Raw genomic sequence first — 115,343 nt, forward strand, 5'->3', positions numbered from 1 at the left:
CAAAAGCCCGCTTGCAGGCGCTGTGTGAACTGCCGGACAGAGCGCCCAAACGCCGTTCGGTCATGGCCTGGGGGCTGGCCGCCAGCCTGTTGCTGGCGCTGGGGGCCGGTTTAAGCCTGCAATGGCAGGAGCCGGGTGCTTATCACGGTGAATTTTCCACACTGGCGGGCGAATACCGTGAAGTGCAGTTGCCCGACGGCTCATCGATCGAGCTCAACAGTCGCAGCCGGGTCAAGATCAGCTTCGAGGGGCAGCAGCGCAGGGTCGAGCTCGAGCAGGGCGAGGTGATGTTCAGCGTTGCCCATGATACGTCCCGACCCTTTGTGGTGCGCGCCGGTGCCGGGCAGGTGACGGTTACCGGCACCCGCTTTGATGTCCGTCGCGACGGTGATCAGGCCCGGGTTGCGGTGGAGTCGGGGCATGTCCGGGTGCAGGGCAGCGATGCCTCGGGCGCGGTCAGCCTGACCGCGGGCCTTGGCACCCGGGTCGATGCACAGGGGCAGGTAGACGCACCGCTGGCGGTGGATACCCGGGCGCTGACGGCGTGGCGCACGGGGCAACTGCAGTTCAATGATGCAAGCCTAGCGCAAGTGGCCGCCGAGGTCTCGCGCTATCGTCAGCAGCCGTTGCACGTGACCGATCCGGCCGTGGCCCGGCTCCGGCTGACCAGCGTGTTCAAAACCGCTGACACCGATGCCTTGCTCAAGGCCTTGCCGCGAATCTTGCCGGTGGCCATTAACACCCGTGCGGACGGCAGTCAGGAAATAGTGGCCCGATAATAATTGGCTGCTGGATTCAGGTTTTTTCCGAGTTCTTCGTCTTCTAGATCAACTGCAACTGGTTTGCATTAACAGTCGCACTCAAGTGCGATCTACAGGGCAAGACTCGACGTGAAAAATAACAATCTCCGTGGGCGACTTTCTGCGCTTGAAACACCTTTGAGCTGCTCTTTTTCGATTAAACCAGGCCGCTGGTTGCCGCTGGCCCTGGCCCTGGCCGTCAGTGCGGGGTTGCCGGCTGCGTTTGCCGGTGAGCCTGCCTCCAGTGCCATCCATATTCAGGCCCAGCCTTTGGGCGCAGCGCTGAGCCAGCTGGCCCGCCAGACTTCATTGCAGGTGTTCTTCAGCCCGCAGCTGGTGGCCGGCAAACAGGCCCCGGCGGTCGATGGCAACTTGTCGCCGGAGCAGGCATTGCACGCATTGCTCCAGGGCAGCGGCCTGAGCTACGAATTGAACGGCGATGCGGTGATCCTGCAGGCAGCACCTGCGGTCAGTGCTTCAGCGGCTTCCGGCCCGCTGGAACTGGGCCCGGTGGATGTGAAAGTGGTGGGCGACTGGCTGGGTGATGCCAATGCGGCGGTGGTGCAGAACCATCCCGGCGCCCGTACCGTGGTGCGCCGCGAAGCGATGGTCGAGCAGGGCGCGATGAATGTCAGCGACGTGCTGAAGAAGATCCCCGGGGTCCAGGTACAGGCGCCCAATGGTACCGGTGGCAGTGATATTTCCCTGAACGTGGGGGTGCGTGGCCTGACCTCGCGCCTGTCGCCGCGCTCCACGGTGTTGATTGACGGAGTGCCCGCGGCCTTCGCCCCTTATGGCCAGCCACAGTTGGCAATGGCGCCGATTTCCTCGGGCAACCTGGACAGCATCGACGTGGTGCGCGGTGCCGGCTCGGTGCGTTACGGACCACAGAACGTGGGCGGGGTGATCAACTTTGTGACCCGGGCGATTCCCGAAACCTTTGCCGGTGAAGTCGGCACCACCCTGGAGACCTCCGAGCGTGGTGGCTGGAAGCACATGGAGTCGGCCTTTTTGGGCGGTACCGCCGACAATGGTATCGGTGCGGCGCTGCTGTACTCCGGGGTCAAGGGTGATGGCTATCGGGCACGCAACAATGACAACGACATCACTGACGTGTTGCTCAAGACCCACTGGGCGCCCACCGATCAGGATGATTTCAGCCTCAACTTCCATTATTACGACGCCACGGCGGACATGCCCGGGGGCCTGACCCAGGCGCAGTTCGACGCCGATCCGTACCAGTCGGTGCGCGACTACGACAACTTCAGCGGACGGCGCAAGGACGTGTCCTTCAAGTACCTGCGCCAGATCGACGACCAGACCCAGTTTGAAGTCCTGACCTATTACACCGACAGTTTCCGTGGCAGCAATATTGCCGCGCGCAACCTGCAAACCCTGTCGGCCTACCCGCGTAACTATCACACCTTCGGCATCGAGCCACGGGTGTCCCATGTCTTCACGCTGGGGCCGGTGACCCAGGAGGTCGGGGTCGGTTATCGCTACCTCAAGGAAGCGATGCACGAGCAGGCGAGCATGCTGGAACTGGTGGATAACGTGCCGGTGCCGGGGCCCAAAGGCGACGGTCATGTGTATCAGGACCGAACCGGGGGCACGGAGGCCAACGCCTTCTATATCGATGACAAGATCGATGTCGGTAACTGGACGGTCACCCCGGGGATCCGTTTCGAGCGCATCAGCACCAACTGGCACGACCGCCCGGTGCTGGATGGCAAGGGTGTGCCGGTGCCGGAGAAAAACCGCAGCATCGACAGTAGCGAAGCGCTGCCGGCCCTGAGCGTGATGTACCACCTCTCGGACGCGTGGAAGCTGTTTGCCAACTACGAGACTTCGTTTGGCAGCCTGCAGTACTTCCAGTTGGGGCAGGGTGGCACGGGGGACCAGACGGCGGCAGGTTTGCGTCCGGAAAAAGCCAAGACCTATGAACTGGGGACGCGCTATGACAATGGGGTGTGGGGCGGTGAAGTGACACTGTTTTACATCGACTTTGCCGATGAGCTGCAATACATCAGCAACGATGTGGGCTGGACCAACCTCGGAGCCACCAGGCACCAGGGTATCGAGACCTCGATCCACTACGACATGGCGGCGCTGGATGCCCGTCTTGACGGGCTGTCGGTCAATGCGGGGTTCACCTACACCAAGGCGGTGGCCGAGGGTGACATCATGAACTTCAAGGGCCGCGACCTGCCGCTGTATTCGCGTCAGGTGGCCAACCTGGGGGCGCGTTATGCGGTCAACCGCTGGACCTACAACCTCGACATGTTTGCCCAGTCCAAACAGCATGCGCCGGGTACCGGCGGCACCTACATCACCGACCCGACCGCGGACGGTCAATACGGAGACATTCCGGGGTATGCGACCTGGAGCACCCGTGTGGGCTACGACTTCGGGCCTGAGGCGTCGAACCTGAAAGTGGGTGCGGGGATCAAGAACCTGTTCAACCAGCAGTACTTCACCCGTTCCAGCGACAACAACTCCGGGATCTACCTCGGAGAACCCCGCACCTTCTTCGTCCAGGCAAGCGTGGGCTTCTGAAACCCGCCCGTCTCTGTAGGAGCGAGCTTGTCTCGCGATCTTTTGATCTTGAAAAGCTCGCGAGCAAGCTCGCTCCTACAGAATGCGGGGCTATTTTTGGACCTCGGGCAGGACACGGGATTTACCCCTGTAGGAGCGAGCTTGTCTCGCGAGCTTTTGATCTTGAAAAGCTCGCGAGGCAAGCTCGCTCCTACAGAGTGCGGGGCTATTTTTGGACCTCGGGCAGGACACGGGATTTACCCCTGTAGGAGCGAGCTTGTCTCGCGAGCTTTTGATCTTGAAAAGCTCGCGAGGCAAGCTCGCTCCTACGGAATGCGGGGCTATTTATGCCCCATGCTTACTATTGCTTCAGGGCGTTGATCAGTGCCCTCAACGCTGCGGGGACGTGACGTCGATTGCTGTAATAAACGTAAAGATCACCAATTGAGCATGTCCACCCTTTCAAGCATCGGACAAGCTGGCCGCTCTCAATTTCAGCTTTTACAAGGTCTGAAAAAACCAGGGCCAATCCTGATCCCGCCAAGGCAGACTCGATCATCATTCGCTGGTCGTCCAGCGTCAGCCTGCCGTTGGTTTCGACGCTTAGCTGTTCTTTCCCCTTGGCAAACTCCCACGGAAAAACCACACCACTGGCGAGGCGGTAGCGAATGCAACTGTGAGCCAAGAGGTCTTCCGGCGTTTTCGGTACGTCATGTCCTTGAAAATATTCCGGCGAGCCAACAACCACAAATTCGAGGTTTTGCTTCAAGGGTATGGCGATCATGTCAGGCCTCAAGCTCCTGCCAAATCGGATGCCCGCGTCAAAACCTCCTGCCACGATGTCAACCAGACTGTCGTCGCACGATACATCAACACAAAGGCCGGGGTTCTCACGCAAGAGCTTGGCCAGGACCCCACCAAGAATCAGGTGCGCTACGGCCCGGGGCACCGTTAGCTTGACCGTGCCAGAGGGCGTACCCCGAAATTTATTAAGATCGTCCAGTGCACTGGCAACCTCATCGAAAGCAGGCTTGAGGCGTTGCAGTAATTCCTCACCCGGTTCGGTCAAGGTCACAGCTTTGGTGTTGCGGTTGAGCAGTCTGACGCCTAGATGTTGCTCCAGGGTTTTGACTGCATGGCTTATCGCCGAACGTGTGACTCCGCGCTCAATTGCTGCCTTTTGAAAGCTGAGGTGTGTGGCGACAGCAACGAAAGCAGACAGCTCGCTCATCTTCGCTTTCATGTTGAATTTTCCTCACCATTTGATCAAATGTGTTGAGCCATAAATTCTACCCCGGGGCGGGTAGACTCTCCTTCGATTAATGATTGATTGTTAGGAGATTCAAAAATGCGAGCTTATGAAATTGGCGATCAAAGCGGTCTTGATACCTGGAAGCTGGTAGAGCGTCCTGATCCCGAGCCTGGTCGTGGACAGGTTGCGATTCGAGTACACGCGGTGTCACTCAATTTTCGCGATGTGCTGCTGGCAAGCAAGGGCTACGGATTCCCTGTCCATAGCCCTCAGGCTATAGCGGCTTCTGACGGTGCGGGCGAAATCATCGCAATCGGAGAAGGTGTAACGCGCTGGGAAGTCGGCGACCGTGTGGCTGGAATCTTTGTACAGAACTGGTTTGGCGGACGACAACCAGACGATGCCTTTGACAACATGCTCAGCGGCTCGCTCGATGGAATGCTGGCGGAGATCGTCGTTCTCGATCAACAAGGTGTAGTGGCGATCCCTGAGCACATGTCATATCGCGAGGCATCAACCTTGCCGGTAGCAGGTGTGACGGCGTGGAACGCGCTGTATGGCCTCAAAGCGCTACAACCCGGCCAGACGGTACTGACCCTGGGTACTGGTGGAGTCTCAATCTTTGCGGCCCAGATAGCCCTTGCCGCAGGTGCCCGGGTTATCACTACATCGTCGAAAGAAGCAAAACTCGTTCAAGTTCGCAAGTTAGGTGCGATAGAGACTATCAATACGAGTACGACGCCGCAGTGGAGCAAGGAAGTTCTGCGACTTACAGGCGGCATGGGCGCTGACTATGTTGTTGAGACGGGGGCGCCGGGAAGCCTCGTTCAATCAATTGCAAGTGCCCGCGCAGGGGGTATTGTCAGTCTGCTTGGAGTGCCTCCCGGTGAAACGATCAATGCCCTGAGCCTTTTACAAACGAGCGCGATTTTGCGCGGGATGATGGTGGGCTCCAGAGAGATGTTCGAAGCACTCAATGCCTTTGCAGGCATAGCCAGGCTTCATCCGATAATTGACAGCGTCTTTGGCTTTGAGCAGGCCACAGAGGCGCTGAAGGCCCTTGCTCAAGGCAACCATTTGGGGAAAATCGTGGTGGATGTTTCAGGTCGACAAGCCTGATTTTCATCACCACGACAGCAGTGACACTGGCCGCCCAGCCGGCAACCTGGGCGGGGCCATTTTTGGACCTTCAGCCAATGCACGGGGATTTCCCCTGTAGGAGCGAGCTTGCCTCGCGAGCTTTTCAAGATCAAAAGCTCGCGAGGCAAGCTCGCTCCTGCAGAGGGCGGGGTTATTTTTAGACCTTCAGGATCCGTCCGCTGATGGCTACGGCCACCAGCATGGCGGCGATCAACAGGAAGGCAATGCTCAGGCTGCTGGCATGGGCGACAAAGCCGATGGCCGCCGGGCCCGCCAGTATCCCCGCATAGCCCAGGGTGGTGATGGCCGGTACGGCAATGTTTTCGGGCATTACGGTTTGTTTGCCGACCGCGGTGTACAGCACCGGCACGATATTGGAACAACCGATACCCACCAGGGCATAGCCGGCCAGGGCCAGTTCCCAGCCCGGCGCCAGGGTTGCCAGCGCCAGCCCGGCTGCGGCGAACAGACCGCCCAGGACTATCACCCGGCGCGCCCCCAGATGTCTGACGATGCTGTCGCCGGTCAAGCGGCCAGCGGTCATGGTCACGGCAAAGGCGGCATAGCCAAGCCCGGCATAGGCTTCGCCGATCTGTTTCTCGGTGGTCAAGAACACCGCGCTCCAGTCGAGCATCGCGCCTTCGGCCAGGAACACGGTAAAACACAGCAGCCCGATAAACAGCACCACGCCGTGGGGCACTGCAAACGCCGGGCCGGTGCTCTCACTGCCGTAAGACAGCAGGTGCGGCGCGGCCTTGAGCAAGGCGGCGAGGGTCAGCACAATCACCACCATAATTGCCCACAGCGGCGTCATCCCCAGCGCCAGAAGGGCGCTGACACCGGCCGCACCGGCAATCCCGCCGACACTGAACAGACCGTGGAAGCCCGACATCATGTTGCGGCCGCTGGCGCGCTCGACGATCACCGCTTGCAGGTTGATGGTGGAATCAACGACCCCCAGGCCTGCGCCGAATACAAACAATGTGGCGATCAGCAGCGGTATGGAGCTGGCGGTGGCCAGGAGCGGCAGCGCCAGGCAAATCAGCAGGGTGCCGCCAATCGTCACCCGGCGACAGCCAAAGCGCGTGGCCAGCAGGCCGGCGATGGGCATTGCCAGAATCGAGCCCGCACCGAGGCACAGCAGCAACAGGCCAAGGGTGGCTTCATCGAGCCCGGCCCGGGCCTTGGCGTAGGGCACCAGTGGCGCCCATGCGGCCAGTCCGAAACCGGCGATAAAAAAGGCGATGCGGGTCGACATTTGTTCGAGGCGCCCTGGAACAAAAGGCGTCTGAGTGTTGATGGCGGTCATGTTCATCCTTGGGTGTCGGGTCTGTGTCGCGCAGCTGCGCATCATCCTGACATATTTGCGACCTGTGCCGCGAGGGCACTGGTACAGGCACGGGCGGCAGTGGTTGAATGGCGCGCTTGCAAATTCAACTGCCCAAGGTGCGACTTTTATGGACAAGAATCTTCACCCCGCCGTGCAACTGCTGAACCCTGCCGGTCTGTATGACCCTTCGGGCAATGGCTATTCCCATGTGGCCCGCCTGGCGCCGAATGTGCGGTTGGTCTACACCGCGGGTCAGGGGGGAGAGAACGCCGACAGTGAGCTTGCGGCGGATTTTGCCGGGCAGGTACGTCAGGCGTTCGCCAACCTGCAGATTGCTCTGGCCGCTGCCGATGCGCAGATCAAGGATGTGGCCAAGCTGACGGTACTGATCGTTGATCACAGTCAGGAGCGCTTGCATATTCTGGGGGCGGAAATTGCGCGGGTCTGGGGAGCGCTACCGGCGCCGGCCTGCACCTTGATTCCGGTGCCGCGCCTGGCGCTGGAGGCGATGCTGTTTGAGGTAGAAGCGGTGGCGGCGGTGGCTGACTGAGGCACCGCAAACACCACAACCTGTAGGAGCGAGCTTGTCTCGCGAGCTCTTTCAAGATCAAAAGCTCGCGAGGCAAGCTCGCTCCTACAGGTCAGGGTCAGGGTTGGGCGGGGCTCAAACCTGCAGCAACCGCTCCCTGAGCTTGCCGATTTCGTCGCGCATTTGTGCCGCGGCCTCGAACTCCAGGTCGCGGGCCAGGGCGTACATTTTTTCTTCCAGCTGGCGGATGCGTTTGCTGATTTCGCTCGGCGAACGCAGTTCGTTTTCGTACTTGGCGTTTTCCTCGGCCGCCTTGGCCATGCCTTTGCGCTTCTTGCTGCGCGAGCCTGGCACCACTGCGCCTTCCATGATGTCGGCGACATCCTTGAACACGCCTTTGGGCGTAATTCCGTTGGCCAGGTTAAAGGCGATCTGTTTGTCGCGACGGCGCTCGGTTTCGCCAATCGCCCGTTCCATCGAACCGGTGATGCGGTCGGCGTACAGGATCGCCCGGCCATTGAGGTTACGGGCGGCACGGCCAATGGTCTGGATCAATGAACGCTCGGAACGCAGGAAGCCTTCCTTGTCGGCATCGAGAATCGCCACCAGCGACACTTCGGGCATGTCCAGGCCTTCACGCAGCAGGTTGATCCCCACCAGCACATCGAATACCCCGAGGCGCAAGTCGCGGATGATCTCGACCCGCTCCACGGTGTCGATGTCCGAGTGCAGGTAGCGAACGCGCACGCCGTGGTCGGCCAGGTAGTCGGTGAGGTCTTCGGACATGCGCTTGGTCAGGGTGGTGACCAGCACCCGCTCTTCCAGCGCCACGCGCTTGGCTATTTCGGACAGCAGGTCGTCGACCTGGGTCAGTGCCGGGCGGATTTCGATTTGCGGGTCCACCAGGCCGGTCGGACGCACCACCTGTTCCACGACCCGGCCCGAATGCTCGGCCTCATAGTTGCCGGGGGTGGCCGAGACGAAAATGGTCTGCGGGCTGATGCGTTCCCATTCGTCAAAACGCATCGGCCGGTTATCCAGGGCCGACGGCAAACGAAAGCCGTACTCCACCAGGGTTTCTTTACGTGAGCGGTCGCCTTTGTACATGGCGCCCACCTGCGGCACGCTGACGTGGGACTCGTCGATCACCAGCAAGGCGTCGGCCGGCAGGTAGTCGAACAGGGTCGGCGGTGGCGCTCCGGACTCGCGACCGGAGAGGTAGCGCGAGTAGTTTTCGATACCGTTGCAGTAGCCCAGCTCCATGATCATTTCCAGATCGAAGCGGGTGCGTTGTTCAAGACGCTGGGCTTCCACCAGTTTATTGTTGGCGCGCAGGTACTCCAGGCGTTCCTTGAGTTCTTCCTTGATCCCTTCGACTGCGTCCAGCAGGGTTTCCCGGGGCGTCACGTAGTGGCTTTTCGGATAGAAGGTAAAGCGCGGCATCTTGCGGATGACTTCGCCGGTCAGCGGGTCAAAGGCGCTGATGCTTTCGACTTCGTCATCGAACAGTTCGATGCGCACGGCTTCGAGGTCGGATTCGGCCGGGTAGATGTCGATCACATCGCCGCGTACCCGAAACGTCGAGCGGGCGAAGTCCATGTCGTTGCGGGTGTACTGCAGGTCAGCCAGGCGGCGCAGCAGTTCACGCTGGTCGAGTTTGTCGCCACGATCGACGTGCAAGACCATCTTCAAATAGGTTTCCGGGCTGCCCAGGCCGTAGATGCACGACACCGTGGTGACGATGATTGCGTCCTTGCGCTCCAGCAACGCCTTGGTTGCAGACAGGCGCATTTGCTCGATGTGGTCGTTGATCGAGGCGTCCTTCTCGATAAAGGTATCGGAGGAGGGCACGTAGGCTTCGGGCTGGTAGTAGTCGTAGTACGAGACGAAGTATTCCACCGCGTTGTTCGGGAAGAACGACTTGAACTCGCCATACAGCTGCGCCGCGAGGGTTTTATTGGGAGCCAGCACCAGGGTCGGGCGATTCACATGGGCGATCACGTTGGCGATGCTGAAGGTCTTGCCCGAACCCGTTACCCCGAGCAGGGTCTGGTGCGACAGCCCGGCCTCGATGCCTTCGATCATCTGGCGAATGGCTTCGGGTTGATCGCCTGCGGGCTCGAAGCGGGTAACTAGCTGGAAATCGGGCATAACGGACCTCTGGGTCGCATCTATCAAAGGCTTGGACCTTGGTAGATCGAGAAAGACTGCATGCGACGCAAGCCGCAGGAGAAAACAGGATACGGCTAAATATGGAGGTCGTGACTGACTGTTTCAAGGCGCCGTTCTGACATGGACATCGGAGCAAAGCATGCAATTGGACCAGTGGCTCGAAAATAAAGGCAAATACTTGGCCAAAACCGGGAATCCCCTGTTGCCCGAATCGCTATCGCCTTTATACTTGCTCCCCGTTTGTGCACCGCTCTAGTGCAATCGGCTGGAGCGTTGTCACCCCCTCCATTCCCCATTCAGAGCCGCCGTAATAATGAGCCTGTTCTCCGCTGTCGAAATGGCACCACGCGATCCTATCCTGGGCCTCAACGAAGCATTTAACGCCGATACTCGTACCAGCAAAGTGAATCTGGGGGTCGGTGTTTACTGCAACGAGGAGGGACGAATTCCACTCTTGCGTGCCGTTGTCGAAGCCGAAACGATCCGGGTTGCTCAGCATGCATCCCGTGGCTACCTGCCGATCGATGGCATCGCCGCCTACGACCAAGCCGTGCAAAAGCTGCTGTTCGGTGCCGAATCGCCGCTGCTGGCCGCTGGCCGTGTGATCACCACCCAGGCCGTGGGTGGCACCGGTGCACTGAAAATCGGTGCCGACTTCATCAAGCAGCTGCAGCCGGGTGCTGTGGTCGCCATCAGCGATCCAAGCTGGGAAAACCATCGCGCATTGTTCGAAGCTGCCGGTTTTCCGGTGCAGAACTATCGCTACTACGACGCTGCCAGCCATGACGTAAACCGTGCCGGCATGCTCGAAGACCTCAACGCCTTGCCGACTGGCTCCGTGGTTGTGCTGCACGCGTGCTGCCACAACCCGACCGGCGTCGATCTGACGGCGGCCGACTGGCAGAACGTGCTGGACGTGGTCAAGGCCAAAGGCCTGATCCCGTTCCTGGACATGGCCTACCAGGGCTTTGGCGACGGCATTGACGAAGACGCCGCAGCAGTGCGCCTGTTCGCCGAGTCGGGCCTGAGCTTCTTCGTTTCCAGCTCGTTCTCCAAGTCGTTCTCGCTGTACGGCGAGCGCGTGGGTGCATTGTCGGTCATCACCCAGTCGAAGGATGAGAGCGCCCGGGTTCTGTCCCAGGTCAAGCGTGTGATCCGTACCAACTACTCCAACCCGCCGACCCACGGTGCAACCATCGCCGCAGCGGTGCTCAACAGCCCTGAGCTGCGTGCAATGTGGGAAGAAGAGCTGGCTGAAATGCGCCTGCGCATTCGCGGCATGCGTCTGCAAATGGTAGAGCTGCTGTCGAAGAAGGCTCCGGGGCGCGATTTCAGCTTTGTTGCGCGTCAGCGTGGCATGTTCTCGTACTCCGGCCTGACCGTTGAGCAAGTGGCGCGTCTGCGTACCGAGTTTGGTATCTATGCCCTCGACACCGGCCGTATCTGCGTCGCTTCTTTGAATCAGCGCAACATTGAAGCGGTTACCGATGCGATTGTTCAGGTCATCTGAATAATCCCTGAGAAGTCATCGAAAGTGTTGACTTCTCTTTTTATATCAGTAAGATAGACGCCATTCCGCGATAGCTCAGTTGGTAGAGCAAATGACTGTTAATCATTGGGTCCCTGGTTCGAGTCCAGGTCGTGGAGCCAGATAGTAAAAAAGCCGCTAGCGATAGCGGCTTTTTTTTGCCCGTGATTTTTTGCCCGGGCCCGGGTCGAAGCGGGCCTGCCTGGCGATGATCTGAAAAACGCCGCGTCCAACAGCAGTCACGGGTTTTATCGTCGATCATCGCCGGCCGGCGCTTACCGGGGGGGTTGATCGCCCTCACGCAAATGCCCAAGCAGCGCCTGCAGGGGATGCAGCAATTCTTTGCCGTCCTGGCGCTTGACCTGGCTTCTGCAGGAATACCCGTCCGCCAGTAGCGTACCGTCGCCGTGATGCTGTTCTACCAGTGGCTGCCACGATTGCGAGTAGATGATCTGCGAAGTTTTGACGTTGCGTGTTTCATGGCCGTAAGTGCCGGACATGCCACAGCAACCGCTGGGCAAAACCTTGAGGCTCAGCCCCCATCCTGCGAATACCTTTTGCCACAGATCAATGCTCGCGGGCTCATTGGTGCGCTCTGTGCAATGGGGCAAGAAGTGAAAGACCTTTTGCGCGGCGGCCGGTGGCTGGATCGGCATGGCGCTCACCAGCCACTCCTGCGCCAGGGCAACCTGGGGCACCGTGCCGTGATCCAGGGTCTTGGCATATTCCTGGCGGTAGACCAGGGTCATCGCCGGGTCCAGTCCCACCAGCGGCACGCCGCAGTTTTGCAGGGCCAGCAGGCCCCGGGCATTGTGGGTTGCGGCTTTCTTGAAGGCGCCCAGCAAGCCTTGCACCTGAAGGGGTTTGCCATTGGCCGAGAACGGCGCGAGGTAGACCTGATAGCCAAGCCGCGCGATCAGCTCTATCCACTGTGCGGCCAGCGGCGTCTCGAAGTAGCGGGTGAATGCATCCTGCACCAGGATGACGCTGCGCTTGCGCTGCTGCGGGGTCAGTCGGGACAGGGTTTTGACCGTCGCCGTCTGCACCTTCCATGTGGCGCACAGCTGCTCGAAGTTCATCAGGCTCAGCAGCGGGCTATCGACCATGCCGACCCCATGTTCAAACATCCACTTGACCGGCCTGGCGCCCAGCAGGGCGTTGTACAGTCTCGGGAAGCGAGCAATAACGGGAATGCTGAACTCCAGTGAGCCGACCACGTAATCCTTGAGCGGGCGCAGGTAACGACTGTGATAAAGCTCAAGAAAGCGCGCCCTGAAGTCCGGGACATTGACCTTGACCGGGCACTGTCCGGCGCAGGATTTACAGGCCAGGCAACCGCTCATGGCCTCGTAGACTTCGTGGGAGAAATCCTTTTGCCCCAACTGTCGGGCGAGGGTGTTGCGGGCTTTGCCAAGCCAGTGCCCGAGGGCCGAAGCTGGCGCTTGATTGCCCAGTACGTCCACGCCCTGGGCCCCTTGCAGGCGCAACCATTCGCGTATCAGGGAGGCGCGGCCCTTGGGTGAGTGGATGCGGTTGCGGGTGGCTTTCCAGGATGGGCACATGGCGTCATCGGGATCGAAGTTGTAGCAGGCGCCATTGCCATTGCACTGAACGGCGGTCTGATAGCTTTGCCACACCCGTTGATCTATCTGGCGATCGAGGTCGCCGCGCAACGGGACTTCGTCGACCCGGGTCAATGCGGCTGCAGCCAGCGTCGCCGGGGTGGCAATTTTCCCCGGGTTCAACTGGTTGAACGGGTCAAATACTGCCTTGATGGCCTGGAGCGAGGGGTAAAGCCCGGCAAAAAACTCAGGCACATATTCAGAGCGCAGGCCTTTGCCGTGTTCGCCCCACAGCAGGCCGCCGTACTTTTTCGTCAGTGCCGCGACGGCGTCCGAAAGCGGGCGGATCAGTGCCGCCTGCTGCGGGTCTTTCATATCAAGGATCGGCCTGACGTGCAGGACGCCGGCATCCACATGACCGAACATCCCGTATTCGAGGCCGTGGCTATCGAGCAGGTCGCGAAACTCGGCGATGTAGTCCGCCAGATTCTCCGGTGGCACGGCGGTGTCTTCGACAAATGGCTGGGGCCTGGCTTCGCCCTGGACATTGCCCAGTAGCCCCACTGAGCGTTTGCGCATGCTGTAGACACGCTTCACCGCCTCGCTGCCGACGGCCAGGGTATGGCCCAGACGGCTGACGCTGGTGTCGGACTTCAGGTGCCGGGTGAAGTCATGCACGCGCTGCTCCAGGCGCTGCAGGTCATCGTCGCTGAATTCGATCAGGTTGATGCCCAGGGTGGGGCGGGCGGGGTCCTGGGGGAAATATTCAGCCACGCCGTGCCAGACGATGTCCTGCATCGCGAGCATCAGTACTTTTGAATCCACGGTCTCGATCGACAGCGGCTTGAGCGCCATCAGTGCCTTGGCATCGCGCAACGCGTCCATGAAACCGGCGTAGCCCACGTTGACCAGAATGCTATGGCGGGGGATCGGCAGCACATTGAGCCGGGCCTCGACAATGAACCCCAGGCTGCCCTCGGAACCGCACAGCACGCTGTTGAGATTGAAGCGGCCATCGGGTTCGCGCAGGTGGGCCAGGTCGTAGCCGGTGAGGCAGCGATTGAGCTTGGGAAAGATGTCCTGGATCAGCTGTTGCTGGTTGTCGGCAATCTCCTGGGTGCAGCGATAGACCTCGCCGATCATGTCCTGGCGGCTGGCTTGCTGCCGGGCATGGCCGGCCTCCACGGCCTGGCTGTCGAGCCTGTTGCCGCCCAGCAGGATGGTGGAAAGCGCCAATACGTGGTCGCGGGTTTTGCCATAGGTGCAGCTGCCCTGGCCGCTGGCATCGGTATTGATCATTCCGCCAATGGTGGCCCGGTTCGAGGTGGACAGCTCGGGGGCAAAGAACAGGCCGTGGGGCTTGAGCGCAGCGTTCAGCTGATCTTTGACCACGCCGCTTTGTACCCGCACCCAGCGCTCCTCAACGTTGATCTCGAGAATCCGGTTCATGTGCCTTGAGAGGTCGACAATCACGCCGTCGGTGAGGGACTGGCCGTTGGTGCCGGTGCCGCCTCCGCGGGCCGTCAGTACCACCGAGCGGAACCGGGGCTGGGCTGCGAGTCTGGCCACTCGCCCGACGTCAGCGTCATGCTTTGGAAACACGGCGGCCCGGGGCAGACGTTGATAGATTGAATTGTCGGTGGCCAGCACCGTGCGTGAACCATGATCGCTGGCGATCTCGCCTTCGAACCCTTCGTTTTTCAGTTGCTGCACAAAAGCCTGGTAGATGTCTTGCGGGCTGTTCGTGGGGGCGAGGCGGGCGATCATTGACGGCGTTTCCTGCTGAGTGAATTCGTTTCTGTATTCGCTTAACGTATGCTCGTTTGTCAGTCGGGCTTAGAGCGAAATTGGGTATAACCCCATTGTCAGGGCTACGACCTGGGCAGACAAACGTAAAACACGCAGCATTTGCATGAGGTTTATGAATGAATCCGAGGCGCCTCACCCCCTCGATGTCGGTACTGGTGGCTTTCGAAGCAGCGGCCAGGCATTGCAGTTTCACCAAGGCAGCGGATGAACTGTCACTGACCCAAAGTGCTGTCAGCCGCCAGGTGCAGGCACTGGAGGCTTTGCTCGGGGTCGAGCTGTTCCATCGCGAAGGGCGGCGTATCGAGCTGACGGCTGCCGGAGCCCTGTATCAACATGAGCTGGCAGCGGCGCTGGGGCGAATCCGTAGCGCGACGCTGCAGACCATTGCCTTCAGCTCCCGGGGCGGGACACTGCACCTGGCGGTTCTGCCCACGTTCGGTTCGAAGTGGTTGCTGCCGCGCATGAATGACTTCTACACCCGGCACCCCGAGATCGTGGTGCATATCCATTCGCGCATCATGCACGCCGACCTGGCCAGCGCTGCGGGCGAGATGAACGCGATCATCGTGGCGGGCGCAGGGCCGTGGCCGGGCTTTATCTCGCACAAGCTGCTGACTGAAACACTGGTGGTGGTGGCCAGTCCTGCCGCGCTGCCTGAATACGCCGGGATGAGTCCGGCAGACCTTGCTGCCAGTCATTCGCTGCTCAGTGTGGTGTCACGGCCCAACGCCTGGTCGGACTGGTTTGAGCGCCACGGCCTGGATCATCGGGCGATGCGTCCGGGGCCGGGTTTCGAGCTGACGGGGCATCTGATTCAGGCGGTAGTGGCAGGCATCGGTATTGGCCTGGTGCCAAGGGTGCTGGTGCAGGACGAAATCAGGGCGGGCACCCTGGTGACACTGTTCGAGCCCCTGGAAAGCGGCAGGAGCTACTACCTGGCCTATGCCAACCGGTACCAGAACCTGCCGTCACTGATTGCCTTCAGTGAATGGCTGCAAAGCCTGCCGTTTCCGGACAATTGAGAGCGCCCCCTAGTTGAAGTTCTGTTCAAACAGCGCCACCTGATCCGGGGTGATCAGCTTGAAGGGCACCCAGATTTCAGGCTCGACGGGCTCGCCCTTGATCAGCTTCAGGGCGACATCCACGGCCTTGCTTGACTGGGCTTTGGGGTCCTGGAATACGGAGGCTGCGAGCTGGCCGCGCTTGATCGCCGCGAGGCCGTCGGGCAGCCCGTCGATGCCGACCACCGGGATCTCGCCCTTGGTCTTGCCGGCCTGCTGCAACGCCATGGCGGCGCCAATGGCCATTTCGTCATTGTTGGCGATGATGGCATCGAACGGGATGCCCGCCAGCAACCAGTTACTGGTCAGATCCATCCCTTTGTTGCGGGTCCATTCGCCACTTTGTTCCTCGACGATCCTGATCCCGGGATAATCCTTGAGCACCTGCTTTACCCCTTCGGTACGATCATGGGTGGCGTTCTGCGCCAGATCGCCCTTGATGATGACCACATTGCCTTTGCCGCCGAGCTTCTCGGCCAGAAAACGCATCTGTAGCTGGCCGGCCTCGATGTCATTGGAGGCCACTGTGACCACGCCTGCGGGCAGCTCCCTGGTGTCGGGGTGGCGGTTGACATACACCAGTGGAATCTTCGCTTCGACGGCCGCCCGGGTCATGCGTGCGGTACCGCCGGTGTCGGCCGGCAGCACTATCACCGCATCCACCTGCTGACTGAGAAAGTCCTGCACCTGATTGAGCTGGCGTACCACATCGCCCTGGGCGTCGACGAACTGGATCTGGATGTTTTCCCGCCTGGCGGCGTCTTGCAGGCCGCTGCGGATATAGGTCATGAAGTTATCGTCGACCTTGGCGATGCTCACGCCGATACGGTAATCGGCAAGCGCCAGTGAGCTGGCGAGCAATAGCAGCGGGGCAAGAAAAAGAGAGCGGCAGCGCATGGGGGTTTTCCTTTTGTTGTTATGAACAGGCCTTTACGTTGAAACCTGTAATCGTTGACGAGTCGTGAGGCTGCGATCGGGGGCGCCGCAGCCGTAATTGAATCCATCGATTGCAACGGCTCGCAGCCTCGTTCCTCGTCAGCGACTACGGGCGGGGCAGGGTGAACGCTTGCCGGAAGCGCTCAAGGGCCAGCTCACTGTCGCCCGAGGCCCAGCCTTCCAGTCCCACCACGCCGCTGTAGCCGATGCCGTGCAAGGCTCTGGCGATGGCCGGGTAATGGATCTCGCCGGTTCCGGGTTCCTTGCGCCCCGGAACATCCGCCACCTGGATTTCGCCAATGGCCGGCCCCGCGCGCTGGATCAGCTCGATGAGGTTTCCTTCGCCGATCTGTGCATGGTAAAGGTCCAGATTCAGTTTCAGGTGCGGGCTGGCAACGGCTTCGATCAACGCCAGGGTGTCCTCGGCGCGGGCGAACGGGGTGCCGGGGTGGTCCACCTGTGTGTTGAGGTTTTCCAGCAAGAACACCTTGCCGGCCGCTTCCCCCAGCCTGGCAATTTGCTCCAGGGTCTTGCAGGCACTCAGCCACATGCGGCCAGTGGTATGGCTGACCGGCTTGACCGGCAAGCCCTGGTCGCCCAGGCCGGTGCCGTGCAGGTTGAGGCTCGGGCAGTTCAGCTGCGCGGCCACGGCCAGTGATTCCCGGGCGCTGTCGAGCAACTGGCGAATGCCTTCGGGTTCAGTCAGGGTGCCCGAGATGTAGCCGGTCATGGAGGTGAAGTCGGCGCCGGTGGCAATCAGGGCGGCGATGTCCTTGTTGGTCCAGTCCCAGATTTCAACGCTGAAGCCCTGGGCATGAATACGTTTGACGCGTTCGGTGAACGGCAGGTCGAGAAACACCATTTCGGCACTCACCGCCAGTTTGAACGGAATAAAACCCATGCTGTTGCTCCTTAAAGGCGGACAGGTCCGGCCTGTTGCACTGACTCGATACAGGCGCGGGCAATGGCCAGCGCGGCGCGGGCGTCTTCGCCGCTGGCCAGTGGTTTGCTGCCCGTGCGAAGGCAGTCGACGAAATGATTGAGCTCGGCAATATAGGCATCGCGCAACAGCTCAGTGTCGAGGCGCCGGGTCTCTATCTGGATCCCGTCGCCCAGGTAGCCGACCTTGTCCGATCGGGCGATGCTGCCCATGGTCAGCATGCCGCCACTGCCGAAGACCTCGCCGCGCACGTCATAACCATACACGGCCTGGAAGTTGGCCTCGGCGGTGGCGATCGCACCGTTGTCGAAGCGGATCGTCACCACTGCGGTGTCCAGCAGGCCCTTGTTTTTGTAGGCGGGCGCGACCAGCGCGTCGGCCATCACGAAGACTTCGACCGCTTCGGCACCGGGGTTCAAGTAGCGCAGGGTGTCGAAGTCATGAATCAGGGTTTCCAGGAATATCGTCCACTGGGGCACCCCGGCCGGGTTGCTCAGGCCGGGGTCCCGGGTCAGCGAACGCAGCAATTGCACAGTGCCGATGCGGCCGGCGAGTACATCCAGGTGGGCATCACGAAAGCCCCGGACAAAACGGCGGTTGAAACCCACCTGCAAGGTCACGTTGGCCCTGGCGGCAGCAGCGATGGCACGGTCGGCTTCCTCCAGGGTGATGGCCATGGGTTTTTCGCAAAAAATGCTTTTGCCGGCCTCGGCGGCGCTGATCACCAGTTCGGCGTGGCTGCGGGCGGGGGCGGCAATCAGGATGGCGTCGACTTGCGGATCATCCAGCAGTTGCTGCGGATCGCTGTAGACCCGTTGTACCCCCAGTGTCTCGGCCAGTCGCGCAGCCTGGCCCGGGGTCGGGTCGGCGATGGCAACCAGACGTGCGCCCGGAATATGCAGGGCAGCCGTCTGACCATGAAAACTGCCCATGCGCCCGGCACCGATGAGGCCCAGGCGGATAGTTTTAAGCGTGCTCATGTAATGACTCCTTTTATTGTTGTTCGCGGTTGGCTGAGCAGCTGGAAGCGCAGGTGCTCACCAGACCCAGGAGCAAAGCCTGTGCCAATGTTCAAGTCATTGAAAAATAACGATTTAAAATTAAATGCTTAAGCAGTCATGTACATATTTCAGACATGTCTATGCTGACATGTCTAAAACATGGACATGGAAGCGACCACACATGACGGTTGATCAACTGATGGCGTTTAGTTCCGAAGACCTCAATTACATTACCGCCCTGGGGCCTGCCTCACTGGGGGAGGGGCCCATCGTTGAGGTGCAGCAGGCCTGGCAGGATTGCCTCAGTGGCAGTGCAGCGCGGCCGGCCGGGGTAAGGCAGGTGATTTGGGACTCGTGGCAGCGCAGCCTGACTTGCGGGATAGATCCGCAGGATTGCGCCTACCGTTTTGTCGACCCGCAGGTGCTGGCCGCCAGGCTGGAAATCAATCGCCATCTGATTGCCGGCGCAGCACAGGTCATGACCGGGTTGCTGGCCTACAACCCCCGCGGGCACATCAATCTCACCGATGCCGAGGGCGTGACCTTGCACTTTTGTGGCCTGGACCTGACGCCGGTCGGCAGTCGCCTGCTGGAGACGGTGCAGGGCACCAACTGCACCGGGCTGGCCATCGCCGAGGACCGTCCGGTGTATGTACTGGCTGAAGAAAATTTTGCCACGGCTTTGCGCCAGCGCCGCATGCACTGCGCTGCGGCACCGATCCGCGATGCCCAGGGCAAGACCCAGGGCATGCTGACCCTGACGGCCGAGCCGGGGTGGTTCCACTTTCACACCCTGGGCACGGTGCAGGCGGCGGCCGAGGCGGTATCGCGGCAGTTGGCGCTGCAGGAACTGCTGGAGCAGCAACAGGCGGTGCTCGAGGTACTCAACGAGGGGCTGGTGGTGCTGGACGGTCAAGGTCGGATCAAGGCCATCAACCGCTATGGCCGGCAATTGTTCCGCGTCGGGCTGGATGTGCTGGGTTGCCCGTTCCGCAAGCTGGGGCAAAGCGAGCTGACGGATGAGATTTTGCTCCACTCAGGGGAAAGCCTGCGCGATCTGGATTGCACCTTTGTACTGCCTGATCGCAGCCACCTGGCCTGTCTGGTCTCGGTGTGTTCCCTGGAGCAGGGCGGACGCATTGTGTCGCTGCGCGAGCACCGACGAATTCGTGAAATCACCCGGCGCATCATCGGCACCCAGGCGACCTATACCTTTGACACCATTGAGGGGCAGTCCCGGGCTATTGAAGATGCTTTGCATCTGGGGCGGATTGCCAGCCGCAGCGATTCAACCACGCTGATTCTGGGCGAAAGCGGCACCGGCAAAGAACTCTTCGCCCAGGCTATCCACAATGCCAGCGAGCGGGCCAGTGGCGCCTTCGTGGCGGTCAATTGCGGCGCCATCCCCCGTGATCTGGTGCAAAGCGAACTCTTCGGTCATGTCGAAGGGGCCTTTACCGGCTCGGCGCGTGGAGGCTCGGCGGGGAAGTTCGAACTGGCCGATGGCGGCACCATTTTTCTGGATGAAATCGGCGATATGTCCTTCGATGCCCAGGTCAGCCTGTTGCGGGTGCTGCAGGAGGGTGAAGTGACGCGGGTGGGGGCCAAGAAGTCGCAACGGGTGGATGTGCGGATTATTGCCGCCACCCACCGCAACCTGAGTCAGGCCGTGGCTGATGGAGCTTTTCGCGAGGATCTGTATTACCGCCTGAATGTGCTCAACCTGACGGTTCCGCCATTGCGCATGCGCCGTGAAGACATTGCGCTGCTGGCCCGGCATTTCCTCGGCCGTTGCGCCCGTTCACTGCGCAAGGCGGTGCTGGGCATATCCCCGCAGGCTCTGGCCATGTTGACGGCCCATAGCTGGCCGGGAAATGTCCGGGAGCTGGAAAACGTGATCGAACGCGCCACCAATCTGGCCGCAACCGCGCACATCGAGGTGGGCGACCTGCCACTGGACATCGTTCAGGGGCAACCGCGGGCCGCGCTGGAAGATGTGCCCGAGCCTGGCGCCGGGCCGGGTTTGGGGGCCGTGGAAGCGAATGCGATCTGCGCGGCGCTGCGAGATACAAAAGGCAATATCCGCCTGGCCGCGCAGCAGTTACAGGTGTCCCGCGCAGGCCTGTACAACAAGATCAAGCGCTTCGGGCTCAGCGTCGACGCCTATCGCCCGGGGGCCGATTAGCCCCTTCAACGGGCCGGCAGTTGTTCCAGGGCTGCGCGCAGCGCATCGGCATCGGCAAACTCCTGCTGTGCGACCAGGGTGCCGTTGTCCAGTTGCATCCAGAGCACCTTGTCTTCGGCGCCAGGGTAGTTGGCGGCAATACTGCCATCGCGATCCAGTATCACGCGGTAGTTGTAGTCACGCATGGCCGGGATGGCGATGAATTTGCCGATCAACGATGGCATGCGTTGTACATCTGCAAGGAAGGCAACATCGCGGGCTTGCAGGTAGCCCTTTGGCTGGTTTTCCAGCGCGGCTTTCACCAGCTTGGAACCGTCCATGTTGCGCGCCACCAGGAGCACGCGGGTCTGGGCATCCAGGGTATAGGGTTGATCATGCTGGTCTTGCAGAGTCCAGGGTGTCAGGTGATCACCGATGTTGGCGGCAAAAGCCGGCATGGACAGCGCGCTCAACAGCAGTACAAGTGCAATTTTCACCGTTTACTCCCTCCTGATTCAGGTTGTGTGTTCGCGCCTCATCAGACCTGCGCGGCGGGGATGGTAGCTGTGCGGCCGGTGCGGTGACAGCGGTAAAGTCATGGCGCCCGTTCGCCCGGAGCCGGACAGGCAGGGACGCGGCGCATTCATTAGGTGTGCAGGGTGGAACCAAGTATTTTCAAAATATGTCTACTGGCCTGATGGCCTGCCCCATAATTGGCGGTGCCTTTCCGGCAACCAGTGGTAAACAGGATTAGAGCGCAATGGCTGACTGGCTCCAGCACGACGGTGTAATGGCCCAAAAGATCAGAAATCATGACTGGGCCAGTACCTCTCTTGGCCCCCTCGATGGGTGGCCGGATGTATTGAAAACCACCGTGGCGCTGGTGCTGGCCTCGCACTTTCCGCAGTCGATTGTCTGGGGAGAGGATTTAATCACCCTCTACAACGATGGGTTTGTGCCCATTCTCGGGACCAAGCCTGAAGCCTTGGGGCGGCCCTTCAGTGATGTCTGGAAAGAGGCCTGGAGCGAAATCAGTGGCATCGCCGATGACGCATTTGCCGGGCAGGCCACCTATATCGAAAACTTTCCCCTGGTGATTCAGCGCAGCGTCCGGCCCGAGCTGGCGTACTTCACCTTCTGCTACAGCCCGATCCGCGATCAGTTCGGCCAGGTGGTGGGGATGCTCAACACGGTGACTGAAACCACAGCCACGGTTCTTATGACCCAGCGCCTGGCGGTGCTGGATGCCATCGGCAGTGCCGTGACCGAGACCAGCGACCCCCGGGAAATCATGCAGGCCACCATGGGAACACTGGCCGGATATCTGAAGGTCACCCATTGCGCCTATGCGGACATGGAGGACGATGAAGACGGCTTTTTCATTCGTGACAACTGGCTCGTCGAAGACGCTACCAGCCTGTTCGGTCAATACCGCCTGGGTGATTTCGGGGAGGGGCCGCTGGCCAGCCTTCGCGCCGGCCAGCCGCTGGTGATCAATGATATTGCAAGTGATCTGGCCCCCGGGGTTGCAGCCACTTTCCGTGCGTTCGGGATTGTCTCCGCCCTGTGCCTGCCGCTGATCAAGGGCGGCAAGCTGACGGCCCTGATGGCCATTCACGACAAGGCGCCACGTACCTGGTCACCTTACGAGCTGGCTTTGCTGGGTGAGGTGGCCGAGCGTTCCTGGGCCCATATTGAGCGTGCCCGGGCCGATGCTGCTGTGCGTGAGGGGCTGGCCGCACTGGAGCACTTGAACCTGACCCTGGAGGAGCGGGTACAGGAGCGCAGCGCGCGTCTGCTGGTTGCCGAAGCGGCCCTGCGTCAGTCGCAAAAGCTCGAAGCCATCGGCCAGCTCACCGGCGGTGTGGCCCATGACTTCAACAACTTGCTGACCATTATTCGTTCCTCGGTGGACTTTCTGCGCATGCCCAACCTCTCGGACGAACGCCGGGAGCGTTACATGAGTGCGGTCTCCGACACCGTCGAGCGTGCCAGCAAGCTCACCAGCCAGCTGCTGGCTTTCGCCCGGCGCCAGCCGCTGAACCCGCAGGTGTTCAATGTCGGGCAGCGGATCCAGGATATTGGCGACATGCTGAATACGCTCACGGGGGCGCGTATTCAAGTGAATGTCCAGTTGCCCGAGCAGGCGTATTACATCCGTGCCGACTCCAGCCAGTTTGAAACCGCGCTGATCAACATTGCCTTGAACGCCCGCGATGCGATGGAAGGCCAGGGCAGCCTGACACTTCGTCTGGACCACAATGTTGCGTTGCCGCCAATCCGTGGCCATGCCGGATCCCGGGGCAGCTTCACCGCCATTTCCTTGCAGGACACCGGTGGCGGGATTGACGCCCGGGTGCTGGAGCATATTTTCGAGCCGTTTTTTACCACCAAGGAGGTGGGCAAGGGTACCGGGCTGGGGCTGTCCCAGGTTTTCGGTTTTGCCAAGCAGTCAGGCGGCAACGTTGATGTGTCCAGTATTGCCGGCCAGGGCGCGCGGTTCACCCTGTATCTGCCCCAGGTCGACGGGAGCGGGGTCGATGAGCTGCCTGCCGATGGCCAGCAGTGGGGCGAGCCATCCGCAGAGGAGGGTAAATACCGGGTGCTGATCGTAGAAGACAATCTTGAAGTGGGGCGTTTTGCCAATCAGATCCTCCAGGATCTGGGCTACGAAACCGCATGGGCGGCCAATGGGCAAGAGGCATTGTTGATGGTGGGACCGGACGCAATGGCGTTCGATGCCATTTTTTCGGACGTGGTCATGCCCGGCATGAGCGGGGTGGCGCTGGCCCGGGAGCTGCGTCTGCGGCGCGCCGAACTGCCTGTGATTCTGGCCTCGGGCTACAGTGATGAGTTGGCCCGCAGTGCTTGCGAGGGCGTTGAGTTTTTAGCCAAGCCGTATTCGGCGGATCAGGTTTCCCGTATTTTGCTCAAGGCCATCAGAAAAAAATAACTGCCGGCGCAGGGTTGATGCGCTTGCTCATGCACGTTCAACCAGGTTCAAAAGGAAGCGCACAGATGCCCCGTCTCACTGCTAAAGACTTTGCTCCTGAATTGCTTGAACTCTATGACTATTACGCCCACGGTAAAATCAACCGGCGCCAGTTTCTGGATCGGGCGGCGGTCATTTGCGCAGGCGTGTCAGCACTCTCGATACTGAACGCACTCAGCCCCGATTATGCCCTTGCCGAGCAGGTGGCTTTCACCGATCCGGACATCCTGGCCGAGTACATCACGTATCCCTCGCCCAAGGGGCACGGGCAGGTGCGCGGTTATCTGGTACGTCCAGCCAAGGCGCAGGGCAAGTTGCCCGCGGTGGTAGTGGTTCACGAAAATCGCGGGCTCAACCCCTATATCGAGGATGTTGCGCGGCGGCTGGCCAAGCAGGGTTTTATCGCCCTGGCTCCAGACGGCCTGTCGTCGGTGGGGGGCTATCCCGGCAACGACGAAAAAGGTCTGGCGCTGCAGCAGACGGTGGACCCGGAAAAGCTGATGAATGACTTTTTCGCCGCCATTGAATGGTTGATGCAGCACGATGCCGGTACCGGAAAAGTCGGGATCACAGGATTCTGTTATGGGGGCGGGGTGGCCAATGCGGCGGCGGTGGCGTATCCGGAGCTGGGGGCAGCGGTGTCCTTTTACGGGCGTCAGCCTGGCGCCAATGAAGTGAGCCGGATCAAGGCTCCCGTCATGCTGCATTACGCCGGGCTGGATACGCGCATCAACGAGGGCTGGCCGGCCTATGAACAGGCTTTAAAGGCCAACGGGAAAGTCTACGAGGCGTTTATCTACCCGAATGTAAACCACGGTTTTCATAATGACTCCACGCCTCGCTACGATGAAGCAGCCGCTACGCTGGCGTGGAGCAGAACCCTGGACTGGTTTGGCAAGTACCTGTCGTAACCGGCCTCAGCCTTTGTTCGACAGGCGTTTTGGCCAATTGCCGCCACAGGCCCGCTGGCATTCTTCTTCGGAATCGTAATACACGTGGGTGGCGGCGTTGCGCACCCGCACATCGGCGTCAGCCAGGGCCTTGTCGGTCAACTCGACCATGAAGTGCGCCTCGCCATCGGCCAGGGCAAAGTCTTTGCTGTCCTTGGTATCGAACACCCAGACTATCTTCAGGCTGGCAGGGAAGGCCTCATAGTTGACGGTGTGGGTTAGCCAGACAAACCCCGGGATTTCATTTTTCGCCTTTTCACAGGCAATGGTCAGGGCTTTAACCAGGCGGCGTTCAATTTTGGCCTGGTTGGCTTTGCTTAAAGACATGGGTGAATCCTGTTGGCGGGCGGGGCAAAGGGCCAATCATACGTGAGTTTGGAGTTTTGGGTCTGGTTGAGGCAGTTGTTGTGGGAGCCGGCTTGCCGGCGATTCGGGCATTGGCGCAGCGTTGAAATCATCGCGGGCAAGCCCGCTCCCACAGGTTTGATGCATTTGTTGTGGGAGCCGGCTTGCCGGCGATTGGGTACTGGCGCAGCGCTGAAATCATCGCGGGCAAGCCCGCTCCCACAGGTTTGATGCATTTGTTGTGGGAGCCGGCTTGCCGGCGATTGGGTACTGGCGCAGCGCTGAAATCATCGCGGGCAAGCCCGCTCCCACAGGTTTGATGCATTTGTTGTGGGAGCCGGCTTGCCGGCGATTGGGTACTGGCGCAGCGCTGAAATCATCGCGGGCAAGCCCGCTCCCACAGGTTTGATGCAGTTGTTGTGGGAGCCGGCTTGCCGGCGATGGGGGCGCTGGCGCAGCGCTGAAATCATCGCGGGCAAGCCCGCTCCCACAGGTTTGATGCATTTGTTGTGGGAGCCGGCTTGCCGGCGATACGGGCACTGGCGCAGCGCTGAAATCATCGCGGGCAAGCCCGCTGCCACAGGATTGAGGCAGTTGTTGTGGGAGCCGGCTTGCCGGCGATGGGGGCGCTGGTGCAGCGTTGAAATCATCGCGGGCAAGCCCGCTCCCACAGGTTTGCGGCAGTTGTTGTGGGAGCCGGCTTGCCGGCGATGGGGGCGCTGGTGCAGCGTTGAAATCATCGCGGGCAAGCCCGCTCCCACAGGTTTGATGCATTTGTTGTGGGAGCCGGCTTGCCGGCGATTGGGTACTGGCGCAGCGCTGAAATCATCGCGGGCAAGCCCGCTGCCACAGGTTTGAGGCAGCTGTTGTGGGAGCCGGCTTGCCGGCGATTCGGGTACTGGCGCAGCGTTGAAATCATCGCGGGCAAGCCCGCTCCCACAGGTTTGAGGCATTTGTTGTGGGAGCCGGCTTGCCGGCGATTCGGGCATTGGCGCAGCGCTGAAATCATCGCGGGCAAGCCCGCTGCCACAGGATTGAGGCAGTTGTTGTGGGAGCCGGCTTGCCGGCGATGGGGGCGCTGGTGCAGCGTTGAAATCATCGCGGGCAAGCCCGCTCCCACAGGTTTGCGGCAGTTGTTGTGGGAGCCGGCTTGCCGGCGATGGGGGCGCTGGTGCAGCGTTGAAATCATCGCGGGCAAGCCCGCTCCCACAGGTTTGATGCATTTGTTGTGGGAGCCGGCTTGCCGGCGATTGGGTACTGGCGCAGCGCTGAAATCATCGCGGGCAAGCCCGCTGCCACAGGTTTGAGGCAGCTGTTGTGGGAGCCGGCTTGCCGGCGATTCGGGTACTGGCGCAGCGTTGAAATCATCGCGGGCAAGCCCGCTCCCACAGGTTTGAGGCATTTGTTGTGGGAGCCGGCTTGCCGGCGATTCGGGTACTGGCGCAGCGCTGAAATATCGGTTTTCGTCCAAAGTGCCACCTGAGGTAGAATGTCGCGGCTTCAGACTGGCCGCCCCGGGCTACAAGGTCCACGCAGGCTCCCCGGAAGGAGCTGCGGGCAGGTCGCAGAGCAAAGGGATCGCATAAGTTGCAAGCATGAATGTCACCCAAGTAGCTGAAGCCAAAATCAATAAGAGATCAGCGCCCAAGGTACATAAAAGTGAGGTCTATAGTGTACATAGGCCTTATAACTCTACCCGTTCAAGGCTTGAAGACCGGTTCGATTGCAGGCCACATGCCTGCACCGGGTCGAGCTCTGTCATGAACCGCGTGCCGGGTAGATGGCGTTTTATCTTAGGTACCAAAAATGTTTAAAAAAATGAATAAGGGGCTACTGGGCCTGGCGCTGACCATGGGACTTACGTCCGTGCAGGCTGCCGAGACCAAACAGGTGGATGTTCTGCTGATCGGCGGCGGCATCATGAGCGCAACTCTGGGTGTCTGGCTCAATGAGCTGGAACCCGGCATGTCCATGGAGATGGTTGAACGTCTCGATGGCGTTGCCCTTGAAAGCTCCAATGGCTGGAACAACGCGGGTACCGGTCACTCGGCTTTGGCCGAGCTGAACTACACCCCGGAAGACAAGAACGGTAACGTCGAAATCCCGAAGGCCATTGAAATCAATGAAGCCTTCCAGGTATCGCGTCAGTTCTGGTCCTGGCAGGTCAAGAACGGCGTACTGAAAGATCCGCGTTCGTTCATCAACTCCACTCCGCACATGAGCTTTGTGTGGGGCGATGACAACATCAAGTTCTTGAAGAAGCGCTACGAAGCACTGCAGGCGAGCCCTCTGTTCGCCGGCATGCAGTACTCCGAAGACCCGGTTCAGATCAAGAAGTGGGTTCCGCTGATGATGGAAGGGCGTGACCCGAACCAGAAAATCGCGGCCACCTGGTCTCCACTGGGTACCGACGTCAACTTCGGCGAAATCACGCGTCAGTTCGCGGCTTACCTGCAAACCAAGCCCAACTTCTCGCTGAAGCTGTCGAGTGAAGTCAAGGACATCACCCGCAACGCTGATGGCACCTGGCATGTGGTTTACAAAAATCTGAAAGACGGTTCTGAAACTGCCACCGACGCCAAGTTTGTATTTATCGGCGCAGGCGGCGGTGCACTGCACCTGCTGCAGAAGTCCGGCATTCCTGAAGCCCAGGAATACGCAGGCTTCCCGGTTGGCGGCTCGTTCCTGGTGACCGATAACCCGACTGTTGCCCAGCAGCATTTGGCCAAGGCTTACGGTAAGGCTTCGGTAGGCGCGCCACCGATGTCGGTTCCGCACCTGGACACCCGCGTGCTGGATGGCAAGCGCGTCATTCTGTTTGGCCCGTTCGCTACCTTCTCCACCAAGTTCCTCAAAGAAGGTTCGTACCTGGACCTGCTGACCAGCACCACCACCCACAACATCTGGCCAATGACCAAAGTCGGTATCGAACAATACCCGCTGGTTGAATACCTGGCCGGTCAGCTGATGCTGTCGGACGAAGACCGCTTCAATGCGTTGAAAGAGTACTTCCCGGATGCCAAGTCTGAAGACTGGCGCCTGTGGCAGGCCGGCCAGCGCGTTCAGATCATCAAGCGTGATGAAGAGAAGGGCGGCGTGCTGAAACTGGGTACCGAAATTGTCAGCGCCAAAGATGGCAGCATCGCCGGTCTGCTGGGCGCTTCGCCTGGTGCATCGACCGCCGCGCCAATCATGCTGACCGTGCTTGAAACCGTGTTCAAGGACAAGGTTGCGAGCCCTGAGTGGCAAGCCAAGCTGCACCAGATCGTGCCGAGCTATGGCACCAAGCTCAATGGCGATCCGGATCGCGTTGCCAAGGAATGGGCCTACACCGCCGAAGTCCTGCAACTGACTCCGCCGCCGGCAATCCCGGCTGCAACGCACACTGCAACTCCTGCTGACGCACAGGCCAAGCCTGCGCCGAGCAATCCAGCGGCCGACATGGCGCTGTAAAAAATCAGCCCCGCCCGACGCAGGTCGGGCGGGGCTGTTTTCTTCGTATCACCCCTCGCAACATCCCCCTCGCTCAGCTCACTGCGTACCGAACAACGCGGTCCAGTAAATCCCTGCGTCACTTTTCGGGTCTACCGCGTAAGCGGCACCCAATTCGCGGAACTGCGGATTCATCACATTGGCACAATGCCCGGGACTGGCCAGCCAGCCATCGACCACCTTGCGCGGTGTGTCCAGGCCAGCGGCAATATTCTCGCCGATTTGCTGACCTATATAGCCCGCCATCTCGGCGCGATCCCCCGGCGTGCCGCCGGTGCGGTCCTTGTGATCGAAGTAGTTGTTATTGGCCATGTCCCGGGTATGGGTTTGGGCAGCTGTGGCCAGTGTCGCGTTCCAGGTGACGGGTGTCGTGGGACTGAAGGCCTGGGTGCCGCACTGGCGGGGCTGGGTACGGGCGCTGTTGATCAGCTCAAGCACCTTCTGGCCTTCGGCTTGCGCGTCGCCCAGGCGCCCGGTCAACAAGGGGCGCGCCAGCACGATGCGCCAGTCGCGCTCGTTATGGCTGACGCCGATATCGACAAATTGCGGGTCCAGCACCACTTTGCAGAAGCTTTCCTGGACGGCCTGCATGGCGGCCTGGGCATCACGTGGCCCGGAGAGATTGATCGCCTGCACGTTAACCATGGGGTAGGCCGCCCGCCCGAGGGCTTCCTGCAGATCACCAAAGCGGGTGGGTGGCAGTATCAGGCGGGTATCCGCGGCCAATGGCGGCAGCTCTTGCGAGGCCTGGCCTGCACAGGGCTGGATCTGGCTACGGTAGGCGTTGATCGCGTCCACCAGTTGCGACTCTTCGCTGGCTGCAGCCGTGCCGCTCAATACCAGCCCCAGGGCCAGGGCGGCAAAACGGGTCAGGGTGAAATGAACACGCATAAAGGTTTCCTCTGTCCGGAGTGCGCCCATGATGCGTTATTTCACCCCGGCAGGGGCAATCGCTTTATCAGCCTTTTACCTGTGCCACAAAAGCCCTGGCCCTGGCGCTCAGTTGATCGATCTGGCGGTCGCGCTTTTTCTCGGCGTCGAGCATGGCTTTTTTGCCGTTGCGTTGCAGCAGATAGGTATGGATCTGCCGCACTTCGGTCGAGTTATAGACGGCGGCCACGTCGAGCACACCCATCAGGCCATCAGTGCTGTGGTCGCGGGTGTTCATCAGTACTTGCGGGCCGCGGGTGCCCAGCACCTGAAACCCTGACTGTTCAAAAGCCGCGACCTTGCTCACGCTGCAGGTCAATTCGCAATGGGGGTAGCGGCGCACCACTTCCCGGACCATTGCCTGAGTCACTCCCAGGTGTCGATGACTGGCCAGCTCTGCCATGTAAGCGATGCCGCAGGCTTGCGGGTCATCCTTGACCGGCAGGTACAGCACGAAACCGGTGACTTTTTCCGGGTCCTGGTCATCGGTGGCGACTATCAGCTCAACGGCTATCCCTTTGCCACCGCCGAGTGCTTCCAGGTACAGATGGACTTCAAAGCCGATTGCATATTGATAGATGCTGTACAGCAGATTGCTCGGGGCAATCTCCATGGCACTGATGTCGGTCAGGTGGTCGACCACCAGTTGCAGGATCTGGCCGTTGACGGACTCGGGGCAGGGGGTGTCGAAGTGGGTGAGGGTGGTCATGAATCATTGTCTCCGGGTGCCGCAATATATCTGCAGGAGCGAGCTTGCTCGCGAGCTCTTCAACAACTCGCGAGCAAGCTTGCTGCTACTGCGCAGGCGGGTTTAGCGCTGGCTCAACCAGAAGTCATGCAGGCCACGTGCTGCCGGCTCGATTTCAGCAACCTGTTGCTGATGGGCGGCCACGTCCAGATCCTGCGGCAGCTCGAAGTTGTCCTGTTCGGCACATTCGGAAATGCCCTGCAGCAGCTGCGCCTGAACCACAGGCAAGGGTGTCCAGTTGGCCACGGCGACACCGCGCAAGTAGCCAAAGCACCATTCTTCGGCAAGGGTAACGGGCTGGCCGTTATGCTCGGTTTGTTCGAAGCGGGGGGCGAATACTTCGCTGCCATCGGCCAGTTGGCGGGCCAGCGTGTTCATGTGGCGCACACTCAGCTCGATGAACTGCTTGGCTTCACCGGTGTTTTCCCAGTTCGGGTTCTGGCCGCCCCAGATAGCCGGGAACCAGTCAGCGATGTCGACCTGTGCCGGGCCGGAGACCAGCGCGGTGAAGAAACCATCCAGCTCGCAGGTGTTGAGCACGGAGTGGTCGTCGCCATGTTTGAGCAGGATGTCGTCGAGGATTTCGAAGTCGGCGTCGTTCAGCGGTTGAGTTTGCATGGGCAGGTTCCTTGACCGGTTGCGCATCTTGGGGACGCAGGGCTGAGCGTTAAAAAGTCGCGGAGAATGCCTTCTGCCGCGACTTTAATCCAGAGCCAATTGCCTTTGGGTCTACTAGTCAATCAACCTGAACAATAGACTCGACCACAAAGTATTTAAACCCGGCTTTGGCCAGGGCTTTTTTGGCGGCCTGTTCCGCATCGAACCGGCTCAGGGTCTTGGCATCATGCACGAACCGGGTTTCTTCTCCGTCGTACTCTTTGCTCACCTGCAGGGTGACGCGCAGCATCGGGCCGCGGCGCTTGACCGGCTCCTTGGTCGGTGTCTTGGGCGACAGCAGCGCAGGCTTGACCGGGACAGGCTCGGGTTTCACAACGACAGGGGGCGCAACGGGGGTGGCAGGAGTGTCAAGGCCGAGCGCTCTGCGCATTTCGTCCTCGGTGAATCCGGAGCTCATGTTAAGACTCTAATTGGTTTGAAAGACGCGCTTATAGGGTGCTACGCCGATGATGGCAAGCTAATTCAGTGTGCTGTTACCAAATAAGGCCTTTTTGCCATCAAACAGCCCATGGGCGGTGCGACTCAGGTGTCGCGCAGCAGGTCGTGGCTGTCCAGCAGCTTGTAGGCAATTTCGGGGTGTTTTTGCAGTGCGCGGCGGATGGCTGCAGGGATCTCCTGGCGGGTTTTGCGGCACAGGCCGGGTTGCTCCAGCACCCGGATGTCGATCCCGCGCATGGTCCGCACCTCATTGAAGCCGGGCTCGATGGCCACCCGGATGCCCAGCTGCTCGTGCATCCGGCGCTGCATATGTTCGAGGTCGCTGAGGCTTTGAATGTTCTCCAGTCGTTGCAGCAGGACTTTCTCAGCCTGGCGGGTCAGGCTGAGGATGCGCAGGTCGGTCTCAGGCGTCGCCAACAGCTGTTCCCGCTCGCAATTGCAGGCGCCGGGAGGGCAGGGAGAGCGCACGGCCGGGGAAGGAGTCATTGGCCCAGCATAGTCGCGCTGCGGTTCAGGCGTCCAGACGCAGCGCTATCAGGGGCTTATGCGTCAAAACCTTCGTCCAGAATCCCGGCATACAGCTGGCGGTCAATATTGGCTCCGCTCAGAATCACCGCCACCCGCCGGCCTTGCTGCTGCGCCTGTTCCTGGATCAAGCCGGCCAGCGCGGCGGCACCTGCGCCTTCGGCGGTGTTGTGGGTGGTTTCATGGCACAGGCGCATGGCGTTGGCTATTTCCCGGTCCGACACCCGAATAACCCGTGCCGCGCCTTTGGCGATGATTGCCAGCGACTCGGGCAATGGCTGGCGGCAAGCGAGACCATCGGCAAAGGTGTGCGCGGTATCGGTGCAGATGACCCGGCCCTGTTCAAAACTTTGCGCAAAGGCATCGGCATGGCTCGACACCACGCCGACGATCCTGGTCTTGAGCCCCAGCAGATCACGGGTGCGGATCAGCCCGCAAATTCCCGAGCCCATGCCGATGGGTACATACACCGTATCCAGTTCACTTACGGCTTCGAATAATTCCAGAGCGTAGGTCGCCACTCCTCGAATCAGGTCGGGATGGAAGGCCGGGACCAGATGCAAATCATGGTTTTGGGCCAGGGCGGCGGCTTTGCTGCGGGCTTCATCGAAGTCCTTGCCGCACTCGATCACGGTGGCGCCCATGGCGCGCATGGCGGCGTTTTTTTCCAGGGAATTGCCCTCGGGCACCACGATGCTGATTGTCAGCCCCATGCGGCTGGCGGCCAGCGCCAGGCTTTGCCCGTGATTGCCACGGGTTGCGGTAACCAGCCCCTTGATAGCGGGCTCGCGCGCAAGCAGGCCCTGCACATACAACAGGCCGCCGCGCACTTTGAAGGCGCCGGTGGGGGTGTGGTTTTCGTGCTTGACCCACACCGTGCAACCCAGGCGATCGGCCAGCAGCGGCCAGGCCAGTTGCGGGGTAGGCGCCATGCTGCGGTACACATCAGTAGCGGCGAGGCGAAGGGAGTTCAAATCAAACATGGCGCACCGTCATCCAGGGGTTTGACTCGATTCTAGGCGCGCGGCATTGTATGGGCCGACCCTTATATTGCATGGCCAACAATAAATGTGGATACCTGACCTCGGCGAATCCCCGCAACCGCGCTATCTGGCGCTGGTGGAGGCCATTGCCCGGGCCATTGCCTGTGGCGATCTCAAGCCGGGGGCGCGCCTGCCACCGCAACGGCGGCTGGCCTGGGCCCTGGGCTGGAACCCCAGCACCACCATGCAGGCTTACCGCGAGGCTGCGCGCCGGCATCTGGTATCGGGTGAAGTCGGGCGCGGGACCTATGTGCTGGCGGGCAGTCAGGAGGCGACCCTGTTTCGTTTGCAGCAGGTCGACGAGCAGGCTGCCCGGATCGATCTGCGAACCAATGTCCCGGCCATTGATCACATCGGCCAAAGCGATGCGCAGGCATTGTCGGGCTTGCTGGCTAGCGGCCAGGCAATCCGCTTGCAAGGTTATCTGAGTGCCGCGGACCTGCTGCGGGCGCGGGTGCAGGGAGCGCTATGGTTCAAGGGCCGGGGCCTGGAACTGGCAGTAGATAACATCATGCTCTGCACCGGTGCCCAGCAAGGCCTGTTCACGGTGTTGCTGTCGTTATGCCAGGCCGGTGAACCGGTCCTGGTCGAAGCCTTTACCGCACCGGGAATCAAGGCCGCCTGCGCGCAGTTACGCCTGCCGATGCATGGCGTGGTGATGGATTGCCAAGGTATCGTGCCGGAGGATTTTGACCGCATGATCCGCGCCACGGGCGCCAGGATTGCAGTGCTCACGCCAACCCTGCAAAACCCGACTTCAGCGCTGATGAGTGTCGAGCGCAAACAGGAGATTGCCCGGATCGCCCGGCGCCACGGGGTCTGGGTGGTCGAAGACGATGTCTACGGGGCGCTGACCGACAGTCCGCCGCTGTACCGCTATTTACCGGATTTCGGGGTGCTGGTGAGCAGCTTGTCCAAGACTGTCGCCGCGGGGGTACGCATGGGCTGGATCGTGGCGAGTGCGCCATTGCTGGAGCGCATTGACCCCCATGCCCAGTCCGCTCACTGGGGGGTTGCGCCGCTGTGCGTGGCCATTGCCTGCCAGTGGATAAACGATGGAACGGCCCATGAGCGCGCGCAGTGGCAAACCCTTGAAGTGACCCGGCGCTGGCGTCTGGCGAAAAAACTGCTGGGGGCGGCCATGTACCAGTCCGACACTCCGTCGCCGCATATCTGGCTCAGCGTTGCCCAGGGCGATGTGTCGCTCGCCGAGGCCTGTCGCGGCGCCGGTGTGGATGTAGTGCCCGGGGACGTGTTTGCGGTGAAATCCACCACCATCAATGGCGTGCGCATCAGCCTGACGGCTGCCGAAAGTGCCCTGACCCTGAAAGTGGCACTGGAGCGCATCGCCGGTATCATCGGCCTGGATAAAAACCTCCAGGAGCGGGCGTGCTCGCGATAGCATCGCCGCGATCAGCCGCAAACACCGACCAGGGACACCCATGCGCAGAGAAATAGGCTACTGGCACCGCGAAGGCCGCGAGTTGTTTTACTACCTGGAATTCAGGCCCGAAACGGCCGAGTTCTACCTGACCTGCGAACACACCCCTGGCGAAGGCGAAGGCAGTGTGCGTTCAGTATTGCTCAGCGAGGCCCGGGGCGAGCGTTACTACGAAGACGCGTTGCTGATTATCAAGGAGGAGCTGTTCAAGCAATACACTGTGTGAAGGATTCACTTCCGGATATCGGTGACGGCAATGGCATTGCTGTCCACCGCCTGCTCCATGTCTGCAGTGCTCGCCTGGTGTCTTTCAGCGTTGCCATCGAGCAAGAAAATCAGGCATTGAATGTCGTATACAACGCCAGTGATATCCAAGGGGATTGATTACCAGCAAAATCAGTATTCTGGTATTAGAGGTACCGTTTACGCCGTTTTTAAACCTTTCGGGTTTGGCAACAGTGCAACATAAAGTGAGTATTCAATTTTATAGCCTGCCCGCAAAATACCGGGTCAGGTCTTTCAATAATATGCTGTTATTGATCTCGAACTATGCAGGTTGTTTTTCGGATGTATCCTACGGTCTGAATGAGTTGCGTGTCATAGAATGCTCCGCTGATTAAAAGACGTGGTGCATATGGATAATGACTGTTACATGACGATCGACGGTAAAGGTCACGCACTCTTGGCTAATGACGTCAATCTGCAGGAATACTTTGCTGTTCGATACCATAAGGTTGTCAGGCAGGGAGCGCCGGGTACCGTTGTTGGGAGTGAAAGATGGGTCAACTAAAGGATACCTCTAAATCCAGTCGCTGCGATTATTCGGCCGTCTGTAAGCATGGCGCTTGTTTAGGTATGTACGCGCCGATTTTGTGCGTGGATATGAACACTCAAGTAAGGCGGCACTCACATTTGAAGTTATTTCCAACACCACAACAATAAACACCCTGTCTGTGGAGGCCAGCAGTCGTGACCAGTAATCAATTCTTTGCAGTGGTCGTGTATTTTCTTTTATCCCTGGGCGTCTTTCTGATCTTTTACTCAATCTCACGAAGCCTCTCGGGTGCTAATCTTACACCTCGAAGGTTTTGGTTTTTCTTTATATTTCTCGTACTTTGGGGAGGCATCCAGCTTGGTGTGGCACGCGATGGCTATATTTTATTGTATTTGCCTTTCAAGGGTTGCTTTGAGGGTGACTCTATAGTCAGGTGGATTGCGTTTGTTGGCGCTGTTCTGCAAGTCGCGTGTGTTCCCGGAAAGACACCGTCGAAGCGTTGGTTTGCACGCAGGTAAGTTTAAGATGGCAGGGGTCGATGTTTTGTGAGCGCGAGTGATAAGCGCTTTCTATTCAACGGCTCCTCGACCTGCTTTTTGCTGTATCCACCCCCTCGTCCCAGACGCGGAAGTCTTTTGAATAGCTATGTTCACAATTAACTACGGTTCCTATAGACGTAGTAGGCGGCTGCTCAGTTATTCGGACGTTTCGGATGAAAAAGCAAATCCGACCGTGGGTGCAGGCTTCAGTGGCATACGGGGCAGTATTTGAATGCGATCACCTAAACCCTGGCTCCGTTGATCCGGGTTGCGACGGCCTGAAGAGTTCACAGGTTCCCTTCAAGGCAACGAGTACCGATAATGCCGCCGGCCTGGCAGACGCCGGGTAAGGAAATAGCGACTCAAAGGAGCTGTAGATGCGCGCGTTATATGTATTTGCCTTGTTGGGCACCCTGTTGTTGACCGGCTGCGCCGGCAACCCGATGACCCCGGTGGCCGACCAGACGCTGCCAGCCGCTGCCCCGGACATGGCACAAGTGGTCTTTATGCGCGACGCCTTTACCGGTAAGGCGATTACCTCGTCGCTGTATGAAGTGACGGATGGCAAGACCCGATTTATTGGGGTGATGGCCAACGGTACGAAAATCGCGCACCCGGTCACAGCGGGCAAGCACACCTTTATGGTGGTGTCCGAGGCGGCTGACTTTATGGAAGCTGACCTGGTGGCCGGCAAAACCTACTACGCCCTGGTAACACCGCGTATGGGGTTGTGGAAAGCCCGTTTCTCTCTGTGGCCGGTCAGCAACGACCCGGATGCGTCCCACAGTCTGAAGTCGAAAAACTTCAAGGACTGGGTTGAAGACACTGACCTGGTGACCAACTCGCCCAAGTCCCTGGCCTGGTACGAGCGGGTCAAGGCCAGCGTTGAGAAAAAACGTGCCGAGTACTGGCCGGTATGGCAGGAAAAGAGCGCCGAAGCTGTTGCCGAGCGCACCCTCAAGCCTGGCGATGGCTTGTAAGTGAATACGCCGGGGGGATGTCACCCCCGGCGGTTTAAAACACCACCTCGCTGACCTGCAATACCCAGGCGATTGCCTGCTTCTTGTCATCCCACACATAACGAAAATGCGGCCCCTGCACCGGCAACGTCAGTGCCGGCGGGCGAAACGCGGCCACGCATTCGTGGCCTTCGAGGCGCACGCTGTTGTACAGCAAGCCCCATGCCCCTTCTTCCCGTAGTGGCCGGGCAAAGGCCTGGGGGATGCCGTAAGTGGCGGGAGAGGGCTGATGCAGGGAGGGTTCTGCGCGTACGTCGAGCATTGGCCGGCACACCTTGTTGATATAGGTGCGCAGGGTGATTTCAATACTGGCTTCCCGGGTGGCTCGCCAGAATTGCTCCTGATGAAAGCAGGTCTCGGCGATCGCCGCTTCAAGGCTGCTGGCGCAGTAATACACCCCGTAGCTGCCATCGGTAAAACGGCTGGCCCGGCCGATATGGGTAAAGGCCGCCATCACCGGGGTTGAGCCCTGGCCAGACAGCCGGTCTTCAGGCCTGACCCGGGCGAGCAGGCCGGCTTCATCGCGCAGGCGGTCATTGGTCAGCCCTTCCAGGGCATAGGCGAGTTCGAGGTCTGCCGGGTCGAGGGTGTCTTCAAACACCGAGATCGGCGGGAACGCACTGTTGATCAGGCGCCAGGCTTTGTCCCAGTCGGGCAAAACCCCGGGCATCAGCCGCGCACCCCGTCGAGGTAGCGGCGTACGTCAGCCAGGTCGACAACCTGACCGCCGAGCATGTAGCTCAGGGCCGTGAGGCCATTGAACGGCGCCGCGGCATTGGGTTTGTGCACCCATTCGTAGGCGCGCTCAGGCTGGTTGCTGAACAGGATGCGCAACGCTTTGTGCACCCCCATGAGATACGAAATACGCTCCAGGGTGTCGTGGGGCAAGCGCACGTTGGGCAGCTTTTTGTATTTGAAATAGGTGGTGTTGCCAATCGCCCCCAGCAACGTGCATTGCTGCTCTTTGCTGCAACCCCAATGCTCCATGAGATTGAAGAAAAAGGTCAGGGCGACGCGGCCGGCATCACCGGTGGTGATGTCGGGTTCGGTGTTTCTGGCGGCGAGACCCATGGCGCTCTCCTAGGATAAGGTCATACTTACCTTACTCCGCATATGAACTTTTTCAATCATTATGTTCGCAAGCGAATAAGTCTGGGGGCTTGCTGCTGCAGGCTGCGACAAGGCTCCCGTGGCCCTTCAGGATTTCAAGGCGCTTGCCCGGTTCATGCAGCGCTGGCGCCGCTCGTCCACCCGTTTGGCAAACCAGGCAGTCGTCAGGGTGCGGGTAATTTTCGGACTTTGCAGGGTAATGCCCGGCAGTACGGCGCGGGGCAGGGGTTTGCCCTGTTGGCGGTCGGCCATGGCGAACACCTTGCGGTACAGATCGGTCTGGTCAAATTCAAGGCGGTCGCCTTTTAACAGCTGGTTTCTGATGGCGTTGTCACTGAGGTCGAGCTGCTTGCCCAGTGCGCGCGCCGCCCGCTCGGTAGAACCCAGGGCATAGGACCCGGGAACGGTCAGGTCACCGTCCAGGGCCAGAGGTATGCCGGAGAGCTGGCTCACGGCGTTTTGAAAGGCTGCATTGCGGCTGGCGTACCAGCCGGCATTAAAGTCGGCAAAGCGGTACAGCGATTGCGTGTAGTCCACCGGATAGCCCAGCAAGTGGGCAATACCGAAATACATACCGCCGCGGCGGGTGAAGACTTCCTGGCGGATTGAGCCTGCAACCGGGTACGGATAATCCCGCGCCTGTTTTTGTGCGAAGGCGATACTGACCTGCATCGGGCCGCCGGTATGCACCGGGTTCAGATTGCCGAACAGGCTTTTACCCAGCGGCACCATGCCGATGAAGTCGTCAAAAATGGCGCTCAGTTGACCCTCGGTCCGGGCTGCGTCGAGGCGCTGGTTGTAGGTTTTGCCATTTGCCGAGCTGATGTTCAGCGCGCTGCGCACCACAAATTCGGGGATATGCAATTTGCTGGCGCGGCGATTGATTTCAGTGCGGGCGATTTTCGCCAGCCCCGGCACCGGCGGGTCGGCCTGGAAGTTGGATTCCTGCTCGGCCACGGCCAGTACCGAACACAGGTTTTCATCACTGGGGGCCAGGCCCTGCGCAGCAAAGGCGGCCTGGATATCAGTGGCCCAGCCCTGGCGATCAGCAATGCTGGCCGGCAGCAACTGCACGACCCTGGCCCGCACCTGCTCCGGGGACCGGTCGGGTAATGATTGAGTGCCCTGGCTGCTGCAACCGGCAAGCACGGCTAATGGAGCAAGCAGCAAATACTGCAGGAAGACTCGGTTCAACAGGGTTTGACTCCTCAAAAAATGGCCCGGCGCAAGGTACTTAATCGTCCCGGGTCAGAACTTCCAGCAACTGGATCTCGAACCTGAGGTTCGAGTTCGGCGTGATGTGTGCGCCCATGCTTCTTTCACCATAGGCCAGGTGTGCCGGAACCTGCAGGGTACGCGTACCGCCGACCTGCATGCCCATCAGACCGATGTCCCAGCCTTTGATTACCCGTCCAGTGCCAATCACGCACTGGAACGGTTTGCCGCGTTCGAACGATGAGTCGAACACTGTGCCATTTTCGAGCCAGCCAGTGTACTGGGTGGTGATCAAGGCGCCCTTGACCACGGCTTTGCCATCGCCCAGTACCAGGTCATTGATCTTTAGTTCGTCAGCCATGATGCGGGACTCAAAAAGTGAAGAGGGGCAACAGTTTACCCTGCCCAAGCGAGCTTGCCCGTGATGTTCTTGGCGCTGCAATGAGCACTGTTGGCCCTGTAGAGGGTACGGATCCGGCAATCGATTTAATATTTTTTGTCCGCCAAAGGCTCTAAAACAAAGGCCCAAGGGAACTTTTTAACGAGTATCACTATCAAATGCGCTTTACTCTTAAATGAGATTGTTTATCATTGCGACCCTGGCAGTGCCGGGGAGCGCTAATCGAGCACGGGTCCATCCGGACCGTTCACACGCGATCCCAGCCTTTGGCCTGCTGAGCACACTCCATTGTTAAGGGATCAACTGGACATGTCGTCTCGATTCAAACGCAGTCAATTTTCTCTGGCTATAGTCGCCGCACTTGCTTCGCCAACCTTGCTCGCCGACGCGCTGGAGCGTGATCGCGATGAGGTCCCGGTGCAAGCCAGCGACCTGCCGGTCGATGGCACCCGGCAAGCAGTGCAACTGGAGGAAACCCGGGTACTGGGTACCGCTGCACAAGAGCTGAAGCAGGCGCCAGGCGTCTCGATCATTACCGCAGAGGACATCAAAAAGCGTCCTCCGGCCAATGACCTCTCCGACATCATCCGCCGAGAGCCCGGGGTCAACCTCACCGGTAACAGCTCCAGCGGCAGTCGCGGCAACAACCGCCAGATCGACCTGCGCGGCATGGGCCCGGAGAACACCCTGATCCTGATTGACGGCAAGCCGTCTTCTTCGCGCAACGCCCAGCGCTACGGCTGGAGCGGCGACCGTGACACCCGGGGCGAAACCAACTGGGTACCGGCCGAAGAAGTCGAACGCATTGAAATCCTGCGTGGCCCGGCAGCTGCCCGCTACGGTTCCGGGGCCATGGGCGGGGTGGTCAACATCATTACCAAGCGCCCGTCCGATAAGCTCAGCGGCTCACTCACGGCCTACTACCTGTCACCTGAAGACGACTCCGAAGGCATCAGCAAGCGTACCAACTTCAACCTCAGCGGCCCGATCACCGATGATCTGGTGTTCCGCGTATACGGCGGCGTGAACAAGACCGACGCCGATGATCCGGGCATCAATACGGCCGCCCAGGCCTCGCCTGACAGCGTGGTAGCGGGGCGCGAAGGTGTGCGCAACAAGGACGTCAACGGCTTGCTCAGCTGGCAGTTCACTCCGGAACAAAGCCTGGACCTGGAAGCCAGCTACAGCCGTCAGGGCAATATTTTTGCCGGTGACACCATGCTCAACAGCGGTGGCGACTTCGTTAACAGCCTCACCGGCAAAGAAACCAGCGTGCTGCAGCGCAGTACCTTTTCGGCGACCCACAATGGCTCGTTTGACTGGGGCTCAACCACCGCCTCGCTGAGCCACGACCTGACCCGTAACGCGCGCCTTAACGAAGGCCTGGCCGGTTATGGTGAAGGCGCTCCTTCAGAGAGCGCCGGCCGGTTCGAATCGCGCCTGCGCAATACCCGCGCCACCGGCGAAGTGAACTTGCCGCTGACCATGGGCACCGCCCAGGTCCTGACGGTGGGTGGCGAATACCTGTACGAGTCACTGAATGATCCGGGCTCGTTGCGTCCGCAAAGCTGGGACCCGGGTGCCAACGGCGATGCTGCGATTCCCGGCCAGGACCGTAGCCAGACCAAAACCACCGCCAACAGCTACGCGTTCTACGTCGAGGACAACATTGAAGTCGGCGCCAAAACCATCGTTACCCCGGGCGTACGTTTCGATCACCACAATGAGTTTGGCGGCAACTGGAGCCCGAGCCTGAACGCCTCGCACCAGATCACTGACGAGCTGAGCATCAAGGGCGGTATCGCCCGGGCTTACAAAACCCCGAACCTGTACCAGTCCAACCCCAACTACCTGCTGTACAGCCGGGGTAACGGTTGCAGCGTGGTCGAGGCCAACATCGGTGGCTGCTACCTGGTGGGCAACCCGGACCTGAAGCCGGAAATCAGTATCAACAAAGAAATCGGCCTGGCGTTCGACAAAGGTACCTGGCGTACCAGCGCGACCTATTTCCGTAACGACTACCAGAACAAGATCAACGCCAGCAACGAGTCGGCGTTCCGCCTGCCCAACGGGCGTCGCGTGCTGCAATGGGAAAACAGTGGCAAGGCGATCGTTCAGGGGGTCGAAGGCAATCTGTTCGTCAACTTGCGCGAGGATCTGGACTGGAACACCAACCTGACCTACATGATCGAAAGCAAGGACAAGGAAACCGGCGACCCGCTGAGCATCATCCCCAAGTACACGCTCAACACCACGCTGGACTGGTACGCCACCGAAGCACTGTCGTTCCAGGTCAGCGGTACTTACTACGGCAAACAGGAAGCGCCCAAGCGCAACAACCGGGCCAACGAACAACTGGACAAGTCGGTCCAGCAACCGGTTGATCCCTATGGTCTGGTGGGGTTGAGCAGCGGCTATGAATTCAACAAAAACTTCAGCGTGCGGGTGGGCATCAACAACCTGTTCGACAAGCAGTTGTACCGCAAGGGCAACGCTGACGAAGCCGGCGCACAAACCTACAACGAGGCAGGCCGTGCCTACTTCGCCTCGGTGACCAGTTCGTTCTGATAACAACCCGGGCCTGTTCGGCACGAGCAGGCATTAACAGGCGCGACACCCACGCGGGTGCCGCGCCGTTGTCGCATCTGGTGCCGGTGAAAACCCGGGGTTCGATCAAGGATTAAAACATGAACATCACAACGTCGGCCTGGGTGCCGATCCTGTCTCGTACGCTGGCGGCACTGGTCGGCGGCTACGTCTTTACCTATGCCTTTACTGCGGCACTGGCGCGCCTGTTGCCGCTGGATAACGTGGACTCGATGGTCATCGCCAGCCTGCTGTCGTTTGTGATTTACACCTTTGCCATCCTCTGGGCGTTTGCTGCCCGCCAGCAATGGTCGGCCTGGATGGGCGCCGTACTGGCGGTCCCTCTGGGCGCTATCGGTTTCTGGCCACAACTGCTGGAGCGCCTGGGATGAAGCAGACTCTGACCCAATCCATGGCCTGGCTGCACACCTGGGGCGGCCTGGTGGTCGGCTGGTTATTGTTCGTAATCTTCCTGACCGGCAGCCTCGCGGTGTTCGATCAGGAAATCGACAACTGGATGCACCCCGAATTACCCGCCCACCAACTGAGCAATGAGCAGGCGGTGGACACCGCACTGAATTACTTGCGCGCCCACAAGCCCGACGCCAAACAGTGGGGCATCAGCTTGCCCTACGAACGTTCTGCACAGTTGCAGGCCTCCACGGGCGGGCGCCGGGACGGAGTTTCGGTGACCCTTGATCCGGTGACCGGCGAGGTCTTGCCGGTGCGCGAAACGGTGGGTGGTCGTTTTTTCTTCCTGTTCCACTTCACGTTGCATATGCCGCGCATGCTCGGCATCTACCTGGTGGGCGCTCTGGCGATGGGCATGCTGGCGGCGCTGGTCAGCGGGATCGTGATTCATAAAAAATTCTTCAAGGAGTTCTTCACCTTCCGCCCGGCCAAGGGCCAGCGTTCGTGGCTCGACGCCCACAACGCCAGCGCCGTACTGCTGTTGCCGTTCCACTTGATGATCACCTACAGCGGACTGGCGATTTTCCTGGTGATTTACATGCCTGCGGCCATGGACGCGCTGTTCGATGGCAACCGTGAAGCTTTTTTCAAGGCTCAGGACTCTGCGCCAGCGGCCCTTGAGATCCAGCGCCCACAAGTGGCCGGGCCAGCGCCGCTGGTGGCAATCGGGCCATTGCTGGCCAAGGCCCGTGAGGTAATGGGCCCATTGAGCGGGGTAAACATCAGCAACCCCGGGCAGAGCAATGCCCAGATCCAGATCCGGCCGATTCTGGGTAACCGGATTGCCCTGACCAAGGGCCAGGGCATGCGCTTTGATGGCGTCACCGGTGAGCAACTGTCCGGGCCGACCGAAATGCGTGCGACGGTGCTTACCCATCGGGTGATTTCCGGCCTGCATTTCGCCCAGTTTGGCGGCTACCCGATGCGCTGGCTGTACTTCATTTGCGGGCTCATCAGCAGCGCCATGATCGCCAGCGGCCTGGTGTTGTTCACCGTCAAACGGCGACGTAAATACGCCAGTGAAAGCCGGGCCGGGCAGGTGTTCTATCGCCTGGTGGAGGCCATCAACGTCACGGTCATGGCCGGTTTGAGCCTGGCCTGCGTCAGCTTGCTGTGGGGTAATCACCTGTTGCCGGTGGGGCTCAAGGAGCGGGCAGATGCAGAGCTGAACGTGTTCTTCGGGGTATGGGCCTTGAGTCTGGTGCATGCCTTGCTCAGACCGCGCATGCAGGCCTGGCGCGAGCAGTTGGGGCTGGCCGGGTTGATGTGCCTGGGCTTGCCGTTATTGAGTGTCTTGACGGTAGACCGGCCATGGGCGTTGCCCAGCCGCATGGGGGTCGAACTGACGGCCATGGCGCTGGGGGCGATGCTGTTGTGGGCGTGCTGGAAAGTTTCGCAACCGGTGGTGGAGCGGGTGCCGCGTAAAAAGACTGCAGTCATGGCCGAGGTGAATTGAAATGCTGGCTGATTTTTTTGCTGGATGGGCATTCGCCTACCTGGGCATGCTCGCGCTCTGTCAGGGCCTTGAACGCCACTACAAGCAGCTGTGGCACAAACTGCCCCCGGCCGGATTGCGCCATGGCTTGCGTGGGGCCGGCTGGTTGAGCCTGGGGCTGAGCCTGTACTTTTGCGCGCAAGCCTGGGGCTGGGCCATGGGGCCTGTCGGCTGGTTCGGCATGCTCTCGTTGAGTGGTTTCGGGTTGCTGATGCTGTTGCCATACCGGCCGCGGCTGGCGGTGTGGTTACCCCTGGGATTTGCCCCGGTGTGGGCAGTGATCAGCACCCTGACCTGACCCTGGTAGGAGCGAGCTTGCCTCGCGAGCCTTTGAGCGGCCAACGAAGAGCTCGCGAGGCAAGCTCGCTCCTACAGGGTTAGCGGGTCTTGGCTCCGGGCTTGACCCAGCGGTTGGCAATCAGGTCCAGACTGCTGCAAAACACGAAGTACAGCAGCCCCACAAACAGGAAGATTTCTGTGGGATGCACCATCACCCGATTGCTCACCTGGGTGGCGACGAACGACAACTCGCCCACGCCGATTACATACGCCAGCGACGTGTCCTTGATCAGGGTGATCCACTGGTTGAGGAAAGAGGGCAGCATCATCGGCAAGGCCTGGGGCAGGATGATCAGGCGCAGGACTTGCCAGGTGCTCAGCCCCAGCGCTTTGCCCGCCGCCCATTGCCCGGGGGGCAGGCTGCTGATGCCGGCATGTACCGAATGCGCCAGATACGCGCCGCCGATCAACGACAGGGCACACACCACGGTGGCCAGGGCCGGCACGTCAACCTTTAACAGGATGGGCAGCAGGAAGTAGCTCCAGAAAATCAGCATGACCACCGGGATCGCCCGCAAAAACCCGAGCACACCGAGCAGTAGCCAGCGCACCTTGCCGTCAAGCAACACCAGGGCGATACCCAACACCAGCCCCAGCACCGCCGAGATCAGCCCCGACAGCAGGCTCAATAGCAGTGTGAGTGCCGCGCCGCCCAGTGGGCCGTCGGGGTAGGCGCCGAGCAGAAAGTACGACAGATTGTCGCCAATTACCGAAAAGTCCATGGCCTACAACACTCCCTGTTTGTACCACTTGCTGCGGGCAAGCCCTTGGCCGATCACCTCGATCAGCGCAATGCTGGCCACATACAGCAGGGTCGCGAAACCAAAGGCCTGGAACGTCTTGAAGGTCTCAGTCTCGACCTGGCGTGAGGCGTAGGACAGTTCGGCCAGGCCGATGGCCATGGTCAGCGAAGAGTTTTTCAGCGCATTCATGTATTGCCCCAGCAGTGGTCCCAAGGCCGTGCGTACTGCCTGGGGAAACACGATATAGCGCCACACCTGGGCCGGGGTGAAGCCCAGGGCCAGACCGGCCGCCCGCTGTTCGAGCCGCACCGAGCTGACGCCAGCGCGGAACTCTTCTGCAATAAAGGCGGCGGTGTAGAGCATCAGGCCCCAGAACCCGGCAATGAATTCAAAGGACGGCCATTCAATGTCAAACAGGCCCAATGCCAGGCTGCGCGGCTGATTGAGCCACATCACCAGCCCCTCGGGGAGCATCGCAGTGACCCCGAAGTACCAGAAAAACAGCTGCACCAGCAGCGGTGTATTGCGAAACAGGGCCAGGTAGGCCCGTGCCGGCCACGACCACAGACGGGACGGCGAGATGCGTGCCAGGCACAGCAGAAAACCCAGCCCGGTGGCGACCAGGCAGGTCAGGAGCGAGAGGATCAGGGTCAGTACAAAACCATCGAACAACCAGTGCAGGTATTTCGGGCCAAGCAGTTCACCAAACATAAACAGGGTCCATCCAGAAACGAACAAAACCCGTCCGGTTGACCGTGACGGGCTTGAAGGTGCTGCGAAGTCTGATCAGCTCTTGTCGCCAATCTTGTACAGACGGGTCAGCGGAGTCTTGGTGGTCGGACCGAACCAGGTGTCATAGATGCCCTGGGCCTTGCCCTGGGCTTCGAGGTCGGTGAGGGTCTGGTTGACCACTTCGGTCAGGCGCTCTTCACCTTTTGGAATACCGACACCGATCAAGTCATTGGATATGGTGAACGGCGGCACTTCGTACTTGTCTTTGTCCGGCACATTGGCCAGCAGCCCGATCAGCTTCGGACCGTCCTGGGTAATGGCCTGCACGTTGCCGTTGCGCAGGGCAGTGAAGGCAAACGGCGTATCGTCATAGGCCACCACCTTGGCGCCGGGGAATTTCTCGCGCAGTACACCTTCGTTGACCGTGCCCTTGTCCACGCCCACGCGCCACTGGTTCAGCTCCTGCGGGGATGTGAGCGTGCCTTTCTTGACGATGAACTGCTGGCCTGAGGCGAAGTAGGGAATGCTGAAGTTCACCTGTTCGGCGCGCTCCGGGGTAATGGTGAAGTTGGCCAGTACCAGGTCGACCTTGTTGGCGACCAGCAGCGGTACGCGGTTGGCCGGGTTGGTTGGCTGCAACTGCAGTTTTACCCCGAGTTTGTCGGCGATGGCCTTGGCGTAGTCCACGTCCAGGCCTTCGATCTGCTTGCTTTTGGCATCGACAAAACCAAATGGCGGGTTGCTGTCAAAGGAAGCTACGCGCAGCACGCCAGACTTTTTGATGTCATCCAGACGATCGGCGTGGGCCAGCCCCGACAAAACAGCCAGGGTCAGAGCGGTGAGGGCAGTGAGTTTTTTCATTTCGTTCTCATCATGAGTTGGAATGCTTATGACGAGAGTCTTGCAGGAAATTTAGAGTTTAAAAAAGAATATAAAACTATTTGGTTATTCTCTTTGGGTATATGCGCCCTTGTAGGAGCGAGCTTGCCTCGCGAGCTTTTTGCGTTGTATTGCGGATCGCTAAAAGCTCGCGAGGCAAGCTCGCTCCTACAGGGGGTGGTGGGTGGCGGCTCAGCCCACTTTGATCAGGCTTTGCCGGCAGTGCAGCGTCAGTTTCGCACCGCCGCCCTCGCGGTCGCCGACATCGAGGCTGAAACCGTGCAGGTTGACGATGGCCGCGACGATGGACAGACCCAGGCCAAACCCGCCATGTTTGTCATCGCTGCGGTAAAAACGCTGGAACACCGCCACCCGTTCCGCTTGTGGTATGCCGGGCCCGGTATCGAGCACTTCGATGCGCGGACTGCCTTCATCGTTCACCGCCCGCAGGATCACTTCACCGCCGGGCGGGGTGAATTTGATCGAGTTACTCAACAGATTGGCCAGCGCCTCAAACAGCAACGCCCGGTCGCCCGTCAGCCCGGGCAGGGTTTCGGGCATATCCAGGGTCAGGGTGACCTGGCCTTCCTCCGCCAGGGGCAGGTAAAAGTCGTACACCTCCTGGAGTAAAGGCCGCGGGTCGAGTTGCACAAAGCCCGAACGACGCTGGTGGTCTTCCAGTTCGGAGATGCGCAACAACCCGCGAAAACGCGCCATCAGGGTGTCGGTTTCGCCAATCACTTCATCCATTTGTAAGGCCTGGGCAGAGCCTTCGACGGCTTGCTGCCGGATCCGGTACAGCTGCGCCCGCAAACGGGTGAGCGGGGTGCGCAGGTCGTGGGCGATGTTGTCGCATACCCCTTTGACCTCGTGCATCAGCCGCTCGAGGCGGTCGAGCATGGCGTTGACAATGGCGGCCAGCATGTCCAGCTCATCGCGGCGGTTGGACAGCGGCAAGCGGCAGGTCAGATCGCCGGCGACAATCGCTTCGGCGCTGGCCTGAATCGCCCTGATGCGTTGCAGCGGACGTCGGCGCAGCAAGTGCCAGCCGGCAATGCCCGGAATGATGGTCAGCGACAACCCCCAGAGCAGGGCATGCAAAATGATCCGGGTCACGGCAAACAGCGAACCGTTATCGCGCACCAGTATCAGCCAGCGGCCGTCGCGGGTCTGCGTGGCTACGGCATCACAGCTGTCTTGCGGCAGGTTCGGATCATCGGAGTCGATGCAGGTACTCAGTTCATGGATCCGACCATCCAGTGGCAGACCTTCGGGGATGCTTTGTATCGGACCGCTGAGGGGCTGGTGCTGCGCATTGAACAGTCCATAAGCATCAACTGCACGCATATCGAACGTCATGCTGGTGGCGAGCGCTTCGTCCAGTTGCTCGCCCTGAAAACGGGCAAACAGGTGCTGGCGCTGCATCAACGAGTGTTTGGCCAGGTTGCCCAGGTAATCCGAAACCTCGTAGTACAGCACCCCCATGAGGATGCAGCTCCAGGCCACGAACAGAAAACTGTACAGCGCCAGCAGACGGCTACTGGAAGAACGCCAGCCCTTAGAGGGGTTCGGCAATGACATAACCCGAGCCTCGAACGGTGCGGATAAGAGGCACCTGGCCCTGGGGGTCGATTTTTTTGCGCAGGCGCCCGATATGGACGTCGATCAGGTTGGTGCCCGGGTCGAAGTGATAACCCCAGACTTCCTCGAAGATCATCATGCGCGAGAGGATTTGCCCGGTGTTGCGCATCAGGAATTCCAGCAGCTTGTATTCGGTGGGCAGCAGGCTCAGTTGTTGCTCGGCGCGGCTGGCTTCGCGGGTGATCAGGTTGAGTTCGAGGTCGGCGACCCGCAGCGAAGTTTCGTGTTTGTCGGCCGGGCTTTTGCGGCGCAGCAAGACTTCAACCCTGGCGGCCATTTCGTCACTGGCAAAGGGTTTGGTGAGGTAGTCATCGCCACCTGCGCGCAGGCCGCGAACCCGCTCGTCGACGTCGGAGAGGGCGCTGATCATCAGGATCGGGGTGCTGACGCCAATGGTGCGCAGGGTGGTGACAATCGCCAGCCCGTCGAGCTCGGGCAGCATGCGGTCGAGGGTGATCAGGTCGTAGTCGCCGCTCACGGCGCGCACCAGACCTTCGCGGCCATTGGCTACCCAGTCTACTTCCAGGCCGTGGCTGCTCAACTCAGCCACGATCTCTTTTGCCGTTACGGCATCGTCTTCGATGGTCAAAATCCGGGTCATACCGTCACCTGATGGGCCTTTTGTGCAGTGAGCACATTTTGCCCACAAAAAGCTGAAACGTTTCTGAATATTTCTTCATGTTCGAAAGGTTAGCGCCGCAGAAGCGAGCATGCCCGCGATCTTTTGATCTTGAAAAAGCTCGCGCCTGCAGACCGGGTCATTCCTGCAGGGCCGGCCGCGCGGTTGCCATCTGCGGTATCGGTTTGCGCATCAGCGTCCCCACCAGCAGTGCGCCCAGCAAGGCCAGGATCCCGGCCACCCACAGCACCACCCCGAAGCCGGAAACAAAAGCCCGGGTTGCCAGCGGTTCAATGCGTGTGCGGGCTGCCTCTGGCAGTTGGCTCAGGGCCCCCGGCATGTCTCCCGCCACCACCCTTGTGGCAATAAAGTGGCTCTGTTCAAGCCACGGCCGCGCTTGCTGCCTGAGGCTGGCCTGCAGGTTTTGCTCGGTGTGACTGCCAAGCAAGGCACCGAATACACCGATGGCCAGCACGATGGCGCTGAAGCGCATGGTGGTACTCATGCCGGACGCCATGCCCACCCGGTCCCGGGGTACGCAGGCCATGATGTTTTTCTGTGTGTCGCCATTGAGCAAGCCGGCTCCGGCACCGGTCACTGCAGTGGTCAGGGCAAAGCTCAAGTAGCCACCATGGTCCACCGCCCAGGCACTGAGCAGGTTGCCACAGCCAACCAGGGTCAGGCCTGCCGCCATCAGGCTGGCCGGGCTGACGTGCGAGGCCAGGCGGGCACCAATACGCGGGCAGATCAGCATGGCCAGGGCAAACGGCAACATGCCCAGGCCCGACGCGACGGCGCTGAAGCCCAAGCCGTTTTGCAGGTAAAACGGCAGCAGCGTCATCATCACTTGTGCGCAACCGGCGTAGGCAAACATCCCGAGCAGGGCACCGATAAAGCGCGGGTGACGGAACAGTTTCAAGTCAATCATGGGCCGCCGTTGCACCGCCTCGACCCATACGAACAAGCCCAGCAATAACGCTCCGGCACTCAGGCGGGCATAGGTCATCGGGCTGTCCCAGCCAATGCGGTTGGCTTCGATCAGGCCCCAGATCAGGCACAGCAGACTGGCGCTGAAGGCCAGGCTGCCCCAGGGGTCGAGACGGGCTGCCTGGGGATCCCGGGACTCGGCAATGGCATGCCTGACCAGCAGCATCAGCAGCAAGCCCACGGGCAGGTTGAGGTAGAAAATCCAGCGCCAGCCCAGGGATTCGGTGATCAGGCCGCCAAGGGTCGGTGCAGCCGTCATCGCCACGCCCATGCACGCCCCCCAGAACGCCCAGGCCTTGGCGCGTTCGACCTCGTCATGAAAGGCGTGGCCAATGGAGGCCAATGCTGAAGTCAGCAACAGGGCCGCGCCAACCCCTTTGACGGCCCTGGCGATCTCCAGCAACAGGCTGTTGGGGGCAGCGCCGCAACCGATGGAGGCAAGGATGAAAATGCTTAAACCCCAGAACAGGGTTTTCTTGCGGCCAAAGCGGTCGGCAATGCTCCCGGCAGGCAGCAGCAGGGCCGCAAATGCCAACATATAGGCGCTGACCACCCATTCGATATCGACAAAGTTGGCCCCAAGGTCGCGGGCGATGCTGGGCAGGGTGACCGCGACGATATTGGTATCGAGCACGATTAACGAACACACCCCGCTGGCAGTCAGCAGGGTCAGGCGTGGGCTGACAGTTTTCATGGCGCAGTTCCTGGATGATGGGTCTCAACATTGCTTTGCAGGTAATTGGTTTGACGGGCAGGTTCCCTTCTCTCTAGTGTGGGGTGGCCACAGACTATCGCGCTACATGGCAGAGTCTGTTAGCTGCCAACCCTGACTTCATTACCTTTGAGCTAATGCTGGTATGGACATACGTCATTTCCGCTATTTTCTGGCTGTCGCCCGACAGCGCAACTTCACCCGCGCCGCGCAAGTGCTGGGGATTGCGCCGCCTACCCTAAGCCGGCAAATCCAGGACCTCGAGCATGCACTGGGGGTGCGTCTGTTTATTCGCCAGCAACGTCAGGTCAGCCTGACCGAAGCAGGCCAGGCCTTGCTGCCCGAGGCTGACGCCACAGTGCGCCAGTTCGAACTGGCGCAGCGCAATGCCCGGCGGGCCGGGCGCGGTGAAGTGGGGCATATCGAATTGGGCTACGTTGCGTCGGCGGTTTACTCCGGCGTGTTGCAACGCCAGGTGCAGGCTTTTTCCCGGGACTGCAGCGAAGTCAGTCTCAATGTGCAAGAAGCGCCGATGGCCGACCTGCCGCTGAGTGTGGTGGAAGGCCGCTTCGACCTGGGTTACGTGCGTTCACCCATGGCCTTGCCTCCGGAGCTGGAGGCGATTGGCCTGAATGCCGAGGGTTTTGTACTGGCCCTGACGGATGATTCATGGCTCACGCGTCTTAAAGGCATCAGCGCGCAACACCTGCAAAACGAGACCTTTATCCTGCCCGAACAAATCAGCGGCACTTTGCAGGTTGCGGCCCAGGGTGGCTACGCCCCCAGGCTCGGCGCCCAGCCCGGTGGCCTGGTGGCGGTGATTGCTCTGGTGTCGCTGGGGCAAGGGGTGGCGGTGGTGCCGGAGTCGGTGGTCGGGCATATCAGTTTGCCCAATGTGATTTACCGGCCGATCGAGGGCTGCGCGGCAACGTCATGGTTGTCCCTGATTCACCGCCGGTTTGAAAAGTCCCCGGTGGTGGCCCGTTATATTGCCAAAGTGAAACATGATTTTCGTACCTTCACGCCGGCTGCCAACTAACAACCCGGTCTTTCTGAATATCTGCTTGGTATAGGTGCGTTTACCTGTAGACCCAGTACAATCGCGCACTTTTTACCAGGCATGGATGCTGTTCGGCACCTGCTTACGAGAAAGCCCATGGTTTCTGCTAGTTACTCCCCTTCGCTGGTTTTTATTTCCCTGTGCGTCGCAATACTCGCGTCGTATACCGCCCTGGATCTGGCCGGACGAATCGCCACGGCCCGTGGCCGAACCGTGTATCTGTGGATGAGCGGCGGGGCGCTGGCAATGGGCTTTGGCGTGTGGTCGATGCATTTTATCGGGATGCTCGCCCTGCAGTTGCCGCTGGAGCTGGGTTATGACCTGGGGCTGACGGTGTGGTCGTTGCTGGTGGCCATTCTGTCGTCAGGTTTCGCCTTGTGGCTGGTCAGCCAGCCGCGCTTGCCGGCCCTGCAATTATTGTTCGGCGCATTGGTCATGGGGGCAGGCATCAGCGCCATGCACTACAGCGGTATGGCGGCGTTGCGCATGCAGCCGGGAATCGATTACGACCCGGCGCTGGTGGGACTGTCCCTGGTGATTGCGGTAGGGGCCTCGGCCGCTGCCTTGTCCATAGCGTTCCGCCTGCGCAAGCACACCCCCTATGTGCATCTGGTGCGGGCCGGGGCTTCGATCATCATGGGCGTGGCAATTGTCGGCATGCACTACACCGGCATGGCTGCGGCGAATTTCCCGGTCGGCAGTTTTTGCGGCGCGGCCGTGGACGGTTTGAGTGGCAAGGGCCTGGATAATCTGGTGCTGGTGACCAGCCTGGCGGTGTTGGTCATTGCCTTGTTGACTTCAGTTTTTGACGCCCGGCTGGATGCAAGTACTGCGGCCCTGGCGAACTCCCTGACCCTGGCCAATGAAGAACTGACCCAACTGGCCCTGCATGACACCCTGACCGGCCTGCCCAATCGCACCCTGCTGGCCGACCGCATCAGCCAGGCCATGGCCAAAGTGGCGGAGCAGGGCGGATGCTTCTCGTTGATGTTTATCGATCTGGACGGCTTCAAACCGGTTAACGATGCTTTTGGTCACCATTTGGGTGACCGTTTGCTGCGCGAAGTGGCGTTGCGCTTGCGTGAACAGTTGCGCAGCCAGGACACCCTGGCGCGCATCGGTGGCGATGAATTTGTGTTGCTGGTGCGCTTGAGCGAACCGGACGATGCGCCCCAGGTCGCCGCGCGGCAGGTCAGCCTGCTGTCAAAGGGGTTCCGGGTTGATGAGCATGATTTGCAGATCTCCGCGAGTGTCGGCATTGCCCTGTATCCAGGCAACGGGCAGACCGCCGAAGAGCTGCTGATGAACGCCGACGCGGCGATGTACCACGCCAAGGGCGCCGGCAAAAACGGTTACAGCTTCTTCGATGTCTCGATGAACACCAATGCCCGCAAACAACTGCAACTGCTCCAGGACTTGCGCCAGGCGGTGGAGCAAAACCAGTTCCGCTTGCACTACCAGCCCAAGTTTGACGCCACCAGCGGCCAGCCGGTGGGGGCCGAAGCCTTGTTGCGCTGGGAGCATCCGCAGCAGGGGCTGTTGCTGCCCGAGCACTTTATCGAACTGGCGGAAAAAACCGGGTTGATCATTCCCATCGGCGAGTGGGTGCTCAATGAAGCCTGCCGCCAGATGCGTATGTGGTTCGATCAGGGGTATAGCCACTGGCGCATTGCAGTCAATCTGTCGGCGTTGCAGTTTTGCTATTCGGGGCTGGTCGACAGTGTGGTTGCGTCGCTGGAGCAGCACGGGTTGCCGGCCAACAGCCTGACCCTGGAAATCACCGAAACCACGGCCATGAGCGATGCGGACGCGAGCATGACCGTGCTGCAAAAGCTGTCGCAGATGGGGGTGGATTTGTCCATCGATGACTTCGGCACCGGCTATTCGAGCCTGATGTATCTCAAGCGCCTGCCGGCCAATGAACTGAAAATCGACCGCGGGTTTGTCCGCGACCTGGAGCATGACAGCGACGATGCCGCGATTGTCTCGGCGATTGTGGCTCTGGGCCAGGCACTGGGGTTGCGGATTGTGGCTGAAGGGGTTGAAACCGACACCCAGCAAAGCTTCCTGACCACTCTGGGCTGTGATGCCCTGCAAGGTTTTCTGCTGGGGCAACCGCTACCGGCCGAGCAATTCATGCTGGATATCCATCGCGCCGAACTGTCGCGTTAAGGCCAATCGCCAGCGTCCTGACAAACCAAAGCTTTCGCGGTTATTCTGCCGGTCACATTTGCACCGTCGAACTGGAGAGCGTTTTTATGGACAAAGTCATCTTGATCACCGGCGGCAGTCGCGGCATTGGCGCTGCAACTGCGATCCTGGCAGCACAGCAGGGCTACCGGATTTGCATCAACTACCTGACGGATGCCGCCGCCGCCCATGAAGTGCTGGCCCGGGTGCATGCGCTGGGGGCAAAGGCGATTGCGGTGCAAGCCGATGTCAGCAATGAAGAAGAGATCATCAGCCTGTTTACCCGGGTTGACGAAGAGCTCGGGCCGATCACCGCGCTGGTCAACAATGCCGGCACCGTGGGCCTCAAGTCCCGGGTCGACGAAATGTCCGAATCGCGTATTTTGCACACCCTGAGAACCAATGTGCTGGGGCCGATCCTGTGTTCCAGGTATGCGGTACTGCGCATGTCTCCGCGTTACGGCGGCCAGGGCGGCAATATCGTCAACGTGTCGTCGGGGGCTGCACGCCTGGGCTCGCCCAATGAGTACGTGGACTATGCGGCTTCAAAAGGCGCACTGGACACCTTTACGCTGGGCTTGTCCAAAGAACTGGCGGGCGAGGGGATCCGGGTCAACGCGGTGCGCCCGGGCCTGATCTTTACCGAGTTCCACGCCTTGAGCGGCGACCCGGGGCGGGTCAGCAAGCTGGAGTCGAGCATCCCGATGGGCCGTGGCGGACGCCCCGAGGAAGTCGCCGAAGCCATTATCTGGCTGCTCAGCGACAAGGCTTCCTACGCCACCGGTACCTTTATCGATTTGTGCGGCGGGCGTTGATCCAGGCCCGTTAGATACCCAACAACAGGCCCGGCCTCTGTGGGCGCCGGGCTTGCCCGCGATGGCATCGCTGGCAAGGCTGGCGGTATTACCTGGATATGCATGTTGCTTTTCCCTGGGATCTATCGATAATGCGACTTATTGCTATTTGAGTCTGGTTATCTATCGTGTCTAGTCCTGTGGATCCCAAAGCCCTGCTGGCGAGTCTTTATCACGACAATCATGCGTGGCTGCGCGGCTGGCTGTCGCGACAGGTGCGCTGCCCGCAGGATGCTGCCGATCTGACTCAGGACACCTTCGTGCGGGCTTTCGATGCGCAGCAACTCGAGCGCATTGAACAGCCCAGAGCCTATCTGAGTACCGTTGCCCGGCGGCTGCTGTGCTCGCTATGGCGTCGACGCAAGCTGGAGCAATCCTATCTGGAGCAGCTTGCAGACCTGCCCCAGAATTATGCCCCTTCAGCCGAAGACATTGCGCTGGTACGCGAGGCGATCGAAGCGATTGATCAGGCGCTGGAAGGCTTGCCGTCGCGGGTGCGGCGGGCGTTTTTGCTCAATCGTCTCGAAGCCATGCCGCAGCAGGCCATCGCCACTCTGCTGGGGGTTTCACTGGCCACCGTTGAGCGCGATTTGCGTAGGGCCTTTTTCCATTGCCTGGCGCAAACCCGGGAGTGCCCATGAGCCAGGTCAGAGTTGATCCTGCCACCCGTGCCGCCGTGGACTGGATGCTGCGGCTTGAGTCCGGGCAGGCCTGCCCTTCGGAACGTCAGGTGTTCAAAGCCTGGCTGGCGGAAAAACCCGAGCACATGGCTGCCTGGCAGCGGGTGGCCGGGGTCTTGAAAAACCCGCTGGCGGATTTGCAGTCTGTTGAACGGCGTAACCCCGGACAGTTGCATGCCGCGAGCAAGGCGCTGCTGGCCAGTTCAACGGTCCCAGGCAAAAAAGCTCTGCAAGGCGGCCTGTTGCTGTTACTGCTGGGGTTGTGCGCCGCGAGTGTGGTCGACCGGGTCACCCCGCTGAGGGGCTTGATGGCCGATCAACATACCGCCACCGGCGAGCGTAAAACCATACAGCTGGCGGATGGCAGCCGCCTGACACTCAACGCCCGCAGCGCCGTGGATATTCAGTTCAGCGCCGGGCAGCGGCGGGTGCAATTACGCGCAGGCGAGTTGCAGGTCGATGTTGCCGCCGACCCGCTGCGGCCCTTTGTGGTTGCGACCGCCCAAGGCCAGGTCCAGGCCCTGGGCACACGGTTCATGGTGCGCCAGGGGCCGGACGAAAGCCTGGCCAGTGTGCAGCAGCACAGTGTGCAGCTGGATACGCTCAATGGTCTGCAGCGACGCATCAATGCCGGTCAGGCGGTGTCGTTCAGCGCCAGCCAGATTGACCCGCAAACCTCGACCGCACGCAGTCAGGCCGATTGGCTCGAAGGCCGGGTCGAGTTGCATGACGAGCCGTTGTCGACTCTGGTAGAGGCGCTGCGGCCTTATCAGGCCGGGGTTCTGCGTATCAGTCCCGAAGCCGCCAGGGTCCGGGTGTTCGGGGTTTTCTCGTTGGACGACACACCGCAGACCTTGAGCACTCTGGCGCAAACCTTGCCGATCAAGGTCACGCGCTATGGGCCCTGGTTGACCCTGATTGATGTGCGCGGGTAAAAATTCCACCGAATGGGAATTATTTACAAATAAGCTGAGGGGAAAACTCTGCTCGTTGGTCAAGGTTACAACTGCCTACCTTGCAACGAGAAAGGATGCCCCATGTCGTACGCCCCGTTGAGACCCTGCCTGCTGGCGCTGACCATTACCCTGAGCATTGCCTGCCCTTTGGCTGCGGTGGCCGGGCCGCTGGCCAATGAACAGAGCGCCCTGCGTGCCTTTGACCTGCCGGCGGCGCCGCTGGGTGTGACACTGAGCCGGATTGCCCGTGACAGCCAGCTGACCCTGTCGGTAGCTCCTGCCTTGTTGCAGGGGAAAACCTCGGCCCCGGTACGGGGCATGTTCACCCCGCAGCAGGCCGCCGAGCGTGCCCTGGCAGGCAGCGGTCTGGGTTTGAACGTGACCCAGAGCGGTGCCCTGAGCGTTTACCCGCTGGCGGCAACGGGCACCTTGAATCTGGGAGCAACCACAGTATCGGGGCGTACCGCCGAGGACGCTCGCGGAGCGGTTGACGGTTTTGTTGCCACCCGATCGGCCACGGCCACTAAAACCGATACACCGATTCTGGAGATCCCGCAGACCATCAACGTGGTGACGGCGGATCAGGTGCAGGTCCAGGGCGCCCGCGATCTGACCCAGGCCCTGCGTTACACCCCGGGCCTGAGCACCAATGGCTACACCGACCGCAACACCATCGCCGATGAAATCACCAGCCGCGGCTTTGCCCCGACCCTGCTTTATCTCGATGGCGCTTATTTGCCCTCGGCCGGGAGTCTGGGCGGCGCGCCACAGATCGACCCCTATACCCTGGAGCGCATCGAAGTTCTTAAAGGGCCGTCCTCGGTGCTCTACGGGCAGAATCAGCCCGGAGGCATGATCAATATGGTGTCCAAGCGGCCGAGTACCGAAGCCGCGCACCAGATCAAGGTCGGCACCGGCAGTTTCGATCGCTACAACCTGGCGTTTGACTTCACGGGGCCACTGGACGAGGCCAAAACCCTCAGTTACCGGTTGATCGGGGTCGGCAATACCGGCAGCGAACAGGTGGACCACACCGAGGATTCACGCCAGCTGCTGGCGCCCAGCTTCAGCTGGATGCCTGACGACGACACCGAGCTGACGCTGTATGCGCAAATCCAGCGCGATGACGCCCTGGCCGACTATCAGGCCTTGCCGGCGGTGGGCAGCCTGTATCGCAACTCCCAGGGCAACAGGATTGATCGTGATACGTTTCTGGGCGACTCGAAATGGAACGACTACAAGCGTGATCAATACGTGCTTGGCTATCAGTTTTCCCACGCTTTCAATGAGGCCATGACCTATCGCCAGAGCCTGAGCTATATCGACGTCAACGACCGCTACAAAGGCTTTTACCTCAACCGTTTTGTCACCACCCCCGAGGGCATCAGTGACACCCACGCCAGTCGCACCAAGCTCGACTGGCGCCAGCAAAACAGTTCCTACAGTTTCGACAACCACCTGCAAAGCGACTTCACCACCGGCCCCCTGCAGCACACCCTGCTGGTGGGCCTGGACTACCGGGATTTTACCCGCAAGTATCAGGGCTACAACCTGTCGGGCAGTGAAATCATCGACCTCTACAACCCCACCAACTACCGCACCACGGGGGTGCCGACCCTGACCACCAAGTGGGATAACAGGGTCAAGCAAACCGGCTTCTATGTGCAGGATCAGATCAAGTTCGACAACTTCATCCTGACCATTGGCGGGCGCCATGACTGGGCCAAAGTCGATAACAATGACCTGCTGGCCGATTCCCGGGAGATGCAAAACGACAACAAGTTTACCGGGCGCGTGGGGCTGACCTACGTCACCTCGTTCGGGCTGGCACCCTATATCAGCTACACCGAATCGTTCCTGCCGTCAGTGGGGACCGCAGCTCCGGAGCGTGGGGGCAAGGCGTTCATCCCGCAATTGGGCAAGCAGTATGAAGTGGGGGTCAAGTATCAGCCTGACGACAGCACCTTGCTCACGGCGTCGGTGTTTCAGATCAAGCAGCAGAACGTGCTGACCGGTGACTTGCAGTACCAGGAGTATCAGATTCAGGAAGGTGAAGTCAGCTCGCGGGGGATCGAACTGGAAGGCAAAAGCAGCTTCAACAATATTGACCTGATTGCCTCGTTGTCCTACCTGGATGTGTTCTACAGCAAGTCCAACTATGGCAACCAGGGCAACCGCAGCGAAGCCCAGGCGCCATGGGCGGCGAGTGTGTGGACCGATTACCACTTCACCGGCAACCTGCTGCAGGGGGTGACCCTGGGCGGCGGTGCGCGTTACACCGGGAAGAATTACGGTGACTCGGACAACACCTTCAAAACCCCGTCATTCGTGATCTACGACGCCACCCTCAGCTATGACCTGGCGGCGCTGGACCCGGGGTTCAAAGGGGTGAGTACCAGCCTCAATGTGCAAAACCTGTTCGACCGCGAGTACGTCTCGTCGTGTAATTACAGCTTTGGCTGTTACTACGGCCAGCAACGGACTGCGGCGCTGGAAGTCAAATACGACTGGTGATACCGGGGCTTTACGGGCTTGTTTGGTGGGCAGGATTGATCTGCCCCCCGGTTTTGCGCACCGCTAATCGCAGCCTTTATGGGCTTTCAACGGCGCAGTTTGAGTGCGCTGGCCAGGCTGATGGCCAGCGGCAGGCGCGGTAACAAGGTGGCCTGGTAGGCGTGGTACAGATCGCCCTTGCCGGGCCATATTTTTTCCGAAGGCTGATTGTCAGGCCCCAGTTCGTGGTGCCAGCTACCGTGCTGGCGATCGATCAGGTGCAGGTCGATGTAGTCCCAGAAGCACTGATACCAGACTTCATATTCCTGCTCGCCGGTGCGTTGCAACAAGGCCGCCGCTGCTGCCGAGGCTTCGGCCAGGGTCCAGTGCAGGCGTTCGCGCACCACGGGCCGGTTGTCCCAGTCCAGGGTGTAAACAATGCCGGTGTCACCATCGACATTCCAGCCATGCAGGCTGGCACTGTGGAACAGCTGGCGGGCGTCTTCGAGCAACCAGGCGGGCGCGGGCAGGCCGCGCTGCTTGCGCGCAGCTTCCAGGTGCAGCAGCAGGCGCGCCCATTCAAAGGCGTGACCCGGGGTTTTACCGAAGGGGCGGAATGGGTCGCACGGATGGTCCCGGTTGTACTCCGGCAACGGCTGCCACCGGGCATCGAAGTGTTCGACGGGCAGGTAGGCGGACTGCGCGGCGTGCTGGTGGATCACCCGCTCGCTGATGCGCAGGGCGCGCTCCAGCCACAGGTCCTGGTCGAGCACGTCGGCCAGGGCGAGAAAGGTTTCGGTGCCGTGCATATTGCTGTTGGCCCCGCGATACGCTTCGCAGTCGCTCCAGTCACTAGCGAAGGACTCCAGCAGGGCACCTTCGTCTTCGCACCAGAACCGTGTTTCCAGCACCGCTACCGCTTCATCCAGTAATGCACTGGCGCCCGGGCGCCCGGCCACCACTGCGGAGCTGGCGGCCAGGGCGACAAATGCATGCAGGTACGCGGCTTTGCGGGTGTTGCCATCCTGCGCGTCGGGGGCGGCGAACCAGCCGCCGTGCACGCCATCGCGCAAGGCCCCGACCAGTGCCTTCAGGCCGTGGTCGATCAACGGTGCGCAACCCGGCAGGCCCTGGATATGGGCCAGGGCGAAACTGTGAACCATACGGGCGGTGGTTACTGTGTCTGCCGGGGCATCGTCTGCGCGCTGGCCAAAGCGGTCAAGGCCGGCGAAACCGGAGGGAACACGGGCGGCCTTGGCGAAATCCAGCAGGGTCTGGCCCTGGGCGTGCAGCCACTGTTGATGGGGGGCGGAGGTCAGCCAGCTGTCGCTGGTCCGGGTGAGATCGGTCATGGGCCACCTGTGCGGTTCTTGTGATTATCTGGCGCTCGCAGCCTAAGGGATTGGCTGCAAAGTAGAAAGCTGAAACCTTTCATTACGGCAAGGACAAGCCCGCTGCCACAGGCCGTGGCAACGGCCGGTCAAATCTCCGGGATCCAGCGCTGGGACCAGTCGCTGTCGCGCTTGACCACCTCCCGCAGCAGTTCGATAGCCTGTTGCAAGGCGCTACCGTCGCGTTCGCGGGAATACACCAGATAGGTCGGGTAACTGAACTCGGGGGCCTTGGGAACGCGCTCCAGCGCGCCGCTGTCCAGATAACTCTGAACCACCCGGGTGCGAAAGTAGCCGCTGCCGCCGTTTTCCAGAATGTAGTGCAATGCCACCGGCCCCAGGTTGAAGCTGATGGCGGCCCGCGCCCGGTCCGGCAGTGCTGCGTCATGCTGGCGGCGGAAGTCCTCGCCCCAGTCCACATACACATAGGGTTCGGGCATGGCGGGGCGGCGGATCTGAATCAGTTTTTCCTCCAGCAATTGCTCCACCTGCACCCCGGGCCAATACACCGGCTGATAGACCAGTGCCGCGTCCAGCAGGCCCATTTCAACCTGCTCCAACAATTGCTCGCCGTCGCGAATCTGCACCCGCAAGGCGTGGGTGTCCAGGTGTTCGCGCAGGGCTTTGGCCCAGCTCAGAATCAGCGGGTTGCACAGGCTGACTTCACCGCCGATGTGCAGCATCTGGTGCAAGCCTTCGGGGCGCGGCAGATCCCGTCGTGCGGCTTCCCAGGTCTGCAGCAGCTGATTGGCGTAGACCACGAAGGCTTCCCCGTCGCAGGTCAGTCTGGCGCCTGCGCGGTTGCGAATGAACAGCGTCACGCCGAGCAGGCTTTCGAGTTTTTGCACCCGGGCCGTGACGGCTGTCTGGGTGACATGAAGTTTCTCGGCGGCACTCGCGAGGCTGCCGCAGCGAACAATTTCGAGAAAGGTCCGGGCCAGGTCGAGGTCCATGATCGCGCCAGTCTGCAAGGGGCCGTCAGTGTAAGGCTAACGGGTCAAAAAACATAAATACCGACCTTATAGTGGCCTGCATCAATGTCTGATTTTTATATTCAGCTAACGTCACCTGCCCTGGCACAGGGTGCCAGTGGTTTGCCGAACTGCAACACACACAAAAAAGGGATACCAGACATGGATGACTTGAACCGCCAGTACGACATTCAACCTTTGATAAAGGCTGACATGTCGATCCTGATCAATGGGCAGGCGGTAAATGCAGCTAAAGGAGAGACCGTGCTCAGCGTGTTGAATGCAGTGGGGGTGCGCCAATTGTCACCGAACGATCACGGTGAAATGAATGGTGCTTATTGCGGCATGGGGGTGTGCTATTGCTGCCTGGTCAAGATCGATGGCCGGCACAAACGCCGGGCCTGCCAGACCCTGGTGCAGCCGGGGATGAGCGTGGAAACCGGGACCAACCGGGTCACTGCACAAGAGGCTGTGTTATGAGCCCGGATCCGGTGATTGTCGGCGGTGGTCCGGCGGCTATTTCGGCAGCTATCGAGCTGGCGCAGCATGGAGTGCGCAGCACCTTGCTGGAAGAAGCCTCCAGACTGGGTGGCGTGGTTTATCGCGGGCCATTGCGTGAAGGTGTCGAGCTCGACTATCTGGGGGAGCGCTACAAGGATGCACTGCACAAACTGCACGCAGAGTTTGCCGACATTGCCCACTCGGTAGATGTGCGCCTCAACCACCGCGTAGTCGGCGGGCAGGGCGAACACAGCCTGCAAGTGCTGGACCCGGATGAACGTCTGCAGGAAGTCGGCTTCGGCCAGCTGCTGCTGGGCGCCGGGTGCCATGAGCGCAGCGTGCCGTTTCCTGGCTGGACCATTCCCGGGGTGATCATGCTTGGCGGTCTGCAACTGCAGATCAAAAGTGGCGTGGTCAAACCCCGTGGGCCGACGCTGATCGTCGGCACCGGGCCGCTGTTGATGCTGGTGGCGTGCCAGTTGCACGCGGCGGGTGTTGAAGTGGCCGGTGTGTATGAGGCCTGTGAATTTACCCGGATTGCCAAGGAAAGCCTGGCGCTGCTGAACCAGCCCCAGCTGTTTCTCGACGGCTTGAGCATGCTGATGTACCTCAAGCGCCACGGCGTGACCGTGCGTTACGGTTGGGGCGTAGTGCAGGCGCGGGGTGACGGCGAGCTGAGCGAAGTCATAGTGGCGCCGTACTCCGACACCTGGCAACCGGACCTGAGCAAGGCGCAACCGGTCATGGCCCGTACGCTGGCGGTGGGCTACGGCTTTATCCCCCGTACGCAACTGACTCAGCAAATGGGTCTTGATCACGCCTACAACGTCGACGGCTACCTGGCTGTCAAAGCCGATACCTGGCAGCGCAGCAATCAGCCGCACATCCACCTGGCCGGTGATGTCACCGGCATGCGCGGCGGTGAAGCGGCGATGCTCACCGGACGGATCGCGGCGTTATCGATTTTGCTCCAGCGCGGGGTTCTGAGCGAGAAACAGGCCCGGGCCCAGCGGCGGGTTTATCTTTCACGGCTCAACACCATCGTGCGCTTTCGTGGCGCCATCGATCGCTATACCCAACGCGGTACGCGCCAGATCGAATTGCCCCAGGCGGACACAGTGGTTTGCCGCTGCGAGAACGTCACCCGAGCCGACATCGACCTGGCCCTTAGCCAGGGGGTGCAGGACATGGCCAGCCTGAAAATGCGCACGCGGGTCAGCATGGGCGACTGTCAGGGCCGGATGTGCGTCGGCTACTGCAGTGATCGCCTGCGCGAGTCCACCGGCCGCCAGGATGTGGGCTGGTTGCGCCCGCGTTTTCCGCTGGAACCGGTGCCGTTTTCGGCTTTTACCAATGCCTGCAAGGATGCCTGACATGATCAAGACATATGACGTTGTAATCGCCGGTGGTGGCGTTATCGGTGCTTCCTGTGCCTACCACCTGTCCCGTCGCAAAGACCTGAAAGTGGCGATGATCGACTGCAAGCGCCCGGGCAATGCCAGCCGCGCGTCGGCGGGTGGTCTTTGGGCCATCGGCGAGTCTGTCGGGCTTGGCTGCGGAGTGATCTTTTTTCGCATGATGTCTGCCGAGCGCAAGCGTGAAGCCCAGGGTACGGCAGTGATCGTCGACTCCAGCACCCCGCATATCCTGCCGGAGTGTTTCTTTGACTTCGCCCTGCAGTCCAATGCGCTGTACCCGGGCCTGCATCAGGAAATGATCGAAAAGCACGGCATGGACTTCAAGTTCGAGCGTACCGGGCTCAAGTACGTGATTTACGACGATGAAGACCGTCTCTACGCCGAGCATATCGTTGCCAACATCCCGCACCTGAGCGACGAGGTGCGCTGGCTTGACCAGGCTGCCTTGCGCGAGTCCGAGCCGAGCGTCAGCCATGACGCCCTGGGGGCGCTGGAGTTTCTCTGTGACCACCAGGTGAGCCCGTTCCGGCTGACCGATGCCTACACCGAAGGTGCGCGGCAAAATGGCGTCGACCTGTACTTCAACAGCAACGTCACCGAGGTGCTGCGTCAGGGCAGCAAGGTGGTGGGGGTACGAACTGACAACCAGGGTGCATTTCACTGCAAGACCCTGATCAATGCTGCCGGCGCCTGGGCCGCAGAACTCAGCGTGATGGCCACGGACCTGAGCATCCCCGTGGCGCCGGTCAAGGGCCAGATCGTCTTGACCGAGCGCATGCCCAAGCTGCTTAACGGCTGCCTGACCACCAGCGACTGTTACCTGGCGCAAAAGGACAATGGAGAAATCCTGATTGGTAGTACCACCGAAGACAAGGGGTTCGACGTGAGCACCACCTTCCCGGAGATTGCCGGTTTGGTGCAGGGGGCGATGCGTTGCATTCCAGAGCTCAAAGACGTCAACCTCAAGCGCACCTGGGCCGGGTTGCGCCCGGGGTCGCCGGATGAACTGCCGATTTTGGGGCCGATGGCAGGGGTTGAAGGGTACTTGAACGCCTGCGGGCATTTCCGTACCGGCATCCTGACCTCGGCGATCACCGGGGTCATGCTGGATGCGCTGGTGCGTGATCAACCGTTGCCGCTGGATGTCACGCCGTTTCTGGCGGACAGGTTTAACCTGCAACCGGTGGGGTTAAAAAAAGTGATAGGCGCCTGAAGGGCGTCAGGGCTTGTAGTCGCTGACGAAAAACGAGGCTGCGATCCCCGATCTGCCAAGGCTGCGCCGTGGATCGCAGCCTTCGGCAGCGACTGCGGTGATTGCGGGTTGTGCAGGTAACGCCAATATTGCGCTTTGAACTCCTGTAGCCCTGCATGGGTCAGCCGTTATGCCCATTCATAAAGCAGGCGCAGACAACCATGCAGATTTCTCTCGCGCATCAGGTCGCCCTGGTCACCGGGGCCAGTTCCGGGCTGGGGGCTGCCAGCGCCCGGGCCCTGGCGGCTGCCGGTGCCTCGGTGGTCCTCAACTACAACTCCCAGGCAGCTCCCGCCCAGGCACTGGCAGACGAAATCAACGCCGCAGGCGGCAAAGCCATTGCCCTGGGCGCCGATGTATCGAAAGAGGCTGAAGTTGAACGCCTGTTTGCACAAACCCTGGATGCTTTCGGCTATCTCGACATTCTGGTCGCTAATTCAGGGCTGCAGAGAGACGCCGCAATCACCGACATGACCCTGGAACAATGGAACACCGTCATCGGTGTCAATCTCACCGGCCAGTTCCTGTGCGCGCGCTCAGCCCTGAAGATCTTCAACCGTCAGGGCGTTCGTGAAGGCGTGTCCTGTGCAGCAGGCAAAATTATTCATATGAGCTCTGTGCACCAACTGATTCCCTGGGCCGGGCATGTGAACTATGCAGCCTCCAAGGGCGGCGTTGAAATGCTGATGCGCAGCCTCGCGCAGGAAGTCAGCGAGCAAAAGATCCGGGTCAACGGCATTGCCCCCGGGGCCATTCGCACGGCAATCAATCGCGACGTGACCCAAGGCGCGGCCGAGAAGAAACTGCTGAAACTGATCCCCTATGGTCGCGTCGGTGAGCCCGGGGATGTGGCCAGCGCGGTGGTGTGGCTGGCCAGCGATGCCTCGGATTATGTAGTAGGGACTACCTTGTTTATCGATGGCGGCATGAGCCTTTATCCGGAGTTCCGTGACAATGGTTAACATCCAGGACGAATTGCAAAGCTCGATCGAGGCACACGGCATTATTGGCGACATGCGCACCGCGGCATTGGTCAATGACCAGGGCAGTGTGGATTTTTTCTGTTGGCCCGAGTTCGACAGTCCTGCCATCTTCTGCTCACTGCTGGACACCCCCCAGGCAGGGATTTTTCAACTGGCCCCGCAGATAGCCGATGCCCGCCGCGAGCAAATTTACCTCCCCGACACCAACGTTTTGCAGACCCGCTGGCTGGCGCCGCAAGCGGTGGTGGAAATTACCGATTTGCTGCCGGTCAGTGACCACGATGATCAACTGCCGCTACTGATGCGCCGCGTGCGTGTGGTCAGCGGCAGCGCCACCTTTTTGCTGCGTTGCGCGGTTCGCCATGACTACGCCCGCGCGGCCACCAAAGCCCGTGCCGATGGTGAGGATGTGTGCTTCGACGCCGAGGGGCAGCCCGGTCTTCGACTGGCCTCCAGTGTTCCCTTGACGGTTGCGGATCAAGCGGCCTGTAGCACGTTCACCCTGGCGGAGGGTGAAACGGCCGAGTTTGTACTGGGCGCAGTTGACGATGAGCGGGTGAAAGTGGACGCCAGCGACCTGGCATTACAGCGCACCTTGCAATTCTGGCGGCAGTGGATCGCACAGTCGATCTATCGCGGACGCTGGCGGGAAATGATCAACCGCTCGGCCCTGACCCTCAAGCTGCTGACCTCGCGCAAGGAGGGCGCGATCATTGCGGCCGCCACCTTTGGCTTGCCGGAAACCCCGGGGGGCGAGCGTAACTGGGATTACCGCTATACCTGGATTCGCGATGCGTCCTTCACGGTTTATGCCTTTATGCGCCTGGGCTTTGTCGATGAGGCCAATGGCTTTATGCGCTGGCTGCGTGGCCGGGTAGGGGAGTGCTGCGACCAGCCCCTGAAGCTGAACATCATGTACAGCATTGACGGCCGCAATGATTTGCCCGAGGTAGAGCTGAGCCACTTGTCCGGATACGGCGGCGCCAGGCCGGTGCGGATTGGCAACGGCGCATTTGATCAGGTGCAGCTGGATATTTTTGGTGAGCTGCTGGACGCGGTGTACCTGACCAACAAATACGGCGAGGCCATCAGCCATGAGGGTTGGCAGCATGTGACCCGGATTGTCGATCACGTGTGCGTGACCTGGCAGGAGGAGGATGTGGGGATTTGGGAGATGCGCGGCGAGAAGCATCACTTTTTGCACTCCCGGCTGATGTGCTGGGTGGCGCTGGACCGTGCCATTCGCCTGGCCTCCAAGCGCTCGTTGCCTGCGCCGTTCTCCCGCTGGAACGAGACCCGGCAAGAGATTCACACTGACATCTGGCAGAACTTCTGGAATGCCGAGCGCGGCCATTTTGTCCAGTACAAGGGCGGCACGGCGCTGGATGGTTCGATGTTGTTGATGCCGCTGGTGCGTTTTGTCGCAGCGAAAGATCCGGCCTGGCTGGCGACCCTTGCGGCCATTGAAAAGAGTCTGGTGCGTGATGGCATGGTTTATCGCTATCGCAATGACGACAGTGGCCTGGATGGCCTGCAAGGCACAGAAGGTGCGTTTGCCGCCTGTTCCTTCTGGTACGTGGAATGCCTGGCCAGGGCCGGACAGGTGGAAAAGGCGCATCTGGAATTTGAACAGTTATTGCGTTACGCCAACCCGCTGGGGCTGTATGCCGAAGAGTTCGACCTTTATGCCAGGCATTTGGGCAATACCCCGCAAGCCTTGACCCATTTGGCGTTGATCAGCGCGGCGAGCTTTCTGGACCGAAAGCTCGACCACCAAAAGCCCCAGTGGCAGCCCTGATCCACCCCTGACCCTGTAGGAGCGAGCTTGCCTCGCGAGCTCTGCGTCTTGAAAAGCTCGCGAGGCAAGCTCGCTCCTACAGGGTTACGGCCCGCGCTGCACCCAATACCTGTGGGAGCTGGCTTGCCAGCGATGCGGGGCCGGCTTTTAGAAGATGTATTTGCTGGTCAGCATCAGGCTGCGCGGCTCGCCGTAGTAGGTGGTGCTGAAGTTGCCCAGGCCCGACAGGTATTTCTTGTCGAACAGGTTGTTGGCGTTGAGGTTGAAGCTCAGGTGATCGCTGTACTCGTAGCGGGTCATCAGGTTGACCAGCGCGTAACTGTGCTGCTCGATGATGTCGTAGTCACCCTTGGCATCGTTGTAGATCTTGCCGTAGAACGGGCTCTGCCAGTTGACACCACCGCCCACGATAACTTTGTTCAACACCCCCGGCAGGCGGTAGGTGGTAAATACCCGCGCCACGTTTTCAGGCTTGGTGGTTTCCAGCGGGTAGCCATACAGACGACCGCCATCTGCGGTTTTGGTCTGGGCGTAGGTGTAACCGGCCATCAGGTTCCAGTCCGGCATCAGTTCACCGGCCAGCTCGAATTCGATGCCTTTGGTGGTCGCTCCGTCGACGGACTCATAGTAGGTCTGGTTGGCAGCGTCGATGCCTGCATAGACGGCCAGGTTTTTCTGCTCGGTGCGGAACACCGCGGCACTGGCATTCAGGCGGCCGTCGAAGTATTCACCCTTCAAACCGATTTCATAACTGTTGCCTTCGGTGGGCGCCAGGGTTGTGCCGGACTTGCTGCGCTCGGTGACCGGTTTGTAAATCGAGGTGTAGCTGGCGTACGCCGAGTAGGTGTCGTTCAGGTCATACACCACGCCAGCGTAGGGCGTGACTTTGCCGTGCTGTTTGGAGGTGGTCTTGTTGTCGCTGAAGGTGGGGGTTTGCACGTAGTACGTGCGCGTGTCGTTGTACTGGAAGTCGCTCACGCGGCTGCCGAGAATCAGCGACAGGTCGTCGGTCGGCCTGAAGCGCGCAGCGAGGTAAGCACTGTTCTGGTTTTCGTTGGTCTGGTATTTGCCGTTTTTCGGGAAGTAGGGTTTCGGGTAATCACCCTTCCAGTCAAAGATGCTGCCGGGGACCTTGCCGATTTCACTGGCATCAAAGGTTGCCCCGGTTTGGCGGGAGGTCTGCGAAGTAACACCGACCACCAGTTCATGTTCGCGGTCAAACAGGCTGAAGGGGCCGCTGGCATTGAGGTCGAAGGTATTTTGCACCCGGTGACCTTCCCACTTGCCCCAGTAGAAGAACATGCCGTCGCCGGTGACCGGGTCCGGCATGCCGCCACCGGCCGATCCCAGTTGGGTGTCGTGGTCGTTGGTTTGCTGGGTCAGGCTGCCTTTGACTTTCCATTCATTGGCAAAGCGGTGTTCCAGGGAGGCGAAGGTGGTCTGCGCGACTACATCGCGACGGCTCCAGTCGGTGGCCGGGTTGAACGAGCGACTGAAGTCGGTCTTGCTGTAGTTGGAGAAGTAGTAGGGGTTGCCGGTCCAGGACGAGCCGCGGGGCTTGATGTTCTGATAGTCCATGCCGAAGGTCAGCAGGGTATCGGGAGTGATATCGGCTTCGAGGATGCCGTAGAACACATCATTCTTTTTCGAGTAGTGATCCAGATACGAATCGGCATCCTGATACACCCCGACCAGGCGCCCGCGCACGCTGGCGTCTTCATTCAACGGGCCGGAGATATCGCCTTCGGTTCGGTAGTTGTCCCAGGAGCCTGCGCTGGCAGTCACCGACGCCTTGAATTCGCGGGTCGGTTTTTTGCGGATCAGGTTGACCGTAGCCGAGGGTTCGCCGGAGCCGGACAGCAGGCCGGTGGCGCCTTTGACGATATCAACCCGGTCATACAGGGCCATGTCGACCTTGGTCGCGCCCTCATCGAACACCCCGTCATAGCGGGCGTTCACGCCGTCGTACTGGAAGTTGGTGATGGCGTAGCCGCGGGCCGAATATTCCATGCGGTCGCTGTCGTAGGCCTGGGTCGAAATGCCCGGCGCGTTACGCAGCACATCGCCGATGCTCTGGACCGCCTGATCGTCCATGAGCTGGCGGGTAATTACGGTCACGGTCTGCGGGGTTTCGCGGATCGACAACGGCAGTTTGGTCGAGCTGTTGCTGGCGGCAGTGGTGTAGGACCCAGTGTCCTCTGTGGTCAGCAACGCCCCTTGGCCCTGGCCGGAAATGGTGGTGGCACCCAACTCCAGGCCCTGGCCTTGGGCGACATTGAGAATCAGCGTGTCGCCATTGAGCTGGTATGAAATCCCGCTACCCTGCAGCAGGGCTTCCAGAGCCTTGATCGGCTCCAGTGAGCCCGAGACGGAGTGCGAACTGATCCCCTGTACCTGATCCGGGCTGTAGAGCACTTGCAGACTGGTCTGCTTGCCGAACTCGTTCAGGGCGCTGGCCAGCGGTTGTGCCGGGATATTCAGCACGACCGGCGCGGCCAGAGCCATGGGTGTGCCCAGCAGTGCCGAGGCCAGCAGTGCGCTGCTTAACAGGGTACGGTTCAAATTGGATCGTTGCATTGCGTGCCGAGGCTCCGGGAGGGGAATGATTGATGCGAATAGTTATAAGACGCAGCACGCGGGTTAAACCGGAAACAAGCGACTGAATTGGCTGGATTTGATTTTGCAGAGCAATCCCCAAACCCTGTAGGAGCGAGCTAGCCTCGCGAGCTTTTCAAGATTCCCGCATTCGCTCGGCAATCAATCCGGGCTCGATATAAAGCTCGCGAGGCAAGCTCGCTCCTACAGGGTTATGTTGGGGCAGCTTCTGTGGGAGCTGGCTTGCCAGCGATGCGGGCCCCGGGTTTGTGTCGGAGCCATCGCGAGGCAAGCTCGCTCCTACAGGGGTATGTGGGGACAGCTTCTGTGGGAGCTGGCTTGCCAGCGATGCGGGCCCGGATTTGTATCGGAGCCATCGCGAGGCAAGCTCGCTCCTGCAGGGCTATGTGGGGACAGCTTCTGTGGGAGCTGGCTTGCCAGCGATGCGGGCCCCGGGTTTGTGTCGGAGCCATCGCGAGGCTAGCTCGCTCCTACAGGGGTATGTGGGGACAGCTACTGTGGTAGCTGGCTTGCCAGCGATGCGGGCCCGGGTTTGTGTCGGAGCCATCGCGAGGCAAGCTCGCTCCTGCAGGGGTATGTGGGGACAGCTTCTGTGGGAGCTGGCTTGCCAGCGATGCGGGCCCGGGTTTGTGTCGGAGCCATCGCGAGGCAAGCTCGCTCCTGCAGGGGTATGTGGGGACAGCTTCTGTGGGAGCTGGCTTGCCAGCGATGCGGGCCCGGATTTGTATCGGAGCCATCGCGAGGCAAGCTCGCTCCTGCAGGGCTATGTGGGGACAGCTTCTGTGGGAGCTGGCTTGCCAGCGATGCGGGCCTCGGGTTTGTGTCGGAGCCATCGCGAGGCAAGCTCGCTCCTGCAGGGGTATGTGGGGACAGCTTCTGTGGGAGCTGGCTTGCCAGCGATGCGGGCTCCGGGTTTGTATCGGAGCCATCGCGAGGCACGCTCGCTCCTGCAGGGCTATGTGGGGACAGCTTCTGTGGGAGCTGGCTTGCCAGCGATGCGGGCCCCGGGTTTGTGTCGGAGCCATCGCGAGGCAAGCTCGCTCCTGCAGGGGTATGTGGGGACAGCTTCTGTGGGAGCTGGCTTGCCAGCGCTGCGGGCCCCGGGTTTGTGTCGGAGCCATCGCGAGGCACGCTCGCTCCTGCAGGGTTACGTGGGGGCAGCTTCTGTGGGAGCTGGCTTGCCAGCGCTGCGGGCCCCGGGTTTGTGTCGGAGCCATCGCGAGGCAAGCTCGCTTATACAGGGGTATGTGGGGGCAGCTTCTGTGGGAGCTGGCTTGCCAGCGATGCGGGCCCGGATTTGTGTCGGAGCCATACAGGGATATGGGTGGCAGGGTCGTTCTATGTATGGAACGCTGAGTGCTATTTATGCTGTCTAGTCTTATGGGTGATACGAATCTATCCTTGTTGCCATGATTTACAGGAGGTGCAACATGAAAAACATTCTGGGTGTCTATACGGCTCCACGTGCGCATTGGGTCGGTGATGGCTTTCCGGTTCGTACGTTATTTTCCTACGACAGCATGGGTGAACACGTCAGCCCGTTCTTGTTACTTGATTACGCCGGGCCTGCGGAATTCACGCCCACTACCGAGCGTCGTGGTGTAGGCCAGCATCCCCATCGTGGGTTTGAGACGGTAACCATCGTCTACAAAGGTGAAGTCGAGCATCGGGACTCCACCGGCAACGGCGGGGTTATCGGCCCCGGTGATGTGCAATGGATGACCGCTGCGTCGGGGATCCTGCATGAAGAGTTCCATTCCGAGGCGTTTGCCCGCAGTGGCGGCACCCTGGAAATGGTGCAGCTGTGGGTCAACCTGCCGGCCAAAGACAAGATGGCCGAGGCTGGCTATCAGGGTATCGTCGACCGGGACATTCCTGAACTGGCGCTCAAGGACGGTGCCGGCCGGCTGCGCTTGATCGCCGGCGAGTTCGACGGCCAGCGCGGCCCGGCCCGTACCTTCACCCCGATCGACGTGTGGGATATCCGCTTGAACGCGGGCAAGTCGACCACCCTCGATCTGCATCAGGGCCGCAACACCATGTTGGTGGTGCTGCACGGTGCGGTTGAGGTCAATGGCCAGGAAGTGGTGCGCGAAGGACAAATGGCGCTGTTTGCCCGCGACGGGTCTCAGGTTCGTCTTGAGGCCAATAACGATGCGGTGCTGTTGATCTTGAGCGGTGAGCCCATCGACGAACCGATTGTGGGGCACGGTCCGTTTGTGATGAACACCGAAGCTGAAATCCATCAGGCCTTCATCGACTTCCAGTCGGGGAAATTTGGCCGGATGCCGGTGTAACAAGCCAGCCGTAGTCGCTGGCGCAGGCTGCGACAAGGGCCGCAGGACCTTCGCTGTTACCAGCAGGTCTTACGCAGTCCATCGCAGCCTTCGGCAGCGACTACGGTCATTTACGGGTTCAGACTCGCTCGAAAATAACCGCTATGCCCTGACCGCCACCGATACACATGGTGGCCAGCGCATAGCGGCCTTTTATCCGGTGCAGTTCGTGGATGGCCTTGGTGGCGATAATCGCGCCGGTGGCACCCACTGGATGGCCCAAAGCGATACCGGAGCCATTGGGGTTGACCCGGGCCGGGTCCATTTCCAGTTCTTGCATCACCGCACAGGCCTGGGCCGCAAAGGCGATATTGGCTTCAATCACGTCCATGTCGCCGATCTTCAAGCCTGCGCGCTTGAGCGCCAGACGAGTCGCCGGAATGGGGCCCAGCCCCATCAGTTCAGGTTCTACCCCGGCGTGGGCATAGGCCACCAGGCGTGCAACAGGCGCGTGATTGTCAGCCTTGACCGCGGCACCACTGGCCAACACCAGCGCAGCGGCGCCGTCGTTGAGCCCCGAGGCGTTACCGGCCGTCACGCTGCCGTCTTTTTTGAACGCCGGCTTCATTTGCCCAAGCTGTTCCAGGGTGGTAGCCCGCGGGTGTTCGTCAACGTCGAACAAGACGCTGCCTTTGCGGCTTTTAACCTCGACGGCAGCGATCTGGCTGTCGAAATAACCCTGGGCGATGGCGTGGGCGGCACGCTGCTGGTCTGTCAGCGCCAGGGCGTCCTGTACCTCGCGACTGATATGGTTGCGCTGCGCAATATTCTCGGCAGTGATCCCCATGTGAATACCGTGGAACGGGTCGTGGAGAATGCCCAGCATGTAATCCTGCACCTGGGCATCGCCCATACGCGCGCCCCAGCGGGCGGATGGCAGCAAGTACGGGCCGCGGCTCATGGACTCGGCCCCGGCGCCGATGGCGAAATCAGCATCGCCGAGCATCAGGGTATGGGCGGCAGAAATGATCGCCTGCAGGCCCGAGCCGCAGAGGCGATTAACGTTGTACGCGGGGGTTTGCTTGGGGATGCCGGCGTTGATTGCAGCCACTCGTGCCAGATAGGCGTCCTGGGGGGCGGTTGGAATCACGTTGCCCATCACCACGTGGCCGATGCGTTGCGGATCGACCTGGCTAGCGATAAGGGCGGCCTTGACTGCCGTGGTGGCCAGATCGCACAGGGCAACGTCCTTGAGTGCACCGCCAAAGGTGCCGATGGCGGTGCGCCGGGCGCCCAGGATGAAAATCTCGGAGGTTTGCATGGTAGGTCCTTATTATTTTTCTGACTCGTAACAGGCTGGATTATTTCATGGGGCCAGGGGGCACAGAGTAGTCCGTTTGCAGGGTAAATCCGCTCTTCATGGGATGTGGGCCATGAGATGCAGGAGCGAACGTGCCCGATAGCCCTTCGTGCCGGGTTGGAACAGCTCGTGAGCAAGCTCGCTCCTACAGGGGTTTCGGGGTTTTCAGGTGGGGTCAGTGTTGCAGCAGTTTGCGGAACTGGGCCAGAGGCACCGGCCGGCTGTGCAGGTAGCCCTGGTACAGATGGCAACCAATACTCTGCAGAAACTGGAGCTGGGCCGCTTGTTCGACGCCTTCGGCCACCACCTTGATTTTCAGGCTGCGGGCCATGGCAACAATGGCGCGGATGATTTCCGCATCGTTGGGGGCGTTAATGGCGTCGCGCACAAACGACTGGTCGATTTTCAGGGTGTCCACAGGCAGGCGTTTGAGATGGGTCAGCGAGGAGTAGCCCGTGCCGAAGTCGTCCATCGCAAAGCTCACTCCCAACGCGATGAGCGCCTGCATTTTGGCGATGGTGTCTTCCAGATTCTGAATCACGATGCCTTCGGTGACTTCCAGCTTGAGCATCGAGCAGGGCAGGTCATGGTGCAACAGGCTGCGCTTGACCTGTTCCACGAAGTCGCTTTGGCGAAACTGCCGGGGGCTGATGTTGACGCACAGGCTGAATGCCTGGGGGTCGATCAGGCCTTCGCGCAACAATTTGCCGAACGAACGGCAGGCTTCATCGAGAATCCAGGCGCCCACTTCCAGAATCAGGCCGCTGTCTTCGAGGATCTTGATGAAATGGGCCGGGGATTGTGCCCCCAGTTGCGGGTGCTGCCAGCGCAGCAGTGCTTCAGCGCCGACGATGCGGTTTTCCCGGGCGTCGACCTGGGGCTGAAAGTGCAGGCTGAACTCGTTGCGTGCCAACGCTGTGCGCAGGGCGCTTTCCATGTTCATGCGTTCGCTGGCCGCAGCCTGCATGGAAAAATCGAATAGCTGGCTGGTATTACGCCCGCAATCCTTGGCCCGATACAGGGCAATGTCGGCCCGTTTCAGCAGGTCTGTCGCGGTGATCCCATGGTCGGGCAGCAAGGCAATGCCGATGCTGGGGGTTACTTGCAGGCGCTGGCCATCGAGAAACATGGGTTCGGCCAGCAGCTCGCGCAAGGTGTCGGCAGTACGCAGAACATTAAGCGTGACTGCTTGCAGCGAACCCTTGAGACCGGTCAGCAGTACTACAAACTCGTCACCGCCCAGGCGTGCCACGGTGTCTTCGCTGCGGACACTGGCTTCGAGCCGGGCGGTGATGATTTTCAGCACCGAGTCGCCCACCGGATGCCCGAGCGAGTCGTTGATGTGTTTGAAGTGATCCAGATCCAGAAACAACAGCGCCCCGCGCAGATCATGGTGTTCAAGCAGCTCGGTCTGATGGTTCAGGCGCTCCAGCAGCAACGAGCGGTTCGCCAGGTTGGTCAGCGGGTCGTGGTAGGCCAGGTGGCTGGCCTGGGCCTGGGCCGCTTTGAGCTGGCTGATGTCGCGGGCAGTAAGCAACAGGCAGGGGGTGTCATTAAGGGTGATCGGTTCGATGGATATCTCAAGGTTGAGCAGGGCGCCGCGTCTGGAGCGCCCGAGTATTTCCCGGTTGCGGATACGGCCCTTTTCCTTGATCTCGTCGAGTAATGCCTGACGCTGTGAGCTATGCCCCCAGATCCCCAGTTCGTAAGGGCTGCGGCCAATCACCTCGGCGCTGCTGTATCCGGTCAGCCGGCTGAAGCCGTCATTCACTTCCAGATAGTTGCCAGTGGCAAGTTCGCTGATGGTGATGGCATCGGGGCTGGAGTGGAATGCCTTGGCAAATTTGTCTTCGGAGGCGCTCAGGCGTTGTTCGCGCTCCACTTGCTCGGTGATGTCGAGCAAGGTCCCGGCCATGCGCAGGGGCAGACCTTCAGCGTCGCGATAGAGCCGGGCACGACTTTCTATATAGCGTGAAGTGTCGTTCTCGCCGGGCACCCGATAGGTCAGTTGATAACTCCCGGCGGGACCTTCGCGCAGTGTGCGATAGGTGTCGCGCATATTGTCACGCTCGGCTTCGGGCACACCGTCGAAGAACGCTTCGAATGACTCGTTGAACGGTTCTGCCGGCAGGCCGTGCAGTTGGGCGGCACGGGCCGAGCCGTAGAGTCTGTCGCTGGGGATATGCCAGTCCCAGGTACCCAGTTGTGCCGAGTCCAGCGCCAGGTCCAGGCGCTCCTGACTGTCGATCAAGGCTTGCTCGACTTCTTTGCTTTTGCGGGTGTCCATGAAGGTACTGACCAGATAGGCCTCGCCCTCCAGTTCGACTTTTTGTGCGCTGAGGATGCCGTCGTGCAGTTGTCCATCACGGCCCTGCAGGCAGACTTCCATACTCACCGAGGCATTTTTGCTGCGTATGTTCTTGATGAATTGTTTGCGCTGCCGGGGATCTGGCCAGATCCCCAGTTCGATGGTCGTACGCCCGATTGCCTGGTTTAACGGCCAGCCCAGCAGGCTCTCGAACCAATGGTTGGCCTCACTGATCAACCCGTCTTCGATGCGCACCAGCAGCACCATGTGGGGCGATAAATGAAAGAGTGTGGCGAAGCGCTGTTCTGAGTTGTTGAGCGCTTGCTGGCGTGTGCGCCGATGGCTTGCATTGTTGATGAGCCCCGTTTCAATGTCCCAGTACCAGGGCTGCGCTGACCCGTTGTTTTGCCTGCCGTGTTCCAGCGATATCGGGTCAACCTCAGTCAAACCGTCTAGGGGGAGGCTGGTATATCTCTGGTATGGCATTGACTGCGATCCTTGGATCTCGATCCATTGAGACGGTTTTGCTTCTGAACCGCTGGAGCGATCTCAGGGTTGCTCACTGTGACCCCTGTCGACCTGGGCATCCAGTAGTTTCATGAAGGCATGTGCGGCATTGGACAGGGTTCTTTCTGTGTGCACGATGTAGCCTAGCTGGCGCGTCAGTTGAATGCCGGGTAACTCGATCGATGCCACTTGCTCATCGAGCATGGTGCGCGGCAGGACGCTCCACGCCAGGCCGATGGAGACCATCATCTTGATGGTTTCCAGGTAGTTGGTGCTCATGGCGATATTGGGCGTCAGGCCCTGGGCTTCAAACAGGCGCTGGACAATATGGTGGGTGAAGGTATTACCGCCCGGAAACACTGCCGGATGGTGGGCAATGTCGGCCAGACTGACCTTCGAACGGCGGGTGAGGGTATGTTCGGGGGCGACTACGAAGTCCAGCGGATCATCCCACACCGGCACGGCGCGAATCAGCGAATGGGGCTCCGGGGCCAGGGTGATGACCGCCAGTTCGGCGCGGCCGTGGAGAATTTCTTCGTAGGCCACTTCTGAGTCCAGGAACTGAATATCCAGCGCGACCTTCGGGTAGGTGCGGGTGAACTCGCGCAGCAGGGGCGGCAGGCGGTGCAGGCCAATATGATGGCTGGTGGCCAGAGTCAGGCGGCCACTGACCTCACCGTTGAGGTTGTTCAGCGCCCGGCGGGTGTCGTCCAGGACGTTGAGGATCTGGTAGGCCCGCGGCAGCAAGGCCCGCCCGGCCTCGGTCAGGCTGACTTCGCGGCCCAGCCGGTCGAACAGCCTGAGCTTGAGTTGCTGCTCGATACTGGCGATGCGTTTGCTGATCGCCGGCTGGGTCAGGAACAGGCGTTCGGCAGCCCCGGAGAAGCTCCCGGTTTCAGCAATAGCGATAAAAGCATTGAGATTCGCGAGATCCATCTATTCGAATTCCTGTTGGTTATCCAAAGCATGAAAATTATGAATTTGAGTTATTAACTGTAACGCCATAGGATCGACCTCACAAGCCAAGTGGTTATTGGCACAGAAAAGTAGCTGATGAGGAAACCGTCTGATGGCCGGCAAAACGCTCTACGACAAGCTCTGGGATTCGCATTTGGTCAAGCAGCGCGACGATGGCTCGGCGCTGATCTACATCGATCGTCACATCATTCATGAAGTGACGTCGCCGCAGGCCTTTGAAGGTCTGCGTCTGGCCGGGCGCAAGCCTTGGCGCATCGATGCCAACATCGCGACCCCGGACCATAACGTACCGACCACGCCGGAGCGCAAGGGCGGGATTGAGGCCATTACCGACCAGGTTTCCCGTTTGCAGGTGCAAACCCTCGACGACAATTGCGACGAGTACGGCATCACCGAATTCAAAATGAACGACATCCGCCAGGGCATCGTTCACGTGATCGGCCCCGAGCAGGGCGCGACCTTGCCGGGCATGACCGTGGTTTGCGGTGATTCGCACACCTCGACCCATGGTGCATTTGGCGCATTGGCCCACGGTATCGGCACTTCCGAGGTGGAGCACGTGCTCGCCACCCAGTGTCTGGTGGCCAAGAAAATGAAAAACATGCTGGTCTCGGTTGAAGGTCAATTGCCGTTCGGCGTGACCGCCAAGGACATCGTGCTGGCAGTGATCGGGAAAATCGGTACCGCAGGCGGCAATGGTCATGCCATTGAGTTTGCCGGCAGTGCGATTCGCGATTTGTCGGTTGAAGGGCGCATGACCATTTGCAACATGTCCATCGAAGCCGGTGCCCGCGTGGGTCTGGTTGCAGCGGACGAAAAGACCGTGGCCTATGTCAAGGGTCGCCCGTTTGCACCGAAGGGCGCCGAGTGGGATCTGGCCGTGGAAGCCTGGAAGGATCTGGTTTCCGATGCCGACGCGCATTTCGACAGCGTGATCAAGTTCGATGCGGCGCAGATCAAGCCGCAAGTCAGCTGGGGTACCTCCCCTGAAATGGTTCTGGCGGTGGATCAGAACGTTCCCGATCCGGCGCAGGAAGCTGACCTGGTCAAGCGTGGTTCGATCGAACGTGCCTTGAAGTACATGGGCCTGAACGCCAATCAGGCGATCACCGATATCCAGCTGGATCGCGTGTTCATTGGTTCGTGCACCAACTCGCGGATCGAAGACTTGCGCGCTGCGGCAGTGGTCGCCAAGGGCCGCAAAGTGGCCTCCACCATCAAGCAGGCGATCGTGGTGCCGGGCTCGGGTCTGGTTAAAGCCCAGGCCGAGTCCGAAGGTCTGGACAAGATTTTCCTGGAGGCCGGTTTTGAATGGCGTGAACCGGGCTGTTCGATGTGCCTGGCCATGAACCCGGACCGCCTGGAGTCGGGCGAGCACTGCGCTTCGACCTCCAACCGTAACTTTGAAGGCCGTCAGGGCGCCGGTGGTCGTACTCACCTGGTGAGCCCGGCGATGGCCGCCGCCGCTGCTGTAAACGGTCGTTTCATCGACGTCCGCGAATTGGTTTAAGGAGCTGCGCATGAAAGCTTTTACTCAGCACACCGGGCTTGTCGCTCCCTTGGATCGGGCCAACGTGGATACCGACCAGATCATTCCCAAGCAGTTTCTGAAATCCATCAAGCGCACCGGCTTTGGTCCGAACCTGTTTGACGAGTGGCGCTACCTGGATGTCGGGCAACCGTACCAGGACAACTCCCGGCGCCCGTTGAACAAGGACTTTGTGCTCAACGCCGAGCGTTATCAGGGTGCCAGTGTGTTGCTGGCCCGTGAGAACTTCGGCTGCGGCTCCAGCCGTGAGCACGCGCCCTGGGCGCTGGAAGAATACGGCTTTCGCAGCATCATCGCGCCGAGCTATGCCGATATCTTCTTCAATAACAGCTTCAAAAATGGCCTGTTGCCGATCATTTTGAGCGACGCCGAGGTCGATGAACTGTTTGCCCAGGTCGAGGCCGAGCCGGGTTATCAGCTCAGTATCGACCTTGAGGCGCAAACCGTGACGCGTCCGGATGGCAAGGTGCTGAAATTCGAGATCGATGCCTTCCGCAAGCATTGCCTGCTTAACGGCCTGGACGATATCGGCCTGACCTTGCAGGACGATGTGGCCATCGCCGCCTTTGAAAGCAAGCACCGTGCGAGCCAGCCCTGGTTGTTTCGCGACGCTTGAATCAGCTCGCTCCTACAGCAATCGCGTAATGCCGGCCCTGATCGCTGCTGCAGCGATCAGGGCAGCCCATCAAACAAGGGACTTCAACATGAGCAGCAGCGCCCGTCACAGTCAGGTTGTACAAAAGCAGTTCGGTGAACAGGCCTCGGCCTATCTGAGCAGTGCCGTGCATGCGCAAGGCACCGAGTTCGGCCTGCTACAGGCCGAGCTGTCCGGCAAGCAGGATGCCCGGGTACTGGATCTGGGCTGCGGTGCCGGTCATGTCAGTTTTCATGTGGCGGCGCTGGTTAACGAGGTGGTGGCCTACGACCTGTCGCAGCCAATGCTCGATGTCGTCAGCGCCGCCGCCCAGGATCGCGGTCTGGGCAATATCAGCACCCAGCGCGGTGCGGCGGAGCGTCTGCCGTTTGCCGATGGCGAGTTTGATTACGTGCTCAGCCGTTATTCCGCTCACCACTGGAGCGACCTGGGCCAGGCTTTGCGCGAAGTGCGGCGGGTGCTCAAACCCGGTGGCGTGGCGGCTTTTATCGACGTGATGTCGCCCGGTAGCCCGCTGTTCGATACTTATCTGCAAAGTGTCGAGGTGCTGCGCGATACCAGTCATGTGCGTGATTATTCTGCAGGCGAGTGGCTGCGCCAGGTCAGTGAGGCCGGTTTGCATACCCGCAGCACACAGCGTCAGCGTTTGCGTTTAGAGTTCGGCTCCTGGATTGAGCGCATGCGTACACCGGTGAGCATGAGCGTGGCCATTCGCGAGTTGCAGCAATCCATGGGCACTGAAGTGCGTGATTATTTTGAAATCGAACCTGATGGTTCGTTTAGTACCGACGTATTGGTTCTTTGGTGTGAAAAATAAAAGCACCAGACAATAAAAATTATGGATACCCCTCAGGGGGGATCAACTGACAGGTAGCGAGAGACCCATGAGCAAGCAGATTCTGATTCTTCCAGGTGACGGTATTGGTCCGGAAATCATGGCCCAGGCAGTAAAAGTACTGGAGCTGGCCAATGACAAGTTCCAGCTCGACTTCGAACTGACCCATGACGTGCTCGGCGGCGCAGCCATCGACAAGCACGGCGTACCCCTGGCAGATGAGACCCTGGAGCGCGCCCGTGCCGCCGACGCGGTGTTGCTGGGTGCCGTGGGTGGCCCTAAATGGGACAAGATCGAGCGTGATATCCGTCCTGAGCGCGGCCTGCTGAAAATCCGTGCGCAACTGGGTCTGTTCGGCAACCTGCGTCCGGCCATTCTTTACCCGCAACTGGCAGATGCCTCGAGCCTCAAGCCGGAAATCGTTGCCGGGCTGGATATTCTGATCGTTCGTGAATTGACCGGCGGCATTTACTTCGGCGCCCCCCGTGGCACCCGTGAGCTGGAAAACGGCGAGCGTCAGGCTTATGACACGCTGCCCTACAGCGAAAGCGAAATTCGCCGTATCGCCCGGGTCGGCTTCGACATGGCCCGTGTGCGCGGTAAAAAGCTGTGCTCGGTGGACAAGGCCAACGTGCTGGCTTCCAGCCAGTTGTGGCGCGAAGTGGTCGAGGAAGTGGCCAAGGACTACCCGGACGTCGAGCTGAGCCACATGTACGTCGACAACGCCGCGATGCAGCTGGTGCGTGCGCCCAAGCAGTTCGATGTGATCGTAACCGACAACCTGTTCGGCGATATCCTGTCGGACGAAGCGTCGATGCTGACCGGTTCCATCGGCATGCTGCCGTCGGCCTCCCTGGATGCCAACAACAAGGGCATGTACGAGCCATGCCACGGTTCGGCGCCGGACATCGCAGGGCAGGGCATTGCCAACCCGCTGGCAACCATTTTGTCGGTCTCGATGATGCTGCGTTACAGCTTCAATCAGACCGCCGCTGCCGATGCCATTGAACAGGCCGTGAGCCTGGTTCTGGACCAGGGCTTGCGTACCGGCGACATCTGGTCGGCGGGTTGCACCAGGGTCGGAACGCAGGAAATGGGCGATGCAGTAGTCGCGGCGCTACAGAATCTGTAATCTCTCTGGCCCGTTACTTCCTGTTGGTGGAAGTAACGACCCCACTTTTTGTTAAAGGTGTCGTTGTGATGAAGCGTGTAGGTCTGGTCGGTTGGCGCGGTATGGTTGGTTCTGTGCTCATGCAGCGGATGCTGGAAGAGCAGGATTTCGATCTTATTGAGCCGGTGTTTTTTACTACTTCCAATGTCGGTGGACAGGGTCCGTCTGTGGGCAAGGATATCGCCCCGCTCAAGGATGCTTACAACATTGAAGAGTTGAAAACCCTCGATGTAATCCTGACCTGCCAGGGCGGCGACTACACCACTGAGGTGTTCCCCAAGCTGCGTGAGGCAGGCTGGCAAGGTTACTGGATCGATGCAGCGTCGAGCCTGCGGATGCAGGATGACGCAGTGATCGTTCTGGACCCGGTCAACCGCCGGGTGATTGACCAGCAGCTGGATGCGGGCACCAAGAACTACATCGGCGGCAACTGCACTGTCAGCCTGATGCTGATGGGTCTGGGCGGCCTGTTCGAGGCCGGTCTGGTGGAGTGGATGAGCGCCATGACCTATCAGGCGGCATCCGGTGCCGGCGCGCAGAACATGCGCGAGCTGATCAAGCAAATGGGTTCGACCCACGCTGCTGTGGCCGATCAACTGGCCGATCCGGCCAGCGCCATCCTCGATATCGACCGTCGTGTCGCTGAAGCGATGCGCAGCGACGCGTACCCGACCGAGAACTTCGGCGTGCCATTGGCCGGTAGCTTGATCCCGTGGATCGACAAAGAGCTGCCAAACGGTCAAAGCCGCGAAGAGTGGAAGGCCCAGGCCGAAACCAACAAGATCCTGGGTCGCTTCAAGAACCCGGTTCCGGTGGATGGTATCTGCGTGCGTATCGGTGCAATGCGCTGTCACAGCCAGGCTTTGACCATCAAGCTGAACAAGGATGTGCCAATTGCCGACATCGAAGGTCTGATCAGCCAGCACAACCCTTGGGTCAAGCTGGTGCCCAATCATCGTGAAGACAGCATCCAGGAACTGAGCCCTACCCGGGTAACCGGTACCCTGAATGTGCCGGTTGGCCGTCTGCGCAAGCTGAACATGGGTTCGCAGTTCCTCGGTGCGTTCACCGTGGGCGACCAGTTGTTGTGGGGTGCGGCCGAGCCGTTGCGCCGCATGCTGCGGATTCTGCTGGAGCGTTAATCCGCCCTGGTTGCAGCCAGGCCCGCCTCTCGCAAGAGAGGCGGGCTTTTTAATGAGTGGCGCTTTTTACTGCCGCGCTGGCGGGCACTGTCCGTTGCCTGCAAAGGTTGCGCCCGGTACAGTGCCGCTCCCCACGTTTCGCCTGAGGTAGATGCATGAACCAGTCCTTTGATATCGCCGTCGTCGGCGCCACCGGCACTGTCGGCGAAACCATTGTGCAAATTCTCGAAGAGCGCAATTTTCCGGTCGCTGATTTGCATTTGCTGGCCAGCAGCGAGTCAGCCGGGCATTCGGTGCCTTTTCGGGGCAAAAACGTCCGAGTGCGTGAAGTCGATGAGTTTGACTTCAGCAAAGTGCAGCTGGTGTTTTTCGCTGCCGGCCCCGCCGTGACCCTGAGCTTTGCTGCCAAGGCCCGCGCTGGCGGGTGCGCGATTATTGATTTGTCGGGCGCATTGCCCGCGGCCCAGGCCCCGCAAGTGGTGCCCGAGGCCAATGCCCAAGTATTGGCCGGGTTGCCAAAGCCGCTGCAAATCAGCAGCCCGAGCCCGTCGGCAACCGCTCTTGCCGTAGTGTTGGCGCCCCTGCGCGGCTTGCTGGATATTCAGCGGGTCAACGTGACGGCATGTCTGGCAGTTTCTGCCCAAGGTCGTGAAGCGGTTTCCGAGCTGGCGCGTCAGACCACCGCACTACTGAATCTGCATCCGCTGGAGACCAGTTTTTTTGATCGCCAGATGGCGTTTAACCTCTTGGCGCAAGTGGGCAAGCCTGATGCACAAGGTCATGTACCACTGGAAAAACGCCTGGTAACGGAATTGCGTGAAGTGTTGGCTATGCCCGCGCTGAAAGTTTCGGTGACCTGCATTCAAGCTCCGGTATTTTTTGGCGATAGCTTCAGTGTTGCCGTGCAACTTGCCGGGCCGGTGGATCTGGATGCGGTGAATGCGGCGCTTGAAGCCGCTGAAAGTATCGAGCTGGTAGAGGCGGGCGACTATCCTACGGCGGTGGGCGATGCGGTAGGACAAGACGTGGTTTATGTCGGCCGGGTGCGCCATGCTGTAGACGACACTTCTGAACTTAATTTCTGGATGACGTCAGATAACGTAAGAAAAGGCGCCGCTTTGAATGCCGTGCAACTGGCTGAGTTGTTGATTAAAGATATTCTGTAAAAGATACTTGGCGTCAATTTCCAGCAGGGTTCCAGAAGCTATACAGGCCTCGGGGGACGAGGCCTGTACCAATAAGGAAGAGGCTATGCTTCAGGTTCGCAAATTAGTGTTAGCAATCGCCGCCGCTTCGGCGCTGTCATCCGGTATGGCGCAGGCGCTCGGGCTCGGAGAGCTGACCCTGAAGTCGACTCAGAACCAGCCTCTGCTGGCTGAAATCGAGTTGTTGGACGTCAAGGATCTGACCGCTGCTGAAGTGGTGCCGAGCCTGGCACCGCCTGACGAATTCACCAAGGCCGGGGTGCCGCGTCCGGCATTCCTGGATGATCTGCGTTTTACGCCGGTAATCAATGCCAACGGCAAAAGCGTGCTGCGCGTCACTTCCAGCCAGCCTTTGTCCGAGCCCTTCGTAAAGTTTCTGGTGCAGGTGATGTGGCCAAGCGGCCGCTTGCTGCGGGACTACAGCGTATTGCTGGACCCGGCCAAGTTCTCTCCTCAAACCGCTGCGGCTGCCTCTGGCGCGCCTGCAAATGCAGGTCAATACACCACCACGTCCCGTGACACCCTGTGGGAAATCGCGGCCAAGGCGCGCAATGGCGGCTCGGTCCAGCAGACCATGCTGGCGATTCAGGCGCTCAACCCTGATGCTTTTATCAACGGCAACATCAATCGGCTCAAGACCGGTCAGGTATTGCGCATGCCGGATGCCGCGCAAAGTGTCCAGCTGTCCCAAGGCAAGGCCATCAATGAAGTCGCTTCCCAGAATGCCGACTGGCGTAATGGGCGTCGTACCACGCCATTGGCCCAGCAGCTGGATGCGACCGGTCGGCAGCCGGTTGCGGCTACCAGTCCTGCCAAGGCTGGCGGTAGTGACAGCCTGAGCCTGGTTGCGGCGAGCGCTGCCGATGGCAAGGGTGCAGTTGGCGATGCCAAAAATATCAGCGACAAGCTGGCGACGACCCAGGAAGGTCTGGATTCGGCCCGGCGTGAAAATGCCGAGCTGCAAAGCCGGATGCAGGATTTGCAAAGCCAGCTGGACAAGCTGCAACGCTTGATCGAGTTGAAAAACAATCAATTGGCCAAGCTGCAGGCTGACAGTTCGGCGCCAGTCGATCCGGCAGCGGCGATAGCGGTCCCGCTGCCGGGGCAGGCTGTGGACGCTCCGGAAGCTGACATCGCGCCGGCAGATGAAGGTGCGCCGGCGACGGCGGTGCCGCCAGCTCCGGCGCAGGACGATAGTGCCACTCCGCGTGCAGAGCGCAGCATCCAGGACTTGTTGCACAGCCCTTGGCTGCTGGGTCTGGTCGGTGGCGCGGCGGTCTTGTTGTTGCTGCTTGCGCTGCTGCTGGTGCGTCGCCGTAAAGCCCTGCAGGCGGCGCAAAGGCATGCGCGGATGGCCCGTGAGCTTGAGGAAGAGGCCGAGTTCCCATCTGATCTGGACATGCCGCAAAGCAGCTTCGAAGGGCTTGAAGTTCCACCGCCGAGCGTCAAGCTCGAGGCGGCACCAGCTGCGGCAGCACTGGTGGTACCTCCGGTTGCGCCAGTGGTGGTTGCCCAGACGCTGGTCAGCCCGCAGGCCGATGCATTGGTCCAGGCTGAACAGTTGATTGAGCAGCGTCAGCTCAAAGAGGCCGAGCAACTGCTGGCAGGTGCAATCGAGCAAGAGCCGCAACGCAGTGATCTGCGACTCAAGTTGATGCAGGTCTATGGTGAACTGGGCGAGCGTGATGCCTTTGTTGCCCAGGAGCGGCAGCTGATTGCCAACGGCAAGAATCATTCTGAGGTTGAACAGCTCAAGCATCGCTATCCGGCCATGGCACTGGCAGCCGGTATCGCCACGGCTGCGGTTGCTGCGCAATTACAGGCGCAGTTTGTCACAGAGATGATGCGCGATGATCGCGAAGTGGAGCCTGAGCCACAGGCCAGGCCGGCCGTTGACGAGTTCGATCAGGACTTTGATCTGAGTCTGGATGACCTTGAAGCGGCGTCGCCTGCCGAGTTGCCGCCCGAGAAGAAATCCGGTGACGAGCAGAGCTTTGAAGATGTGCTCAAGCAGCAGGCTGAGACGTCGGGTAGCGACATGTCCGACTTCGATCTGGACCTGCCGCCTGATTTCGATTTGTCCCTGGCTGACGAACCGGTTGCGCCGGCCGCTGAGCCGGACAGCTTTGCGCTTGAGCTGGACAAGGTCAATGCGGAGTTGCAGCGCTTGTCCGAAAGCCTTGAGCAGCCATCGATAGTCCCGTCCTTTGCCGACGAACCCGAGTTTGACTTCTTGTCGGGCGCCGATGAAACGGCGACCAAGCTTGATCTGGCCCAGGCGTATATCGATATGGGTGATGACGAGGGTGCGCGGGATATCCTGACCGAAGTTGTCGAGGAGGGTAACCCGGAGCAGCAGGCTGAAGCCCTGGAGCTGTTGTCGCGCTTGCCTTGATCTGCTGTCACCTGTGGGGGCCGGCTTGCCGGCCCTTGATCTGTTAACCCGATGCTGATTTATCTCCGCCATGATTTGTTTCGTGGCGTCTTTGCGGGTGCGCCTTATAATGGCCGACTTTGCGTTTACGAGCAGGCTGTAGCACCTTGGCAAATATAGATAACCCGGCAGCCGAAATGGCCGCCGAAGGCTTTTCCCGAATCGCGCTGGGCGTTGAATACAAAGGCTCGCGCTATAGCGGCTGGCAACGTCAGGCCAGTGGTGTGCTGACGGTCCAGGAAACCCTGGAAAATGCCTTGTCGAAAGTCGCCGCATCTCCGGTTTCATTGCTTTGTGCGGGCCGCACTGATGCGGGTGTACACGCCTGCGGGCAAGTGGTGCACTTTGACACCATGGCCGAGCGCTCCCTGAAAGCCTGGGTCATGGGCGCCAACATCAACTTGCCCCATGACATCAGTGTCAGCTGGGCCAAGGTCATGCCGGCGCATTTTCATGCACGCTTCAAAGCCATCGCCCGGCGTTACCGCTACGTGATCTACAACGATCAGATTCGCCCTGCGCACCTGAATCAGGAAATTACCTGGAACCATCGCCCGCTGGATGTCGAGCGGATGGCCGAGGCCGCGCGCTACCTGTTGGGCGTGCACGACTTCAGCGCTTTTCGTGCGGGTCAGTGCCAGGCCAAATCGCCGGTCAAGGAAATGCATCACCTGCGCGTGACACGTCATGGACAGATGATTGTGCTGGATATTCGCGCCAGTGCTTTTTTGCATCACATGGTGCGCAACATCGCCGGGGTGCTAATGACTATCGGCACTGGCGAGCGGCCGGTGGAATGGATGAAGGAAGTGCTGGAGAGCCGGGTCCGTCGTTCCGGTGGCGTAACAGCGCATCCCTATGGCCTGTATCTGGTGCAAGTTGAATATCACGATGAGTTCCAATTGCCGCAACGTTACATCGGTCCACATTTCTTGACCGGTTTTACCGAACTGGACGGCTGACGCCCGGATGAGCATTTGTTACCATCCGGGGCTTTCGCGTTTCTTGAGGTGTATTCGACATGTCAGCCGTTCGCAGCAAGATCTGCGGTATTACCTGCATAGATGATGCACTGGCAGCTGTTAGTGCCGGGGCTGACGCCATCGGCTTTGTGTTCTACGCAAAAAGTCCGCGGTCAGTAACGGCGCAGCAGGCGCGCGCGATCATTGCCGCCTTGCCGCCTTTTGTGACCACGGTCGGGTTGTTCGTCAATGCCACGGCCTGTGAGCTGAACGAAACACTTGATGCCGTACCGCTGGACTTGCTGCAGTTTCACGGCGATGAAACCCCTGAGCAGTGCGAGGGCTACCACCGTCCCTATATCAAGGCGTTGCGGGTAAAGGCGGGTGATGACATCGCTGGCGCCTGCAAGGCGTATGCCGGTGCCAGCGGTATTTTGCTGGATGCCTACGTTGAAGGGGTGCCCGGGGGAACCGGCCAGGCCTTTGACTGGTCATTGATACCGCAGGATTTGAGCAAACCGATTATCCTCGCAGGCGGCTTGTCTGCCGAGAACGTGGCCCGGGCCATTACTCAGGTGCGGCCGTATGCCGTTGATGTGAGTGGCGGGGTGGAAAAGAGCAAGGGCATCAAGGATCACGACAGGATTCGGGCCTTCATGCAGGCAGTACGGGCAACAAACTGATGCCCGATGTGACGGTTGGCAGTCTGCCACCGTCCATCATTACCGCTGTATAAAGCAGGCGGGCCCGGTGGTTCGACGGGCAGAAATTAAACTGGCGGCCGCTCTGGGGCGTGTTGTCGGGAAGGCTGAGGGTCCGGGGGTTACGCTGGTTTGCCATGTGCTGACCGCTTCTCCCCGGTAATCATCGCCGCATACCTAATGAATTTAGCTCAAGGGCATACACGGGGCCTGAACCCAAGCGTTCTGGCCACCGGTACTGGAGAAAGAAAGCATGAGCAACTGGTTGGTAGACAAGCTGATTCCTTCGATCATGCGTTCCGAGGTCAAAAAGAGCTCGGTACCTGAAGGCCTGTGGCACAAATGCCCGTCTTGCGACGCTGTGCTTTATCGTCCGGAGCTGGAAAAGACCCTGGACGTTTGCCCCAAATGTAATCACCACATGCGCATCGGCGCACGTGCCCGCATCAATATCTTCCTGGATGTCGATGGTCGTAACGAACTGGGCGCCGATCTGGAGCCTGTAGACCGTCTGAAATTCCGTGACAGCAAGAAGTACAAGGACCGTCTGGTCGGTGCGCAAAAGCAGACCGGCGAAAAAGATGCCCTGATCTCCGTGAGTGGCACCTTGCTGGGCATGCCGGTGGTAGTGTCTGCGTTTGAGTTCTCCTTCATGGGCGGCTCGATGGGCGCCATCGTTGGCGAGCGTTTTGTACGTGCCGCCAACTATGCGCTGGAAAACCGCTGCCCGATGGTCTGCTTCGCAGCCTCCGGTGGTGCGCGGATGCAGGAAGCCCTGATCTCCCTGATGCAAATGGCCAAGACCTCTGCGGTACTGGCGCGTCTGCGCGAAGAAGGCATTCCGTTTATCTCGGTCTTGACCGATCCGGTCTATGGCGGCGTTTCGGCCAGCCTGGCGATGCTCGGCGATGTAATCGTGGCTGAGCCTAAAGCCCTTATCGGCTTTGCCGGCCCGCGTGTAATCGAGCAGACCGTTCGTGAAAAACTGCCAGAAGGCTTCCAGCGCAGCGAGTTCCTGCTGGAGCACGGTGCAATCGACTTGATCATTGCCCGCCAGGAACTGCGCCCGCGCCTGGGTAACCTGCTGGCACAAATGATGGGCCTGCCTACGCCTGTGTTCGTGGCGCCGCCTGTTGAAGCTATCGTTGTTCCGCCGGTACCTGCAAACATATGACTGAGCGCACCCTTGGCGAGTGGCTCGCCTATCTTGAACAGCTGCATCCATCTGCCATCGACATGGGCCTGGATCGCGCGCGCGAGGTAACGAACCGCATGGGCCTGCAAAAGCCCGCGCCTCGGGTGGTGACGGTTACTGGCACCAACGGCAAGGGTTCGACCTGTGCGTTTGTAGCGTCCTTGCTGCGGGCGCAAGGTCTGAAAGTGGGGGTTTATAACTCTCCTCATCTGCTGCGCTACAACGAGCGTGTGCAGATCGACGGCGCCGAGGTCTCGGACGAGCAGCTTTGCGAAGCCTTCAGCGCTTTGGAAGCTGGCCGGGGCCAGACTTCACTGACCTATTTCGAGATGGGCACGCTGGCGGCTTTCTGGCTGTTCGAGCGTGCGCAACTTGACGCCGTGGTGCTGGAAGTCGGTCTGGGCGGGCGACTGGATGCGGTCAATCTGGTAGATGCCGACTTGGCACTGGTCACCAGTATCGGTGTGGATCACGTGGAATACCTTGGTAATACCCGTGAATCCGTGGCTTACGAAAAAGCCGGCATTTTTCGCCCGGGCAAGCCTGCTCTTTGTGGCGACTTGAACCCGCCTCAACCCTTGCTCGAGAAGGCTGCAGAGTTGGGTTGCCCGCTGTTTGTACGTGGTCGTGACTTTGACCTGGCCACTGCTGACAGCGTCTGGCACTGGCAGGGCCGGGATGCGGCAGGGCAGGTGGTGGAGTTGCGCGACTTGCCGCTGCTGGATTTGCCGATGGAGAACGCGGCACTGGCGTTGCAGGCTTATGCATTGACAGGTCTGCCGTGGCAGCCTGAACGAATTATTGAAGCGTTACAGGGTACGCAAGTGACAGGTCGGCTGGATCGTCGGCAGTTCAACTGGCACGGAAAAACCTTGAATATGCTGCTTGATGTGGGCCATAACCCCCATGCAGCGGAGTATCTGGTCAAGCGTCTGCAACAGCGTCCGATAGCGGGCAGGCGTCTGGCGGTATTCGGCCTGCTGGCCGACAAGGACCTGGATGGCGTAGTGTCACAGCTCGCGCCAGTGGTCGCGCATTGGGCGGTAGCACCGCTGAATACCGGGCGGACCCGGCCGGCGGCTGAGCTTCAGGGCTCGCTGCAGGATCTGGGGGCTCGGGTCTCGGTTTTCGCCAGTGTCGAGGCGGCACTTGAGGCACAGTGCGAGCAGGCCACCGGGCAAGACGAAATCCTGTTGTTCGGATCATTTTATTGCGTCGCTGAAGCGCTCGAGTGGTTGCAGCGGCGTGCCACGGAGGAGGCTGCAAATGGCTTTGCTGGATAAGGTATACAAGCAGCGGATGGTGGGCGCCCTGGTACTGGTGGCGCTGGCCGTGATCTTCTTGCCGATGCTGTTCTCGCGCGAAGATGAGCAGCGCCAGATTCAGGTCGATGCACCGACTGCACCCCAGATGCCGGTCATGCCCGAGGTCAAGGTAGAGCCGGTTGCGGTGCCCGAGCCGCAGGTAATCGCTGAAGAGCCTGCACCGCCTGAGCAGGAAGTCGTCACGCAGCAGGCACCGGCAGCTGCGGTGGCAAAACCTGTGGTTGCGGCGCCAAAACCACCGGCTGTCACGCCGGCTCAAACGGTTGCGCAGGCACCTGCCAAGCTCGATACCACGCAAAAACGTCTCGATCCTAACGGCTTGCCCATTAGCTGGTCGGTGCAACTGGTCAGTCTGTCTAATCGTGCAAGCGCTGATAACCTGCAGAAAACCCTTAGAAATCAAGGTTATAACGCTTATGTCCGATCTTCGGGCGGGATGAATCGGGTTTTTGTCGGTCCATTGCTTGAGCGTGCAGAGGCCGATCGCCTGCGCGATCTGCTCGGCAAGCAGCAAAATCTCAAGGGTTTTGTGGTGCGCTTTCAGCCCGAGCGTGGCTGAGTCGGTAAAAAGGTGTCACCTGATTGCCAAAGCACTGATAAATCGCCTTACCTGAGCGGCGGCGCTCTGCTAAAATGCGCCGCCTTATCTGTCCGTAGGCTGAACTGTGCCATTTACCTGGGTTGACTGGGCGATCGTTGCAATTATCGCCATCTCCGCTTTGATCAGCTTGAAGCGCGGCTTCGTTAAAGAGGCCCTGTCGCTGTGCACCTGGATCATTGCCGGGGTCGTCGCCTGGATGTTCGGCGGTTCACTGTCTCAATACCTCACCGGTTATATCGAAACACCTTCCGCCCGCGTTATCGTTGGGTGCACCATCATGTTTGTCGCCACCTTGCTGGTAGGCGCAATGATCAATTTTCTTATCGGCGAACTGATTCGCGTCACCGGACTGTCCGGGACCGATCGTTTTCTTGGCATGGCCTTCGGCGCTGCGCGTGGCGCGTTGCTGGTGGTTGTGGCGGTCGGGCTGTTAAGCCTGGGGCCGGTACAGCAAGACTCATGGTGGCAGGGGTCAAGGCTCGTGCCACAATTTCTATTGGTTGCCGATTGGTCGAAAAATCTCATTTTGGGGTGGAGTAGCCAGTGGTTGGCCAGCGGTATCAGCGTTCCTGCTGATATTCCGTTCAAGGAGCATCTCTTGCCGGCCAATCTGGCCAGGTAAGCGGTGTTCAGTTCAGATCCATTAAGTAGGGGTTGCGTCGCATGTGTGGCATCGTCGGTATCGTCGGTAAGTCGAACGTCAATCAGGCGCTGTATGACGCGCTAACCGTCCTCCAGCACCGCGGCCAGGATGCTGCCGGTATTGTGACCAGTCATGAAGGCCGGTTATTCCTGCGCAAGGACAACGGGCTGGTTCGCGATGTATTTCATCAGCGACACATGCAGCGTCTGGTCGGGCACATGGGCATTGGCCATGTGCGCTATCCAACTGCAGGCAGCTCGACTTCAGCTGAAGCCCAGCCGTTTTATGTCAACTCGCCATACGGCATTACCCTGGCGCATAACGGCAACCTGACCAACGTTGAACAACTGGCCAAGGAGATTTACGAATCTGACCTGCGCCACGTCAACACCAATTCCGATTCGGAAGTGCTGCTTAACGTATTTGCCCATGAGCTGGCTCAGCGTGGCAAATTGCAGCCAACCGAAGAAGACGTGTTTGCAGCGGTCACAGACGTACACAACCGCTGCCGCGGTGGTTACGCCGTGGTTGCGATGATTACCGGCTACGGTATCGTCGGTTTCCGTGATCCGAATGCCATTCGTCCTATCGTCTTCGGTCAGCGTCATACCGACGAAGGCGTCGAGTACATGATCGCTTCCGAAAGCGTGTCCCTGGACGTGCTGGGCTTCACCCTGATCCGTGACCTGGCGCCGGGCGAAGCGGTTTACATCACCAATGACGGCCAGCTGCACACCCGTCAGTGTGCTGTTAACCCGCAACTGACTCCGTGCATCTTCGAGCACGTGTACCTGGCGCGTCCCGATTCGATCATCGATGGCATTTCGGTATACAAGGCCCGTCTGCGCATGGGCGAGAAGCTCGCCGAGAAGATCCTGCGCGAGCGCCCGGATCACGATATCGATGTGGTCATCCCGATTCCGGACACCAGCCGCTGCGCTGCGCTGGAACTGGCTAACCACCTGGGCGTCAAGTTCCGCGAAGGTTTCGTCAAGAACCGTTACATCGGCCGTACCTTCATCATGCCGGGCCAGGCTGCGCGTAAAAAGTCCGTGCGCCAGAAGCTCAACGCCATCGAACTTGAGTTCCGCGGCAAGAACGTGATGCTGGTGGATGACTCGATCGTGCGCGGTACCACCTGCAAGCAGATCATTCAGATGGCCCGCGAAGCCGGCGCGAAAAATGTTTACTTCTGCTCGGCAGCTCCGGCTGTGCGCTACCCGAACGTTTATGGCATCGACATGCCAAGCGCTCACGAACTGATCGCGCACAATCGCAGCACCCAGGAAGTGGCCGAGCTGATCGGCGCCGACTGGCTGATCTATCAGGACCTGCCTGACCTGATCGAAGCGGTGGGTGGTGGCAAAATCAAGATCGACAAGTTTGATTGCGCAGTGTTCGACGGCAAGTACGTCACTGGCGATATCGATGACAACTATCTGGAAAGAATCGAGCGTGCGCGCAACGATGCTTCCAAGGTGGTTGCTCAAGGTGTCGGTGCAACGATAGGCTTGTACAACAACTAAGTGTTCACCAAACCGGCCCTGATGGGCCGGTTTGCGTTTCTCCAATACAAAGCAAATACACAGCAAGGAGTGGGCAGCATGAGTCAGGATTGGGATGCGGGACGGCTGGATAGCGACCTCGAGGGCGTAGCGTTCGATACCTTGGCTGTGCGTGCTGGCCAGCACCGTACGCCGGAAGGCGAGCACGGTGATGCGATGTTCCTGACTTCCAGCTACGTGTTCCGCACCGCCGCAGATGCAGCAGCCAGGTTCTCGGGCGAGGTGGCGGGCAACGTCTATTCGCGTTACACCAACCCCACGGTGCGAGCATTCGAAGAGCGCATGGCGGCCCTCGAAGGGGCGGAGCAGGCCGTGGCGACAGCGACCGGCATGGCGGCAATTCTGTCAGTGGTCATGAGTCTGTGCAGTGCCGGCGATCATATTCTGGTCTCGCGCAGCGTGTTCGGCTCAACCATCAGCCTGTTCGAGAAATACTTCAAACGCTTCGGCGTGCAGGTCGACTATGTACCGCTGGCTGAACTGGCTGGCTGGGACGCGGCGATCAAGCCCAATACCCGATTGCTGTTTGTTGAGTCGCCTTCCAATCCGCTGGCCGAGCTGGTGGATATTGCGGCTCTGGCAGAGATTGCCCACGCCAAGGGCGCGATGCTGGTGGTCGACAATTGCTTCTGCACGCCTGCCTTGCAGCAACCGCTCAAGCTGGGTGCCGACATTGTTGTGCATTCGGCCACCAAATTCATCGACGGCCAGGGTCGTTGCATGGGCGGGGTGGTTGCCGGTCGCAGTGAGCAGATGAAAGAAGTCGTAGGCTTCCTGCGTACTGCAGGGCCGACCCTGAGCCCGTTCAACGCCTGGATTTTCCTCAAGGGGCTGGAAACCTTGAATCTGCGCATGCGTGCCCACTGCGCCAGTGCCCAGGCCCTGGCTGAGTGGCTGGAGCAGCAGGACGGGATTGAGAAGGTCCACTATGCCGGTCTCAAAAGCCACCCGCAGCATGCCTTGGCCCAGCGTCAGCAGCGCGGTTTTGGCGCGGTGGTGAGTTTTGAAGTCCGGGGCGGCAAAGAGGGCGCATGGCGCTTTATCGATGCCACGCGCCTGATTTCAATCACCGCCAACCTGGGGGACAGCAAGACCACCATCACCCATCCGTCCACCACCTCCCATGGCCGGTTGGCGCCGCAGGAACGTGCAGCTGCCGGCATTCAGGACAGTCTGATCCGCATCGCCGTGGGCCTGGAAGATGTCACCGACCTGCAAGCAGATCTGGCGCGAGGCCTGGCCGCACTGTGAACGATATGATCCTTGAGGTACCTGTTGCCGGTAATGGGCGTGTGGCGCTGGTAACCGGCGCTGCGCGGGGCATTGGCCTGGGGATCGCCGCGTGGCTGGTCAGTGAAGGCTGGCAGGTAGTGCTGACCGACATCGACCGTGCACGGGGCTCTAAAGTGGCCCGGGTGCTGGGTGAAAATGCCTGGTTCGTGACCATGGATGTGTCGGTCGAGGCCGATGTCATCGGTTGCGTGGCCCAGGTATTGGGGCAGTTTGGACGTCTGGACGCGCTGGTGAGCAACGCGGCAATTGCCGACCCGCACAACATGACCCTGGAAAGCCTCGATCTGGAGCACTGGAACCGGGTAATGGCGGTCAACCTAACCGGTCCCATGCTCCTGGCCAAACACTGCGCGCCTTACTTGCGTGCGCATTGTGGCTCGATCGTTAATCTGGCTTCCACCCGTGCCCGTCAATCCGAGCCCGATACCGAGGCTTACGTGGCGAGCAAGGGCGGTTTGCTGGCATTGACCCATGCGCTGGCCATCAGCCTCGGGCCGGAGATCAGGGTCAACGCGGTCAGCCCGGGCTGGATTGACGCCCGGGACCCCTCTGTGAGGCGTGCGCAGCCGCTCACCGACACGGATCACGCCCAGCACCCGGCAGGGCGTGCAGGCACCGTGGAAGACGTTGCGTCCATGGTTGCGTGGCTGCTGTCGCGCAATGCCGGATTTGTGACGGGGCAGGAGTTTGTGGTCGACGGCGGCATGAGCAAGAAAATGGTTTACGGGGAATAAAGCCGTCCGCAGGAGCGAGGTTCGGGTTTTTTGCTTATTTTGAAAAAAACTCAACCTTGTCCTTGACTTAGGTTCAATACCTGCGTAAATTTCGCGGCCTCAACGAAGCAAAGGGTGATTAGCTCAGCTGGGAGAGCATCTGCCTTACAAGCAGAGGGTCGGCGGTTCGATCCCGTCATCACCCACCACTTCTTGAGTTTCTCGAAAGAGAAAGGTGGTTCTGAAAAGAACAACCAACCGACGCGCAGCGGTAGTTCAGTCGGTTAGAATACCGGCCTGTCACGCCGGGGGTCGCGGGTTCGAGTCCCGTCCGCTGCGCCATATTTGTACAGGTCAGGTTTTCCTGGCTTGGGCTTGAAAAGCACCGAAGCTTTTCAGTCACAGGTTTTAAAAGTTTCAAACGGACGCAAGTCCGAGCGATACGCAGCGGTAGTTCAGTCGGTTAGAATACCGGCCTGTCACGCCGGGGGTCGCGGGTTCGAGTCCCGTCCGCTGCGCCATATTTGCTCCAGAGCCCTTGAACTCTCTGGAGCTACAAAGAAAGCGACCTTAGGGTCGCTTTTTTTGTGCCCGGATTTCTTCATGACCCTGCGTGCTCCGTAGTCGCTGCCGTAGGCTGCGAAGGGCGGTGAAGCGACCCCTTTGCATGTCTGAATGACAAGGGAAGGCCCTGCGGCCCTGGGCGCAGCCTTTGGCAGCGACTACAGGTTTGGGCGGTTTCAGCCTTGCTGCGCAAATGTGATCGAATCAAACTGCGCGCAAAAAATGCCAACTGATGCACAATACGCCCCGTCACCGTTCTCTTCAGGATCTTTAATGCTTAAGTCATTCCCCTTGCGCGCTTTGGTTGCCGTCCTTTTGCTGGCCGGACTCGCAGGTTGCTCGTCGAAGAAAACAGCCATCTACGAGCATGAGAACTTCGATGATTCGGGAACGTTTTCGCGTAATTATCCGGTGACCGATAAAGCCTCGTGCGAAGCTGCACGCCGCGCCTTGCTCAGCCAGGGCTACATCATCACCAGTAACGATGCAAAAATGATCAGTGGCCACAAGAGCTTCCAGCAAACCGGCGAGAGCCATCTGGAGATCAGCTTCAACGTGGTCTGCGCAGACGACGGCGGCTCGGAGCATCACGCCACCATGTTTGCCAACGCCCTGCAGGATCGTTACGCACTGAAGAAGGTCAACAACTCGGCCAGCCTCGGGGTGGGGGTGCTGGGTTCGGTGTCGATGCCGATTGGCTCCTCCGATGACTCGATGGTGAAAGTGGCCAGCGAAACCGTGTCTTCGCCCCAGTTCTATGATCGCTTTTTCGCGCTGGTGGAAGTGTTCCTGCCCAAGGAAGTGAAAAAGGCTGCGCATATTCCGGAAAAGCCCAAGACCGATCTGGGTGTACCTGAAGTTGTCCCGGCCAAGGTCGAGGCGGCCCCCAAGCCGGCTGCGCCAGTCGAGGTGCCTGCGGCTGCCGAGCCTGCCAGCTTGCAACCGCCAGTGGAGAGCGCCCCGGTGCTGCCGGTAGAAGTCGTGCCTGCTCCGGCGCCGGTCGAACCGCCAGCCACACCGCCGGCCACACCTTCGGCGCCTGAAAAAGCCGCCGCACCCGCAGTGCCTGCGCCGGAACCGGCGATCACCCCTCTACCCGTTGCGCCAGAGGCGCTGCCGGCACAATAAGCGTGCAGTAATTTCCATGAACTCTGCTACGTTTAAAAAGTCAGTGAAGTCGAGTGCTCGCAAGGTGTCATTTTTCCTTCATGGGAGCGCTTTAAACTCACTTTCAGCGCCCCTCAGGCATGACTTGAACCAATAGAACGAAAAGGGATGTGGCAATGGACGACTATCAGGAAGAGTTGCTTGAGTATCAGGCTTTTGAGCTGGACCCGCTGGAACCTGCGGACGACGCAACCGAGCTTTAGGCTCTGAACCGCCTCATGCAGTGTTGCGCTGGCGACGACGGAACTCTCCCGGAGTCTGCGCGTTCCAGCGCTTGAATGCCCTCTGAAAGGCCTCTGCCGAGGCAAACCCCAACAAGTAGGCAATCTCGCCAAAGGCCAGTTCCGTATCGCGGATATAGGTCATGGCGAGGTCACGCCGCGTATCGTTGAGAATCGCCCGGAATTGCGTGCCTTCTTCTGCCAGCTTGCGGCGTAAGGTCCAGGTTGGCAGCTTGAGGCGTACCGCCACTTCCTCCAGATCGGGTTCGCGCCCGCCATTGAGCAAAGGCCCCAGCATTTGTGTAATCCGCTCGCGCAGGCTGCGGGTTCGGGTCAATTGCTCCAGTTCGCGCTCGCACAGTTGCAGCAAGAATGCCCAGGTTGTGGGGCAGTGCTGCGGGTTACGCAGATCCAGACTGGCGTGGTTCAGCCGCAGCTGGTTGGTCTCGGCCCGAAAGCTCACCGAGGTGTGGCTCAGGATGGCGTAGCGCTCGGCATACTCCGGCTCGCTGAACTCGATATCGATGTGCTCACCCAGCAAAGGCCGGGCCGCAACAGATGACAGCTGCTGCAGCCAGCCAGCAATGATCGAGTCCACCACAAACCGGTTGTAGGCGTTATACGGGCTGATGGAATAAAAGCGCAGCCAGGCGCCCTGAGCGTCTTCGTGCAGGCTCGACTGGCCGCGATAGTTGGAGGCATACAGGGCTTCAAAGCGAATCAGCGTGCGTGCCGCTTCCCGTACCGTGGGTGCCTGGGCTGCGGTTACACCGGCCAGGCCGGTCTGGGGCAGCCTGCTCATCTGACCCATGCGCAAACCCAGGGCCGGGTCGCCGGTCAAGGCAATCGCGGTGTGCCCCAGGCGCATGTAGCGCGGGATCGACAGTCGCGCCAGCGGTTGCCCGAGGCGTGCCGGATCGAGTCCGTATTGAGCGAGCAAAGGCAGAGGGTCGTGACCATAACTGCGCACCGCGTCGGCCAGGCATTCAACAAACCCGACTGAAAGATCCCCCAGACGCATCGGCAGCGGTTTCACAGGTTTACAGCCATAGGTTCAGCAAGCGGGCACCGCTGCCGGGCTGGTCCGGGCTGGTTTGCCCGTTACGGCTGACAAACCCCCAGCCGACGCTGTGCTTGTCCCAGAATTTGCCACGGGAGAACACCGTGATGCCGGCTTCGGCTGTACTGCTGGGGACGCTGCTGATCAGCGTCAGCCGGTGCCAGGCTTCGCCTTCGCTGACTTCTCCGGGCTTGAGGCTGATTTCACTGGGGCTCGTGACACTTTTAAAGCCGCCCCAGGGTTGATCCCAGGTGTTTTTACCAATCATGAACGCGGGGACAGCGATCAGTTGCGCCCCTTGCTCGTTCAATGTGCGGTAGTTCTCGGGATACCAGCTGTCGCTGCCGACCAGAATGCCCAGGCGACCGGCCGGTGTGTCGATCACGTTCAATTGGTGTTCAGGGCTTGGCTGGATATAGCTTTGTTCTTCGTAAGTGGGGAGTAACTGGCGTTGCGGCGTACCCAGAGGCATACCGTCCCGGCCAAACACAATGCTGCTGTTGTATAGCGGGCCTGAGCCGGGCAGCAGTTTGCCGTTCTCGATGCGTGGCTCGGGCAAGGCGATGCTGCCGGCCACCAGGGTCACCCCGTATTCTTTGGCCAGCCCGCCAAACAGGGTCTGGTAATCGCGGGCCATGCTCCTGGCTTTCATTCGCAGATGAGCATCGTTGGCCCGGCTGTCGCCCTCGGCGCGAAGCCAGGCACTGGCGAAGGCCAGCGGGTTGCTCCGTACCAGCCAGTCCATGGCCTGCGCAAGATTGGCCGCCTGATACAGCTCATTCTTTTCGCCGCGAAACACCAGCCAGGTGCCGATGTGTTCCGGCAGCACGACGATGGTCTTGTCGTTGAGCAGTCCGGCATCCCGGGCTTTGTCCAGATACGCCGCAAGCTTGAGGCGCACCAGATCCAGGCTTTGGTAGTCCCGGGGTGACAGGTCCGGCTCGATACCCAGCAGATTGCCACGGTCGTGGTTGACGCCGTCGTTGAGGGTCAGCTCGATGCGCAGGTCCGAGAGGTAGTGGCCCACCTCGCGTTGCTGGGCCCAGAACCAGTAGCCGGCGGTAGCGGCGATGAGGGTGACGATTAAGGTGCAGGCAAATAATTTACGCATTGGAAATAGAGCAACAGCCTTGGGCGGGATTCGGCAACTAGGGTAGGGTGCTGGTCCCGGCTTGCCAAGGGGGGCTGCGCATTTAGGTTAGCAATTTGTCACTTTGAGTCATTGAGTGACCCCGCAGGTATCTTTACTGTGGCTGGCATAAACGACGGGAGCCACAGAGCATCCCGCGTTCCGTGATTTATCCTGTTGTGGAGCTCGCCGATGACTGCCTCTCACTACCCGCATTTGATGGCCCCGCTGGATCTGGGTTTTACCACCTTGCGCAACCGCAGCCTGATGGGCTCCATGCACACCGGCCTTGAAGAAAAACCCGGTGGCTTTGAGCGCATGGCGGCCTATTTTGCCGAGCGTGCCAAAGGCGGGGTCGGCTTGATGGTCACGGGCGGCATTGCCCCCAACGACGAAGGCGGCGTGTACAGTGGCGCGGCCAAGCTGAGTACCGCCGAAGAGGCAGAAAAGCATTTGGTGGTGACCCGGGCGGTGCACGATGCGGGCGGCAAGATCTGCCTGCAGATCCTCCATGCCGGGCGTTATGCCTACAGCCCCCGTCAGGTGGCTCCGAGCGCAATCAAGGCGCCGATCAACCCGTTCACCCCCAAAGAACTGGATGAAGAAGGCATCGAGAAGCAGATCAGCGACTTCGTGACCTGCGCTAGGCTGGCTCAAAGCGCCAACTATGACGGCGTTGAAATCATGGGTTCCGAAGGCTACTTCATCAACCAGTTCCTCGCCGCGCACACCAACCATCGCACCGACCGCTGGGGCGGTTGCTATGAAAACCGCATGCGTTTGGCGGTGGAAATCGTGCGCCGGGTGCGCGAAACGGTGGGGCCGAACTTCATCATTATCTATCGCCTGTCGATGCTCGATCTGGTTGCTGAAGGCAGTGTCTGGTCCGAGATCGTGCAACTGGCCAAGGCCGTCGAACAGGCCGGTGCGACCCTGATCAACACCGGAATTGGCTGGCACGAAGCGCGCATTCCGACCATTGCCACCAAAGTGCCCCGTGGTGCCTTCAGCAAAGTGACCGCCAAGTTGCGTGGTTCGGTCAACGTGCCGCTGATTACCACCAACCGCATCAACACTCCGGAAATTGCCGAACAGATTCTGGCTGACGGCGACGCCGACATCGTGTCCATGGCGCGACCGTTCCTCGCCGACCCCGAGTTCGTCAACAAGGCTGCTGCTGGCCGCAGCGATGAAATCAACACCTGCATCGGCTGCAACCAGGCGTGCCTGGACCACACCTTTGGCGGCAAGCTCACCAGCTGCCTGGTCAACCCCCGAGCCTGTCACGAAACCGAGCTCAACTACCTGCCAACCATTGCGGTGAAGAAAATCGCCGTGGTCGGTGCCGGGCCTGCGGGGCTTTCGGCAGCGACCGTGGCTGCCGAGCGCGGGCATCAAGTGACACTGTTCGATTCGGCCAGCGAGATTGGTGGCCAGTTCAACGTGGCCAAGCGTGTACCGGGCAAGGAAGAATTCTTCGAAACCCTGCGCTACTTCGGTCGCAAGCTGCAGACCACCGGGGTTGAGGTTTGCCTGAACACCCGTGTCGACGTAGCGCAATTACTGGCAGGCGGTTTTGACGAAATCATACTGGCTACCGGGATTGCTCCGCGCACCCCGGCCATACCGGGCATCGACAACCCCAAGGTACTGAGCTACCTGGATGTGATTCTTCAGCGCAAGCCGGTGGGCGCCAGGGTTGCCGTGATCGGTGCCGGTGGCATTGGTTTTGACGTGTCCGAGTTCCTGGTGCAACAAGGGGTTGCCACCAGTCTGGATCGTGAAGCGTTCTGGAAAGAGTGGGGCATCGATACCCGGCTGGAGGCCCGGGGCGGCGTTGCGGGGATCAAGCCCGAGGTGCATGCCCCGGCGCGTCAGGTGTTCCTGCTGCAACGCAAGGCGAGCAAAGTGGGCGACGGTCTGGGCAAGACCACCGGCTGGATTCATCGCACCGGTCTGAAGAACAAACAGGTGCAAATGCTCAACAGCGTTGAATACCTGAGCATCGACAACGACGGTTTGCATATCCGGATTGGCGAAGGCGAGCCCCAAGTGCTGCCGGTGGACAACATCGTTATCTGCGCCGGTCAGGATCCGTTGCGCGAACTGCAGGACGGCCTGATTGCCGCCGGGCAGAACGTGCATTTGATTGGTGGTGCCGACGTCGCGGCCGAGCTGGATGCCAAGCGCGCCATCAACCAGGGCTCGCGTCTGGCCGCACAGCTGTAGGGTAGGAGCGAGCTTGCCTCGCACTGACATCGCTGCGGTGCATCTGAATGAGCGGGTCGTCGGTATCGCGAGGCAAGCTCGCTCCTACAGCGGGAGCGGGCCCACTTTATGTGCTGTCAGCTGGCTTGCTCGCGAGCGTTGCAACGCACAGGGCTCGCTCCTGCAGAGGAACAGGCAATTGTCTGTCAGTGCACTATCTGTGCAAGAAAGGCTTTGGCCCGCGGGCTTTTCGGGGCGTTGAAGAAGTCTTCGGGCGGTGAATCTTCGATGATCATGCCGCCATCCAGAAACAGCACCCGCTCGGCCACCTGGCGGGCAAAGCCCATTTCGTGGGTGACACAGAGCATGGTCATGCCGCTGCCCGCCAGTTTGACCATCACATCCAGCACTTCGCTGACCATTTCCGGGTCCAGCGCCGAAGTCGGTTCATCAAACAACATGATTTTCGGCTCCATGCACAGTGCCCGGGCAATCGCCACGCGCTGCTGCTGGCCGCCCGACAGCTGGCTCGGGTATTTGTTGGCCTGAATGGCAATGCCCACCTTCTCCAGAAAGTGCTGCGCCAGTTCAACCGCCTTCTTGCGCGACAGGCCGCGCACCGACATCGGCGCCAGAATGCAGTTGTCCAGCACACTCATGTGCGGGAACAGGTTGAAGTGCTGGAACACCATGCCGATTTCGCTGCGCACCTGGGCGGCTTCGCGCGTGGCCTGGGACAGGTCGGTGCTGTTCACCAGAATCCGCCCTTGCTCGGCGATCTCCAGACGGTTGATGCAGCGGATCAGGGTCGACTTGCCCGAACCCGATGGCCCGCACAGTACGATCCGCTCGCCTTCGTGCACTTTAAGGTCGATGCCTTTGAGTACATGAAAGGCGCTGTAGTACTTGTTCAGACCGGCGATATCCACCACCACCTTGCGGGTGTCAGTGACTGGCGACACAGGATTATGAACGTAAGCAGGTTGAGCGTGCATGGTGCCTCTCCAGTGATCAGTTAAAGCGCTCGGCGCTGTAGGGCGTCGGGTCGGTGAACGGGGTCTGGCCGGTCATCATCTCTGCCAGCAGGCGGCCGCTGACCGGGCCCAGTGTCAGGCCGTGGTGGGCATGGCCAAAGTTGAACCACAAACCTTTATGCCGGCTGCCGGGACCAATCACCGGGCACATGTCCGGCAGGCAGGGGCGGCGGCCGAGCCAGGGTTCGGCGTCCACCCGCTGACCCAGCGGATACAGGCGTTGGGCACGCTCTTCGCAACGGCGTAGCTGGATTTCGTTGATCGGGTCATCACTGTCTGCAAATTCGATCCCTGTGGTCAGGCGAATACCACCCACCATGGGGGCCAGGACATAACCGCCCACCGAGTCGAGAATCGGATGCTGCATGGTGTGGCCGTCCTTGGCGGCGTAATGCATGTGGTAGCCGCGCTTGATCGCCAGGGGAATCCGGTAGCCCAGCGGCTGGAAAATTTCCCGGGCTTGCGGTCCGAGTGCAATCACCACTTCATTGCCGATGATCAGGCCTTTGTGGCTCTCGACCTGCCATTGCCCGGCCGTTTGCCGCAGGCTGGTGGCATCGCCGGTCACAAAGGTGCCGCCGCGCTTGATAAAGAGTTCGGCATAGCCCCGGGTCAGGCCGCCCGGATCGCTGACGGTCTTGGGGTCGAGCCAGTGAATGCCACCGATCACATCGGTATGCAGGCCGGGTTCCAGCGCGTGCACCTGTTGCTGGTCCAGTACCCGATAGTTGAGCTTGAACTCGCTCAAATCGGCGGCATCACGCTGGGCCTTGGCGAAGTCGTCCGCGGTGCGGTAAACCTCGATCCAGCCGCTGTCCTGGATCAGATGACCCATGCCCGCCGGCTCGGCCAGCAGATCATGTTCGCTGACACATTGTTCAATCAGCGGCAGCATGGCCCGGGTGGCATGGGCCAGCCCCTTGCTGCCCGACTGCTGCCAGTATTTCATCAGCCACGGCCCGGCTTTGGGCAGGTGTCTGAGGCTGTAGCGCACGTCCGATTGCTGATTGAGGCCATAGCGCAGCAGGCGGGTGATTTCCCGCGGGAACGAGTAAGGGATAACACTGGCGCGCTCGATCAGCCCGGCGTTGCCATGACTGGTGCCGCTACCCGGTTGGGCGCGGTCGAGCAGCACCACGCTGCGCCCGCGTGCCTGGAGTTGCAACGCGGTACTGACGCCGACGATGCCGGCCCCCAGAACGATAGTGTCGCAATGCATAAACAAATCCTTGAGACGAGGGCCGTATTTGCAGCCCGAAAAATGGGTTTACTGCAAATGCCGTCCGAGACGGCCTTCGATGAATTTCAGGCTGCGGCGCACGATTTCCACGATCACCAGGTACAGCACGGCGGCCCAGAGATAGACCTGGAAGTCGAAACTGCGGGAGAACACCATCTTGGTGACCCCCATCAAGTCGTAAATGGTGACCAGCGAGGCGATGGCACTGGCCTTGATCATCAGGATCAATTCATTGCCCAGTGGGCCGATGGCCACCAGCAGCGATTGCGGCAGGATGATTTTGCGAAAGGTGGTCCAGCGCGACAGGTTCAATGCCTTGCTGGCTTCACGCTGGCCCTGGGCTACCGACAGAATGCTGCCGCGCAGAATCTCGGCCTGATAGGCCGCTGTGTTCAGGGTGAAGGCCAGCAGGGTGCAGAACCAGGCATCGCGGAAAAACCACCACAGGCCGACGTCTTGCCAGAAACCCTTGAACGATCCCAGGCCGTAATACAGCAGGAACAGCTGTGCCAGCAGCGGTGAACCGCGAAAGAAGTACACATAGGCGCCGGTAAAACTGCGCAGGAAACGGTTGCCGGACAAGCGGCCCAGAGCAATCAGCAGGCCGAGCACCGCGCCCAGGGTGAAGGAAATCGCCACCAGCTTGGTGGTCACCAGCAGCCCGTCGATAAAGCGCGGGCCGTAGCGTTCCAGCAGCTCGGGGCTGAGAAACATGTTTTGCAGTTCCGCCAGGCTCATGGCTGCACGCTCCGTATATGGCGGTTGAAGTGGCGCTCAAGAAAGGCAAACAGACGCCCGGAAATCGCCGAGAAAAACAGGTAGATGAAGCAGGCCACGGTGTAAAACAGCATCGGGTCCTTGGTGACGCTGACCGCCAGGTTGGTCTGGCGCATCAGGTCCACCAGGGCGATGGTCGACACCAGGGACGTGTCCTTAAGCAGCGACAGCCAGTTGTTCGACAGGCCGGGCAGGGCGATGCGCGCCAGTTGTGGCAGCACCACTTTGCGAAAGGTGGTGAACTTCGACAGGCCCAGCGCCGAGGCCGCTTCGAATTGGCCCTTGGGAATGGTCTTGAATGCCCCTAGCCAGATCTCGCTGGAAAACGCGGCAAATACCAGGCTGAACGCAATCATCGCCGCGACGAAGGTATTGATCGTGAACTGTGCGTCGTAGCCCATCAGGGCGAGGATCTTTTGCGCGGCGATCTGGCAGCCGTAATAAATGATCAGCAGCGTCAGCAGTTCCGGCAGGCCACGGAATACCGTAGAGAAGGTTGTTGCCCAGGCCCGCATCCAGCGATTTTTGGAACGGGCCGCCACGGCCACGATCAGGCCCAGCGGTAAACCGATGGGCAGGCAGCTCAGGGCCAGGGCAATGGTGACCAGCGAGCCGGCAAGCAGCGCCGAGCCCCAGCCGCCACTGGCGAAGGAAAGAAGTGAGAGTTGATCGAGCATGCTCGAATCCCCGGGCAAAAAAAGGGCCGAAATTCAGCCGCCGCGCACGCCAGGTGCGCAGGGCCGGGTCATTGGCAGGGAGGCCCTCAACCGAGGGCGGGCGACTCAGTAAATGTCGAAGTCGAAGTACTTGCTGGAGATCTTTTTATAGGTGCCGTCGGCAACGATCTCGTCCAGCGCCTTGTTGAAGCGCTCACGCAGGGCGTTGTCTTCCTTGCGTACCGCAATCGAGGCATCGGCCATGGTGCCGTTGACGTCACCAATGATTTTGCAGCAGTCCTTGCCGGTTTTATTGACCCACTCCAGCAGCGGGAATTTGTCGGCAATCACCACATCGACCCGTTCGTTTTCCAGCTCGCTGTTGGCTTCATCCAGGGTTGGATACAGTTTCAGATCAGCCTTTTTGTAGTGCTCTTCGGCATAGATGCTTTGGGTGGCGGCGCTCTGGGCACCTACGGTTTTACCGGCGAAGTCGGACTGGGCATCGGTGATGTCAGAGTCCTTGGGCACGGCAATGGACAGCGGAGTGCGGTAGTAGTGATTGGTGAACGCGATCTTCTTTTTGCGCTCTTCGTTGACGATCATGGACGCGACAATGGCGTCGTATTTCTTCGCCATCAGGCCGGCGATGATCCCGTCCCAGTCCTGGGCCACGATGGTGCACTCGGCGCCCATGCGCTTGCACACTTCTTCGGTGATATCGACGTCAAAGCCGTGCAGCTTGTTGTCGGAGTCAACGTAGTTAAACGGAGGGTAGGCGCCTTCCGTGGCGATTGTCAGTTTGTCGGCCTGGGCGTTGGACGCGAAGGCGACAACCATTGCACATGCACTGGCAAAGCGAATGACGTGTTTCATCTAGCACCTCGTTTTATTGTTTTGATCCGGGTGAGGATGTGTAGCCCACGAACTCATTGTGTAAGGCCGCGGTAGCCTCAAGACGCTTCTCCACGTCCGGCCCCAGTTGTTTGCACACTTCGTTGATCAGCAGGTGCACCAGCGACAGCATGGCTGCGGTGGATTCCCAGAACAGATTGAATTCGGTCGGTACACGAAACACTTCGTCGGCGTTCTGCTCGGCCCAGTCGCAAAAAGTGTCGGTCACCAGGGTGACGGCAATGCCAGCCTCGCGCGCCTTGCGGCATAACAGTTGGGCGTGGCGCGAATAGCGCCGGGCCTCGAATACCACCAGGGCGCAGTCCTCGGGTGGGCACAGCAGCACGTCGGCGTAATGCCCGGCGGCGCCGTCCACCAGTTGCACGCCATCGCGCAGGTATTGCAGCAAATGCACCATGGACGCGGCGATCCCGCGTTCGGTCTGGAACCCGGCCACGAACACCTTGCGCCGGGTGGCCAGGCGCTGGCTTACGGCTTGCCATTGCGGGGTGAGGCTGTATTCGTAAACCTTGACCAGGGCGCCGACTTCCAGCTCAAAGCTGCGCGGTAACCCTTGGGGCCCCTGGCTCGATTGCTGGCGGAATTCCTGCAGACGATCACCCACCAGCCACGGGCCGTCGCCCAGGTCGTCCTTGAGATCGTTCTTCAGGTCTTTGAAATGGCTGTAGCCCAGCGCGCGGCAAAAGCGCCCGACACTGGACTCGCTGACACCCAGCCTGGCGGCAATGTCGGCAGCGGTCTGAAACGGCAGCTCGTAAAGATTGGCCAGCATATAACTGGCAATCGCCCGGCCCGAAGGGGCGGCGGTTGACAGACTGCTTTCTAGGCGTTGTTTAATCGACTGGCTCACGGCTGCTTTCCTGTTGTTGTTTCAGCGCGTTGCAGAAAGTGAATGTTTTCTGTCATTAAGTCAAGAATTGACAGATAACTGTCATCGCAGGATAGTTGGCCGAGCATAAAAATAACTAGATTGGAGCGCCAGAATGTCCCAGCCCGCTACCTCGTCCCAGGCTATGGAGTCGCTGAACCTCAGCGAACTGACCGCCTTGCTGCAACAGATCTTTGAGCGTCACGGCACCTCCCGGGCCGTGGCGCAGGTATTGGCAGACAACTGCGCCCGGGCTCAGCGCGACGGTTCCTACAGCCACGGTGTGTTCCGTATCCCGGGTTACCTGGCTTCCCTGGCAAGTAACTGGGTCGACGGCCAGGCCGTGCCGCAGGTTGAAGACGTGGCCTCGGGCTTTATCCGCGTGGATGCGGCCAACGGCTTTGCCCAGCCGGCGTTGGCAGCGGCGCGTGAATTGCTGGTGGAAAAGGCCCGCAGTGCCGGGATTGCAGTGCTGGCGATCCGCAACTCCCATCACTTTGCGGCGCTCTGGCCCGATGTCGAGCCGTTTGCCGAAGAAGGCCTGGTGGCATTGAGCGTGGTCAACAGCATGACCTGCGTGGTGCCCCATGGTGCGCAAAAGCCGCTGTTCGGTACCAACCCCATTGCCTTCGCCGCCCCCTGTGCCGGCGGCCACCCGATCGTCTTTGACCTGGCCACCAGTGCCATTGCCCACGGCGATGTACAAATTGCCGCGCGCAAGGACCACAGCCTGCCGGCCGGCATGGGGGTGGACAAGCATGGCGAGCCGACGCAAAACCCGAAAGAGATTCTGGACGGAGGTGCCTTGCTGCCCTTCGGTGGGCATAAAGGTTCGGCGCTGTCGATGATGGTCGAACTGCTGGCGGCAGCGTTGACCGGTGGCAACTTCTCGTTCGAGTTCGACTGGAAGCAACACCCCGGTGCGCAAACCCCCTGGACCGGACAACTGTTGATCGTCATCGACCCGACCAAGTCCGGCGGTAACAGCTTCGCCCAGCGCAGCGCAGAACTGGTGCGCCAGATGCATGCCGTGGGCCTTGAGCGTATGCCGGGTGACCGGCGCTTTATCGAGCGCGCCAAATCGGTGGGCGAAGGGATCCCGATGGCTGCCGAAGAACTGGCCAGATTGCGCGCACTGGCGCAGTAATACCCCGCACACCCAAACCCCGTAGGAGCGAGCTTGCTCGCGAGCTCTTGGTCGTTACGACCCAAAAGCTCGCTCCTGCATCCTGCATATAGATACAGCTGACAAGCATCAACACCTCCCTTGCGCCACGGGCCTATGCTGCACAGGACTTCAAGCATAAGGAACTGGCCATGAATGCCCCTGCAACCACCCCGGAGCCTGTAACGGCGAAAGCAAAACTGCCCATAGGCCTGGTGATTGCGGTCCTGGTGATGATAGGTATTTTGCTGCTGCCATTGCCTGCCGATCTACCGGTTGCCGGCCACCGCATGCTGGCGATTCTGGCGTTTGCCGTGGTGGTGTGGATCACCGAGGCGGTGTCCTATGAAGCCAGCGCCATCATGATCACGTCGCTGATGGCGTTTCTGATTGGCATGGCGCCCACCCTGCAAGACCCGTCGCAGCTTTACGGCACTTCTGCCGGCATCACCATGGCCCTGACCGGTTTCTCCAATGCCGCGCTGGCGCTGGTGGCCGGTGCGCTGTTTATCGCGGCGGCCATGACCCATACCGGGCTGGACCGGCGTATTGCCCTGGTCACCCTGTCACGTATCGGTACCAGCACCCGACGCATCCTGCTGGGGGCGATTGCGGTCACCATTCTGCTCAGCCTGGTGGTACCCAGCGCCACGGCCCGCAGCGCTTGTGTGGTGCCGATCATGATGGGGGTGATCTTGGCGTTTGGCGTGGACAAGCGCTCGAATATCGCAGCAGGAATCATGATCGTGGTGGCCCAGGGCACCAGTATCTGGAACGTCGGGATTCAAACCGCAGCAGCGCAGAACCTGCTGACCGTGGGTTTTATGGACAAGATGCTGGGCGCGCGGGTGAACTGGCTCGACTGGCTGATTGCCGGGGCGCCCTGGGCCATCATCATGTCGGGGGTGTTGCTGTTTGTGGTGCTCAAGTTGCTGCCTCCCGAAAGCGACAGCATTCCCGGCGGCAAAGAAGCGGTCGAAAAGTCCCTGGCCGAACTGGGGCCGATGACCGGGCCACAGAAACGTCTGATGGCGGTCTCTGTGGCCTTGCTGCTGGCTTGGGCCACCGAAGGCAAGCTGCACAGTTTCGACACCACCTCGACCACCTACGCCGGGTTGGTGTTTTTGCTGTTGCCGCGTTTTGGAGTGATGACCTGGAAAGACGTGCAGTCGCGTATCCCCTGGGGCACGGTGATTGTGTTCGGGGTCGGGATCAGTCTTGGTACCGCCTTGCTCACCACCCAGGCCGGGCAATGGCTGGGCGCGCAGGTGGTGAACCACACCGGGCTGGATCAAGTGGGGCCGCTGGGGATCTTTGCGATTCTGGGGGCTTTCCTGATTTTGATTCACCTGGGGTTTGCCAGTGCGACTGCGTTGACCTCGGCCTTGCTGCCGATTCTGATTGCGGTGCTGCAAACCTTGCCGGGTGAATTCAACCGGTTGGGCATGACCATGCTTCTGGGCTTTGTGGTCAGCTACGGGTTTATCCTGCCGATCAACGCTCCGCAAAACATGGTGTGCCTGGGCACGCAAACCTTCACCGCCAAACAATTCGCCAAGGTCGGGCTGATCGTCACGGCGGTGGGTTATTTGCTGATGCTGCTGTTTGGCGCAACCTACTGGAGCTGGCTGGGCTGGATGTAAGCAGAAGCGAGCTCACCTGTAGGAGCGAGCTTGCCTGTAGGAGCGAGCTTGCTCGCGAGCTCTTCTTCGCGACGCCCAAAACATCGCGAGACAAGCTCACTCCCCCAGGCCCGGGTTAGTTTCCGCCTTCGCTGCGTCCGCCACTGCTGACTTCGGGCGGTACATCTTCGCCCGCTATGCGCTTGCGGAACAGCGAGGTGCGCGCCAGCAGCAAGGTGGTCACCGGTACGGTAATCGCCAGCAAAATCGGGATCAGCCAGGCGTGCAGCACCGGTGTCGATTTGAGTGCCGAGAAGTACAGGATCGACGCCAGTGCCACGCACCACGCGCCCAGGGTCGAGGCCAGTGCCGGCGGGTGCATGCGCTGGAAAAAGTCTTTCAGGCGCAGCAGCCCGATAGCACCGCACAAGGCAAACAGGCTGCTCAGAACCAGCAGCACTGCCACCGGTATTTCGATCCAGAGCGATAACTCGCTGACTGAATTCATTCGATCACCTCGCCACGCAGCAGGAATTTGGCCAGTGCAAAAGAGCCGACAAAGCCGAACAGGGCAATCAGCAGTGCGCCCTCAAAGTAGGTGTCACTGGCATAACGGATACCCAGTACCAGCATCACCAGCATGGCGAGGATATACAGGTAGTCCAGCGCCAGAACCCGGTCCTGGGCCGACGGCCCCTTGAACAGCCGGATCACGGTCAGGACCATCGCCAGGCTGAACAGGAACAGGCTGGTGAGGATGGCATTGGAGAGCAGGGCACTCATTCAAAGATCTCCATCAGGGGGCGTTCGTAGGTGTCTTTGAAATGCCGGATAAACTGCGCTTCGTCATCCAGGTCGAACACATGCAGCAGCAGTACGCTGCGGTCCAGCGCCAGCTCCGACCAGATAGTGCCGGGCACCACGGTGGTAATCATCGACAAGGCGGCCAGGCCGTTGGCATCGCGCAGATCCAGGGGGATCTTGATGAAGCGTGAGCGGGGCGGTTTCTTGCCGGCCATGAGCACGCCCCGGGCGACTGCGATATTGGATGCCACCACATCGCGGCCCACCACAAAGAACAGCTTGATGACCACGCCGGGCCGGCGAATATGGATGGGCAGCGGCCGCAGGGGCGCGAACATCAACGGGGCCAGAAAGCCCAGCGCAGCACCAAGCAGCAGATTGCCGGCGCTCAATGACAGGTTGAGCACCAGCCACAGCAGCCACAGCGCAAGTGACAGCCAGGGAGCCGGAAACAGGCGCTTCATGGTTGTACCTCCTGTAGCGCCGCTTTGGCTTCGGGGCCGGGTACCGGGCGGGTGCCGATAACGGCCATCACATAGCGCTCGGGATTGTTCAGGGTGTCAGCGGCATCATGGGTATAACGCAATACGGGCTCGGCCTTGAACGTCAGGACCACACAGAGTCCGATCAACAACACGATGGGCAGGTATTCGAAGCGACGCAGCAGCGGCGACGGGCGCTCGATGGGTGTCCAGAAGCGCTGGATACCCATGCGCGCGAAGGCAATCAAAGAGGCCAGACCCGAGAAGATCAGTAGCGCAAACAGGCCCCAGGCAGCGGTCGAGACTGGAGCGTCAGCGGTGTTGCCCAGGCCCGCCGGGTTAAGCAGGGCATTGAGCAGGCCGAGCTTGCCGATGAACCCGGACAGCGGCGGCATGCCGATAATCAACAGGGCACAGGCGATAAAGCTCAGGCCCAGGAAGGCCATGGTCCAGGGAATGATTTGGCCGACCACGGCTTTTTGCTCGTCATCCAGATTGGTGCCCCGCGGCGGATTCAACGACTCCATCAGGGCGGGCAGTTGCCCGGCATCGTCCTCAAGCAGCATCTCGTTGGAGGAGCGCGAGCGTTCGATCAGCTCGGCCAGCAGGAACAAGGCGCACAAGGCAAGGGAGGAGCTGACCAGATAGAACAGCGCGGCAGCGGTCAGGTTGGGTTGGGCGAAACCCACGGCCGACAGCAGGATGCCCGCCGACACCAGAATGCTCAGGCTGGCCATCCGCTCAAGGCGTTGGGCGGCCAGTATGGCAATGGCAGCACAGACGATGGTCGCCATGCCGCCGTATATCAGCCAGTCACCGGCAAAGTAGGCCGACGCTCCGGCCTGACCGGAAAACAGCAGGGTCCACAAGCGCAGAACCGTGTAAATGCCGACTTTGGTCATGATCGCGAACAGGGCGGCGACCGGGGCACTGGCTGCCGAGTAGGCCGGAACCAGCCAGAAGTTCAGCGGCCACATGCCGGCCTTGGCCAGAAAGGCGATGGCCAGAATGGCGGCGCCGGCATGCAGCAAGCCGCGGTCTGCCTCGGGCACCAGCGGGATTTTCAGCGCCAGATCGGCCATGTTCAGGGTGCCGGTGACGCCATAAATCAATGCCGCACCGATCAGGAACAGGGATGACGCCAGCAGGTTGATCGAGATGTAGTGCAGGCCCGCAGACACCCGGGCCTTGCCGGAGCCGTGGAGCATCAGTCCGTAGGAGGCGGCCAGCAATACTTCGAAAAACACGAACAGGTTGAAGATGTCGGCGGTCAGGAAGGCACCGTACAGGCCCATCAGCTGGATCTGGAACAGTGCGTGGAAGCTGGCCCCGGCGCGGTCCCAGCGGGCCATGGCGAACAGCAGCGCGCAGCTGGCGATGATGCCGGTCAACACCAGCATCAGCGCCGACAGGCGATCAACCACCAGGGCGATCCCGAACGGTACTTGCCAGTTGCTGGGCAGGTACACGCCAATCGCTGACGGCAGCGGTTGCTGCTGGGTCCATAGCAACAACAGCACGGAGATGCCCAGGCCCATAAAAGTCGAGATCAGGTTGATCCGGGCTTTGAGCGGGCGGCGTTTTTCTCCCAGCAACAGCATGCAGGCTGCGGTGAGCAGCGGTAACAGAATGGGCGCGACGATCAGATGCGGCATCAAATTCATTCTTTAGGCTCCCGGCCATCGACGTGGTCGGTACCGGTCAGGCCCCGGGAGGCCAGCAAGACCACCAGAAACAGGGCGGTCATGGCAAAGCTGATGACGATTGCGGTGAGTACCAGGGCCTGGGGCAACGGGTCTGTGTAGTTGAGCAGGTCCTGGGGCACGCCGTCCTTGATCACCGGCTCCTTGCCGATAAACAGGCTGCCCATGCTGAAAATGAACAGGTTGACCCCGTACGACAGCAGGCACAGGCCCATGACCACCTGGAAGGTCCGCGGGCGCAGCACCAGCCAGGTTCCGGACGCGGCGAGTACGCCGATTGCGATAGCGATGACTTCTTCCATCAGGCAGCTCCCGTCCTGGGTTGAGTGGCGGGTTGAGAGGCAGGCTGATTGCTCGGGCGATGGGCCCGGACCGACTGGTGAGCCAGTGCCGTGAGGATCAGCAGCGTGGCGCCGACCACGACGGCATAGACGCCGATATCAAAGAACAGGGCGCTGGCGATATGGATGTCACCCAGCAGCGGCAAGCTGAAGTGTGCCGTGTGGGTGGTCAGGAACGGATAGCCCAGAGGAATTGCGCCGAGCCCGGTGAGGGTGGCGCACAACAGGCCGGTGCCCATCCAGCGCAGCGGCCGCAGGCTCATTTGCGCCTCGACCCACTGGGTGCCTGCCACCATGTATTGCAAGATGAACGCCACGGACATCACCAGGCCGGCAACAAAGCCGCCGCCCGGCTGGTTGTGGCCGCGCATGAACAGATACATCGACACCACGAAGGCAATCGGCAACAGCAGGCGCACCAGTACCGCGGGCACCATCATGAAGCCCAGGGCGGTGTCGCTGGCACTGCGCGGGTTGACCAGATCGGTCATTACGTCCTTGGCCAGCAGACGCTGCTGGGAAGGCAGCTGCATGCTCTCTTTGGGCGGGCGGAAGCGACGCAGCAGGGCAAAAACAGTGAGTGCCACGGCTGCCAGCACGGTGATTTCACCCAGGGTGTCGAAGCCCCGGAAATCCACCAGCATCACATTCACCACATTGCTTCCGCCGCCATCCGGCAAAGCCCGGCTCAGGTAGAAAGACGACGTGTCGTTCGGGGTCTGGCGGGTGAGCATGGCGTAGGACAGCATGGCCATACCGCCGCCGACTGCGGCCGATAGCAGCAAGTCACGCAAACGGCGGATCTGCGCTTTGCGCAATGTCCCCGGTAGTGGCGAGACTTCTTCTATCCGCCGCGGCAACCAGCGCAACCCGAGCAGGATAAGGACCGTGGTGACCACTTCGACTACCAGCTGGGTCAGCGCCAGGTCAGGTGCGGAGAACCAGACAAAGGTCACACAGGTCATCAGGCCGCACACGCTGACCATGGTCAGGGCTGCCAGACGGTGGTATTTGGCTTGCCAGGCGGCGCCCAGGGCGCAGGCTATTGCCAGCAGCCAGAGGGTCACGAATACAGTCGACCCCGGTATTTTCGGCCGGTCGCCCCAGCTCAGGCCGCTGTAGAGCATCGGAATCAGGCCCGCGATCACGGCAGCCAGAATCAACACGAACAGCTGGGTTTGCAGGCGCTGAGTGCTGATGCGTCGCTCAATGCGGCGCGCCCAGCGCATGATCACCACCAGGCAGCGCTCGAAGAAACGCTTGCCATTGAAATACGTGATTAGCGGCGGCAGCGGATAACGGCCGAGTTTGAGCTGTTTACGCAGCACCACATACAGCAGGATGCCGCAGGACATTGCGATCAGGCTCATGATCATCGGTGCATTCAGGCCGTGCCAGATCGCCAGGCTGTATTCAGGCAGTTCGCCGCCCACCACCGGTTGCGCGGCAGCCGCCAGCAACGGGCCGACGGTTTGTGCCGGGAAGATCCCGACCATCAGACAGGTGAACACCAGCAGCTCCACCGGGGCCCGCATCCAGCGTGGCGGCTCGTGGGGAGTCAGGGGCAGGTCGGTGGGAGGCGGACCGAAAAACACATCAACGGTAAAGCGCAGGGCATAGGCCACGCTGAATGTACCGGCGATGGTTGCGATTACGGGCAGGGCAATTTCAACCCAGGCTGTGGAGTTGATGAACACGGTTTCGGCGAAGAACATCTCTTTGGACAGAAACCCGTTAAGCAGCGGTACACCTGCCATCGAGGCGCTGGCCACCATGGCCAGGGTCGCGGTATAGGGCATGAGTCTGAACAGGCCGCTGAGCTTGCGAATATCCCGAGTACCACTTTCGTGGTCGATGATGCCTGCCGCCATGAACAGCGACGCCTTGAAGGTCGCATGGTTGAGAATGTGGAACACCGCAGCGACCGCCGCCAGTGGGCTGTTGAGGCCCAGCAGCAGGGTAATCAGGCCAAGGTGGCTGATGGTTGAATAGGCCAGCAAGCCTTTAAGGTCGTTTTGAAACATCGCGCAGTAGGCGCCCAGCACCAGGGTGCAGGCCCCGGCGCCGCTGACAATCCAGAACCACTCTTCACTGCCCGACAGGGAGGGCCAGAGCCGGGCGAGCAGGAACACCCCGGCCTTGACCATGGTTGCCGAGTGCAGATAAGCCGAAACCGGAGTGGGTGCTGCCATCGCGTGGGGCA

The 115,343-nt window shown here is 60.3% G+C and carries 95 protein-coding genes and 4 tRNA genes (2 of these 99 cut by a window edge); 54 read left to right on the forward strand and 45 right to left on the reverse strand.

The genetic code is table 11. The features are described 5' to 3' along the window. Together JQ845_RS03420 and JQ845_RS03425 are read left to right on the forward strand one after the other, a co-directional pair. Nucleotides 1-779, forward strand: partial view of a FecR family protein gene (locus JQ845_RS03420; RefSeq protein ID WP_203008311.1) — the 3' portion only. It extends 193 nt beyond the left edge of the window; 779 of the gene's 972 nt are visible here — the last part of the coding sequence; its start codon lies beyond the left edge, outside the window; the stop codon is at nt 777-779. Between the two features lie 159 nt (nt 780-938). Beyond that, nucleotides 939-3,356, forward strand: a complete 2,418-nt coding sequence (locus tag JQ845_RS03425; protein ID WP_003444894.1) for a TonB-dependent siderophore receptor — start codon at nt 939-941, stop codon at nt 3,354-3,356. A 340-nt stretch (nt 3,357-3,696) separates the two neighbouring features. Here JQ845_RS03425 and JQ845_RS03430 read toward each other — a convergent pair whose 3' ends face one another. Continuing rightward, complete coding sequence (locus JQ845_RS03430; RefSeq protein ID WP_203008313.1) at nt 3,697-4,578, reverse strand: LysR family transcriptional regulator; 882 nt, start codon at nt 4,576-4,578, stop codon at nt 3,697-3,699. Nucleotides 4,579-4,683: 105 nt separating this feature from the next. Between JQ845_RS03430 and JQ845_RS03435 the strand changes: the two genes are divergently transcribed. Next, nucleotides 4,684-5,706, forward strand: coding sequence for a zinc-dependent alcohol dehydrogenase family protein (locus JQ845_RS03435; protein ID WP_203008315.1), 1,023 nt, complete (start codon nt 4,684-4,686; stop codon nt 5,704-5,706). Nucleotides 5,707-5,884: 178 nt separating this feature from the next. Here JQ845_RS03435 and JQ845_RS03440 read toward each other — a convergent pair whose 3' ends face one another. Next, entirely contained in the window at nt 5,885-7,036 is a 1,152-nt protein-coding gene (locus JQ845_RS03440; RefSeq protein WP_010657443.1) for an MFS transporter, read from the reverse strand. A 148-nt stretch (nt 7,037-7,184) separates the two neighbouring features. On the opposite strand from JQ845_RS03440, the gene JQ845_RS03445 reads away from it, so the two are divergent. Beyond that, nucleotides 7,185-7,607 carry a RidA family protein gene (locus JQ845_RS03445; RefSeq protein ID WP_003446282.1) on the forward strand — a complete coding sequence of 141 codons (423 nt, stop codon included), beginning with the start codon at nt 7,185-7,187 and terminating at the stop codon, nt 7,605-7,607. A 114-nt stretch (nt 7,608-7,721) separates the two neighbouring features. On the opposite strand, the gene uvrB is transcribed toward JQ845_RS03445, so the two are convergent. Continuing rightward, nucleotides 7,722-9,737, reverse strand: coding sequence for an excinuclease ABC subunit UvrB (uvrB, locus tag JQ845_RS03450; RefSeq protein ID WP_003446281.1), 2,016 nt, complete (start codon nt 9,735-9,737; stop codon nt 7,722-7,724). 334 nt (nt 9,738-10,071) lie between these two features. Here uvrB and JQ845_RS03455 point away from each other — a divergent pair, with 334 nt between their 5' ends. Both JQ845_RS03455 and JQ845_RS03460 read left to right on the forward strand, forming a co-directional pair. Next, on the forward strand, nt 10,072-11,268 hold the full coding sequence (locus tag JQ845_RS03455) for an amino acid aminotransferase (protein WP_010657441.1): 1,197 nt from the start codon (nt 10,072-10,074) through the stop codon (nt 11,266-11,268). 64 nt (nt 11,269-11,332) lie between these two features. Further along, nucleotides 11,333-11,408, forward strand: a tRNA-Asn gene (locus JQ845_RS03460). A gap of 153 nt (nt 11,409-11,561) precedes the next feature. Here the strand turns inward: JQ845_RS03460 and ydiJ are convergent. Further along, entirely contained in the window at nt 11,562-14,615 is a 3,054-nt protein-coding gene (ydiJ, locus tag JQ845_RS03465) for a D-2-hydroxyglutarate dehydrogenase YdiJ (protein WP_203008317.1), read from the reverse strand. 158 nt (nt 14,616-14,773) lie between these two features. On the opposite strand from ydiJ, the gene JQ845_RS03470 reads away from it, so the two are divergent. Next, nucleotides 14,774-15,679 carry a LysR substrate-binding domain-containing protein gene (locus JQ845_RS03470; protein ID WP_029613017.1) on the forward strand — a complete coding sequence of 302 codons (906 nt, stop codon included), beginning with the start codon at nt 14,774-14,776 and terminating at the stop codon, nt 15,677-15,679. Nucleotides 15,680-15,688: 9 nt separating this feature from the next. On the opposite strand, the gene JQ845_RS03475 is transcribed toward JQ845_RS03470, so the two are convergent. The 3 genes from JQ845_RS03475 to JQ845_RS03485 form a co-directional block, all read right to left on the reverse strand. After that, the gene (locus JQ845_RS03475) at nt 15,689-16,615 is read right to left on the reverse strand and encodes a sugar ABC transporter substrate-binding protein (protein WP_010657438.1); all 927 of its coding nucleotides are present in this window, start codon (nt 16,613-16,615) and stop codon (nt 15,689-15,691) included. 145 nt (nt 16,616-16,760) lie between these two features. Then, entirely contained in the window at nt 16,761-17,555 is a 795-nt protein-coding gene (locus tag JQ845_RS03480; RefSeq protein WP_003446276.1) for a TIM barrel protein, read from the reverse strand. 11 nt (nt 17,556-17,566) lie between these two features. Next, complete coding sequence (locus tag JQ845_RS03485; RefSeq protein ID WP_203008319.1) at nt 17,567-18,574, reverse strand: Gfo/Idh/MocA family oxidoreductase; 1,008 nt, start codon at nt 18,572-18,574, stop codon at nt 17,567-17,569. Nucleotides 18,575-18,776: 202 nt separating this feature from the next. On the opposite strand from JQ845_RS03485, the gene JQ845_RS03490 reads away from it, so the two are divergent. Beyond that, nucleotides 18,777-20,780, forward strand: a complete 2,004-nt coding sequence (locus JQ845_RS03490; protein ID WP_203008326.1) for a sigma-54-dependent Fis family transcriptional regulator — start codon at nt 18,777-18,779, stop codon at nt 20,778-20,780. Nucleotides 20,781-20,785: 5 nt separating this feature from the next. Here the strand turns inward: JQ845_RS03490 and JQ845_RS03495 are convergent, their stop codons facing one another. Beyond that, on the reverse strand, nt 20,786-21,256 hold the full coding sequence (locus JQ845_RS03495; protein WP_010657436.1) for a hypothetical protein: 471 nt from the start codon (nt 21,254-21,256) through the stop codon (nt 20,786-20,788). A 263-nt stretch (nt 21,257-21,519) separates the two neighbouring features. On the opposite strand from JQ845_RS03495, the gene JQ845_RS03500 reads away from it, so the two are divergent. Together JQ845_RS03500 and yghX are read left to right on the forward strand one after the other, a co-directional pair. Then, nucleotides 21,520-23,712: a GAF domain-containing protein gene (locus JQ845_RS03500; protein WP_161720088.1), complete on the forward strand. Its 2,193-nt coding sequence runs from the start codon at nt 21,520-21,522 to the stop codon at nt 23,710-23,712. Nucleotides 23,713-23,777: 65 nt separating this feature from the next. Next, nucleotides 23,778-24,662 carry a YghX family hydrolase gene (yghX, locus tag JQ845_RS03505; protein WP_003446261.1) on the forward strand — a complete coding sequence of 295 codons (885 nt, stop codon included), beginning with the start codon at nt 23,778-23,780 and terminating at the stop codon, nt 24,660-24,662. Nucleotides 24,663-24,668: 6 nt separating this feature from the next. Here yghX and JQ845_RS03510 read toward each other — a convergent pair whose 3' ends face one another. Next, nucleotides 24,669-25,028: a hypothetical protein gene (locus JQ845_RS03510; protein WP_003446259.1), complete on the reverse strand. Its 360-nt coding sequence runs from the start codon at nt 25,026-25,028 to the stop codon at nt 24,669-24,671. Nucleotides 25,029-26,852: 1,824 nt separating this feature from the next. On the opposite strand from JQ845_RS03510, the gene mqo reads away from it, so the two are divergent. Beyond that, nucleotides 26,853-28,499, forward strand: a complete 1,647-nt coding sequence (mqo, locus tag JQ845_RS03515) for a malate dehydrogenase (quinone) (RefSeq protein ID WP_003446255.1) — start codon at nt 26,853-26,855, stop codon at nt 28,497-28,499. Nucleotides 28,500-28,577: 78 nt separating this feature from the next. Here the strand turns inward: mqo and JQ845_RS03520 are convergent, their stop codons facing one another. The 6 genes from JQ845_RS03520 to JQ845_RS03545 all read right to left on the reverse strand — a co-directional run bounded on the left by JQ845_RS03520 (nt 28,578) and on the right by JQ845_RS03545 (nt 32,840). Continuing rightward, the gene (locus JQ845_RS03520; RefSeq protein WP_003446254.1) at nt 28,578-29,429 is read right to left on the reverse strand and encodes a CAP domain-containing protein; all 852 of its coding nucleotides are present in this window, start codon (nt 29,427-29,429) and stop codon (nt 28,578-28,580) included. A gap of 67 nt (nt 29,430-29,496) precedes the next feature. Continuing rightward, nucleotides 29,497-30,177 carry a hypothetical protein gene (locus tag JQ845_RS03525; protein ID WP_003446253.1) on the reverse strand — a complete coding sequence of 227 codons (681 nt, stop codon included), beginning with the start codon at nt 30,175-30,177 and terminating at the stop codon, nt 29,497-29,499. A gap of 102 nt (nt 30,178-30,279) precedes the next feature. Continuing rightward, entirely contained in the window at nt 30,280-30,834 is a 555-nt protein-coding gene (locus tag JQ845_RS03530) for a UPF0149 family protein (RefSeq protein ID WP_127196429.1), read from the reverse strand. A 118-nt stretch (nt 30,835-30,952) separates the two neighbouring features. Continuing rightward, nucleotides 30,953-31,291, reverse strand: a complete 339-nt coding sequence (locus JQ845_RS03535) for a hypothetical protein (protein ID WP_010656936.1) — start codon at nt 31,289-31,291, stop codon at nt 30,953-30,955. Nucleotides 31,292-31,416: 125 nt separating this feature from the next. Then, nucleotides 31,417-31,818, reverse strand: coding sequence for a hypothetical protein (locus JQ845_RS03540; protein WP_003446250.1), 402 nt, complete (start codon nt 31,816-31,818; stop codon nt 31,417-31,419). A 56-nt stretch (nt 31,819-31,874) separates the two neighbouring features. Further along, nucleotides 31,875-32,840, reverse strand: coding sequence for a threonine dehydratase (locus JQ845_RS03545; RefSeq protein ID WP_003446249.1), 966 nt, complete (start codon nt 32,838-32,840; stop codon nt 31,875-31,877). An 85-nt stretch (nt 32,841-32,925) separates the two neighbouring features. Here JQ845_RS03545 and JQ845_RS03550 point away from each other — a divergent pair, with 85 nt between their 5' ends. The 4 genes from JQ845_RS03550 to JQ845_RS03565 all read left to right on the forward strand — a co-directional run bounded on the left by JQ845_RS03550 (nt 32,926) and on the right by JQ845_RS03565 (nt 36,635). After that, entirely contained in the window at nt 32,926-34,302 is a 1,377-nt protein-coding gene (locus tag JQ845_RS03550; RefSeq protein ID WP_203008327.1) for an aminotransferase-like domain-containing protein, read from the forward strand. Between the two features lie 40 nt (nt 34,303-34,342). Next, the gene (locus JQ845_RS03555) at nt 34,343-34,567 is read left to right on the forward strand and encodes a hypothetical protein (RefSeq protein ID WP_003446247.1); all 225 of its coding nucleotides are present in this window, start codon (nt 34,343-34,345) and stop codon (nt 34,565-34,567) included. Further along, on the forward strand, nt 34,564-34,725 hold the full coding sequence (locus tag JQ845_RS03560; RefSeq protein WP_156428477.1) for a hypothetical protein: 162 nt from the start codon (nt 34,564-34,566) through the stop codon (nt 34,723-34,725). The genes JQ845_RS03555 and JQ845_RS03560 overlap by 4 nt, the downstream gene beginning before the upstream one ends. 1,307 nt (nt 34,726-36,032) lie before the next feature. After that, entirely contained in the window at nt 36,033-36,635 is a 603-nt protein-coding gene (locus tag JQ845_RS03565) for a hypothetical protein (RefSeq protein ID WP_202210825.1), read from the forward strand. A gap of 34 nt (nt 36,636-36,669) precedes the next feature. On the opposite strand, the gene JQ845_RS03570 is transcribed toward JQ845_RS03565, so the two are convergent. The 4 genes from JQ845_RS03570 to JQ845_RS03585 form a co-directional block, all read right to left on the reverse strand. Continuing rightward, entirely contained in the window at nt 36,670-37,344 is a 675-nt protein-coding gene (locus JQ845_RS03570; protein ID WP_003446243.1) for an RES family NAD+ phosphorylase, read from the reverse strand. After that, entirely contained in the window at nt 37,344-37,745 is a 402-nt protein-coding gene (locus tag JQ845_RS03575) for an MbcA/ParS/Xre antitoxin family protein (RefSeq protein WP_003446239.1), read from the reverse strand. Before JQ845_RS03575 ends, JQ845_RS03570 begins: the two co-directional genes overlap by 1 nt. A 126-nt stretch (nt 37,746-37,871) precedes the next feature. Further along, on the reverse strand, nt 37,872-38,978 hold the full coding sequence (locus JQ845_RS03580) for a DUF1615 domain-containing protein (protein ID WP_203008328.1): 1,107 nt from the start codon (nt 38,976-38,978) through the stop codon (nt 37,872-37,874). Between the two features lie 40 nt (nt 38,979-39,018). After that, complete coding sequence (locus JQ845_RS03585; protein ID WP_003446235.1) at nt 39,019-39,360, reverse strand: FKBP-type peptidyl-prolyl cis-trans isomerase; 342 nt, start codon at nt 39,358-39,360, stop codon at nt 39,019-39,021. Between the two features lie 348 nt (nt 39,361-39,708). Here JQ845_RS03585 and JQ845_RS03590 point away from each other — a divergent pair, with 348 nt between their 5' ends. The 4 genes from JQ845_RS03590 (at nt 39,709) to JQ845_RS03605 (ending at nt 44,249) form a co-directional block, all read left to right on the forward strand. Further along, on the forward strand, nt 39,709-41,967 hold the full coding sequence (locus JQ845_RS03590; protein ID WP_003446233.1) for a FepA family TonB-dependent siderophore receptor: 2,259 nt from the start codon (nt 39,709-39,711) through the stop codon (nt 41,965-41,967). Nucleotides 41,968-42,086: 119 nt separating this feature from the next. Then, on the forward strand, nt 42,087-42,377 hold the full coding sequence (locus JQ845_RS03595; protein ID WP_203008329.1) for an iron transporter: 291 nt from the start codon (nt 42,087-42,089) through the stop codon (nt 42,375-42,377). Then, the gene (locus JQ845_RS03600; RefSeq protein ID WP_203008330.1) at nt 42,374-43,912 is read left to right on the forward strand and encodes a PepSY-associated TM helix domain-containing protein; all 1,539 of its coding nucleotides are present in this window, start codon (nt 42,374-42,376) and stop codon (nt 43,910-43,912) included. Before JQ845_RS03595 ends, JQ845_RS03600 begins: the two co-directional genes overlap by 4 nt. A gap of 1 nt (nt 43,913) precedes the next feature. After that, nucleotides 43,914-44,249, forward strand: a complete 336-nt coding sequence (locus JQ845_RS03605) for a DUF3325 domain-containing protein (RefSeq protein WP_003446223.1) — start codon at nt 43,914-43,916, stop codon at nt 44,247-44,249. A gap of 79 nt (nt 44,250-44,328) precedes the next feature. On the opposite strand, the gene JQ845_RS03610 is transcribed toward JQ845_RS03605, so the two are convergent. The 6 genes from JQ845_RS03610 to JQ845_RS03635 all read right to left on the reverse strand — a co-directional run bounded on the left by JQ845_RS03610 (nt 44,329) and on the right by JQ845_RS03635 (nt 50,585). Next, entirely contained in the window at nt 44,329-45,012 is a 684-nt protein-coding gene (locus JQ845_RS03610; RefSeq protein ID WP_203008331.1) for an amino acid ABC transporter permease, read from the reverse strand. Nucleotides 45,013-45,015: 3 nt separating this feature from the next. Beyond that, nucleotides 45,016-45,744: an amino acid ABC transporter permease gene (locus JQ845_RS03615; protein WP_127196433.1), complete on the reverse strand. Its 729-nt coding sequence runs from the start codon at nt 45,742-45,744 to the stop codon at nt 45,016-45,018. 75 nt (nt 45,745-45,819) lie between these two features. After that, nucleotides 45,820-46,626, reverse strand: coding sequence for an ABC transporter substrate-binding protein (locus JQ845_RS03620; RefSeq protein ID WP_003446218.1), 807 nt, complete (start codon nt 46,624-46,626; stop codon nt 45,820-45,822). 210 nt (nt 46,627-46,836) lie between these two features. Then, entirely contained in the window at nt 46,837-48,225 is a 1,389-nt protein-coding gene (locus tag JQ845_RS03625) for a sensor histidine kinase (RefSeq protein ID WP_010656928.1), read from the reverse strand. Beyond that, nucleotides 48,203-48,886, reverse strand: coding sequence for a response regulator transcription factor (locus JQ845_RS03630; RefSeq protein ID WP_003446214.1), 684 nt, complete (start codon nt 48,884-48,886; stop codon nt 48,203-48,205). The genes JQ845_RS03625 and JQ845_RS03630 overlap by 23 nt, the downstream gene beginning before the upstream one ends. A gap of 157 nt (nt 48,887-49,043) precedes the next feature. Continuing rightward, nucleotides 49,044-50,585, reverse strand: a complete 1,542-nt coding sequence (locus tag JQ845_RS03635) for an MFS transporter (RefSeq protein WP_203008332.1) — start codon at nt 50,583-50,585, stop codon at nt 49,044-49,046. A gap of 163 nt (nt 50,586-50,748) precedes the next feature. Between JQ845_RS03635 and JQ845_RS03640 the strand changes: the two genes are divergently transcribed. From JQ845_RS03640 to JQ845_RS03665, 6 genes are all read left to right on the forward strand, one after another. Next, nucleotides 50,749-51,642 (forward strand): LysR family transcriptional regulator, encoded by an 894-nt coding sequence (locus tag JQ845_RS03640; protein WP_003446211.1) that lies wholly within the window; start codon nt 50,749-50,751, stop codon nt 51,640-51,642. Between the two features lie 117 nt (nt 51,643-51,759). Beyond that, entirely contained in the window at nt 51,760-53,835 is a 2,076-nt protein-coding gene (locus JQ845_RS03645) for a putative bifunctional diguanylate cyclase/phosphodiesterase (protein WP_003446202.1), read from the forward strand. 86 nt (nt 53,836-53,921) lie between these two features. Continuing rightward, nucleotides 53,922-54,668: an SDR family oxidoreductase gene (locus tag JQ845_RS03650; protein ID WP_003446200.1), complete on the forward strand. Its 747-nt coding sequence runs from the start codon at nt 53,922-53,924 to the stop codon at nt 54,666-54,668. A gap of 167 nt (nt 54,669-54,835) precedes the next feature. After that, on the forward strand, nt 54,836-55,348 hold the full coding sequence (locus tag JQ845_RS03655; protein ID WP_037001887.1) for a sigma-70 family RNA polymerase sigma factor: 513 nt from the start codon (nt 54,836-54,838) through the stop codon (nt 55,346-55,348). Continuing rightward, nucleotides 55,345-56,322, forward strand: a complete 978-nt coding sequence (locus JQ845_RS03660) for a FecR family protein (RefSeq protein WP_127196438.1) — start codon at nt 55,345-55,347, stop codon at nt 56,320-56,322. The genes JQ845_RS03655 and JQ845_RS03660 overlap by 4 nt, the downstream gene beginning before the upstream one ends. Nucleotides 56,323-56,424: 102 nt before the next feature. Beyond that, a complete protein-coding gene (locus JQ845_RS03665) occupies nt 56,425-58,857 on the forward strand; it encodes a TonB-dependent siderophore receptor (RefSeq protein WP_202210823.1) in 2,433 nt (810 codons plus the stop codon). An 86-nt stretch (nt 58,858-58,943) separates the two neighbouring features. Here the strand turns inward: JQ845_RS03665 and JQ845_RS03670 are convergent, their stop codons facing one another. Together JQ845_RS03670 and JQ845_RS03675 are read right to left on the reverse strand one after the other, a co-directional pair. Beyond that, nucleotides 58,944-60,188 (reverse strand): D-mannose isomerase, encoded by a 1,245-nt coding sequence (locus JQ845_RS03670; RefSeq protein WP_203008334.1) that lies wholly within the window; start codon nt 60,186-60,188, stop codon nt 58,944-58,946. 128 nt (nt 60,189-60,316) lie between these two features. Beyond that, the gene (locus tag JQ845_RS03675) at nt 60,317-61,180 is read right to left on the reverse strand and encodes a LysR family transcriptional regulator (RefSeq protein WP_003446192.1); all 864 of its coding nucleotides are present in this window, start codon (nt 61,178-61,180) and stop codon (nt 60,317-60,319) included. 180 nt (nt 61,181-61,360) lie between these two features. Here JQ845_RS03675 and JQ845_RS03680 point away from each other — a divergent pair, with 180 nt between their 5' ends. The 5 genes from JQ845_RS03680 to JQ845_RS03700 all read left to right on the forward strand — a co-directional run bounded on the left by JQ845_RS03680 (nt 61,361) and on the right by JQ845_RS03700 (nt 67,150). Continuing rightward, complete coding sequence (locus JQ845_RS03680) at nt 61,361-61,678, forward strand: (2Fe-2S)-binding protein (protein WP_003446191.1); 318 nt, start codon at nt 61,361-61,363, stop codon at nt 61,676-61,678. Continuing rightward, nucleotides 61,675-63,072: a cyanide-forming glycine dehydrogenase subunit HcnB gene (gene hcnB / locus JQ845_RS03685; protein WP_202210822.1), complete on the forward strand. Its 1,398-nt coding sequence runs from the start codon at nt 61,675-61,677 to the stop codon at nt 63,070-63,072. The genes JQ845_RS03680 and hcnB overlap by 4 nt, the downstream gene beginning before the upstream one ends. Before the next feature lies 1 nt (nt 63,073). Beyond that, nucleotides 63,074-64,330 carry a cyanide-forming glycine dehydrogenase subunit HcnC gene (gene hcnC / locus JQ845_RS03690; RefSeq protein WP_003446189.1) on the forward strand — a complete coding sequence of 419 codons (1,257 nt, stop codon included), beginning with the start codon at nt 63,074-63,076 and terminating at the stop codon, nt 64,328-64,330. 200 nt (nt 64,331-64,530) lie between these two features. Further along, on the forward strand, nt 64,531-65,331 hold the full coding sequence (locus JQ845_RS03695) for a glucose 1-dehydrogenase (RefSeq protein WP_203008337.1): 801 nt from the start codon (nt 64,531-64,533) through the stop codon (nt 65,329-65,331). Beyond that, nucleotides 65,324-67,150, forward strand: coding sequence for a glycoside hydrolase family 15 protein (locus JQ845_RS03700; protein ID WP_203008758.1), 1,827 nt, complete (start codon nt 65,324-65,326; stop codon nt 67,148-67,150). Before JQ845_RS03695 ends, JQ845_RS03700 begins: the two co-directional genes overlap by 8 nt. Before the next feature lie 147 nt (nt 67,151-67,297). Here JQ845_RS03700 and JQ845_RS03705 read toward each other — a convergent pair whose 3' ends face one another. Continuing rightward, entirely contained in the window at nt 67,298-69,727 is a 2,430-nt protein-coding gene (locus tag JQ845_RS03705; protein WP_203008340.1) for a TonB-dependent siderophore receptor, read from the reverse strand. Nucleotides 69,728-71,196: 1,469 nt separating this feature from the next. Here JQ845_RS03705 and JQ845_RS03710 point away from each other — a divergent pair. After that, nucleotides 71,197-72,063 carry a pirin family protein gene (locus JQ845_RS03710; protein WP_003446176.1) on the forward strand — a complete coding sequence of 289 codons (867 nt, stop codon included), beginning with the start codon at nt 71,197-71,199 and terminating at the stop codon, nt 72,061-72,063. A gap of 118 nt (nt 72,064-72,181) precedes the next feature. Here the strand turns inward: JQ845_RS03710 and JQ845_RS03715 are convergent, their stop codons facing one another. The 3 genes from JQ845_RS03715 to JQ845_RS03725 form a co-directional block, all read right to left on the reverse strand. Continuing rightward, the gene (locus tag JQ845_RS03715) at nt 72,182-73,363 is read right to left on the reverse strand and encodes an acetyl-CoA C-acyltransferase family protein (protein WP_203008343.1); all 1,182 of its coding nucleotides are present in this window, start codon (nt 73,361-73,363) and stop codon (nt 72,182-72,184) included. Between the two features lie 214 nt (nt 73,364-73,577). Further along, nucleotides 73,578-76,196, reverse strand: a complete 2,619-nt coding sequence (locus tag JQ845_RS03720) for a sensor domain-containing protein (protein WP_161720111.1) — start codon at nt 76,194-76,196, stop codon at nt 73,578-73,580. A gap of 63 nt (nt 76,197-76,259) precedes the next feature. Beyond that, nucleotides 76,260-77,153, reverse strand: coding sequence for a LysR family transcriptional regulator (locus JQ845_RS03725; protein ID WP_003446171.1), 894 nt, complete (start codon nt 77,151-77,153; stop codon nt 76,260-76,262). A gap of 133 nt (nt 77,154-77,286) precedes the next feature. On the opposite strand from JQ845_RS03725, the gene leuC reads away from it, so the two are divergent. The 20 genes from leuC (at nt 77,287) to JQ845_RS03825 (ending at nt 96,876) form a co-directional block, all read left to right on the forward strand. After that, nucleotides 77,287-78,705, forward strand: coding sequence for a 3-isopropylmalate dehydratase large subunit (leuC, locus tag JQ845_RS03730; RefSeq protein WP_003446169.1), 1,419 nt, complete (start codon nt 77,287-77,289; stop codon nt 78,703-78,705). 10 nt (nt 78,706-78,715) lie between these two features. Further along, on the forward strand, nt 78,716-79,360 hold the full coding sequence (leuD, locus tag JQ845_RS03735; protein WP_003446167.1) for a 3-isopropylmalate dehydratase small subunit: 645 nt from the start codon (nt 78,716-78,718) through the stop codon (nt 79,358-79,360). 88 nt (nt 79,361-79,448) lie between these two features. Continuing rightward, nucleotides 79,449-80,216, forward strand: a complete 768-nt coding sequence (locus JQ845_RS03740; RefSeq protein WP_202210819.1) for a class I SAM-dependent methyltransferase — start codon at nt 79,449-79,451, stop codon at nt 80,214-80,216. Between the two features lie 67 nt (nt 80,217-80,283). Next, nucleotides 80,284-81,366, forward strand: a complete 1,083-nt coding sequence (gene leuB, locus JQ845_RS03745; RefSeq protein ID WP_003446163.1) for a 3-isopropylmalate dehydrogenase — start codon at nt 80,284-80,286, stop codon at nt 81,364-81,366. Nucleotides 81,367-81,434: 68 nt separating this feature from the next. Next, nucleotides 81,435-82,547, forward strand: coding sequence for an aspartate-semialdehyde dehydrogenase (gene asd, locus JQ845_RS03750; protein WP_003446161.1), 1,113 nt, complete (start codon nt 81,435-81,437; stop codon nt 82,545-82,547). Between the two features lie 155 nt (nt 82,548-82,702). After that, nucleotides 82,703-83,713, forward strand: coding sequence for an aspartate-semialdehyde dehydrogenase (locus tag JQ845_RS03755; protein WP_161720115.1), 1,011 nt, complete (start codon nt 82,703-82,705; stop codon nt 83,711-83,713). Nucleotides 83,714-83,798: 85 nt separating this feature from the next. Then, a complete protein-coding gene (locus tag JQ845_RS03760; RefSeq protein WP_203008346.1) occupies nt 83,799-86,147 on the forward strand; it encodes a FimV/HubP family polar landmark protein in 2,349 nt (782 codons plus the stop codon). A gap of 176 nt (nt 86,148-86,323) precedes the next feature. Beyond that, nucleotides 86,324-87,148 (forward strand): tRNA pseudouridine(38-40) synthase TruA, encoded by an 825-nt coding sequence (gene truA / locus JQ845_RS03765; RefSeq protein WP_003446150.1) that lies wholly within the window; start codon nt 86,324-86,326, stop codon nt 87,146-87,148. 59 nt (nt 87,149-87,207) lie between these two features. After that, nucleotides 87,208-87,831, forward strand: coding sequence for a phosphoribosylanthranilate isomerase (locus tag JQ845_RS03770; protein ID WP_003446148.1), 624 nt, complete (start codon nt 87,208-87,210; stop codon nt 87,829-87,831). 271 nt (nt 87,832-88,102) lie between these two features. Continuing rightward, nucleotides 88,103-89,023, forward strand: a complete 921-nt coding sequence (gene accD, locus JQ845_RS03775; RefSeq protein ID WP_003446146.1) for an acetyl-CoA carboxylase, carboxyltransferase subunit beta — start codon at nt 88,103-88,105, stop codon at nt 89,021-89,023. Beyond that, nucleotides 89,020-90,327, forward strand: a complete 1,308-nt coding sequence (folC, locus tag JQ845_RS03780) for a bifunctional tetrahydrofolate synthase/dihydrofolate synthase (protein ID WP_203008349.1) — start codon at nt 89,020-89,022, stop codon at nt 90,325-90,327. The genes accD and folC overlap by 4 nt, the downstream gene beginning before the upstream one ends. Further along, entirely contained in the window at nt 90,311-90,928 is a 618-nt protein-coding gene (locus JQ845_RS03785; protein WP_010656916.1) for an SPOR domain-containing protein, read from the forward strand. The genes folC and JQ845_RS03785 overlap by 17 nt, the downstream gene beginning before the upstream one ends. Nucleotides 90,929-91,034: 106 nt before the next feature. Then, entirely contained in the window at nt 91,035-91,592 is a 558-nt protein-coding gene (locus JQ845_RS03790) for a CvpA family protein (protein ID WP_003446140.1), read from the forward strand. A 41-nt stretch (nt 91,593-91,633) separates the two neighbouring features. Next, nucleotides 91,634-93,139 (forward strand): amidophosphoribosyltransferase, encoded by a 1,506-nt coding sequence (purF, locus tag JQ845_RS03795; RefSeq protein WP_003446138.1) that lies wholly within the window; start codon nt 91,634-91,636, stop codon nt 93,137-93,139. 78 nt (nt 93,140-93,217) lie between these two features. Next, the gene (locus JQ845_RS03800; RefSeq protein ID WP_003446136.1) at nt 93,218-94,429 is read left to right on the forward strand and encodes an O-succinylhomoserine sulfhydrylase; all 1,212 of its coding nucleotides are present in this window, start codon (nt 93,218-93,220) and stop codon (nt 94,427-94,429) included. Between the two features lie 5 nt (nt 94,430-94,434). After that, complete coding sequence (locus JQ845_RS03805; protein WP_203008759.1) at nt 94,435-95,205, forward strand: SDR family oxidoreductase; 771 nt, start codon at nt 94,435-94,437, stop codon at nt 95,203-95,205. A 112-nt stretch (nt 95,206-95,317) separates the two neighbouring features. Beyond that, nucleotides 95,318-95,393: transfer RNA gene (locus JQ845_RS03810), tRNA-Val, on the forward strand. 56 nt (nt 95,394-95,449) lie between these two features. Next, a tRNA-Asp gene (locus JQ845_RS03815) sits at nt 95,450-95,526 on the forward strand. Nucleotides 95,527-95,628: 102 nt separating this feature from the next. Continuing rightward, nucleotides 95,629-95,705: transfer RNA gene (locus JQ845_RS03820), tRNA-Asp, on the forward strand. Between the two features lie 316 nt (nt 95,706-96,021). Then, nucleotides 96,022-96,876, forward strand: a complete 855-nt coding sequence (locus JQ845_RS03825) for a DUF2242 domain-containing protein (RefSeq protein ID WP_203008352.1) — start codon at nt 96,022-96,024, stop codon at nt 96,874-96,876. A 255-nt stretch (nt 96,877-97,131) separates the two neighbouring features. On the opposite strand, the gene JQ845_RS03830 is transcribed toward JQ845_RS03825, so the two are convergent. Continuing rightward, entirely contained in the window at nt 97,132-98,172 is a 1,041-nt protein-coding gene (locus tag JQ845_RS03830) for an AraC family transcriptional regulator (protein WP_203008355.1), read from the reverse strand. A gap of 4 nt (nt 98,173-98,176) precedes the next feature. Next, entirely contained in the window at nt 98,177-99,307 is a 1,131-nt protein-coding gene (locus JQ845_RS03835; RefSeq protein WP_003446126.1) for a carbon-nitrogen hydrolase family protein, read from the reverse strand. A 210-nt stretch (nt 99,308-99,517) separates the two neighbouring features. Here JQ845_RS03835 and JQ845_RS03840 point away from each other — a divergent pair, with 210 nt between their 5' ends. Further along, entirely contained in the window at nt 99,518-101,554 is a 2,037-nt protein-coding gene (locus JQ845_RS03840) for an NADPH-dependent 2,4-dienoyl-CoA reductase (protein WP_203008358.1), read from the forward strand. Nucleotides 101,555-101,739: 185 nt separating this feature from the next. On the opposite strand, the gene JQ845_RS03845 is transcribed toward JQ845_RS03840, so the two are convergent. The 6 genes from JQ845_RS03845 to JQ845_RS03870 form a co-directional block, all read right to left on the reverse strand. After that, entirely contained in the window at nt 101,740-102,465 is a 726-nt protein-coding gene (locus JQ845_RS03845) for an amino acid ABC transporter ATP-binding protein (protein WP_127196492.1), read from the reverse strand. 79 nt (nt 102,466-102,544) lie between these two features. Beyond that, a complete protein-coding gene (locus JQ845_RS03850) occupies nt 102,545-103,786 on the reverse strand; it encodes an NAD(P)/FAD-dependent oxidoreductase (RefSeq protein ID WP_160627839.1) in 1,242 nt (413 codons plus the stop codon). Between the two features lie 48 nt (nt 103,787-103,834). Beyond that, entirely contained in the window at nt 103,835-104,545 is a 711-nt protein-coding gene (locus JQ845_RS03855) for an ABC transporter permease (protein WP_003446120.1), read from the reverse strand. Further along, a complete protein-coding gene (locus tag JQ845_RS03860; protein WP_010656910.1) occupies nt 104,542-105,261 on the reverse strand; it encodes an ABC transporter permease in 720 nt (239 codons plus the stop codon). The genes JQ845_RS03855 and JQ845_RS03860 overlap by 4 nt, the downstream gene beginning before the upstream one ends. Before the next feature lie 105 nt (nt 105,262-105,366). Beyond that, nucleotides 105,367-106,116 (reverse strand): transporter substrate-binding domain-containing protein, encoded by a 750-nt coding sequence (locus JQ845_RS03865; RefSeq protein ID WP_003446117.1) that lies wholly within the window; start codon nt 106,114-106,116, stop codon nt 105,367-105,369. A 13-nt stretch (nt 106,117-106,129) separates the two neighbouring features. Continuing rightward, nucleotides 106,130-107,005, reverse strand: coding sequence for a MurR/RpiR family transcriptional regulator (locus JQ845_RS03870; protein ID WP_010656909.1), 876 nt, complete (start codon nt 107,003-107,005; stop codon nt 106,130-106,132). Between the two features lie 133 nt (nt 107,006-107,138). On the opposite strand from JQ845_RS03870, the gene JQ845_RS03875 reads away from it, so the two are divergent. After that, nucleotides 107,139-108,170 (forward strand): Ldh family oxidoreductase, encoded by a 1,032-nt coding sequence (locus JQ845_RS03875; protein ID WP_003446114.1) that lies wholly within the window; start codon nt 107,139-107,141, stop codon nt 108,168-108,170. Nucleotides 108,171-108,340: 170 nt separating this feature from the next. Further along, on the forward strand, nt 108,341-109,831 hold the full coding sequence (locus JQ845_RS03880) for a DASS family sodium-coupled anion symporter (protein ID WP_127196449.1): 1,491 nt from the start codon (nt 108,341-108,343) through the stop codon (nt 109,829-109,831). A 115-nt stretch (nt 109,832-109,946) separates the two neighbouring features. Here JQ845_RS03880 and JQ845_RS03885 read toward each other — a convergent pair whose 3' ends face one another. The 6 genes in view from JQ845_RS03885 to JQ845_RS03910 are tightly spaced (each overlapping or abutting the next) and all read right to left on the reverse strand, a layout consistent with a single transcriptional unit that may run on beyond the window. Continuing rightward, entirely contained in the window at nt 109,947-110,318 is a 372-nt protein-coding gene (locus JQ845_RS03885) for a Na+/H+ antiporter subunit G (RefSeq protein WP_003446109.1), read from the reverse strand. Then, nucleotides 110,315-110,593, reverse strand: coding sequence for a K+/H+ antiporter subunit F (locus JQ845_RS03890; RefSeq protein ID WP_003446108.1), 279 nt, complete (start codon nt 110,591-110,593; stop codon nt 110,315-110,317). Before JQ845_RS03890 ends, JQ845_RS03885 begins: the two co-directional genes overlap by 4 nt. Further along, nucleotides 110,590-111,078, reverse strand: coding sequence for a Na+/H+ antiporter subunit E (locus JQ845_RS03895; protein ID WP_003446107.1), 489 nt, complete (start codon nt 111,076-111,078; stop codon nt 110,590-110,592). Before JQ845_RS03895 ends, JQ845_RS03890 begins: the two co-directional genes overlap by 4 nt. Beyond that, nucleotides 111,075-112,760 carry a monovalent cation/H+ antiporter subunit D gene (locus tag JQ845_RS03900; protein ID WP_003446105.1) on the reverse strand — a complete coding sequence of 562 codons (1,686 nt, stop codon included), beginning with the start codon at nt 112,758-112,760 and terminating at the stop codon, nt 111,075-111,077. The genes JQ845_RS03895 and JQ845_RS03900 overlap by 4 nt, the downstream gene beginning before the upstream one ends. Beyond that, nucleotides 112,757-113,101 (reverse strand): Na+/H+ antiporter subunit C, encoded by a 345-nt coding sequence (locus JQ845_RS03905; RefSeq protein WP_003446102.1) that lies wholly within the window; start codon nt 113,099-113,101, stop codon nt 112,757-112,759. Before JQ845_RS03905 ends, JQ845_RS03900 begins: the two co-directional genes overlap by 4 nt. Continuing rightward, nucleotides 113,101-115,343: the 3' portion of a monovalent cation/H+ antiporter subunit A gene (locus JQ845_RS03910; protein ID WP_203008361.1), read on the reverse strand. It continues 688 nt past the right edge of the window; 2,243 of the gene's 2,931 nt are visible here — the last part of the coding sequence; its start codon lies beyond the right edge, outside the window — the gene reads right to left on this strand; its stop codon occupies nt 113,101-113,103. The genes JQ845_RS03905 and JQ845_RS03910 overlap by 1 nt, the downstream gene beginning before the upstream one ends.

This window comes from Pseudomonas paraversuta (genome assembly GCF_904063065.1).
GTDB classification, from domain to species: domain Bacteria; phylum Pseudomonadota; class Gammaproteobacteria; order Pseudomonadales; family Pseudomonadaceae; genus Aquipseudomonas; species Aquipseudomonas paraversuta.

What these genes read in the sequence shown, in the direction of transcription:
- JQ845_RS03430 (WP_203008313.1), bottom strand. Translation starts at nt 4,578, where the DNA reads ATGAAAGCGAAGATGAGCGAGCTGTCTGCTTTCGTTGCTGTCGCCACA.
- JQ845_RS03435 (WP_203008315.1), top strand. Translation starts at nt 4,684, where the DNA reads ATGCGAGCTTATGAAATTGGCGATCAAAGCGGTCTTGATACCTGGAAG.
- JQ845_RS03440 (WP_010657443.1), bottom strand. Translation starts at nt 7,036, where the DNA reads ATGACCGCCATCAACACTCAGACGCCTTTTGTTCCAGGGCGCCTCGAA.
- JQ845_RS03445 (WP_003446282.1), top strand. Translation starts at nt 7,185, where the DNA reads ATGGACAAGAATCTTCACCCCGCCGTGCAACTGCTGAACCCTGCCGGT.
- uvrB (WP_003446281.1), bottom strand. Translation starts at nt 9,737, where the DNA reads ATGCCCGATTTCCAGCTAGTTACCCGCTTCGAGCCCGCAGGCGATCAA.
- JQ845_RS03455 (WP_010657441.1), top strand. Translation starts at nt 10,072, where the DNA reads ATGAGCCTGTTCTCCGCTGTCGAAATGGCACCACGCGATCCTATCCTG.
- ydiJ (WP_203008317.1), bottom strand. Translation starts at nt 14,615, where the DNA reads ATGATCGCCCGCCTCGCCCCCACGAACAGCCCGCAAGACATCTACCAG.
- JQ845_RS03470 (WP_029613017.1), top strand. Translation starts at nt 14,774, where the DNA reads ATGAATCCGAGGCGCCTCACCCCCTCGATGTCGGTACTGGTGGCTTTC.
- JQ845_RS03475 (WP_010657438.1), bottom strand. Translation starts at nt 16,615, where the DNA reads ATGCGCTGCCGCTCTCTTTTTCTTGCCCCGCTGCTATTGCTCGCCAGC.
- JQ845_RS03480 (WP_003446276.1), bottom strand. Translation starts at nt 17,555, where the DNA reads ATGGGTTTTATTCCGTTCAAACTGGCGGTGAGTGCCGAAATGGTGTTT.
- JQ845_RS03485 (WP_203008319.1), bottom strand. Translation starts at nt 18,574, where the DNA reads ATGAGCACGCTTAAAACTATCCGCCTGGGCCTCATCGGTGCCGGGCGC.
- JQ845_RS03490 (WP_203008326.1), top strand. Translation starts at nt 18,777, where the DNA reads ATGACGGTTGATCAACTGATGGCGTTTAGTTCCGAAGACCTCAATTAC.
- JQ845_RS03500 (WP_161720088.1), top strand. Translation starts at nt 21,520, where the DNA reads ATGGCTGACTGGCTCCAGCACGACGGTGTAATGGCCCAAAAGATCAGA.
- yghX (WP_003446261.1), top strand. Translation starts at nt 23,778, where the DNA reads ATGCCCCGTCTCACTGCTAAAGACTTTGCTCCTGAATTGCTTGAACTC.
- JQ845_RS03510 (WP_003446259.1), bottom strand. Translation starts at nt 25,028, where the DNA reads ATGTCTTTAAGCAAAGCCAACCAGGCCAAAATTGAACGCCGCCTGGTT.
- mqo (WP_003446255.1), top strand. Translation starts at nt 26,853, where the DNA reads ATGTTTAAAAAAATGAATAAGGGGCTACTGGGCCTGGCGCTGACCATG.
- JQ845_RS03520 (WP_003446254.1), bottom strand. Translation starts at nt 29,429, where the DNA reads ATGCGTGTTCATTTCACCCTGACCCGTTTTGCCGCCCTGGCCCTGGGG.
- JQ845_RS03525 (WP_003446253.1), bottom strand. Translation starts at nt 30,177, where the DNA reads ATGACCACCCTCACCCACTTCGACACCCCCTGCCCCGAGTCCGTCAAC.
- JQ845_RS03530 (WP_127196429.1), bottom strand. Translation starts at nt 30,834, where the DNA reads ATGCAAACTCAACCGCTGAACGACGCCGACTTCGAAATCCTCGACGAC.
- JQ845_RS03535 (WP_010656936.1), bottom strand. Translation starts at nt 31,291, where the DNA reads ATGAGCTCCGGATTCACCGAGGACGAAATGCGCAGAGCGCTCGGCCTT.
- JQ845_RS03540 (WP_003446250.1), bottom strand. Translation starts at nt 31,818, where the DNA reads ATGACTCCTTCCCCGGCCGTGCGCTCTCCCTGCCCTCCCGGCGCCTGC.
- JQ845_RS03545 (WP_003446249.1), bottom strand. Translation starts at nt 32,840, where the DNA reads ATGTTTGATTTGAACTCCCTTCGCCTCGCCGCTACTGATGTGTACCGC.
- JQ845_RS03550 (WP_203008327.1), top strand. Translation starts at nt 32,926, where the DNA reads ATGTGGATACCTGACCTCGGCGAATCCCCGCAACCGCGCTATCTGGCG.
- JQ845_RS03555 (WP_003446247.1), top strand. Translation starts at nt 34,343, where the DNA reads ATGCGCAGAGAAATAGGCTACTGGCACCGCGAAGGCCGCGAGTTGTTT.
- JQ845_RS03565 (WP_202210825.1), top strand. Translation starts at nt 36,033, where the DNA reads ATGCGCGCGTTATATGTATTTGCCTTGTTGGGCACCCTGTTGTTGACC.
- JQ845_RS03570 (WP_003446243.1), bottom strand. Translation starts at nt 37,344, where the DNA reads ATGCCCGGGGTTTTGCCCGACTGGGACAAAGCCTGGCGCCTGATCAAC.
- JQ845_RS03575 (WP_003446239.1), bottom strand. Translation starts at nt 37,745, where the DNA reads ATGGGTCTCGCCGCCAGAAACACCGAACCCGACATCACCACCGGTGAT.
- JQ845_RS03585 (WP_003446235.1), bottom strand. Translation starts at nt 39,360, where the DNA reads ATGGCTGACGAACTAAAGATCAATGACCTGGTACTGGGCGATGGCAAA.
- JQ845_RS03590 (WP_003446233.1), top strand. Translation starts at nt 39,709, where the DNA reads ATGTCGTCTCGATTCAAACGCAGTCAATTTTCTCTGGCTATAGTCGCC.
- JQ845_RS03595 (WP_203008329.1), top strand. Translation starts at nt 42,087, where the DNA reads ATGAACATCACAACGTCGGCCTGGGTGCCGATCCTGTCTCGTACGCTG.
- JQ845_RS03600 (WP_203008330.1), top strand. Translation starts at nt 42,374, where the DNA reads ATGAAGCAGACTCTGACCCAATCCATGGCCTGGCTGCACACCTGGGGC.
- JQ845_RS03605 (WP_003446223.1), top strand. Translation starts at nt 43,914, where the DNA reads ATGCTGGCTGATTTTTTTGCTGGATGGGCATTCGCCTACCTGGGCATG.
- JQ845_RS03610 (WP_203008331.1), bottom strand. Translation starts at nt 45,012, where the DNA reads ATGGACTTTTCGGTAATTGGCGACAATCTGTCGTACTTTCTGCTCGGC.
- JQ845_RS03615 (WP_127196433.1), bottom strand. Translation starts at nt 45,744, where the DNA reads ATGTTTGGTGAACTGCTTGGCCCGAAATACCTGCACTGGTTGTTCGAT.
- JQ845_RS03620 (WP_003446218.1), bottom strand. Translation starts at nt 46,626, where the DNA reads ATGAAAAAACTCACTGCCCTCACCGCTCTGACCCTGGCTGTTTTGTCG.
- JQ845_RS03625 (WP_010656928.1), bottom strand. Translation starts at nt 48,225, where the DNA reads ATGTCATTGCCGAACCCCTCTAAGGGCTGGCGTTCTTCCAGTAGCCGT.
- JQ845_RS03630 (WP_003446214.1), bottom strand. Translation starts at nt 48,886, where the DNA reads ATGACCCGGATTTTGACCATCGAAGACGATGCCGTAACGGCAAAAGAG.
- JQ845_RS03635 (WP_203008332.1), bottom strand. Translation starts at nt 50,585, where the DNA reads ATGAAAACTGTCAGCCCACGCCTGACCCTGCTGACTGCCAGCGGGGTG.
- JQ845_RS03640 (WP_003446211.1), top strand. Translation starts at nt 50,749, where the DNA reads ATGGACATACGTCATTTCCGCTATTTTCTGGCTGTCGCCCGACAGCGC.
- JQ845_RS03645 (WP_003446202.1), top strand. Translation starts at nt 51,760, where the DNA reads ATGGTTTCTGCTAGTTACTCCCCTTCGCTGGTTTTTATTTCCCTGTGC.
- JQ845_RS03650 (WP_003446200.1), top strand. Translation starts at nt 53,922, where the DNA reads ATGGACAAAGTCATCTTGATCACCGGCGGCAGTCGCGGCATTGGCGCT.
- JQ845_RS03660 (WP_127196438.1), top strand. Translation starts at nt 55,345, where the DNA reads ATGAGCCAGGTCAGAGTTGATCCTGCCACCCGTGCCGCCGTGGACTGG.
- JQ845_RS03665 (WP_202210823.1), top strand. Translation starts at nt 56,425, where the DNA reads ATGTCGTACGCCCCGTTGAGACCCTGCCTGCTGGCGCTGACCATTACC.
- JQ845_RS03670 (WP_203008334.1), bottom strand. Translation starts at nt 60,188, where the DNA reads ATGACCGATCTCACCCGGACCAGCGACAGCTGGCTGACCTCCGCCCCC.
- JQ845_RS03675 (WP_003446192.1), bottom strand. Translation starts at nt 61,180, where the DNA reads ATGGACCTCGACCTGGCCCGGACCTTTCTCGAAATTGTTCGCTGCGGC.
- JQ845_RS03680 (WP_003446191.1), top strand. Translation starts at nt 61,361, where the DNA reads ATGGATGACTTGAACCGCCAGTACGACATTCAACCTTTGATAAAGGCT.
- hcnB (WP_202210822.1), top strand. Translation starts at nt 61,675, where the DNA reads ATGAGCCCGGATCCGGTGATTGTCGGCGGTGGTCCGGCGGCTATTTCG.
- hcnC (WP_003446189.1), top strand. Translation starts at nt 63,074, where the DNA reads ATGATCAAGACATATGACGTTGTAATCGCCGGTGGTGGCGTTATCGGT.
- JQ845_RS03695 (WP_203008337.1), top strand. Translation starts at nt 64,531, where the DNA reads ATGCAGATTTCTCTCGCGCATCAGGTCGCCCTGGTCACCGGGGCCAGT.
- JQ845_RS03700 (WP_203008758.1), top strand. Translation starts at nt 65,324, where the DNA reads ATGGTTAACATCCAGGACGAATTGCAAAGCTCGATCGAGGCACACGGC.
- JQ845_RS03705 (WP_203008340.1), bottom strand. Translation starts at nt 69,727, where the DNA reads ATGCAACGATCCAATTTGAACCGTACCCTGTTAAGCAGCGCACTGCTG.
- JQ845_RS03710 (WP_003446176.1), top strand. Translation starts at nt 71,197, where the DNA reads ATGAAAAACATTCTGGGTGTCTATACGGCTCCACGTGCGCATTGGGTC.
- JQ845_RS03715 (WP_203008343.1), bottom strand. Translation starts at nt 73,363, where the DNA reads ATGCAAACCTCCGAGATTTTCATCCTGGGCGCCCGGCGCACCGCCATC.
- JQ845_RS03720 (WP_161720111.1), bottom strand. Translation starts at nt 76,196, where the DNA reads ATGCCATACCAGAGATATACCAGCCTCCCCCTAGACGGTTTGACTGAG.
- JQ845_RS03725 (WP_003446171.1), bottom strand. Translation starts at nt 77,153, where the DNA reads ATGGATCTCGCGAATCTCAATGCTTTTATCGCTATTGCTGAAACCGGG.
- leuC (WP_003446169.1), top strand. Translation starts at nt 77,287, where the DNA reads ATGGCCGGCAAAACGCTCTACGACAAGCTCTGGGATTCGCATTTGGTC.
- leuD (WP_003446167.1), top strand. Translation starts at nt 78,716, where the DNA reads ATGAAAGCTTTTACTCAGCACACCGGGCTTGTCGCTCCCTTGGATCGG.
- JQ845_RS03740 (WP_202210819.1), top strand. Translation starts at nt 79,449, where the DNA reads ATGAGCAGCAGCGCCCGTCACAGTCAGGTTGTACAAAAGCAGTTCGGT.
- leuB (WP_003446163.1), top strand. Translation starts at nt 80,284, where the DNA reads ATGAGCAAGCAGATTCTGATTCTTCCAGGTGACGGTATTGGTCCGGAA.
- asd (WP_003446161.1), top strand. Translation starts at nt 81,435, where the DNA reads ATGAAGCGTGTAGGTCTGGTCGGTTGGCGCGGTATGGTTGGTTCTGTG.
- JQ845_RS03755 (WP_161720115.1), top strand. Translation starts at nt 82,703, where the DNA reads ATGAACCAGTCCTTTGATATCGCCGTCGTCGGCGCCACCGGCACTGTC.
- JQ845_RS03760 (WP_203008346.1), top strand. Translation starts at nt 83,799, where the DNA reads ATGCTTCAGGTTCGCAAATTAGTGTTAGCAATCGCCGCCGCTTCGGCG.
- truA (WP_003446150.1), top strand. Translation starts at nt 86,324, where the DNA reads ATGGCCGCCGAAGGCTTTTCCCGAATCGCGCTGGGCGTTGAATACAAA.
- JQ845_RS03770 (WP_003446148.1), top strand. Translation starts at nt 87,208, where the DNA reads ATGTCAGCCGTTCGCAGCAAGATCTGCGGTATTACCTGCATAGATGAT.
- accD (WP_003446146.1), top strand. Translation starts at nt 88,103, where the DNA reads ATGAGCAACTGGTTGGTAGACAAGCTGATTCCTTCGATCATGCGTTCC.
- folC (WP_203008349.1), top strand. Translation starts at nt 89,020, where the DNA reads ATGACTGAGCGCACCCTTGGCGAGTGGCTCGCCTATCTTGAACAGCTG.
- JQ845_RS03785 (WP_010656916.1), top strand. Translation starts at nt 90,311, where the DNA reads ATGGCTTTGCTGGATAAGGTATACAAGCAGCGGATGGTGGGCGCCCTG.
- purF (WP_003446138.1), top strand. Translation starts at nt 91,634, where the DNA reads ATGTGTGGCATCGTCGGTATCGTCGGTAAGTCGAACGTCAATCAGGCG.
- JQ845_RS03800 (WP_003446136.1), top strand. Translation starts at nt 93,218, where the DNA reads ATGAGTCAGGATTGGGATGCGGGACGGCTGGATAGCGACCTCGAGGGC.
- JQ845_RS03805 (WP_203008759.1), top strand. Translation starts at nt 94,435, where the DNA reads ATGATCCTTGAGGTACCTGTTGCCGGTAATGGGCGTGTGGCGCTGGTA.
- JQ845_RS03825 (WP_203008352.1), top strand. Translation starts at nt 96,022, where the DNA reads ATGCTTAAGTCATTCCCCTTGCGCGCTTTGGTTGCCGTCCTTTTGCTG.
- JQ845_RS03835 (WP_003446126.1), bottom strand. Translation starts at nt 99,307, where the DNA reads ATGCGTAAATTATTTGCCTGCACCTTAATCGTCACCCTCATCGCCGCT.
- JQ845_RS03840 (WP_203008358.1), top strand. Translation starts at nt 99,518, where the DNA reads ATGACTGCCTCTCACTACCCGCATTTGATGGCCCCGCTGGATCTGGGT.
- JQ845_RS03850 (WP_160627839.1), bottom strand. Translation starts at nt 103,786, where the DNA reads ATGCATTGCGACACTATCGTTCTGGGGGCCGGCATCGTCGGCGTCAGT.
- JQ845_RS03855 (WP_003446120.1), bottom strand. Translation starts at nt 104,545, where the DNA reads ATGAGCCTGGCGGAACTGCAAAACATGTTTCTCAGCCCCGAGCTGCTG.
- JQ845_RS03860 (WP_010656910.1), bottom strand. Translation starts at nt 105,261, where the DNA reads ATGCTCGATCAACTCTCACTTCTTTCCTTCGCCAGTGGCGGCTGGGGC.
- JQ845_RS03865 (WP_003446117.1), bottom strand. Translation starts at nt 106,116, where the DNA reads ATGAAACACGTCATTCGCTTTGCCAGTGCATGTGCAATGGTTGTCGCC.
- JQ845_RS03875 (WP_003446114.1), top strand. Translation starts at nt 107,139, where the DNA reads ATGTCCCAGCCCGCTACCTCGTCCCAGGCTATGGAGTCGCTGAACCTC.
- JQ845_RS03880 (WP_127196449.1), top strand. Translation starts at nt 108,341, where the DNA reads ATGAATGCCCCTGCAACCACCCCGGAGCCTGTAACGGCGAAAGCAAAA.
- JQ845_RS03885 (WP_003446109.1), bottom strand. Translation starts at nt 110,318, where the DNA reads ATGAATTCAGTCAGCGAGTTATCGCTCTGGATCGAAATACCGGTGGCA.
- JQ845_RS03890 (WP_003446108.1), bottom strand. Translation starts at nt 110,593, where the DNA reads ATGAGTGCCCTGCTCTCCAATGCCATCCTCACCAGCCTGTTCCTGTTC.
- JQ845_RS03895 (WP_003446107.1), bottom strand. Translation starts at nt 111,078, where the DNA reads ATGAAGCGCCTGTTTCCGGCTCCCTGGCTGTCACTTGCGCTGTGGCTG.
- JQ845_RS03900 (WP_003446105.1), bottom strand. Translation starts at nt 112,760, where the DNA reads ATGAATTTGATGCCGCATCTGATCGTCGCGCCCATTCTGTTACCGCTG.
- JQ845_RS03905 (WP_003446102.1), bottom strand. Translation starts at nt 113,101, where the DNA reads ATGGAAGAAGTCATCGCTATCGCAATCGGCGTACTCGCCGCGTCCGGA.